This is a genomic window from Achromobacter xylosoxidans A8 (assembly GCF_000165835.1).
Classification (GTDB): domain Bacteria; phylum Pseudomonadota; class Gammaproteobacteria; order Burkholderiales; family Burkholderiaceae_B; genus Achromobacter; species Achromobacter xylosoxidans_B.
Map to the genome: position 1 here is coordinate 504,419 of NC_014640.1, position 113,316 is coordinate 617,734.

General features: G+C 67.0%; 101 protein-coding genes (2 of these 101 only partly in view). 44 read left to right on the plus strand and 57 right to left on the minus strand.

The features are described from left to right. Both AXYL_RS02390 and AXYL_RS02395 read left to right on the plus strand, forming a co-directional pair. A protein-coding gene (locus AXYL_RS02390; protein ID WP_041652134.1) for a trimeric intracellular cation channel family protein crosses the window boundary here: on the plus strand, positions 1-374 show its 3' portion. 265 nt of this gene lie to the left of the window's left edge; the window shows 374 of its 639 coding nt (coding positions 266-639); its start codon lies off the left edge, out of view; it ends in the stop codon at positions 372-374. Between the two features lie 111 nt (positions 375-485). Then, positions 486-1,187 (plus strand): GntR family transcriptional regulator, encoded by a 702-nt coding sequence (locus AXYL_RS02395; protein WP_013391236.1) that lies wholly within the window; start codon positions 486-488, stop codon positions 1,185-1,187. A 55-nt stretch (positions 1,188-1,242) separates the two neighbouring features. Here AXYL_RS02395 and AXYL_RS02400 read toward each other — a convergent pair whose 3' ends face one another. Genes AXYL_RS02400 through AXYL_RS02415 form a run of 4 tightly spaced genes read right to left on the minus strand, consistent with a single transcriptional unit; the run spans position 1,243 to position 4,203 of the window. After that, entirely contained in the window at positions 1,243-2,010 is a 768-nt protein-coding gene (locus tag AXYL_RS02400) for a LamB/YcsF family protein (protein ID WP_013391237.1), read from the minus strand. Between the two features lie 13 nt (positions 2,011-2,023). Beyond that, a complete protein-coding gene (locus tag AXYL_RS02405) occupies positions 2,024-3,019 on the minus strand; it encodes a biotin-dependent carboxyltransferase family protein (RefSeq protein WP_013391238.1) in 996 nt (331 codons plus the stop codon). Continuing rightward, entirely contained in the window at positions 3,016-3,747 is a 732-nt protein-coding gene (pxpB, locus tag AXYL_RS02410) for a 5-oxoprolinase subunit PxpB (protein ID WP_013391239.1), read from the minus strand. Before pxpB ends, AXYL_RS02405 begins: the two co-directional genes overlap by 4 nt. Before the next feature lie 24 nt (positions 3,748-3,771). Continuing rightward, positions 3,772-4,203: a VOC family protein gene (locus tag AXYL_RS02415; protein WP_013391240.1), complete on the minus strand. Its 432-nt coding sequence runs from the start codon at positions 4,201-4,203 to the stop codon at positions 3,772-3,774. Positions 4,204-4,353: 150 nt separating this feature from the next. Here AXYL_RS02415 and AXYL_RS02420 point away from each other — a divergent pair, with 150 nt between their 5' ends. Continuing rightward, positions 4,354-5,244 (plus strand): LysR family transcriptional regulator, encoded by an 891-nt coding sequence (locus AXYL_RS02420; protein WP_041654804.1) that lies wholly within the window; start codon positions 4,354-4,356, stop codon positions 5,242-5,244. Here the strand turns inward: AXYL_RS02420 and AXYL_RS02425 are convergent. The 10 genes from AXYL_RS02425 to phoB all read right to left on the minus strand — a co-directional run bounded on the left by AXYL_RS02425 (position 5,241) and on the right by phoB (position 16,847). Further along, on the minus strand, positions 5,241-6,386 hold the full coding sequence (locus tag AXYL_RS02425) for a PepSY-associated TM helix domain-containing protein (protein ID WP_013391242.1): 1,146 nt from the start codon (positions 6,384-6,386) through the stop codon (positions 5,241-5,243). The two genes, AXYL_RS02420 and AXYL_RS02425, sit on opposite strands and share 4 nt — an antisense overlap. After that, positions 6,386-8,836: a TonB-dependent receptor gene (locus tag AXYL_RS02430; RefSeq protein ID WP_013391243.1), complete on the minus strand. Its 2,451-nt coding sequence runs from the start codon at positions 8,834-8,836 to the stop codon at positions 6,386-6,388. Before AXYL_RS02430 ends, AXYL_RS02425 begins: the two co-directional genes overlap by 1 nt. A 191-nt stretch (positions 8,837-9,027) precedes the next feature. Next, a complete protein-coding gene (locus AXYL_RS02435; RefSeq protein ID WP_013391244.1) occupies positions 9,028-10,041 on the minus strand; it encodes a FecR domain-containing protein in 1,014 nt (337 codons plus the stop codon). Between the two features lie 2 nt (positions 10,042-10,043). Next, positions 10,044-10,589: a sigma-70 family RNA polymerase sigma factor gene (locus AXYL_RS02440; RefSeq protein WP_013391245.1), complete on the minus strand. Its 546-nt coding sequence runs from the start codon at positions 10,587-10,589 to the stop codon at positions 10,044-10,046. Positions 10,590-10,764: 175 nt separating this feature from the next. Beyond that, positions 10,765-11,964: a phosphoglycerate dehydrogenase gene (serA, locus tag AXYL_RS02445; RefSeq protein ID WP_013391246.1), complete on the minus strand. Its 1,200-nt coding sequence runs from the start codon at positions 11,962-11,964 to the stop codon at positions 10,765-10,767. Between the two features lie 170 nt (positions 11,965-12,134). Then, the gene (locus tag AXYL_RS02450; RefSeq protein WP_013391247.1) at positions 12,135-12,593 is read right to left on the minus strand and encodes a DUF411 domain-containing protein; all 459 of its coding nucleotides are present in this window, start codon (positions 12,591-12,593) and stop codon (positions 12,135-12,137) included. Between the two features lie 75 nt (positions 12,594-12,668). Beyond that, positions 12,669-14,069 carry a heavy metal sensor histidine kinase gene (locus AXYL_RS02455; protein WP_013391248.1) on the minus strand — a complete coding sequence of 467 codons (1,401 nt, stop codon included), beginning with the start codon at positions 14,067-14,069 and terminating at the stop codon, positions 12,669-12,671. Further along, positions 14,066-14,755 carry a heavy metal response regulator transcription factor gene (locus tag AXYL_RS02460; RefSeq protein ID WP_013391249.1) on the minus strand — a complete coding sequence of 230 codons (690 nt, stop codon included), beginning with the start codon at positions 14,753-14,755 and terminating at the stop codon, positions 14,066-14,068. Before AXYL_RS02460 ends, AXYL_RS02455 begins: the two co-directional genes overlap by 4 nt. Positions 14,756-14,828: 73 nt before the next feature. Beyond that, the gene (gene phoR / locus AXYL_RS02465) at positions 14,829-16,136 is read right to left on the minus strand and encodes a phosphate regulon sensor histidine kinase PhoR (protein ID WP_013391250.1); all 1,308 of its coding nucleotides are present in this window, start codon (positions 16,134-16,136) and stop codon (positions 14,829-14,831) included. 12 nt (positions 16,137-16,148) lie between these two features. Next, on the minus strand, positions 16,149-16,847 hold the full coding sequence (gene phoB / locus AXYL_RS02470; protein ID WP_006227196.1) for a phosphate regulon transcriptional regulator PhoB: 699 nt from the start codon (positions 16,845-16,847) through the stop codon (positions 16,149-16,151). A 161-nt stretch (positions 16,848-17,008) separates the two neighbouring features. Here phoB and ubiE point away from each other — a divergent pair, with 161 nt between their 5' ends. From ubiE to rfaE2, 6 genes are all read left to right on the plus strand, one after another. Then, positions 17,009-17,785 (plus strand): bifunctional demethylmenaquinone methyltransferase/2-methoxy-6-polyprenyl-1,4-benzoquinol methylase UbiE, encoded by a 777-nt coding sequence (ubiE, locus tag AXYL_RS02475; RefSeq protein WP_013391251.1) that lies wholly within the window; start codon positions 17,009-17,011, stop codon positions 17,783-17,785. A gap of 179 nt (positions 17,786-17,964) precedes the next feature. Beyond that, positions 17,965-18,969 (plus strand): Tim44 domain-containing protein, encoded by a 1,005-nt coding sequence (locus tag AXYL_RS02480; protein WP_013391252.1) that lies wholly within the window; start codon positions 17,965-17,967, stop codon positions 18,967-18,969. A gap of 185 nt (positions 18,970-19,154) precedes the next feature. Continuing rightward, positions 19,155-19,793, plus strand: coding sequence for an SCP2 domain-containing protein (locus tag AXYL_RS02485; RefSeq protein ID WP_013391253.1), 639 nt, complete (start codon positions 19,155-19,157; stop codon positions 19,791-19,793). A gap of 3 nt (positions 19,794-19,796) precedes the next feature. Next, on the plus strand, positions 19,797-21,350 hold the full coding sequence (ubiB, locus tag AXYL_RS02490; RefSeq protein ID WP_013391254.1) for a ubiquinone biosynthesis regulatory protein kinase UbiB: 1,554 nt from the start codon (positions 19,797-19,799) through the stop codon (positions 21,348-21,350). A 185-nt stretch (positions 21,351-21,535) separates the two neighbouring features. After that, positions 21,536-22,414 (plus strand): ferritin, encoded by an 879-nt coding sequence (locus AXYL_RS02495; protein WP_013391255.1) that lies wholly within the window; start codon positions 21,536-21,538, stop codon positions 22,412-22,414. Between the two features lie 22 nt (positions 22,415-22,436). Then, complete coding sequence (gene rfaE2 / locus AXYL_RS02500; RefSeq protein ID WP_013391256.1) at positions 22,437-22,925, plus strand: D-glycero-beta-D-manno-heptose 1-phosphate adenylyltransferase; 489 nt, start codon at positions 22,437-22,439, stop codon at positions 22,923-22,925. 21 nt (positions 22,926-22,946) lie between these two features. Here the strand turns inward: rfaE2 and AXYL_RS02505 are convergent, their stop codons facing one another. The 6 genes from AXYL_RS02505 to AXYL_RS02530 all read right to left on the minus strand — a co-directional run bounded on the left by AXYL_RS02505 (position 22,947) and on the right by AXYL_RS02530 (position 30,012). Continuing rightward, entirely contained in the window at positions 22,947-24,278 is a 1,332-nt protein-coding gene (locus tag AXYL_RS02505) for a TolC family outer membrane protein (RefSeq protein ID WP_013391257.1), read from the minus strand. A gap of 79 nt (positions 24,279-24,357) precedes the next feature. Next, positions 24,358-25,038: a protein-L-isoaspartate O-methyltransferase family protein gene (locus tag AXYL_RS02510; RefSeq protein WP_013391258.1), complete on the minus strand. Its 681-nt coding sequence runs from the start codon at positions 25,036-25,038 to the stop codon at positions 24,358-24,360. A 101-nt stretch (positions 25,039-25,139) separates the two neighbouring features. After that, positions 25,140-25,982 carry a bifunctional hydroxymethylpyrimidine kinase/phosphomethylpyrimidine kinase gene (gene thiD, locus AXYL_RS02515; protein ID WP_013391259.1) on the minus strand — a complete coding sequence of 281 codons (843 nt, stop codon included), beginning with the start codon at positions 25,980-25,982 and terminating at the stop codon, positions 25,140-25,142. Continuing rightward, entirely contained in the window at positions 25,979-26,782 is an 804-nt protein-coding gene (locus tag AXYL_RS02520; RefSeq protein WP_013391260.1) for a thiazole synthase, read from the minus strand. The genes thiD and AXYL_RS02520 overlap by 4 nt, the downstream gene beginning before the upstream one ends. A gap of 153 nt (positions 26,783-26,935) precedes the next feature. Next, entirely contained in the window at positions 26,936-27,913 is a 978-nt protein-coding gene (locus tag AXYL_RS02525; protein WP_013391261.1) for a cobalamin-binding protein, read from the minus strand. A gap of 53 nt (positions 27,914-27,966) precedes the next feature. After that, positions 27,967-30,012, minus strand: coding sequence for a TonB-dependent receptor (locus AXYL_RS02530; protein ID WP_013391262.1), 2,046 nt, complete (start codon positions 30,010-30,012; stop codon positions 27,967-27,969). A 441-nt stretch (positions 30,013-30,453) separates the two neighbouring features. Between AXYL_RS02530 and metH the strand changes: the two genes are divergently transcribed. Then, complete coding sequence (metH, locus tag AXYL_RS02535; protein ID WP_013391263.1) at positions 30,454-34,227, plus strand: methionine synthase; 3,774 nt, start codon at positions 30,454-30,456, stop codon at positions 34,225-34,227. An 87-nt stretch (positions 34,228-34,314) separates the two neighbouring features. Here the strand turns inward: metH and AXYL_RS02540 are convergent, their stop codons facing one another. From AXYL_RS02540 to AXYL_RS02550, 3 genes are read right to left on the minus strand one after another with little or no spacing between them, the layout of a single operon-like run. Next, on the minus strand, positions 34,315-35,091 hold the full coding sequence (locus AXYL_RS02540; RefSeq protein WP_013391264.1) for a citryl-CoA lyase: 777 nt from the start codon (positions 35,089-35,091) through the stop codon (positions 34,315-34,317). Beyond that, entirely contained in the window at positions 35,088-36,605 is a 1,518-nt protein-coding gene (locus AXYL_RS02545; protein WP_013391265.1) for a class I adenylate-forming enzyme family protein, read from the minus strand. Before AXYL_RS02545 ends, AXYL_RS02540 begins: the two co-directional genes overlap by 4 nt. A gap of 10 nt (positions 36,606-36,615) precedes the next feature. Then, positions 36,616-37,599 (minus strand): Bug family tripartite tricarboxylate transporter substrate binding protein, encoded by a 984-nt coding sequence (locus AXYL_RS02550; protein ID WP_013391266.1) that lies wholly within the window; start codon positions 37,597-37,599, stop codon positions 36,616-36,618. Between the two features lie 102 nt (positions 37,600-37,701). Here AXYL_RS02550 and AXYL_RS02555 point away from each other — a divergent pair, with 102 nt between their 5' ends. Then, entirely contained in the window at positions 37,702-38,499 is a 798-nt protein-coding gene (locus tag AXYL_RS02555) for an IclR family transcriptional regulator (protein WP_041652137.1), read from the plus strand. Here the strand turns inward: AXYL_RS02555 and AXYL_RS02560 are convergent. From AXYL_RS02560 to AXYL_RS02575, 4 genes are all read right to left on the minus strand, one after another. Continuing rightward, positions 38,496-39,041 (minus strand): DUF934 domain-containing protein, encoded by a 546-nt coding sequence (locus tag AXYL_RS02560; RefSeq protein WP_013391268.1) that lies wholly within the window; start codon positions 39,039-39,041, stop codon positions 38,496-38,498. The genes AXYL_RS02555 and AXYL_RS02560 overlap by 4 nt on opposite strands. After that, positions 39,034-40,776, minus strand: a complete 1,743-nt coding sequence (locus AXYL_RS02565) for a nitrite/sulfite reductase (protein ID WP_013391269.1) — start codon at positions 40,774-40,776, stop codon at positions 39,034-39,036. Before AXYL_RS02565 ends, AXYL_RS02560 begins: the two co-directional genes overlap by 8 nt. 237 nt (positions 40,777-41,013) lie before the next feature. Then, the gene (locus AXYL_RS02570; RefSeq protein ID WP_013391270.1) at positions 41,014-41,205 is read right to left on the minus strand and encodes a DUF2970 domain-containing protein; all 192 of its coding nucleotides are present in this window, start codon (positions 41,203-41,205) and stop codon (positions 41,014-41,016) included. Positions 41,206-41,281: 76 nt separating this feature from the next. Next, positions 41,282-42,217 carry a LysR family transcriptional regulator gene (locus AXYL_RS02575; protein ID WP_013391271.1) on the minus strand — a complete coding sequence of 312 codons (936 nt, stop codon included), beginning with the start codon at positions 42,215-42,217 and terminating at the stop codon, positions 41,282-41,284. 289 nt (positions 42,218-42,506) lie between these two features. On the opposite strand from AXYL_RS02575, the gene AXYL_RS02580 reads away from it, so the two are divergent. After that, positions 42,507-43,847 (plus strand): DUF3100 domain-containing protein, encoded by a 1,341-nt coding sequence (locus AXYL_RS02580; RefSeq protein ID WP_013391272.1) that lies wholly within the window; start codon positions 42,507-42,509, stop codon positions 43,845-43,847. A gap of 60 nt (positions 43,848-43,907) precedes the next feature. Here AXYL_RS02580 and AXYL_RS02585 read toward each other — a convergent pair whose 3' ends face one another. The 11 genes from AXYL_RS02585 to AXYL_RS02635 all read right to left on the minus strand — a co-directional run bounded on the left by AXYL_RS02585 (position 43,908) and on the right by AXYL_RS02635 (position 54,000). Continuing rightward, a complete protein-coding gene (locus AXYL_RS02585; protein ID WP_013391273.1) occupies positions 43,908-44,414 on the minus strand; it encodes a hypothetical protein in 507 nt (168 codons plus the stop codon). Positions 44,415-44,621: 207 nt separating this feature from the next. Then, entirely contained in the window at positions 44,622-45,221 is a 600-nt protein-coding gene (locus tag AXYL_RS02590; RefSeq protein ID WP_013391274.1) for a glutathione S-transferase, read from the minus strand. A 25-nt stretch (positions 45,222-45,246) separates the two neighbouring features. Continuing rightward, entirely contained in the window at positions 45,247-46,953 is a 1,707-nt protein-coding gene (locus AXYL_RS02595; RefSeq protein WP_013391275.1) for an FAD-binding protein, read from the minus strand. Positions 46,954-46,958: 5 nt separating this feature from the next. After that, the gene (locus tag AXYL_RS02600; protein WP_013391276.1) at positions 46,959-47,687 is read right to left on the minus strand and encodes an SDR family NAD(P)-dependent oxidoreductase; all 729 of its coding nucleotides are present in this window, start codon (positions 47,685-47,687) and stop codon (positions 46,959-46,961) included. A gap of 9 nt (positions 47,688-47,696) precedes the next feature. Continuing rightward, the gene (locus AXYL_RS02605) at positions 47,697-48,449 is read right to left on the minus strand and encodes an SDR family NAD(P)-dependent oxidoreductase (RefSeq protein WP_013391277.1); all 753 of its coding nucleotides are present in this window, start codon (positions 48,447-48,449) and stop codon (positions 47,697-47,699) included. A 19-nt stretch (positions 48,450-48,468) separates the two neighbouring features. Further along, positions 48,469-49,188 (minus strand): ABC transporter ATP-binding protein, encoded by a 720-nt coding sequence (locus tag AXYL_RS02610; protein WP_013391278.1) that lies wholly within the window; start codon positions 49,186-49,188, stop codon positions 48,469-48,471. After that, on the minus strand, positions 49,181-49,945 hold the full coding sequence (locus AXYL_RS02615) for an ABC transporter ATP-binding protein (protein WP_013391279.1): 765 nt from the start codon (positions 49,943-49,945) through the stop codon (positions 49,181-49,183). The genes AXYL_RS02610 and AXYL_RS02615 overlap by 8 nt, the downstream gene beginning before the upstream one ends. Further along, positions 49,942-50,940, minus strand: coding sequence for a branched-chain amino acid ABC transporter permease (locus AXYL_RS02620; protein WP_013391280.1), 999 nt, complete (start codon positions 50,938-50,940; stop codon positions 49,942-49,944). Before AXYL_RS02620 ends, AXYL_RS02615 begins: the two co-directional genes overlap by 4 nt. Beyond that, positions 50,937-51,839 carry a branched-chain amino acid ABC transporter permease gene (locus AXYL_RS02625; RefSeq protein WP_013391281.1) on the minus strand — a complete coding sequence of 301 codons (903 nt, stop codon included), beginning with the start codon at positions 51,837-51,839 and terminating at the stop codon, positions 50,937-50,939. The genes AXYL_RS02620 and AXYL_RS02625 overlap by 4 nt, the downstream gene beginning before the upstream one ends. A 68-nt stretch (positions 51,840-51,907) precedes the next feature. Then, positions 51,908-53,122: an ABC transporter substrate-binding protein gene (locus AXYL_RS02630; RefSeq protein WP_013391282.1), complete on the minus strand. Its 1,215-nt coding sequence runs from the start codon at positions 53,120-53,122 to the stop codon at positions 51,908-51,910. 83 nt (positions 53,123-53,205) lie between these two features. Then, positions 53,206-54,000 (minus strand): SDR family NAD(P)-dependent oxidoreductase, encoded by a 795-nt coding sequence (locus AXYL_RS02635; RefSeq protein WP_013391283.1) that lies wholly within the window; start codon positions 53,998-54,000, stop codon positions 53,206-53,208. Between the two features lie 205 nt (positions 54,001-54,205). Here AXYL_RS02635 and AXYL_RS02640 point away from each other — a divergent pair, with 205 nt between their 5' ends. Next, positions 54,206-54,883 (plus strand): GntR family transcriptional regulator, encoded by a 678-nt coding sequence (locus tag AXYL_RS02640; protein ID WP_013391284.1) that lies wholly within the window; start codon positions 54,206-54,208, stop codon positions 54,881-54,883. 51 nt (positions 54,884-54,934) lie between these two features. On the opposite strand, the gene AXYL_RS02645 is transcribed toward AXYL_RS02640, so the two are convergent. From AXYL_RS02645 to AXYL_RS02655, 3 genes are all read right to left on the minus strand, one after another. Beyond that, positions 54,935-55,687 (minus strand): SDR family NAD(P)-dependent oxidoreductase, encoded by a 753-nt coding sequence (locus tag AXYL_RS02645; RefSeq protein WP_013391285.1) that lies wholly within the window; start codon positions 55,685-55,687, stop codon positions 54,935-54,937. A gap of 214 nt (positions 55,688-55,901) precedes the next feature. Continuing rightward, a complete protein-coding gene (locus AXYL_RS02650; RefSeq protein WP_013391286.1) occupies positions 55,902-56,552 on the minus strand; it encodes a carbonic anhydrase in 651 nt (216 codons plus the stop codon). A gap of 220 nt (positions 56,553-56,772) precedes the next feature. Further along, positions 56,773-57,111, minus strand: a complete 339-nt coding sequence (locus AXYL_RS02655) for an FxLYD domain-containing protein (protein WP_013391287.1) — start codon at positions 57,109-57,111, stop codon at positions 56,773-56,775. A gap of 362 nt (positions 57,112-57,473) precedes the next feature. Between AXYL_RS02655 and AXYL_RS02660 the strand changes: the two genes are divergently transcribed. Then, entirely contained in the window at positions 57,474-57,809 is a 336-nt protein-coding gene (locus AXYL_RS02660; protein WP_013391288.1) for a PsiF family protein, read from the plus strand. 80 nt (positions 57,810-57,889) lie between these two features. Here the strand turns inward: AXYL_RS02660 and iaaH are convergent, their stop codons facing one another. Together iaaH and AXYL_RS02670 are read right to left on the minus strand one after the other, a co-directional pair. Then, positions 57,890-59,365: an indoleacetamide hydrolase gene (gene iaaH, locus AXYL_RS02665; protein WP_013391289.1), complete on the minus strand. Its 1,476-nt coding sequence runs from the start codon at positions 59,363-59,365 to the stop codon at positions 57,890-57,892. Between the two features lie 92 nt (positions 59,366-59,457). Then, positions 59,458-60,228, minus strand: coding sequence for a class I SAM-dependent methyltransferase (locus tag AXYL_RS02670; RefSeq protein ID WP_013391290.1), 771 nt, complete (start codon positions 60,226-60,228; stop codon positions 59,458-59,460). 116 nt (positions 60,229-60,344) lie between these two features. Between AXYL_RS02670 and AXYL_RS02675 the strand changes: the two genes are divergently transcribed. Further along, positions 60,345-61,163: a helix-turn-helix transcriptional regulator gene (locus AXYL_RS02675; RefSeq protein ID WP_013391291.1), complete on the plus strand. Its 819-nt coding sequence runs from the start codon at positions 60,345-60,347 to the stop codon at positions 61,161-61,163. Between the two features lie 32 nt (positions 61,164-61,195). On the opposite strand, the gene AXYL_RS02680 is transcribed toward AXYL_RS02675, so the two are convergent. Continuing rightward, positions 61,196-61,837: a GntR family transcriptional regulator gene (locus AXYL_RS02680; protein WP_237709975.1), complete on the minus strand. Its 642-nt coding sequence runs from the start codon at positions 61,835-61,837 to the stop codon at positions 61,196-61,198. 197 nt (positions 61,838-62,034) lie between these two features. Here AXYL_RS02680 and AXYL_RS02685 point away from each other — a divergent pair, with 197 nt between their 5' ends. Genes AXYL_RS02685 through AXYL_RS02695 form a run of 3 tightly spaced genes read left to right on the plus strand, consistent with a single transcriptional unit; the run spans position 62,035 to position 65,511 of the window. Further along, positions 62,035-63,762: an acetolactate synthase catalytic subunit gene (locus tag AXYL_RS02685; RefSeq protein ID WP_013391293.1), complete on the plus strand. Its 1,728-nt coding sequence runs from the start codon at positions 62,035-62,037 to the stop codon at positions 63,760-63,762. Beyond that, positions 63,759-64,514 (plus strand): 3-oxoacyl-ACP reductase, encoded by a 756-nt coding sequence (locus AXYL_RS02690; protein ID WP_013391294.1) that lies wholly within the window; start codon positions 63,759-63,761, stop codon positions 64,512-64,514. The genes AXYL_RS02685 and AXYL_RS02690 overlap by 4 nt, the downstream gene beginning before the upstream one ends. Before the next feature lie 37 nt (positions 64,515-64,551). Further along, complete coding sequence (locus AXYL_RS02695) at positions 64,552-65,511, plus strand: tripartite tricarboxylate transporter substrate binding protein (protein ID WP_013391295.1); 960 nt, start codon at positions 64,552-64,554, stop codon at positions 65,509-65,511. 20 nt (positions 65,512-65,531) lie between these two features. Here the strand turns inward: AXYL_RS02695 and mutY are convergent, their stop codons facing one another. Beyond that, positions 65,532-66,602 carry an A/G-specific adenine glycosylase gene (gene mutY / locus AXYL_RS02700; protein WP_013391296.1) on the minus strand — a complete coding sequence of 357 codons (1,071 nt, stop codon included), beginning with the start codon at positions 66,600-66,602 and terminating at the stop codon, positions 65,532-65,534. A 168-nt stretch (positions 66,603-66,770) separates the two neighbouring features. Here mutY and AXYL_RS02705 point away from each other — a divergent pair, with 168 nt between their 5' ends. After that, the gene (locus AXYL_RS02705; protein WP_013391297.1) at positions 66,771-70,382 is read left to right on the plus strand and encodes an indolepyruvate ferredoxin oxidoreductase family protein; all 3,612 of its coding nucleotides are present in this window, start codon (positions 66,771-66,773) and stop codon (positions 70,380-70,382) included. A 1,058-nt stretch (positions 70,383-71,440) separates the two neighbouring features. On the opposite strand, the gene glpK is transcribed toward AXYL_RS02705, so the two are convergent. Continuing rightward, positions 71,441-72,967 carry a glycerol kinase GlpK gene (glpK, locus tag AXYL_RS02710; protein WP_041652143.1) on the minus strand — a complete coding sequence of 509 codons (1,527 nt, stop codon included), beginning with the start codon at positions 72,965-72,967 and terminating at the stop codon, positions 71,441-71,443. Continuing rightward, entirely contained in the window at positions 72,954-74,408 is a 1,455-nt protein-coding gene (locus AXYL_RS02715; RefSeq protein ID WP_041652145.1) for a DHA2 family efflux MFS transporter permease subunit, read from the minus strand. Before AXYL_RS02715 ends, glpK begins: the two co-directional genes overlap by 14 nt. Positions 74,409-74,506: 98 nt before the next feature. On the opposite strand from AXYL_RS02715, the gene AXYL_RS02720 reads away from it, so the two are divergent. The 4 genes from AXYL_RS02720 to AXYL_RS35400 all read left to right on the plus strand — a co-directional run bounded on the left by AXYL_RS02720 (position 74,507) and on the right by AXYL_RS35400 (position 77,038). Further along, entirely contained in the window at positions 74,507-74,695 is a 189-nt protein-coding gene (locus AXYL_RS02720) for a DUF3460 family protein (RefSeq protein WP_013391300.1), read from the plus strand. A gap of 16 nt (positions 74,696-74,711) precedes the next feature. Then, positions 74,712-75,602, plus strand: coding sequence for a segregation and condensation protein A (locus AXYL_RS02725; protein ID WP_013391301.1), 891 nt, complete (start codon positions 74,712-74,714; stop codon positions 75,600-75,602). Between the two features lie 36 nt (positions 75,603-75,638). Next, on the plus strand, positions 75,639-76,493 hold the full coding sequence (gene panC / locus AXYL_RS02730; protein WP_013391302.1) for a pantoate--beta-alanine ligase: 855 nt from the start codon (positions 75,639-75,641) through the stop codon (positions 76,491-76,493). 116 nt (positions 76,494-76,609) lie between these two features. Continuing rightward, positions 76,610-77,038 (plus strand): response regulator transcription factor, encoded by a 429-nt coding sequence (locus AXYL_RS35400; protein WP_013391303.1) that lies wholly within the window; start codon positions 76,610-76,612, stop codon positions 77,036-77,038. 93 nt (positions 77,039-77,131) lie between these two features. Here AXYL_RS35400 and AXYL_RS02740 read toward each other — a convergent pair whose 3' ends face one another. Continuing rightward, on the minus strand, positions 77,132-77,911 hold the full coding sequence (locus tag AXYL_RS02740) for a copper resistance protein NlpE N-terminal domain-containing protein (protein WP_013391304.1): 780 nt from the start codon (positions 77,909-77,911) through the stop codon (positions 77,132-77,134). A gap of 203 nt (positions 77,912-78,114) precedes the next feature. On the opposite strand from AXYL_RS02740, the gene AXYL_RS02745 reads away from it, so the two are divergent. The 7 genes from AXYL_RS02745 (at position 78,115) to AXYL_RS02775 (ending at position 89,694) form a co-directional block, all read left to right on the plus strand. Continuing rightward, positions 78,115-78,963 carry a prepilin peptidase gene (locus AXYL_RS02745; protein ID WP_041652146.1) on the plus strand — a complete coding sequence of 283 codons (849 nt, stop codon included), beginning with the start codon at positions 78,115-78,117 and terminating at the stop codon, positions 78,961-78,963. Between the two features lie 31 nt (positions 78,964-78,994). After that, the gene (gene coaE / locus AXYL_RS02750; protein ID WP_013391306.1) at positions 78,995-79,624 is read left to right on the plus strand and encodes a dephospho-CoA kinase; all 630 of its coding nucleotides are present in this window, start codon (positions 78,995-78,997) and stop codon (positions 79,622-79,624) included. Positions 79,625-79,684: 60 nt separating this feature from the next. Beyond that, positions 79,685-80,437, plus strand: coding sequence for a cell division protein ZapD (gene zapD, locus AXYL_RS02755; protein WP_013391307.1), 753 nt, complete (start codon positions 79,685-79,687; stop codon positions 80,435-80,437). A 243-nt stretch (positions 80,438-80,680) separates the two neighbouring features. Then, entirely contained in the window at positions 80,681-81,952 is a 1,272-nt protein-coding gene (locus tag AXYL_RS02760) for an MdtA/MuxA family multidrug efflux RND transporter periplasmic adaptor subunit (RefSeq protein ID WP_013391308.1), read from the plus strand. Between the two features lie 13 nt (positions 81,953-81,965). Then, the gene (locus AXYL_RS02765) at positions 81,966-85,064 is read left to right on the plus strand and encodes an MdtB/MuxB family multidrug efflux RND transporter permease subunit (protein WP_013391309.1); all 3,099 of its coding nucleotides are present in this window, start codon (positions 81,966-81,968) and stop codon (positions 85,062-85,064) included. Continuing rightward, positions 85,061-88,174 carry a multidrug efflux RND transporter permease subunit gene (locus tag AXYL_RS02770; protein WP_013391310.1) on the plus strand — a complete coding sequence of 1,038 codons (3,114 nt, stop codon included), beginning with the start codon at positions 85,061-85,063 and terminating at the stop codon, positions 88,172-88,174. Before AXYL_RS02765 ends, AXYL_RS02770 begins: the two co-directional genes overlap by 4 nt. Further along, complete coding sequence (locus AXYL_RS02775) at positions 88,171-89,694, plus strand: efflux transporter outer membrane subunit (RefSeq protein WP_013391311.1); 1,524 nt, start codon at positions 88,171-88,173, stop codon at positions 89,692-89,694. Before AXYL_RS02770 ends, AXYL_RS02775 begins: the two co-directional genes overlap by 4 nt. Before the next feature lie 56 nt (positions 89,695-89,750). On the opposite strand, the gene AXYL_RS02780 is transcribed toward AXYL_RS02775, so the two are convergent. Further along, positions 89,751-90,020, minus strand: coding sequence for a hypothetical protein (locus AXYL_RS02780; protein WP_013391312.1), 270 nt, complete (start codon positions 90,018-90,020; stop codon positions 89,751-89,753). 10 nt (positions 90,021-90,030) lie between these two features. Continuing rightward, positions 90,031-90,804 (minus strand): SDR family oxidoreductase, encoded by a 774-nt coding sequence (locus AXYL_RS02785; protein ID WP_013391313.1) that lies wholly within the window; start codon positions 90,802-90,804, stop codon positions 90,031-90,033. A 147-nt stretch (positions 90,805-90,951) separates the two neighbouring features. Between AXYL_RS02785 and AXYL_RS02790 the strand changes: the two genes are divergently transcribed. Beyond that, a complete protein-coding gene (locus AXYL_RS02790; RefSeq protein ID WP_013391314.1) occupies positions 90,952-91,860 on the plus strand; it encodes a LysR family transcriptional regulator in 909 nt (302 codons plus the stop codon). An 82-nt stretch (positions 91,861-91,942) separates the two neighbouring features. Here the strand turns inward: AXYL_RS02790 and AXYL_RS02795 are convergent, their stop codons facing one another. Continuing rightward, positions 91,943-93,361 carry an amidase gene (locus AXYL_RS02795; RefSeq protein WP_013391315.1) on the minus strand — a complete coding sequence of 473 codons (1,419 nt, stop codon included), beginning with the start codon at positions 93,359-93,361 and terminating at the stop codon, positions 91,943-91,945. 64 nt (positions 93,362-93,425) lie between these two features. Continuing rightward, a complete protein-coding gene (locus tag AXYL_RS02800) occupies positions 93,426-94,658 on the minus strand; it encodes an amino acid ABC transporter substrate-binding protein (RefSeq protein WP_013391316.1) in 1,233 nt (410 codons plus the stop codon). A 161-nt stretch (positions 94,659-94,819) separates the two neighbouring features. On the opposite strand from AXYL_RS02800, the gene AXYL_RS02805 reads away from it, so the two are divergent. The 6 genes from AXYL_RS02805 to AXYL_RS02830 all read left to right on the plus strand — a co-directional run bounded on the left by AXYL_RS02805 (position 94,820) and on the right by AXYL_RS02830 (position 100,833). Beyond that, complete coding sequence (locus AXYL_RS02805; protein WP_049797747.1) at positions 94,820-95,704, plus strand: LysR family transcriptional regulator; 885 nt, start codon at positions 94,820-94,822, stop codon at positions 95,702-95,704. Positions 95,705-95,793: 89 nt separating this feature from the next. Next, positions 95,794-96,786, plus strand: a complete 993-nt coding sequence (locus tag AXYL_RS02810; protein WP_013391318.1) for a branched-chain amino acid ABC transporter permease — start codon at positions 95,794-95,796, stop codon at positions 96,784-96,786. A 9-nt stretch (positions 96,787-96,795) separates the two neighbouring features. Continuing rightward, the gene (locus tag AXYL_RS02815; protein WP_013391319.1) at positions 96,796-97,677 is read left to right on the plus strand and encodes a branched-chain amino acid ABC transporter permease; all 882 of its coding nucleotides are present in this window, start codon (positions 96,796-96,798) and stop codon (positions 97,675-97,677) included. A gap of 14 nt (positions 97,678-97,691) precedes the next feature. Beyond that, positions 97,692-98,399, plus strand: coding sequence for an ABC transporter ATP-binding protein (locus tag AXYL_RS02820; protein ID WP_013391320.1), 708 nt, complete (start codon positions 97,692-97,694; stop codon positions 98,397-98,399). Position 98,400: 1 nt separating this feature from the next. Further along, entirely contained in the window at positions 98,401-99,141 is a 741-nt protein-coding gene (locus tag AXYL_RS02825) for an ABC transporter ATP-binding protein (RefSeq protein ID WP_013391321.1), read from the plus strand. Positions 99,142-99,639: 498 nt separating this feature from the next. Continuing rightward, the gene (locus AXYL_RS02830; RefSeq protein WP_013391322.1) at positions 99,640-100,833 is read left to right on the plus strand and encodes a low temperature requirement protein A; all 1,194 of its coding nucleotides are present in this window, start codon (positions 99,640-99,642) and stop codon (positions 100,831-100,833) included. Between the two features lie 103 nt (positions 100,834-100,936). Here AXYL_RS02830 and AXYL_RS02835 read toward each other — a convergent pair whose 3' ends face one another. The 5 genes from AXYL_RS02835 to AXYL_RS02855 form a co-directional block, all read right to left on the minus strand. Continuing rightward, the gene (locus AXYL_RS02835) at positions 100,937-101,899 is read right to left on the minus strand and encodes a Nudix family hydrolase (protein ID WP_013391323.1); all 963 of its coding nucleotides are present in this window, start codon (positions 101,897-101,899) and stop codon (positions 100,937-100,939) included. Next, on the minus strand, positions 101,892-102,758 hold the full coding sequence (locus AXYL_RS02840; RefSeq protein WP_013391324.1) for an ATP-binding protein: 867 nt from the start codon (positions 102,756-102,758) through the stop codon (positions 101,892-101,894). Before AXYL_RS02840 ends, AXYL_RS02835 begins: the two co-directional genes overlap by 8 nt. Before the next feature lie 24 nt (positions 102,759-102,782). After that, positions 102,783-104,009, minus strand: coding sequence for a bifunctional glutamate N-acetyltransferase/amino-acid acetyltransferase ArgJ (gene argJ / locus AXYL_RS02845; RefSeq protein WP_013391325.1), 1,227 nt, complete (start codon positions 104,007-104,009; stop codon positions 102,783-102,785). A gap of 99 nt (positions 104,010-104,108) precedes the next feature. Further along, a complete protein-coding gene (locus tag AXYL_RS02850) occupies positions 104,109-105,131 on the minus strand; it encodes a hypothetical protein (RefSeq protein ID WP_013391326.1) in 1,023 nt (340 codons plus the stop codon). Between the two features lie 50 nt (positions 105,132-105,181). Next, positions 105,182-105,676 (minus strand): MarR family winged helix-turn-helix transcriptional regulator, encoded by a 495-nt coding sequence (locus tag AXYL_RS02855; protein ID WP_013391327.1) that lies wholly within the window; start codon positions 105,674-105,676, stop codon positions 105,182-105,184. Between the two features lie 359 nt (positions 105,677-106,035). Between AXYL_RS02855 and AXYL_RS02860 the strand changes: the two genes are divergently transcribed. The 7 genes from AXYL_RS02860 to siaB form a co-directional block, all read left to right on the plus strand. Further along, a complete protein-coding gene (locus tag AXYL_RS02860; protein ID WP_013391328.1) occupies positions 106,036-107,199 on the plus strand; it encodes an ABC transporter substrate-binding protein in 1,164 nt (387 codons plus the stop codon). A 206-nt stretch (positions 107,200-107,405) separates the two neighbouring features. Beyond that, on the plus strand, positions 107,406-108,326 hold the full coding sequence (locus AXYL_RS02865) for a branched-chain amino acid ABC transporter permease (protein ID WP_013391329.1): 921 nt from the start codon (positions 107,406-107,408) through the stop codon (positions 108,324-108,326). Between the two features lie 2 nt (positions 108,327-108,328). Continuing rightward, positions 108,329-109,294, plus strand: coding sequence for a branched-chain amino acid ABC transporter permease (locus tag AXYL_RS02870; protein WP_013391330.1), 966 nt, complete (start codon positions 108,329-108,331; stop codon positions 109,292-109,294). Further along, the gene (locus AXYL_RS02875; RefSeq protein WP_013391331.1) at positions 109,291-110,058 is read left to right on the plus strand and encodes an ABC transporter ATP-binding protein; all 768 of its coding nucleotides are present in this window, start codon (positions 109,291-109,293) and stop codon (positions 110,056-110,058) included. The genes AXYL_RS02870 and AXYL_RS02875 overlap by 4 nt, the downstream gene beginning before the upstream one ends. Next, positions 110,058-110,762 (plus strand): ABC transporter ATP-binding protein, encoded by a 705-nt coding sequence (locus AXYL_RS02880; RefSeq protein WP_013391332.1) that lies wholly within the window; start codon positions 110,058-110,060, stop codon positions 110,760-110,762. Before AXYL_RS02875 ends, AXYL_RS02880 begins: the two co-directional genes overlap by 1 nt. A 311-nt stretch (positions 110,763-111,073) precedes the next feature. Next, positions 111,074-113,062, plus strand: a complete 1,989-nt coding sequence (siaA, locus tag AXYL_RS02885) for a biofilm regulation protein phosphatase SiaA (protein WP_202798615.1) — start codon at positions 111,074-111,076, stop codon at positions 113,060-113,062. A gap of 23 nt (positions 113,063-113,085) precedes the next feature. Next, a protein-coding gene (gene siaB, locus AXYL_RS02890) for a biofilm regulation protein kinase SiaB (protein WP_013391334.1) crosses the window boundary here: on the plus strand, positions 113,086-113,316 show its 5' end (the start). Its footprint extends 309 nt past the window's final position; the window shows 231 of its 540 coding nt (coding positions 1-231); the start codon lies at positions 113,086-113,088; the stop codon falls past the right edge of the window.

Sequence of the window (113,316 nt, forward strand, 5' to 3'; positions counted from 1 at the left end):
TGCGGCGCCTGCGCAGCGTGTTCCTGCTGGCCGACGCGCTGGGCCTGGTGGCGTTCACGGTCATCGGCTGCCAGGTGGCGCAGGTGATGCAGCTGCCGGTCACCGTGGTGCTGATCAGCGGCATGATCACCGGCTGCGCCGGCGGGGTGCTGCGCGACGTGCTGTGCAACGAGGTGCCGCTGCTGTTCCGCAAGGAACTCTATGCCAGCGTGTCCTTCGTGACCGGCGGCCTGTACCTGGGTTCGCAGGCGCTGGGCCTGTCCGCCAATGCCGCGGTGCCGATTGCGCTGGCCGCGGGCTTGGCGGTGCGCCTGCTGGCCCTGCGCTTCAATTGGCAGATGCCGAAGTTCGTATATCGGGACGACTGGGACTGACAGCCGGGGCGGCATGGCGCTCTGCAACAATTTTCTTATTTATGTTTCAAGAAATTTCTAGTATCTTCACAATGTCTCATACCATGCATTGCGCAGTACAAGGGGAGCCGATTGGACATCAAAGCGCCCGCCACGATTCCGTATTTCCTGCAGGAACAGATTCGTGAATTGATCGTGGACGGCACCATCCGGCCCGGCCAGCCGCTGCGCGAACAGGAGCTGGAGCAGCGTTTCGGCACCAGCCGCAGCCCGATCCGCGAAGCGTTGCGCCTGCTGGAATTGAGCGGCCTGGTCACGCACATCCAGCGCAAGGGCTTCCGCGTCACTCTCTACACCGAAGCGCAGATCCGCCATCTGTACCTGTTACGTGCTGAGCTGGAAGCCTATTGCCTGCGCCAGGCGGCGGAGGTCGACGATCTGGCGCCGCTGCTGGCCGAGCAACGCGGTCATGACGCGGCCATCGCGGCGGCGCTGGCCGCGGGCGATGCGCAAGCGGCGATCGGGGCGGCGTGCGAGTTCTATCTGGCCGCGGCCCGCAGCACGGGCAATACCCCGCTGGCCAGCATGCTCAGCAAGCTTTACGAACAGATCGAGCCGCTGCGCTACCTGCTGGCCAGGCAAGCGATGCCGTTCAGCGGGATCCAGGTATGCACCCGCGGCGTGATCGAGGCGCTGGCCGTTCGCGATGTCGAGCGCGCGATCGACATGACGCGCAGCTATCTGGCGGATGTGCTGCCTGGCGTGCTGGAGGCTTATCGCCATGCCGCGCAGCAGGACGGGGAAGAGCCGGCGCCGCGCTACGGCCGCGCCTGAGCTGATCGCGCCTGAGCCGGCTGCGCCTATGCCGGCCACGCCTAGCCGGCCGCGCCTATGCCCTCGGGGGTGTGCGGACTTCGATGCCCGCCTGCTCCAGCGCCTTGCGGATGCCGTCGGCGAAGATCAGCGCGTTCGGCTGGTCGCCGTGGATGCAGAGCGTATCCGCCTGCACCGGCACGTCCTTGCCGTCGACCGAGCGCACCTTGCCTTCGCGCACCATGCGCACCACCTGCGCCACCGCCTGATCCAGGTCTTCGATCATCGCGCCCGCACGGCTGCGCGGCGTGAGCGAGCCGTCGTCCTGGTAGGAGCGGTCGGCAAAGACCTCATTGGCGGCGGCCAGGCCGATGGCGCGGGCCGCGTCGATCAGCTTGCTGCCCGCCAGCCCGTACAGGATCAGCGTGGCGTCCACGTCCTTGACGGCCTGGCAGATCGCGCGCGCCAGGCCTTCGTCCTTGGCGGCCATGTTGTAGAGGGCGCCGTGCGCCTTGACGTGGTGCAGGCGGGCGCCTTGCGAGGCGGCCACGCCGGCCAGCGCGCCGATCTGATAGACCACGATGTCGTAGGCTTCGTCGGGACTGATCTGGATGACACGGCGGCCGAATCCGGCCAGGTCCTGCAGGCTGGGATGGGCGCCCAGCGCCACGCCGCGCGCCAGCGCGGCGGCCACGGTCTTGCGCATGGTGGCCGGATCGCCGCCATGGAAGCCACAGGCGATGTTGGCGGAGCTGACGAACTGCAGCACCGCCGCGTCGTTGCCCATGGTCCAGGCGCCATAGCTTTCGCCCATGTCGCAGTTCATGTCGATGCGGGTGGTCATGGCAAATTCCTTTCTAGGCAAGGAGCGCGCGCAACGGCGTCAGCGCATCTTGCAATTGCGTGAAGGCGCGTTCGCGCTCGCCGTCCAGGCGCTGCGCTTCTTCCAGTTCGATCAGCTGGAAACGCAAGGTCTGGCCGGGCGCGCACTGCGCCAGGACCGGCAGGTCCACGGTGGCGATCTGCGCGATCTTGGGATAGCCGCCGGTGGTCTGGCGGTCGGCCATGAGGATGATGGCCTCGCCGCCCGAGGGCACCTGCACGGTGCCGAAGCAGGCCGCTTCCGACAGCATCTGGCGTGGCTGGCTCATGGACAGCGCCGGGCCCAGCAGGCGGTAGCCCATGCGGTCCGACTGCGGACTGATGCGGAATTCCGCGCCGCCGCCGAAGGCCTGGCGGGTGGCGCCGGAGAATTCCTCCCAGTGCATGCCCGGCAGGAAGCGGATGAACTCGCGGCGTTTGGCGCCCAGCGCCGCCGGCAGATACACGCGCTGGTTCCACAGCGCTTCCTGCAAGGCGTCCAGATCGCGGCTGGCGGCCAGCGGCGCATGCAGCGGCACCTGGTCGCCCTTGGCCAGCGCGCGCCCCTGGAAGCCGCCGAAGCCGCTGCGCAGGTAGGTGCTTTCACTGCCCATGACGCGCGGCAGCGCAAAGCCGCCGTGCAGCGCCAGATAGCCACGTACGCCCACGGCCGGCCTGGCGCCGAAGGCCAGCGTGTCGCCGGCCCGCGCCACCAGGGGGCGGTGGACCGGGATGTCCTGGCCGTTGAGCGTGGCGCCGAGGTCGGCGCCGGCCAGGGCGAAGCAGGCCGCCGCGTCAAAGCGCAGGGTCGGACCCGTCAGGGTCATTTCCAGCGTGGCGTGTTCGTCCTGGTTGCCGGCCAGGGCGTTGGCCAGGCGGTGCGCGCGCTCATCCATGGCGCCGGCAGCCGGGATGCCCTGGTGCTGGTAGCCCTCGCGGCCGCGGTCCTGGAAGCTGGACAGCATGCCGGGCTTGATCACGGTCAGGCTCATGGCCGGGCTCCCCGGATGCGGTCGAACTCCTCGGAGCTGATGGGCACGAAGCGGACCGAGTCGCCGGGTTGCAGCAAGGCGGCGGGTTCGCGGGCCGGGTCGAACATGGTGAGCGGGGTGGCGCCGATGATGTTCCAGCCGCCGGGAAGCCGGTTCGGGTAGATCACGGTCTGGCGGTTGGCGACCGCCACTGCGCCGGCAGGCACGGCGGTGCGCGGCGAGGCGCGGCGCGGGATATTCAGTTTTTCGTCGTGCACGCCCAGGTAGGCGTGGCCGGGCGCGAAGCCCAGCATGAAGACCATGCTGCGGGGCTGGCTGTGCAGCTGGATGACGCCTTCAGGGGTGAGGCCGGCGGCTTCGGCCACCTCGGCCAGGTCGGGGCCGTGTTCGCCGCCGTAGCAGACCGGGATGTCGATCTCGCGTCCGCCCAGGGTGTCCGCGGCGATGCCTGCGGACAGCAGTTGTCCGATGCGTTCGGCCAGTTGCGTGTACGTGGGGCCGCCGCTGGCGCCGGGACGGTAATGCACCGCCACCGCGACGAACGATGGCACCACGTCGGTCACGCCGGGAAGCCGCGCGTCGCGCAGCTTCCCGGCCGCGGCCAGACAGGTCCGGCCCACGGCCGCGTCGATCTGGTCGCCAAAGGAAATAATCAGGCAGCGGTCACCCTGAGGCAGGATGCGCCAGGAGGTTTCGGCCGGAGAAGGAGGTTCTGAAATTGCGTTCAACGACACGAAACCTGTAGAGACGGATTACTTGGCGAACAGGGAATCCATGTTCTTGAACGCCTTGAATTCCAGCGCGTTGCCCGACGGATCCAGGAAGAACATGGTGGCTTGTTCGCCCACTTCACCCTTGAAGCGGATGTAGGGCTCGATGACGAATTCGGTGCCGGCGTCGGTCAGCCGCTTTGCCATCGCTTCCCATTGTTCCATGGAAAGCACGGCGCCGAAATGGCGCACCGGCACATTGTGCGAATCCACGGCGCTGGTGGCCTTGTGGCCGCATTCGCTGGGCGCCAGGTGGGCGACGATCTGGTGGCCGTAGAAGTTGAAGTCGATCCATTCGGGCGAGCTGCGGCCCTCCGGACAGCCCAGCTTTTCGCCATAGAAGGCGCGGGCTTCGGCCAGGTCGCGGACCGGGAAGGCGAGGTGGAACGGTGGCAGGTTGGTTTGAGCGGTCATGGAAGGCTCCGGGTCGGGCAAAAGAAAATGATCAATCAGATTGCAGGCCATCGCAAGACTGCGCAGGCCTGGCATCAGCGCTTAGTTTAAGTATTGTTTTTTTGATTGAAAAACGATATTTTTCGTGTCTTAGCATCGAAATTATTGATCGTGATCAAAGAGTTCAAAACCTTTCTGGCTGTGGCGCGGGACGGCACTTTCACCGGTGCCGGCGCTCAATTGGGGCTGACCCAGTCGGCGGTCAGCGCCCAGATCAAGCGCCTGGAGGAATACCTGGGCGTGGCGCTGTTCGACCGCAGCGCCCGCGCGGCCGTGCTGAACCTCCATGGGCGCGAGATGCTGCCGCAGGCCGAGGAACTGGTGGCGATGGCCGAGCGCATGGCGGCCGCGGCCGGCGCAGGACATGTCAGCGGATCGCTGCGCATCGGCGCGATTGCCTCGGTGCAGCAGCATCTGTTGGCGCAGGCGCTGGGAGAGTTCCGGGCGGGCTATCCCGACGTGCGGGTGCGGATCGTGCCTGGCGTGTCGCTGTCGCTATTGGGGCAGGTGGACGCGGGCGAAGTGGATATGGCGCTGCTGATCCGGCCTCCGTTCGCCTTGCCACCAGAATTGGGCTGGCAGCCGCTGCTGCGCGAGGAAATGGTGCTGGCGATGCCGGAATCGATGGCGCGGGCTCCTTGGCGCGAGCTGCTGGCCACCCAGCCGTTCATCCGCTACGACCGGGCCTCGTTCGGCGGACGGGGGGTGGATCTGTTCCTGAAAAAGCAACGCATCACGGTGCACGAGGCGGTGGAACTCGACGAGATCGAGGCCATCGCCAACCTGGTGCGGCACGGCCTGGGGGTGGCGCTGCTGCCGCGCTTGTTGGGGCTGGATCTGGCGGGCTTGCGCCTGGTGTCCCTGGACGAGGCGGCCTTCCACCGCGAGATCGGCATCATCGGGCGGCTGCCGTTCGATGCCGCGAGCGTTAGGGGCAAGATGGCGGAATGCCTGGTCCGCGCGGCCTCGGCTGCCGATGGCGCGCATCGTCCGGCCCGCTAGTTTTTCTTACGCTTGCGCCATAGGTAGAGACCGCTGCCCAGGACCACGATCGTGATCAGGTCCAAGGCGGCCCAGATCAGCTTCAGCGGCAGGCCGGCGGTGTCGCCATAGTGCAGCGGCCGCGAGAATTGCAGTACGCGCAGGTACCAGGGCATCTCGAGCACCGCCGTCAATTGGCCCGTACGCGCGTCCACCAGGACACCGTCGAAGAGATGGGCGGCCAGCGGGGTTTCACCCTTGGCCCACAGCAGGTAGTGCTGCGGCAGGCCCAGGCCCGCGTCCGGGAAGCGCAGGGACTCCACCACGCGGCCGGGGACGGCAGCCCGCGCCGTAGCGTAGGCCTGTTGCGCCGAGGCCAATTGCGACGGGCCGGCGGGCGGATGGCCGTCGGTCGTCGCCACCGCGGCCTGGACGTCGTGGGACAGCCAGTAGCGGAAGAGCGGCACCGCCAGTTCGTGGATGGCGCCTGTGACGCCCATCATCAGCGCCCAGACCAGCGTGACGATTCCCAGGAGGTTGTGCAGGTCCAGCCACTTCAGGCGCTTGGCGCGCGTGGCGCGGACGGTGCCAAACGGGGTTTTCTTCATGTAGGGGTGATAGAGGACGGCGCCCGATATCACCGCCACCGAGAAGAGCAGGGCCATGAAGCCCAAAAACAGCTGGCCGGGCAGGAGCGCGTAGAGATCGATGTGCAAGCGCGTCATGATGGTCATGGCGCGCGTGCCCAGGCCTTCGTCGGCGCTGTCCACCGATTGCTGCAACAAGCCGCTGCGAGCGTCGTAGTGCAGCTGGATCGAGGATGTTCCGGACGGAGCCTGGTCGCCAGGGGCCAGCGCCAGGATGACGCGGGGCGAGCGGGCGGCCACTTCGACCTCGACGATGCGATGCGCCGGATGATGGTGGAGAGCCTGCGCGATCAGGCCGTCGAGGGCAGGCGCGGACGGGTCCGGCGCGACGCTGGGCCAGGGCGGCGGAGCGTCCAGCCATTCCACGATTTCGTCGTGGAAGATCAAGGGCAGGCCGGAGACGCAGACCACCAGCATGAAGAGGGTACAGACCAGGCTGGTCCATTTGTGGACCAGATACCAGGTCTTGCTGCGCACCGCCCGCGCGGGCGATGCGCTCCCTGCAAGCAGCCGCATCAGAACTCCGCGGTGACGGACAGCAGCAGCGTGCGTGGCGCGGCCACCGTCAGGCCTTCACGCGCGGCCGACAGCCAGTAGTGCTTGTTGAACACGTTCTCCACCGTCGCCCGCAAGGTGACCGGCGTGCGGTTGATATTCATCGCGTAACGCGCGCCCACGTCGAAGCGGGTCCAGGCGGGCAGCTGCTGTGTGTTCGCCGCATCGACATACTGGGTGCTGGTGCGCAGCACGCGCGCCATCAGGGTCAGGCCTTGCGCGAAAGGCGTATCCCATTCCGCCGAGGCGTTGAACTGCCAGCGCGGCACGGCAGGCGCGACGTTGCCGTCGTTGACGCCGCCTTCCGTCTTGGTCAGGACGCCAGCGGTGTAGGCCACGCCGCCCAAGAGCCGGACGTGGCGTGCCGGCTCGCCCTGGATCAGGAATTCCACGCCGCGATTGCGCTGCCTGCCGGATGCCTGGTAGCGCAAGGTAACCGGGTCCAGGTAAGCGCTGGGCTGCTCGATCTGGAACGCGCTCAAGGTGGTTGCGACGGTGCCGAAGTCGTACTTGGCGCCGACTTCATATTGCTTCGAGACGCCGGGCTTGAAGGTCTCGCCTGCGTTCACGGCCTCGGCCGGCGCGGTGCCGCCCTGGCTCAGACCCTCGATGTAGTTGCCGTACAGCGCCAGTTGCGTGGTCGGCCTCACCGTCAGCGCGAACGCCGGGGTGAGTGCGGATTTGCCGTAGTCCGATACGCGTTCGCCGGTCGCGGGGTTGTAGTTCACCGACTGCACGCGCTGCTGGCGCAGGCCGCCGGTCAGCTGCACCGCGCCGTCCATCGCCGAAAGCGTGTCGGCCAGCGCAACGCTGTACAACCGTGTTTCGCTGGTCTTGCCCAGATCGGTGGGCTTGGGGATGTTCGGTTTGGCCAGATCGGCCGGGTCGTACAGGTCGGAGAAAACCGTGGTGGTGGAACGCACGCGCGCCGACGAGTAATCGATGTCGAGGAAGCTGGCCGACAGCACCGGTTCGTGCTTGATCGGGCCGGTATTGAAGCGGCCGCGGATGCCGACCTCGCCGGTCTTGCTCAACAGCCTTTCGTTCAGGCGGGCGGGCACGGAGCCGATCATGCCCGCCGAGTCGAGCATCAGCCAGGTGGTCTGCAGACTTTCGAAGTCGTGCTTGCGCGCGCCCAAGGCGCCGTACACCGTCCAGTCGTCGGACAGGTCGTACTCGGCGCGCACGTCGCCGGTCCACTCTTTGGCTTTCCAGTAAGTCCAGTCGGGGAAGAAATTGCGCTTCGGGTCCGGTGCGTGGCCGATGTCCTCGCCCGAGGGTGGCGGGAACAGCAGGCCGCTACGCGCGTCGGTCACGCGGTTCTGGTAGTTGATGTCGCCTTCGATGCGGAAGCGGTTGCCGCGGTAGTCCAGGCCGAGGGAGATCGCGCCCATGTCCTCGCCGGCGCCGGAGATGTTCATGTCGCCGCCGCTGCGCAGCACATTCAGGCGTACGCCGGTGCGCTGGTCTTCGCCGAAACGGCGGGCGATATCCGCCTGCAGGCCGAACTGGCTGTTTTCGAGATAGGACAGCGTTACGCGGTTCAAGGGCTCGGCGTCGGCGCGCTTGGGCACCAGGTTGATCGAGCCGCCCACCGAGCCGTACGGCGCCATGCCGTTGAGCAGCGCGTTCGGACCGCGCAGCACCTCGACGCGCTCGATTCCTATCAGCGAGGTGGAGTTGCGGGGGGAAATGCCATAGAGGCCGTTGTAGGCGACGTCGTAGTTGAACAGCGTGAAGCCGCGGACATTGAATTCGTCCCGGCCCGCGCCGCGCGAGTAGGTATTGCGCACCGAGGGGTCGTTGAGCAGTACGTCACCGAGGTTCTGCGCTTGCTGGTCTTCGATCAGCTTGGACGTGTATGAGGTCACGCTGAAGGGCGTATCGAGAAAATCCCTGTCGCCGAGCAGGCCGATCTTGGCGCCGCGCGCGACCTCGCCGCCCGGGTAGGGCTCGTTATACGCCGCAGTGGCGGAACCGGTCACCAACACGGCGGGCAGGGTGGTTTCAGCGGATACGGGCGCGGGCCGCAGCGAGTAGCCGCCGTCGGCCTGGCGCACGGCTTCTAGGCCGGTGCCGTTGAGCAGCTGCCGGAACCCGCCATCGACCGTATGGGTGCCGCGTACCCCGGGACTGGTCTTGCCTGCCGTCATAGCTGCCGGCACGCTGAGAAGAATATTGGCCTGATCGGCATAGCGGCTCAATGCGCCCGCCAGAGGGCCGGCGGGGACGTCGTAGGCGCGGACCGAGGGGCTGGCGGCGGCGGGTCCGGCGGCTTGGGCATGGACCGTGCCGACGCCGGCGCCCGTCATCAGGATCGCGCCCAGCAAAGCCTTGCGCGCCACGGCGGCTGGGCGCGGCAATCGGGCAAGGGACGATACGGGGTAGGCAGGTGGCGGCAGGCGGCGCATGGAACGGCTTTCCTTGGAATGGAGTTGGGCAAGGAGAGGTCCACCGTTTACGGGCATGGGGCGTCGGCCGGCCGTCACGGACCGGTATTGCCGTAGGAATGCGGCAAAGGTCGGCGGAGTCCTCTTTCCCTGTTGATCGAACGAACAGGAGAAAAGCGAACCGCGCTGTGAAAATTTTTTCGGGGGTACGCTCACCGGGGGGCCAGCGTTACCCACCATGGCAGTGTGCGCTGGATGCGTATCGGCAGGTCACGGGCGAGCATGGCCAGCGTGCGATCCAAGTCATTGGCCGGGTAGCGGCCGACGACGCGCAGGCCGGCGATGCGGGGATCGACGCCGACATGCCCGAGGTGATAGCGGCCCAGTTCCGCGATGAGATCGGCGAGGGACAGGTTCTCCGCCAGGATCACGCCGCGCGACCAGGCTTCGCGCGCGGGATCGGCCGGGGCCGCCGCGGAGATATCGTCCCCGGTGTAGCGCCGTTGCTCCCCGGCCCGGACGAGCGCATTGCGGCCGGCAAGGTTCTGAATGCCCACCTGCCCGTCATAGACCGCCAACAGGACATCTTCGTCCGTCTGCCGCACCGTGAAACGGGTGCCCAAGGCCTGCGCGCGGCCATAGCGGGTATCGACGAAGAACGGCCGTCGCTGCGTGTCCTGGCCGGTTTCGACCAGGATTTCGCCATCGGCCAGCGTCAACAGACGGCGATCCTGGTTGAAATCGACATTGATGGCGCTGCGGGTATTGAGCCAGACGCGGGTATCGTCGGCCAGGACAATGTTGCGTTGTTCGCCGACGCCGGTGGCATAGTCGGAGCGCCAGGCGGTCACGATGGCGGGCAAAGGCGTGTGCCGCCAGGCGAGCCAACCCAGGATTCCCGCGCCGCCCAGCGCCAGGACGTGGCCGACGGCCCGGCGGCGCGACGATGGGCGGCGGGAGGCGACCTGTACTGCTTTCTCGGCGGCTTCGCGCTCACCGTCGTTGCGCAGCAGCGCAAAGCGCCGGCTGACCGCCATGACATGCGCCCAGGCGCGGTGGTGTTCCGGCCGAGCATCCAGCCAGCGCTGCCAGTCGACGTGCTGCCTGGAGCCGGCTTCGGCATCCTGCAAAACGGCATACCACTCGGCGGCCGCTTTCAGGCTTTCATAATCCGCTTGGACGGGAAGGGGGCCGTCTGCGAGGACCGGCCGGGGCGGCGCAGGCATGGTCAGGGCCTGCGGATACCGGAGGCAGCCAGCCCGGCGTCGATCAGCGCAAGATGCAGCATGGCCTGAGCCAGGTACTTCTGCACCATGCGCATGGACACGCCCATGTGGTCAGCGATCTCGCGGGTGGAAAGCCCATGTATCTGGGCCTGGATGAAGGCTGTGCGTACCTTTTCCGGCAGGCGTCCCAGCCATTCGCCGACTTCCATCAGGGTTTCGATGACCAGCGACTGGTGTTCCGGAGAGGGCGCATGGGCCATGGGTTGCGCGGCAAGGCTTTCCAGCCAGGCTTGCTCCACTTCCCGCCGTCGCCAGAGATCGGTGCACAAGCCTTGCGCCATGGCGCGCAGATAGGCGCGAGCGGCGCCCGCACTGGCAAATCCGTCGGGTGCCGGCCTGATGATCAGGCGCAGGAAGGCGTCGTGTGCCAGGTCGGCGGCGTCAGCGGCGTTGCCCAACTTGCGGCGCAGCCATCCCAGCAGCCAGCCGTGATGATCGCTGTATAGAGCGTGCAGGTCTTGATGCACGGGGAGATCGGCGGCGGACATCGGGCGGACCCAGGCGCGAAGGTGCGCCGTATTTAGCAGGATTGGGAATGGTTATCGTTTATAACTGAAGTCTGCCGCATTGCGCAATGCCGATACGCACGGGGATCTGGGTTGGTGTTGGGGCGCGGCAGCAAAAAGGGCCCGCTTGCGCGGGCCCCTTGTCATCTTGGCAACCTTACAGCCGGTCGCAGCGGACCGTGATCGGATGGTCGCGCAAGGTGGTCATGACGATGTCGTTGACTTCGCCTTCCACGTCGGTGATCACGTAGCCGATCTGGCCGCGGGTCTGCAGGGTCTGGCTGACGATGTTCAGGCCGTGCTGCGCCATCAGGTTGTCCAGCGTGCCGAGCGCGCCCGGGGCGTTGCGGTGCACGTGCAGGATGCGCGTGCCGCCGGCCGGCTCCAGATACGGCAGTTCGGGGAAGTTGACCGCGCCCTTGGTGGTGCCGGCCTGCAGGAAGCGCACCAGCTTCTCGGCCACTTCGCGGCCGATGTTCTCTTGCGATTCCTGTGTGCTGCCGCCGATGTGCGGGGTCAGGATCACGTTGGGCAGGCCGATCAGCGGACTGGCCAGCGGCTCGTCCGCGCCCTTGGGTTCGGTCGGGAACACGTCCAGCGCGGCGCCGGCCAGATGGCCGGACTTAAGCGCGGCGTGCAGCGCGTCGATATCCACCACCGTGCCGCGCGAGGCGTTGATCAGGATGGCGCCACGGCGCATGCGGCCGATGGTTTCCGCATTCATGATCTTTTCGGTGGTCTTGCCGCCCGGCACGTGCAGGGTCACCACGTCGGCCTGCTCCAGCAGATCGTTCAAGGTGGCGGCGGGCCGGGCATTGCCCAGCGGCAGCTTGGCTTCGACGTCGTGGTAGATGACGCGCATGCCCAGGCTTTCGGCCAGCGTGCTGATCTGCGAGCCGATGTTGCCGTAGCCCACGATGCCGAGCGTCTTGCCGCGGGTCTCGAAGGCCCCCGAAGCGCTCTTGTCCCAGTGGCCCTGGTGCACGCGGGCATTCTTTTCAGGAATGCGGCGCAGCAGCAGGATGGCTTCGCCCAGCACCAGTTCGGCAACCGAGCGGGTATTCGAGAACGGCGCGTTGAATACCGGAATGCCGCGCTGCATGGCCGCGTCCAGGTCGACCTGGTTGGTGCCGATGCAGAAGCAGCCCACGACGCGCAGGTCGAGGTTGCCGGAAAGCAGGGCGGCATCCAGGTGGGTGCGAGAACGGATCCCCGCCACCTGGGCGCCGCGCAGGGCGTCGCTCAGTTGCGACGCCGGCAAGGAGGCGGCGTGCGTGACGATGTCGGAGTAGCCGGCGGCTTCGAAGACGGCGCGGGCGCTCGGGTGGATGTTCTCGAACAGGACGATTTGTGCCATGACAGCCTGAGGGGTGGGTGAGGAATCCGTTTTATTGATTGTGGCCCATTTTTGCTGCAGTGCAAGGAGTAGCCATTGGGGCGGTGTGGATGAATTGTTTCAGGTGCGCAAACGACTCGGGCATCGCCCGAAAAGGAGCGATGCCCGAACAGGACGTCGAAAACTGCGCTTTAACGATAGGCCTGGAACACCTTGGCGCCGCCTTGCTTGTCGACCAGGACCACGTCGTGCGGCGTCTTGCGGCCGCCGTATTCGGGGCCGTCCATGCCGGGCGAGCCCAGCGGCATGCCGGGCGCGGCCAGGCCGGCAGCGTCGGGTTTTTCCAGCAGCAGGCGGCGCACGTCGCTGGCGGGCACGTGGCCTTCGATGGCGTAGCCTTCAACGGCCGCGGTGTGGCAGGAGCCGTAATTGGCCATGCCGGCGTTGCGGCGGATGGGGCCAGTGTCCTGGACGTCGTGGGTGGTGACGGCGAAGCCGCTGTCGCGCATGTGCTTGACCCAGTCTTCACAGCAGCCGCAGGTCGGGGTCTTCCAGACCTCTACCTTGACGGGCGTCTGGGCGGTGGCGAAAGCGGGGGCGCACAGGGCCGCGGCAAGGGCCAGGCGGCGCGTAAGACGGGAAAGATTCATGATGCTCCGTTGCGGGACGAGGTGAATTCAAGCGTACTGTAGAAGAACGGGAGTGACTCCATTCTGTCCTGCACATTACGTTTTTGTAATGTTGGCCGAGGACGCGTGGCCGTCCGGCGCGCGCAACGTGATGCCGACCACGGTGCCGTGCGCGCCCGAGGCCGCATCGACCTCGCCGCCGTGCATGCGCGCGATGGCGCGCACGATGGCCAGGCCCAGGCCGTGGCCTTCGCTGCGCGGTGTGCGCGCGTGGGTGGACCGGAAGAAGCGGTCGAAGATGCGGGGCAGGTCGGCGGACGGGATGGGCGCGCCGGGGTTGCGCACTTCCAGCCGGGCGCCTGCGGGCGAAGCCGAGCAGGCCAGCACGATCTCGCCGCCGCGAGGCGTGGCCTTGATGGCGTTGGAGATCAGGTTGGCCAACGCGCGCCGCACCAGGCCGGCGTTGGCGGCCACGGTGGCGTCGCCCACGCAGCGCAGGTGCACGCCGCTTTCTTCCAGCATGGCTTCGTAGTATTCGGCCACGCGCCGCGCTTCGGCGGCCAGCGATACCGGCGCCAGGTCCGCGGCCCGTTCGCCGCGGTCGGCGCGCGCCAGGAACAGCATGTCGTTGACCAGGGTCTTCAGGTCTTCCAGTTCTTCGAGGTTGGATTCCAGCGCATCGCGCAGTTCGGCCGCATCGCGCGGCGACGACAGCATGACCTGCGTGCCGTTGATCAGCGTGGCCAGCGGCGTGCGCAGCTCGTGCGCCACGTCGGCATTGAAGCCTTCCATCTGTTGATAGGCGGCCTGCAGGCGCTCCAGCGTGCGGTTGAAGGAGCGGACCAGATCATGCAGTTCGCGGTCGGTATCTTCCAGCGGCAGGCGCCGCGCCAGGTTGTCGGGCTGGATGCTGGCGGCCTGTTCGGACAGCCTGCGCGCCGGCGCCATGCTGCGGCGCACGGCCCAGGCCGCCAGCACCACCGTGGCGCCCACCCAAAGCGCGCAGATCAGCACCAGCGCGGTGCCGTAGGCATACAGGAACTGCGAGCTGGTGCGCGTGCTGACCGCCACGGTCAACTGCGCGCCGGGCAGGATGCGGTCGTTCATGGCCACCCGCAGGCCGCGCATGCGGCCGCCGTCGGCGGTTTGCAGCACGACCTGCCTGCCGTCGCTGGTCGCCAGCGTCTCGGGGGCGGGGCCGCCGTAAACGGAGCGGCCGTGCGCATCCACGATCCAGATGCCCAGCTGGCCTTGGCCCGTGCGCATCTCGTCGAAGGTGGCGGCCAGGTCGTTCAGGCCGCGGGCGTTGTTCTGCATGTCGATCAGGTGATCGATCAATTCCAGCTTGCCGCTGACCTCGGTGATTTCCTGGCGCTCCACTTCACGCTTGAGCGCCCAGAACAACGTGGCTCCCGCCAGGCTGGACACCAGCAGGGCGATGGCGCCCAGCAGCAGGGTCAGCCGCGCCTGCATCGAGCGCACGCGCAGCGGGTTCATGCGGGGCGGCCGTGGGCGGGGCGCGATTCCAGCACGTAGCCCATGCCGCGCACGGTGTGCAGCAACTTGGTGTCGTAGGGGTCGTCCAGCTTGCTGCGCAGCCGCCGCACCGCCACGTCGATGACGTTGGTGTCGCTGTCGAAGTTCATGTCCCAGACCTGCTCGGCCAGGGTGGTGCGCGACAGCACCTGGCCCTGGCGGCGTAGCAGCAAGGCCAGCAGATTGAATTCCTTGGCGGTCAGGTCCAGGCGACGGCCGCCGCGCTGGGCGCGGCGGCGGGCCAGGTCCAGTTCCAGGTCGGCCAGGCGCAGCAGGGTGGGCTCTTGCGAGCGTCCGCGGCGCAGCAGCGCCTGCACCCGCGCCAGCAGTTCCGAAAAGGCGAAGGGCTTGACCAGGTAGTCGTCGGCGCCGCCTTCCAGGCCGCGCACGCGGTCCTCGACCGCGTCGCGCGCGGTCAGCATCAGGATGGGGGTGTCTTTCTGTTCGCGCACCGCGGCCAGCACGCCGAAGCCGTCCACGCCCGGCAGCATCACGTCCAGCACGATCAGGTCGTAGACGCCTTCCAGCGCCAGGTGCAGGCCGTCCACGCCGTCGCGCGCCAGGTCCACGACATGGCTTTGCTCCGACAGCCCCTTCTTCAGGTAGTCGGCCAGTTTGGGTTCGTCTTCGATGACCAGGATGCGCATGGCCGGAAATTTACCATTCGCGCGGCACTTGGGCCTGTGCATGGCAAAGCTGCCTTGCACAGGCTCGGGTGGTTCAGGCCGGGCTGTCGATGGCGATCCGGTCGGGCGGAAAGCGCAGGGCGAACACGCTGCCCTTGCCGGGCTCGCTGGTGATCAGCAGTTCGGCGTCGTGGCGCATGGCGATGTGCTTGGTGATCGCCAAGCCCAGGCCGGTGCCGCCCACCGCGCGCGAGCGGCCGCGGTCGACGCGGTAGAAGCGTTCGGTCAGGCGGGGCAGGTGGCGCGCGGGGATGCCGATGCCGGTGTCCTGCACGCTGTAGCGCGCGCCGCCGTCTTCCTCGCGCTCCCAGCGCACGGTGATGGTGCCGCCGTCGGGCGTGTAGCGCACGGCGTTGGTCAGCAGATTCGACAACGCCGAGGTCAGCTCGGTTTCGGCGCCCAGCACGTCCAGGGATTCGTCGATGTGCCATTCCAGCACATGGCGGCCGCCCGAGAGCGCCTCGATCTGCTGGCGCGCCTTCTGCAGCAGCGCACCCATGTTGACGGCGCGCGGGTCGCTGCCTGGCGAGGACTCCAGCGTCGACAGGGTCAGCAGGTCTTCGACAATGGCCTGCATGCGCTGGGCCTGCTCGTGCATCATGTCGATGTATTGCTCGCGCTGTTCGGCGGGCAGGGCGTCGGCGGGCATGTCGCGCAGCGTTTCCAGAAAGCCCGCCAGCACCGTCAGCGGCGTGCGCAGTTCATGCGAGACGTTAGCCACGAAGTCGCGGCGGGTGGTCTCCAGGCGTTCGATCTGGGTCACGTCGCGCGTGATCAGCAGACGCTGATTGCTGGCGTAGGCGGTCAGCTGCATCATCATCAGCCGCTCCTGGCCCTGTTGGCCCAGGCGCACCAGGATGGGATCGGGCCAGGACGGGCGGTGCGCGTACTCCACGAATTCGGGCGCGCGCAGCAGGTTCAGCAGGTTGTGGCCGCGGTCGGCCGGCAGGCGCAGGCCCAGATGCTGGCGCGCCATGCGGTTGCACCAGTCGATCTGGAAATCCTCGTTCAGGGTCACCGCGCCGTCCGGCAGCGCTTGCGCGGCAGCCAGCATGCCCTGCATGGTGTTCTGGGTTTCGTTCAGTTCACGGGCGCGGGCGCGGGTGTAGCGGTACAGCGGGGCGAGGATGTCGTCCCAGGGACCGACCGACGCGGGCGGCGAGGTGTCCGGGTGGTTGGCCCAGTGGGACACCAGGTGCAGGCGCCAGCTGCGCCAGAGCAGCATGGCGGCCAGCGCGACGGAGAACAATATCCAGCCCGCCGGGTCTCCTATGAGCCATTGAGCCAATAATGCGGCGACCGCCCACAGGGCGACCAGGAAAAGAGTGCGCAGCCAGATCATCGTGCGGGAGTTTTACCGCGTCGGGAGCTGGGCCGTAAACCGGTAGCCGCTGCCGCGGACCGTTTCCACGTGCGCGTCGTGGCCGCTGGGTTCCAGCGCCTTGCGCAGGCGGCGGATGTGCACGTCGACCGTGCGCTCTTCCACGAAGACGTGGTCGCCCCAGACCTGGTCCAGCAGCTGCGAGCGCGAGAACACGCGTTCGGGGTGGGTCATGAAGAAATGCAGCAGGCGGAATTCGGTGGGGCCGATCTGCAGCGACTGGCTGTTGCCGGACAGGCGATGCGTCACCGGATCCAGCTTCAGGCCGCCCACGTCGATCACGTCGTCGGTCAGCTGGGGCGCGCGGCGGCGCAGCACCGCCTTGATGCGCGCCATCAGTTCCTTGGGCGAAAACGGCTTGGTGATGTAGTCGTCGGCGCCAGCTTCCAGGCCGTCGACCTTGTCCTGCTCGGAGCCCTTGGCGGTCAGCATGATGACCGGGACGGCGCGGGTGCGCTCGTCGTTGCGCAGCTTGCGCGCCATGGCCAGGCCGGAGGTGCCGGGCAGCATCCAATCCAGCAGGATCAGGTCGGGCAGCTCGGCGCGGATCAGGGTCTGGGCCTGGTCGGCGTCGAAGGCGCGCAGCACCTTGTGTCCGGCGAAGGACAGGTTGACGGCGATCAGTTCCTGGATGGCGGGTTCGTCTTCGACGACGAGGATGGTGCTGGACATGGCGGATTGGGCACACTTCTAAGCGCCGGCGCGGCGCGAACATTGCGATAGTATGGCCGCAATATTTCAGGTATGTGACCGCCGGGCGCCATAGTCCGCGTCCGCCGGCCTCCGCAGGGAGCCCGATAGGCTACCATTGAACGATATATCGGGAATTCACCATGCAAAACCCCTCCGAATCGCAACATTCCGCGGATTCCGCCTCGCAATCCACCCATTTCGGCTTCCAGACCGTGCCGGAAGGCGAAAAGGCCCGCAAAGTCGCCGAAGTGTTCCATTCGGTCGCGCAGCGCTACGACGTCATGAATGATTTCATGTCGGCCGGGCTGCACCGTGTCTGGAAAGCCTTCACCATCGGCCGCGCCGCCATCCGTCCGGGCATGAAAGTGCTGGACATCGCCGGCGGCACGGGCGATTTGGCCAAAGCCTTCGCCAAGCGCGCCGGCCCCACGGGCGAGGTCTGGCTCACCGACATCAACGACTCCATGCTGCGGGTGGGCCGCGACCGCCTGACGGACGCCGGTCTGCTGGTCCCCACCGCGGTGTGCGACGCCGAGCGCCTGCCGTTCCCCACGGGCCATTTCGACCGCGTCAGCGTGGCCTTCGGCCTGCGCAACATGACCCACAAGGACCGCGCCCTGGCCGAAATGACCCGGGTGCTGAAGCCGGGCGGCAAGCTGCTGGTGCTGGAATTCTCGCGCGTGGCCAAGCCTCTGGCGCCGGCTTACGACTGGTATTCCTTCAATGTGCTGCCCTGGCTGGGCAAGAAGGTCGCCAAGGACGAGGCCAGCTACCGCTACCTGGCGGAATCCATCCGCATGCACCCCGACCAGGAAACCCTGGCCGACATGCTGCGCACGGCCGGGCTGGACCGGGTGCAGTACTTCAACCTGACCGCCGGCATCGCCGCCCTGCACGAAGGCGTGAAACTGGGCTGATCCGCGCCGGCAATCTGGATATTTTCACCGTGCCTGCGGGAACTTGTGGGGCGGCGTCTTGTCCGTTATTCTTACGGTATTCAGATTAATGTAAGAAAAGTCGCGACTAAGGTCCCGCGGTCCGTGGGACTTCCTGCTGCTACGGGGCGGCAGGGGCGCGAGTACGAGGGAGCAAACCTATGTCCAAATTCTGTCTTTCGCGGTTTGTCGCCGCGGCGCTGATCGCCATCTCTGGCGCGGCACTGGTGACGGCGTCGTTTGACGCCGAAGCCCGCCGTGCCGGCGGCGGCAGCAGCGTCGGCCGCCAATCCTCCAACGTGACCCAGCAGCGCCAGGCGACCACGCCGCCGGCCGCCGCCAACAACACGGCTGGCGCCACCGCCGCCCCGGCAGCCGCCGGCGCGGCCACGGCCGGCGCCGCGGGCGCTGCCGCCAAGAGCGGCGCTTCGCGCTGGCTCGGCCCCATCGCCGGCATCGCCGCTGGCCTGGGTATCGCCGCCTTGCTGTCCAGCATGGGCCTGTCGGGCGCCTTCGCCGAATTCCTCGGCTCCGCGCTGCTGATCGCCGCCGTCGTGTTCGCCGTCATGTTCATCATCCGCCGCCTGCGCGGCGCCGGTCCGCGCACCGCCACGCAGGGCGCGTTCAACGGGTCCAACAACACCCCGGGCCAGCAACAGCAGCCGATGTGGCGCGAATCGCTGAAGCCGGCGGCTCCTGCCGCTGCGGCAGCGGTCGCCGCTCCGGTCGCCGCCGCTGCCCCGGCCGCGATGCCCAAGGCGGGCGACGACAACAACTGGTTCGTGCCGGGTGATTTCGACACGCCCAACTTCCTGAAGCAGGCCAAGGATCAGTTCGTGCGCATCCAGGCCGTGTGGGACAGCGGCAGCACCGATGGCCTGCGCGAGTTCCTGACCGACGACCTGATCACCGAGCTCAAGCCGCAGCTGGCCGAGCGCGGCGCGGCGCCCAACAAGACCGAAGTGGTCTTGCTGAACGCCGAAATGCTGGGCATCGAAACCGTTTCCGACGGCCACCTGGCCAGCGTGCGCTTCTCCGGCATGCTGCGCGAAGCCCCGGGCGCCGAGGCCTTCCGCTTCGAGGAAGTGTGGAATCTGTTCAAGCCTGCCAATGGCGGCTGGCTGCTGGCCGGCATCCAGCAGATCCCGGTGGATCTCGCCAGCTGAGCCTGGCCGGCCGGGTCCGAATCCCGCCTCCGTTGCGGATGCCGCAAGGCATCTGTTTGAACCGGCCCTTAAAGGGCCGGTTTTTCCATGTGCTTGCGCAAAACACCCATTCATCCAACCCGTTACACTCCCGATTTACCCATTAACTTCGGCAACCCCGGCAACCGGGGCCGTTGCAGACCGTCATGCTGCCTTTTCCGTTCCTGCCCACCCCCTCGCGACTGGCTGTAAGCGCGCTCAACGCCCTGTTGCGGCGCGAGGACTGGGCGCGCGAGCGCCTCGCCCGGCACGCCGGCAAGACCGTGCGTTTTGCGCTGGGCGGCTTCAGCCTGGGCCTGACCATAGACAGCGAAGGCCTGGCGGCCCAGGCCGATGCGGCCGTGGTGCCCGACGTGACCCTGACGGTCGCGCCTGAAAAGCTGCCGCTGCCGCGCCTGGGCGCGGACCGCGAGACGCCCGACTTCGCCGAGGCGACCCATATTTCGGGCGACGCGGCGCTGGCGCAAGTGGTGGCGGACCTGTCCAAGCAACTGCGCTGGGATCCGGAAGACGCGCTGGCCCGGGTGGTGGGCGACATTGCCGCGTTGCGCCTGGTGGGCGGCGCCCGCGCCGCGGCGGGCGGCGCGCGCACGGCCGGCCTGCGCCTGGCCGAGAACGTGTCGGAATACCTGTCCGAGGAAAGCGGCATGCTGGCAAGCCGCCCCGCGCTGGAGCAATGGCGCCTGGACCTGGCCGAACTGAATGCCCGCGCCGACGCGCTGGCCCGCTCGGCCGCCGCGCTGCAAACCCGTCTGGCATCCGCCAGCGCAAAGCGGGGCGTCTGATACATGTTTCCCCTGCTGCGCCTCTTCCGCATCATCCTGGTTTCGCTGCGCTACGGCCTGGACGAGTTGGTGCTCTCCAGCCTGAACCATCCGCTGGCCACCTGCCTCCTGCGCGTCATCCGCCTGGGCACGCGTCCGCGCAAGCCGCGGGGCTTGAGGCTGCGCCTGGCGCTGGAATCGCTGGGTCCGATCTTCGTCAAGTTCGGGCAGGTGCTGTCCACCCGCCGCGACCTGATCCCCGCCGACATCGCCGACGAACTGGCCTTGCTGCAGGACCGCGTGCCGCCGTTCCCCTCGGCCCAGGCCGCTGCCTGCATCGAAACGGCGCTGGGTGCGCCGCCCGAGAAGCTGTTCGCCCAGTTCGAAGTGGACCCGGTGGCCTCGGCCTCGATTGCCCAGGTGCACTTCGCCGTGCTGCACGACGGCCGCGAGGTCGCGGTCAAGGTGCTGCGTCCGGGCATGCTCAGCATCATCGAGAAAGACCTGTCGCTGCTGAAGGTGGTGGCGCGCATCATCGAGCGCCTGGGCGCCGACGGCCGCCGTCTGAAGCCGCGCGAAGTGGTGGCCGAGTTCGACAAGTACTTGCACGACGAGCTGGACCTGGTGCGCGAAGCCTCCAATTGCAGCCAGCTGCGCCGTAACTTCGGCCCCGAGTCCGGCCGCGGCGACATGCTGATCGTGCCTGAGGTGATCTGGGAATACACCGCATCCACCGTGTTCACCATGCAGCGCATGTACGGCATGCCGGTGGGCCAGGTGGAGCGCATGCGCCAGGCCGGCATCGACATCCCGACGCTGGCGCGCACCGGCGTGGAGATCTTCTTCACGCAGGTCTTCACCGACGGCTTTTTCCACGCCGACATGCACCCGGGCAACATCTACGTGTCGGATCGCCCGGATACGCTGGGCAGCTATATCGCCCTGGACTTCGGCATCGTCGGCTCGCTGTCCGAGTTCGACAAGAATTACCTGGCGCAGAACTTCCTGGCCTTCTTCCACCGCGACTATCGTCGCGTGGCGCAGTTGCACATCGAATCGGGCTGGGTGCCGCCCGATACGCGCGAAGAAGAGCTGGAGGGCGCGGTGCGCGCCGTCTGCGAACCTTACTTTGACCGGCCGTTGTCGGAGATCTCACTGGGGCAGGTGCTGCTGCGCTTGTTCCAGACCTCGCGCCGGTTCAATGTGGAGATCCAGCCGCAGCTGGTCCTGTTGCAGAAGACCTTGCTGAACGTCGAGGGATTGGGCCGCCAGCTCGATCCCAACCTGGATCTCTGGAAGACCGCCAAGCCCTATCTGGAACGCTGGATGCGTCAGCGTGTCGGATTCAAGGGGCTGCGGCAGAGCCTGGAAAAAGAAGCCGCGCAGTGGTCGCAAATGCTGCCCGCTTTGCCCAGGCTGGTCCATGACCACCTGAGCCGTCCGAATGTCTCGCCCGCCTTGCTGGCCGAGATGATCCAATTGCGGCGGGCGCAGGAACAGAACAACCGGCTGGTTGCAGCGCTGGTTGGGGTGGCGGCGGTCGCCATCGGGGTCGCGTTATGGGCCTTGACCCGATAGGCGGCGCGATGATCTAGACGGCATCTGTCATGTTTCATTCATGAAACGGTCATCATAGCTTCGCGGTATACGGCGAAAAATAGCGCTGCGGTGGATGAATGCAGCGCCCTCGCCGGCAAGGCGCGCGCCATTCATTAATTTCTATATCTATAGCCCCACTAGCGGGACGAATACAAGGGCAGACCATGCTTTATCCTGAACTCTTCAAGACCATGGAAGCTGTGCGCTGGAACATGGCGCATGACATACCCTGGGGTGATTTCGATCGCAGCAAGCTCTCGGACGAGCAAGCCCACACGATCAAGATGAATGCCATCACGGAATGGGCAGCCTTGCCGGCCACCGAAATGTTCCTGCGCGACAATCGTGGCGACAGCGATTTCTGCGCGTTCATGTCGGTGTGGTTCTTTGAAGAGCAGAAGCATTCGCTGGTGCTGATCGAATACCTGCGCCGCTTTTGCCCGGACCTGGTGCCCACCGAGGAAGAACTGCACAACGTGCGCTTCGAGTTCGATGCCGCGCCCGAACTTGAAACCCTGATGCTGCACTTTTGCGGCGAGGTCCGCCTGAACCACTGGTACCGCCGCGCCGCTGAATGGCACACGGAGCCGGTCATCAAGGCCATCTACAAGACAGTGGCCCAGGACGAGGCCCGCCACGCTGGCGCCTACCTGCAATACATGCGCCGCGCCCTGCACGACCGCGGCCAGGACACCAGCGAGCAGGCCCGCCTGGCGTTCTCCAAGATCGGTGTGCTGATGGCCTCGGCCGGCCGTACGCAGCAGGCCCTGCACCCGACCAACCTGCATGTGAACAAGGACCTGTTCCCCAACGACACGGTGCAGTCGCGCCTGCCGGAACCGGGTTGGCTGGAGCACTGGCTGGACACGCAGATCCGCTTTGACGGCGAGTGGGAGCAGAAGGTCGCCACGCGCATCCTGCACATCCTGTCCAAGCTGATGGACCGCAGCTTCGAAACGGTGAAGGACCTGAACCGCTACCGCAAGGAAATGACGGCCCTGATCGTGCCCAAGGAAAAGCAGATCATCCTGGGCGGCGCCTGAGGCGGGGCGATACAATCGCCGCATGCCTGCCGCCCGTTTCGAATCCAAGGTCCTGTCCCGCGACGAATGCGTCGCCGCCGTCGCCGCCGGCCGCTTGCCGCGGCCGCTGGTGTTCACCAACGGCGTCTTCGACATCCTGCACCGGGGCCACGCGACCTACCTCGACCAGGCCGCCCAGCTGGGCGCGACCCTGGTGGTGGCGGTCAACACCGACGAGTCGGTGCGCCGTCTGGGCAAGGGCGCCGAGCGCCCGCTGAACCGCATGGAAGACCGCGCCGCCTTGTTGGCCGCGCTGGGCTGCGTGACCGTGGTCACGTCTTTTCATGAAGACACGCCCGAGGCTCTGATCGGCCAGCTCAAGCCCGACCTGATCGTCAAGGGCGGCGACTACGACATGGAAAAGCTGCCCGAGACCGCCCTGGTCAAGTCCTGGGGCGGCCGCGCGGTGGCGATTCCGTTCGAGTTCGAGCGCTCGACCACGGCGCTCGTGAAGAAAATCCAGAGCCAGTAACCGCAGGCCCCCGCAGCGGGGTCAGCGCGGCTCGCGCAGCAAGCGGTTGATCGCTTCCAGGTCCGTTTCGGCCAGGATGCCGCTGGTGGCCTTCAGACGCAGGCTGGTGAGCACGGTGCTGTAGCGCGCCAGGGCCAGGTCGCGCTGGGTGGCGTAAAGCTGCTGCTGGGCGTTGAGCACGTCCAGGTTGATACGCACCCCGACCTCATAGCCGGTGCGATTGGCCTCGACCGCGGCGCGGCTGGATTTTTCGCCGGCCTCCAGGGCCTGGATCCGGGCCAGCCCGCTGGTCACGCCGGTGTAGTACTGGCGCGCGGACTGGACGGCCTGGCGGCGCGCCGCCTCGTAGTCGTGGCGAGCCTTTTGCTCCAGCTGGACCTTTTCGGTCACTTGCGACGAGACGCCGCCGCCGGAGTACAGCGGAATCGACAGCACCACTCCGATCGTGCTGTCTATCGGCTTGCCCGGCGCGGCATTGCGCATGACGGCGTCGCTGGCGCTGCCGCTGCTGGCGCGCAGGTTCAGGGTGGGGTAATGGCCGCTCTTGGCGATCTGGATCTCGCGGCCGGCGATGCGGGTCAAGAGTTGCGCGCGCAGCACGTCCAGGCTGGAAGCCTCGGCCTGGTTGCTCCAGTCGGCCACGCGGGCGGGCTGCGGCGCCGGCAGCTGCACGCCGTAGGGCAGTTCGGCCAGCGCGCCCGGCGCCGTGCCGATGATCTTGGCCAATTCGTCGCGGCGGACTTCCAGGTCGTTCTGCAGGCGCAGTTCCTGCGCCACCACCAGGTCGTAGCGCGACTGCGCCTCGTAGGTGTCGGTGATGGTGGCGTTGCCGAGTTCAAAGTTGCGCTTGGCGGACTCCAGCTGCCCGGCCACGGCGGCCTTTTCGGCTTCGGTGGCGGTCAGCGTGTCCTGGGCATAGAGCACATTGAAATAGGCGTCGGCCACGCGCAGCAGCAGGTCCTGGTAGGCCTGCTGCAGTTGCACTTCGACGTCGGCGACGATCAGCTTGGATTGTTCGAAGTTCTGCCAGCGGCCCCAGTCGAACAGCGGCTGGGTCAGGGACAGGTCCCAGACGCCGCGGCCGCCGCTGTAGGCCACGCCCAGGCCGCGGGTGCTGCGGGTTTCCTGGTAGGCGCCGCCGGCTTCGGCGGAGATCAGGGGCAGGAGCAGGGAACGGGCCTGGGGTTCTTTTTCCAGGCCGGCGCGGTAGTTGGCGCGCGCGGCGGCGTAGATCGGGTCATTGCCCAGCGCCGATTGCCAGATCTGGATCAGGTTCTGCGCGCGGACAAGCGATGGGCCGACGCTCGCGGCGCAGGTAAAAACCAGTAAAGCCGTTAGCAATCGGACACGCATGATGATCAACGATACGCCGGGTCGCCCGGGGCGCCGCTGCCCCGTCAGAGGGGCAGGCGCCCGGCTGCGGGGTTGGGGATCAGAACTTGAACTGCGAGACCGCGACGCCGCGCAGCGGCTTGATGACGGTTTCGAACAGGTTCACGGTTTCGAAGCTGGCCGCAGTGGTGCGGGTGATGCGACAGGCGGTCATGACGGGGGCCTGGCCCACGACCACGACCAGGCGGCCGCCCACGCGCAGCTGGTACTTCAGCGCGTCGGGGACGGTCGGCACGGAACCCGTGACGAGAATGGCGTCGTATTCGGTGGAGCCCCAGCCGTTGCGGGCATCGCCGGTTTCGACCTTGACGTTGGTGACGTTGCTCATCTGCAGGTTCTGCTGCGCGAACGTCACCAGGCGGCTGTCGATCTCGACCGAGGTGACCTGCTGCGCCAGGTAGCCCAGCAGCGCGGCCTGGTAGCCGGAGCCGGTGCCGATTTCCAGCACACAGTCGGACTTGGTCAGCAGCAGCTCTTGCGCCAGGCGGGCTTCCACCTTGGGCGCCAGCATGTTCTGGCGGGTGTTGACCGCGTTGATCTCAAGCGGCAGTTCCAGGTCGGAAAACGCCAGCGCGCGCAGGGCCGGCGGAACGAATTGTTCGCGGCGCACATCGAACAGCGCTTGCAGCACGTTGGCGTCCAGAACATCCCAGGGGCGGATCTGCTGTTCCACCATGTTGAAGCGGGCTTGTTCTACGTCGGGCAGGGTCGAAGCGTTCATGACGGTCAGAAAAAACAGAGGAATCAACAGACCATTGTACCGATTCGTAGCGTCCTGTGACGCCGCGCCCCGCCGACAGATGTTTCAGGCGCTGCCCGCGCCTACCACCAGGCGTGGAAGTGGTGCACCGGGCCGTGGCCGGAGCCCACCGACAGGCGCTCGGCGTGGCGGATGGCTTCCGTCAGGTAGGCCTTGGCGCGGCGCGCGGCCTCGGGCACGTCCCCGGTTTGCGGCAGCAGCGCGGCCAGCGCCGCCGACAAGGTGCAGCCGGTGCCGTGGGTGTTGACGGTTTCGATGCGGTGGCCGGGCAATTCGATCATGCGGTCGCCGTCGTGCAGCAGGTCGATGGTCTCGCTGCCGGGCAGGTGGCCGCCCTTGACCAGCACCCAGCGTTCGCCCGAGTGCGCCAGCTTGTTGCGCAGGCGCTCGGCCACGCGCCGCATTTCCTTGACCGTTTCCACCGGGCGCTCTTCCAGCAGCACGCCGGCCTCGGGCAGATTGGGCGTGAGCAGGGTGGCCTGGGGCAGCAAGGCCTCGCGCATGGCGCCCACGGCGTCGCGCTCCAGCAGCAGGTCGCCGCTCTTGGCCACCATGACCGGGTCCAGCACCACATGGGCCGGGGTCCATTTGGCGAGCTTCTCGGCCACCACCTGGATCACCGGCTGCTGGCCCAGCATGCCGATCTTGACCGCGTCGATGCGCACGTCCGCGAACAGCGTGTCGATCTGCTGGCCGACAAAGGCGGGCTGGACCGCCGAAATGCCGGTGACGCCCTGGGTGTTCTGCGCCGTCAGCGCCGCGATCACCGCGCAGCCGTAGGCGCCCAGCGCGCTCATGGCCTTGACGTCGGCCAGGATGCCGGCGCCGCCGGACGGGTCGACGCCGGCGATGGTCAGCGCGTTGGGGATGGGACGGCCGCTGGCGGCCTGCTGGCGGCTGCTCATTTGGGGGCGCCGGCGGTAATCAGCCCTTCGGTGGGCGAGCTGGGGGCGCCGCTGTACAGCTTCTTGGGCATGCGGCCGGCCAGGAAGGCCTCGCGGCCGGCTTCCACGCCCTTCTTCATGGCGCTGGCCATCAGGATGGGATCGCGCGCGCCGGCGATGGCGGTGTTCATCAGGACGGCGTCGCAGCCCAGTTCCATGGCGATGGCCGCGTCCGACGCGGTGCCCACGCCGGCGTCCACCACGATGGGCACGCGGGCCTGGTCGATGATGAGGCGCAGGTTCCAGGGGTTGAGGATGCCCATGCCCGAGCCGATCAGCGAGGCCAGCGGCATCACGGCCACCGCGCCCAGGTCTTCCAGCATGCGGCACTGGATGGGATCGTCGGTGCAATACACCATGACCTTGAAGCCGTCGTCCACCAGGGTCTTGGTGGCCTTGAGGGTTTCGGGCATGTTGGGGAACAGGGTCTGCGGGTCGCCCAGCACTTCCAGTTTCACCAGGTCGTGGCCGTCCAGCAGTTCGCGCGCCAGGCGCAGCGTGCGCACGGCGTCGTCGGCGCTATAGCAACCGGCGGTATTGGGCAGCAGCGTGAATTTCGACGGCGGGACGTAGTCCAGCAGGTTCGGTTCGCCGGGGTTCTGGCCGATATTGGTGCGGCGGATGGCGACCGTGACGATTTCGGTGCCGCTGGCATCCAGCGCCGCGCGGGTCTGTTCAAAGTCCTTGTACTTGCCGGTGCCGACGAGCAGGCGCGACGAGTAGGCGCGGCCGGCGATGGTGAGAGTGTCTTGAGTGGTCATGGCGGAGGTTCAAAGGGCGGGTGCGCACGATGCGAGGCCCGCGGGGACTGGCGATTCGTTGCTCGAATGATAAAGCACGACGCCGCACGGCAGAGGCGTCCGTTGAAATGCGGCGTTCCACTATTTGAAGATCGTGGCGTGCGCGGACCAAGATCAGCGCAACCGGTCCAGGTCGGCGCAGATCGTCTCGGCGGCGTCGATCAGGCGCGGACCCGGGCGGTACAGGGCGTCGGCGTCGACGCCGTACACATGGCCCAGTCGGGCCGCGGGCAGCCCCAGCGCCTGCCAGGCGGCCAGGTTGCGGGCGGCGTCCTGCGGGCGGGAGATGCCGGCCAGCACCGCCTCGGGCCGCGCCGCCAGCACGCTTTCCAGCGTGACCTGGGGCGCTACCACGGGCGCCTGGCCGAAGACGTTGACGCCGCCGCAGACGCGCAGGGCATCGCTGACGATGCTGCTGTTGTTCAAGGTGTAGATGGGATCCAGTCCCGCCTGCACGAACACGCGCACGGGGCGGCGGCCGGCATAGCGCGCGGCCAGGGCGTCCAGGCGCGCGCGCAGGGCCTGGGCCGCGGGCCGCGCCTGCGCCTCGGTGCCGAACAGCGTGCCCATGCGTTCGACCGCGTCGGGGATGGCGGCCAGGGTCTGTGGATCGCTGTAGAACACCGGCACGCCCAGCTTGTCCATCACGCGCGCCAGCGGCGCGGCGGCGGCGGGTTGCCAGGCGATCAGCAGGTCCGGGCGCACGGCCGCCACGCGTTCGGGATCGGGCTGGGTGCCGTCGCCGATCACGGGCAACTGGCGGGCGGCGGGCGGATAGTCGCTGCCGCGGATGGTGGCGGCGATGCGGTCGCCTGCGCCTGCCGCAAAAACGAGTTCGGTCGCGTGCGGCGCCAGGGTGACGGCGTGCCGGGCAGGAGCGGTCAGCGAGACCGCCCGGCCCTGGTCGTCGCGGACCTGGATGGCCGCGGCCGTGGCAGAGGCAGGCCCGGAAGCCGTCGCCGGACTTGCCGCGGAACCTGCAGCGGTCTGCGCCGCAGCTTGGCCGGCCGTGGCGCCGACCGCGCACAGCAGCGTACTCAGGGCCAGGAACAGCCCCGGAACGATGCGAGAGCGGGCGCTTGCGTGGGTCATGCAGGAAGCCGATATAGCCAGTGGGGAACGCCGACTATATCGGATGTCCGCGTTCAATAGCGCAGCGTGAGCGACGCGTAGAAGTTGCGGCCCGGCGCGGGGTACAGGCTGTAGTTGGCGACGGGGCCCAGCATCTCGAAGGACGCGTTGCCGCCGCGGATGCCGTAGGTGGCGTACTGGCGGTCGAAGATGTTGTTCACGCCGATGGCGCCTTCGATGTTGCGCGTGAACTTGTAGGCCACCTTGGTGTTGAACAGCACGTAGGCGTCCAGTTCCTTGGCGAACTGGTTGGCCTGGTCGTTGTCCATGCGCGACTTGCCCACGTATTGCGCCGTGACGTTCCACAGGAACGCATCGGTGGGGCGCCAGGTCACGCCGGCGTTCGCCAGCCACTTGGGCGCCAGCGGCACGGTCTTGCCCGCCAAGTCCACGCCGGCGTAGGTGCCGGAGCGGAACTGCGCTTCCATCCAGGTCAGGTTCGCGTCCAGCGAGACGCTGCTGGAAATCGCGGTGTGGCCTTCCAGTTCGATGCCTTGGCGGCGGGTCGGGTCCAGGTTGGTGTTGGCGCCGGTGCCCGGGCCCCAGATGCCATCGGCCAGCGGGTTGTACTGGATCTCGTTGGTCAGGTCGTAGCGGAAGTACGACAGGCGGGCGCTGCTGCTGGCCGACTGCCAGGTCACGCCGATTTCCTTGTCGGTCGACGTCTGCGGCGCCAGCGGGTTCTGCACCGACAGCAGTTCGTCTGCATTGGGCAGGCGGAAGCTGCGGCCGACCTTGCCGTACACGCCGAAGCCGGCGGGCAGGTCCTGGCGCACGCCCAACTGCCAGGCGGTCAGGTGGTTGCTGCGATCCGACGCCGTGCCCGAGCCGGAGATCACGTCCAGGTCGTCGGATGCGTACTGGCGGCGCACGCCGGCCGTCACGTAGGTGCTGTCGGTAGCGCGCACCTGGCCCTCGGCGAACAGGCCGTACTGGTGCTGGCGCGACTGCCACTTCGACGGCTGGAAGTCGTAATAGGCGTTCTGGTTGGCGGTGGTCTTGGCCTCTTGCCCGTCGGCGCCGAAGACGATGCTGTGGCCGCCGTTGATCGGCAGGCGGTAGCGCACGCTGGCGATGTTCTCTTCCAGCTTCTGATCGCGCTGGATGTCGCCGAAGCCGTCGTACGTCAGGCCGTCCAGCTTCTTCTCGCGGGTCGACAGGTCGGCGTACAGGGTGCCGGCGCCTATCGCCTGCTCAAGCTGCAGGCCGAAGGTGGTGGTGGTGGTCTTGACGAAGTCGATGTCGTTCTTCGAGCCGCGCGGGTCGTCCTGGTATTCGTTCAGGCCGGTGGTCGGATTGATCGTGCGCGGGCCGGGCAGTTCCAGCTTCTGCGTGGTGGTGCGGCCATACAGGCGGATCGAGCCGTCGTCATGGCGGAAGGTGATGCCGCCGCCGCCGCCTTCGCGGCGCTCGCCGCTGTGGTCGCGGTAGCCGTCGCTGTGCAGCGACTGCATATAGGCGTCGACGCCGACCTTCTCATTGTTCAGCGCCACGGCGGCGTCGTACTGGCGCAGGCCGTAGCTGCCGAAGGTGGCGGTGGCGCGGGCGGTGACCGGCTCCTTGGCGAAATCCGAACGCGTGATGATGTTGATCACACCGCCGGTGGTGCCGCCGCCGTATTGCACCGAGCCGCTGCCGCGCACGATTTCAATGCGTTCGACCTGGTCCAGCGGCACCACGCCCAGGCTGGGCGCCGACAGGTCGTTGGTGTTTTGCTTGACGCCGTCGATCAGGATCAGCGTGTTGCTGGCGCCGGTGATGCCGAAGCCGCGCAGGTCGACGATGGAGTTGTCGCTGGAGCTGCTGGTGTTGATCAGGTGGATGCCGGCCTGGGTCGACAGCACGTCCTGCATGGTGCGGGCGCTCGCTGCGGCGATGTCTTCGGCGGTGATGACCGAGATCGACACCGGCAGCGTACGGCCGTCGGTCGGCACGCGCTGGGCAGTGACGGTGACGGCGTCGAGCTGGGGAGTGGTGGAGGCGGTTTGCTGGGCGGCGGCGACGGCCGGGGCGGAGCAGAGCAGGGCGCCGGCATAGCGCCGGATGGAGCGGATTTTCATCTACGTAACCTCGATGCGACCCGCGACCCCGCAGGCCATACACGATGGGGAGGACGCCCACGCCGCAGCGGGCCGGTGAGGGCCTGGCGGTATTGCATGGACTTCCTTGCGATCGAACTGGCCGGTATCGGGCTGCCATGGGCGCGTCGCGCGCATGGGGACCGTTGCGGGGGCAGCACAGGCTGGAGCCAGGGTTGCCGGCGCCTTGTGGGGCCGCAGTCCTGGGAGGTTCTTCCTGTTTCCCGTTTACCTTTCGCGCGCGGCCGGCAAGTGTTGCGTTCTTGCCTGGCCCGTACGCCGAAAGCACCGGTTCGGGGCCGAAACTGTATCACCCGGAGGCGCGAACAGGCCCATTTTGTTACGATCAGGGCTTGTTTTTGCGGCGTTTTTCGCTTTTTCGCCACATAGCGTCGCTGTCGCCAACTCCATCCGGACCTGCCCGTGTCGTATCCCCGCCTGCCTTACCCGCCCGAAGCCTATACCCACGGCGGCGAATTCGCCCGCCTGCTGGGCAAGCGCATCCTGATCCTGGATGGGGCCATGGGCACCATGATCCAGCGCTACAAGCTGGGCGAGGCGGACTTCCGCGGCGAGCGCTTTGCCGCCCACGGCAAGGACGTCAAGGGCAACAACGAACTGCTGTCGCTGGTGCGGCCGGACGTGATCTCCGAGATCCACCGCCAGTACCTGGAAGCCGGCGCCGACGTCATCGAGACCAACACCTTTGGCGCCACCACCATCGCACAGGGCGATTACGAGCTGCCGGCACTGGCCTACGAACTGAACCTGGTGTCCGCCCGCCTGGCGCGCGAGGCCTGTGATGCCTACAGCACGCCCGACCGCCCGCGTTTCGTGGCCGGCGCGCTGGGTCCGCAGCCCAAGACAGCGTCCATCTCGCCGGATGTGAACGATCCGGGCGCCCGCAACGTCACCTTCGAGGAACTGCGCGTCGCCTATGTCGAGCAGCTCAATGGCCTGCTGGACGGCGGCATCGACATCGTCCTGATCGAAACCATCTTCGATACCCTCAACGCCAAGGCGGCGATCTTCGCCACCGAGGAAGTGTTCGAGGCGCGCGGCGTGCGCCTGCCGGTCATGATCTCGGGCACGGTGACCGACGCGTCGGGCCGCATCCTGTCCGGCCAGACCGTGGAAGCCTTCTGGAACTCGGTACGCCACGCGCGCCCCATCACCATCGGCCTGAACTGCGCCTTGGGCGCGGCGCTGATGCGGCCCTACGTGGCCGAGCTGGCCCGCATCTGCGATACCTACGTCTGCGTCTATCCCAACGCCGGCCTGCCCAACCCCATGGCCGAGACCGGCTTTGACGAAACGCCGGCCGATACCTCCGCGCTGCTGGAAGAATTCGCCCGCGCCGGGCTGGTGAACATGTCGGGCGGCTGTTGCGGCACTACGCCGGACCACATCCGCGAGATCGCGGCCAAGGTCATGTCGTTGACCCCGCGCGCCGTGCCGGACATTCCGGTCAAGACTCGCCTGTCGGGCCTGGAGCCGCTGAACATCGACGAAGACACGCTGTACGTCAACGTCGGCGAACGCACCAACGTGACGGGCAGCAAGATGTTCGCCCGCCTGATCCGCGAAGAAAAATACGACGAGGCGCTGGCGGTGGCCCGCCAGCAGGTCGAGAACGGCGCGCAGATCATCGACATCAACATGGACGAGGCCATGCTGGATTCGGTGGCCTGCATGCGCCGCTTCCTCAACTTGATCGCCTCCGAGCCCGACATCGCGCGCGTGCCGATCATGATCGACAGCTCCAAGTGGGAAGTCATCGAAGAAGGCCTGAAGTGCGTGCAGGGCAAGCCCGTGGTGAACTCGATCTCCATGAAGGAAGGGCTGGAGCCCTTCCGCCACCATGCGCGCCTGTGCCGCCGCTATGGCGCGGCCGTGGTGGTGATGGCCTTCGACGAGCTGGGCCAGGCCGACACGCTGGAGCGCCGCAAGGAAATCTGCGGCCGCGCCTACAAGATCCTGGTCGAGGAAGAAGGCTTCCCGCCCGAGGACATCATCTTCGATCCGAACGTCTTCGCGGTCGCCACCGGCATCGACGAGCACAACCACTACGCCGTGGACTTCATCGAAGGCACGCGCTGGATCCGCGAGAACCTGCCCCACGCCCGCATCTCGGGCGGCGTGTCCAACGTCAGCTTCTCGTTCCGCGGCAATGAGCCCATGCGCGAGGCCATCCACACGGTGTTCCTCTATTACGCCGTCAAGGAAGGCATGACGATGGGCATCGTCAACGCCGGCCAGCTGGGCGTGTACGCCGACCTGGACCCCAAGCTGCGCGACCTGGTCGAGGACGTGGTGCTGGACCGCGCCGAGCCCGTCGGCAAGACCGAAGCCGACGACGAGCGCACGCCGACCGAACGCCTGGTGCAGTTCGCCGACAGCGTGAAGGGTTCGGGCGCCAAGAAGGAAGAAGACCTGGCCTGGCGCGACGCTGAAGTGGAAAAGCGCCTGTCGCACGCGCTGGTGCACGGTATCACCACCTTCATCGTGGAAGACACGGAAGAAGTGCGCCAGAAGATCTTCGACCGCGGCGGCCGCCCCATCGAAGTGATCGAAGGCCCGCTGATGGACGGCATGAACGTGGTCGGCGACCTGTTCGGCGAGGGCAAGATGTTCCTGCCGCAGGTGGTGAAATCCGCCCGCGTCATGAAGCAGGCCGTGGCCCACCTGATTCCCTTCATCGAGGAAGAAAAGCGCCAGATCGCGGCCGCCGGCGGCGACGTGCGCGCCAAGGGCAAGATCGTCATCGCCACCGTCAAGGGCGACGTGCACGACATCGGCAAGAACATCGTGTCGGTGGTCCTGCAGTGCAATAACTTCGAAGTCGTGAACATGGGCGTGATGGTGCCCTGCGCCCAGATCCTGGAAAAGGCCAAGGAAGAGAACGCCGACATCGTCGGCCTGTCCGGCCTGATCACGCCCAGCCTGGAAGAAATGGCCTATGTGGCCAGCGAAATGCAGCGCGACGAGTACTTCCGCAGCCGCAAGCTGCCGCTGATGATAGGCGGCGCCACCACCAGCCGCGTGCACACCGCCGTGAAGATCGCGCCCAACTACGAAGGCCCGGTCATCTACGTGCCGGACGCCAGCCGTTCGGTGGGCGTGGCGACCAACCTGATGTCCGACCAGTCTGAAACGTACCTGGCCGAGCTGGCCGAGGAATACGAAGAGGTGCGCCGCCGCCACGCCAACCGCAAGGCCACGCCCATCCTGCCGCTGGCCGAAGCGCGCGCCTCGCGCCCCGCGATCGACTGGGACAACTACACGCCGCCGCGTCCCAAGTTCATCGGCCGCCGCACCTTCAAGAGCTACGACCTGGCCGAGATCGCCAAATACGTGGACTGGGGCCCGTTCTTCCAGACCTGGAGCCTGTTCGGCCCGTTCCCGGCCATCCTGGACGACAAGGTCGTGGGCGAGCAGGCGCGCAAGGTCTACGCCGACGGCCTGGCCATGATGAAGCGCATCATCGAAGGCCGCTGGCTCACCGCCAACGGCGTGGTGGGCTTCTATCCGGCCAACAGCATCAACGACGAAGACATCGAGGTCTACAAGGACGAGACCCGCAGCGAGGTGCTGTTCACCTACCGCAACCTGCGCCAGCAGGGCGCAAAGCGCGAGGGCGTCAGCAACAAGTCCCTGTCCGACTTCATCGCGCCCAAGTCCAGCGGCAAGCTGGACTACATCGGCATGTTCGCGGTCACGGCGGGCCTGGGCATCGAGAAGAAGGAAGCGGAATTCGAAAAGGCGCTGGACGATTACTCCAGCATCATGTTGAAGTCCCTGGCCGACCGCCTGGCCGAAGGCTTCGCGGAATGCCTGCATGCCCGCGTGCGCCAGGACCTGTGGGGCTATGCGCCCGACGAGGCCCTGTCCAACGAGGACATGATCGCCGAGAAATACGTGGGCATCCGCCCTGCGCCAGGCTACCCGGCCTGCCCGGAACACGTCATCAAGACCGACATGTTCCGCGTGCTGGACGGCGCCGACATCGGCATGATGCTGACCGACAGCTACGCCATGTACCCGGCTTCCAGCGTGTCCGGCTTCTACTTCAGCCACCCGCAGTCGCAGTATTTCAACGTGGGCGTGATCGGCGAAGACCAGCTGCAGGACTACGCCGCCCGCAGCGGCCGCAGCATCGAAGACCTGAAGCGCACCTTGGCGCCGAACCTGGGCTGACGGTTTGGGGGCGTCAGGCCTACATGCCTGTCAGCCCCCTGTCCTCCACGCGATTCTGCCCGCCAGGCGACCGCGCCGTCACGGCGGCTATTCGCCGTGGTGGGTCTTGCCCTTGCCCACGTAGGGAATGGCGTGATCGATGGTTTCCCAGATATAGCGCCCGGACGGGCTTTGCTGTTCCTCGGCCACGTGCGACACCAGGCCGGCCGCGCGCGAGATGACGGCGAAGCCGCGCATCAGTTCGGTCGGCACGCCGATCTCGCTGAGCAGCGCCGCCACCGCGCCGGTGGCGTTGATGGTGATGTGCTTGCCGTAGGTCTCGTCGATCGCGGCCGACAGCAGGCGCAGCGCCTTGAGCGAGTCGCCCTTGAGGTCCGGTTCGGCCCGGGCCAGCGCCAGCAGCTTGATCGAGCGCGGATCGTCGGGCTTGTGCAGATGGTGGCCGAAGCCGGGCAGGGCGCTGCGCGATGCGCGGAATTCGCGGGCGATCGTCAGCGCCTCCGCGTGGCCGTCATCGGCCTGGCGGATGCGGTCGAGCAGGCGCGAACAATTTTCCATGGTGCCGACGAACTGGCTGCCCACCGCCATCAGGCCGGACGCCACCGCGCCCTGCAGGTTCTCCGGCGCGCTCATGTAGATCAGCCGCGTGGCGATGGCGCTGGGCGTCAGGCCATGCTCCATCAAGGTGACCAGCACGGCGTCGACGATGCGCAGGTCCACCGGGCGCGCCTCGCGGCCCAGGATCTGCATGATCATGACTTCGGTGAACGTCTTCTTGCCGATCAGGTCCTCGACCAGATCCACGTCGCGGTAGGACATGCCGGTGAGGTGATGTGCGCAGAGGCGGGTTTCGGGCGTTTTCATGGGGTCTCCTTCTGGGCCGCGTCGCGCACGGCATTTTTCAGCACCTTGCCCACGCTGGAGCGCGGCAAGCTGTCATGGATGTGGAACTGCTTGGGCGTGGCCACGGGGCCGAGCAGGGCGCGCACGTGCGCCTTCAACTCGTCCGCGCTGGCCTGTGCGCCGGGATGGAACTGCACGGCGGCGTGGACCGCTTCGCCCCACTTGTCGTCGGGCAGTCCGAACACCGAGCACTCGTAGACGGCGGGATGCGCGGACAGCGCGTTCTCCACGTCCACTGGGTAGATGTTGAAGCCGCCTGTGATGATCACGTCGCGCAGCCGGTCCTTCAGGAACAGATAGCCGCGCGCATCGATCAGGCCGGTGTCGCCGGTATGCAACCAGCCGTCCAGCACCGTTTCGGCGGTCTTTTCGGGCAGGCGCCAGTAGCCCGACATGACCAGGTCGCCTTGCACCACGACCTCGCCGATCTCGCCGCGCGGCAGCAGCGCGCCGTCGGGCGCCATGATGGCCATGTCGGTGAGCCAGGTGACGCGCCCGACCGAGGCGCGGTTCTCCGGCGCTTCGAGGTCGGCGGGGCGCAGCGCAGTCACGATCTGCGGCGCCTCGGTCTGGCCGTAGGTGGTGCCCAGCACCGGGCCGAAGAATTCGCGCGCCCGGTCGATCTTTTCCACGGGCATGGGGGCGCCGCCGTAGATCAGGTTGCGCAGCCGCGGGAAGTCGGCGCGCGAGACGCCGGGCTGCGCCATGATCATGTAGATCAGCGTGGGCGGCATGAAGCTCAGCGTGCCGCCCCGTTCGCGGAAGGCGGCGGTGATGCTGGCCGGCGTCACGCCGTCCAGCAGCAGATGGGCGCCGCCGCGCGCCAGCACCGGCAACAGATAGGTGCCGGTGCCGTGCGTGATGGGGGCGGCCACCACATAGCGGTCTTCCTGCGTGAGGCCCCAACTGGCGATCTGGTTGATGATGCCCGCGTTCCACGCGTGGTACGGCTGCATCACGCCCTTGGGCAAGCCGGTGGTGCCGCCGGTGAACTTGATGGCCTGGGTGGCGTCGCGCGGCAGCGCGTGGCGTTGCGGATCGCGTCCGGCGCAGCGGGCCAGCAGTGCGTCCAGCGGCAGCGGCGCCGACGCATCGTCCAGATGGATGTGGCGGCGGTCTTGCGGCGCCTGGGCCGCGGGCGCCAGCGGCGCGCCTACGCTGTCCACGATCACGATGGACGGTTCGGTGGCGTCCAGGATGCGTCCGATCTCGCGTTCCGTGCTGCGGTAGTTGAGCGGTACCCACACCTTGCCGCTGGCCAGCACGGCCAGCAGCGCCAGGATGTGCCGCGCGGAGTTGCCGGCGCAGATCGCCACCCGCGTCTGCGGCGCGGGATCCAGTTCTTGCAAGGCCGCGGCCAGCGCCCGCGTATCGGCGGCCAATTGCGAGTAAGTGACCTGGCCTTCGGGGCCGTCCAGCGCGATGCGGTCCGGATACTGCTCGGCGGCGCGGAAGAAGAAATCTATCGGGTACATCCTGGTGTTCCTAGTTGGCTTTGAGGTTGGCGCTCTTGACGACCTTGCCCCATTTGTCGATCTCGCTGGCGATCTTCTGGGCGTAGGTCTCGGGGGTGTTGGGCTGCTGTGGCGCGTAGAAGCCGGACTGCTGGTAGGACGCCTGCAGCGCCGGGCTGGCCAGCGCCTTGTTGATGGCCTGGTTCAAGCGCTCGACGACGGGTTTGGGGGTGCCGGCCGGCGCCATCACGCCGAACCAGGATTCCACCTCGAAGCCGGGCAGGCCGGATTCGGCCAGCGTGGGCGTGTCGGGCGCGGAGGGCAGGCGCTGCGGCGAGGTCACGCCGATGGCGCGCAGCTTGCCGGCCTGCACGTGCGGCAGCGACGAGGGCAGGTTGTCGAACATGGAATCCACCTGGCCGCCCAGCAGGTCGGCCACGGCCGGGCCGCTGCCGCGGTATGGCACGTGCAGGATGTCGGTGCCGGTCTGCATCTTGAACAGCTCGCACGACAGGTGGATGGACGAGCCGCTGCCGGACGAGGCGCAGGTCAGCTTGCCGGGGTTCTTCTTGGCGTAGGCCACGTATTCCTGCACCGTCTTGACCGGCAGCTTGGGATTGACCACCAGAATGTTCGGAATGGTCGCCAGCAGGCCCACGGGCTCGAAGCCCTTCACGAAGTCATAGTTGAGCTGGCTGTACAGCGTGCGGTTGATGGTGTTGGCGATGGAACCCACATACAGCGTGTAGCCGTCTGGCGCGGCGCGCGCGACGATTTCCGCGCCTATGTTGCTGTTGGCGCCGGTCTTGTTCTCGACCACGATGGTCTGGCCCAGCTCTTCCGACAGGGACTTCGCCATCAGGCGCGCCACGATGTCGGTGGCGCCGCCCGCCGCGTAGCCGACCACCAGCGTCACGGGACGCTCGGGATAGGGCTTGGCCGCCAGGGCCGGGGCTGCGAGCAGCGCGCCCAGGGCGGCCGCCGCGGCGGCCCACCGCTTGCTTTGCATCTTCATTGTTGTCTCCGTCCTGTTTGTCTAATATTTGGACAACTCTGCGTCTGTCCAACTTCATATTGGGCTTTGATAGAGGCCTCATCAACGCAATCTGTCCAAAAATTGAACAAGCCAGAATCCGAAGGCTCGGGACCGCGCGTGTTGCGCCGCGGCTTGCGCGTGCTGGGCGTGCTGCGGCAGGCGGGCGCGGCGGGCATGCACGTGGTCGACATCGCGCGCGCGGCAGGCATGCAGCGGACCACGGCCTATCGCTATCTCGATGTGCTGGTGCAGGAGGGCTACGCCTTGCGCGAGTCCGAGGCGCCGCGCTGGCGCGTGGCCGAGCTGGGCGTGATGATGGCGGGCGATCCGCATGCGCAGGCGGTGCGCGGCCTGCGGCCGGTGCTGCGGCAGATCAGCGATGTCAGCGGCGATTCCGCTTTCCTCATCTGCCGCGCCGGCAACGATTCGCTCTGCCTGCACCGCGAGGTGGGCAACTATCCCGTGCAGGTGCTGGCGGTCACGGTGGGGCACCGGCAGCCGCTGGGCGTGGGGGCGGCCGGGCTGGCGCTATTGGCGGCATTGCCGCCGGACGAGTCGGAAGAGGTGATTGCGCAGAACGAGCAGGCGCTGCGCGCCTATGGCGGCATGACGGTGGCGCAGATGCGGCGCCTGGTGGAGAACACGCGGGGCCGCGGCTGGTCGGTGGTGGGCAATGCCGCGGTGCCCGGCGTGTTGGGGGTGGGCGTGGCCCTGTGCGACGCGGGCGGATATCCGCGCCTGGCCGTCAGCGTGTCCAGCCTGATCAGCCGCATGCAGGCGGCACGCCAGCGCAGTATTGCCGACCTGATCCGCGCCCAGTTGGCGCAAGATGAGGTCAGGGCGCAGCGCTGGGCGCTGCCGGGGTTTCCGGGCGGCTAGGCGGCCGCTGGCGCCGGCACCCGATAGGTTTTTTGATAGTGGACCGTGAAGGTCTTGAACGCGTCCAGCGCCTTGTGGGGATCATGGCCCGGCTTGACCAGGAAGCTGTCGAAGCCGACGCGCGCCTGGTAGTGGATGGTGTCGATCATCACGTCGCCTACCGCGCGCAATTCGCCCTGCCACTGGTAGCGCGTGCGCAGCAGCTGCGCCAGCGAATAGCCGCGGCCGTCGGTGTAGACCGGAAAGTCCACGGCGATGAAGGCGATGCCGGCGGGATCCAGCGTGCCGTCGGCTTCGGCCAGGTCGCGCAGGTCGGCGTCCGGGTCGAGCTGGACCGCGACCGGATGCTGGTGGCGGCGCAGCGTGGCGCGCGAGGTCTTCCAGACCGAAAGCGGCACGATCCAGCCCGGCGCGTCGCCAGGCACCTGGCCCTCGGCCGGGACTTCGGGCTCAGGCGTGAAGACGCGCCAGGCGTCGGCTTCCAGCCGGCCGTTGCGGATCAGGTGGGGGCCGGGGGCGTCGTGCGGATAGATTTCAGACATGGGCGGCCTCGGCGTGCTGCGCGGGTTTGGCGAAGGCGGGATCGGAGTACACGTCCTGCTTGAAGGGATCGATGCCGACGCGGTCCACCACGTCGATGAAGCGTTCCTCTTCGCTGTCGCGCAGGCCCAGATAGGTGCGGACCAGGCGGTCCACCACGCCCGCGACCTGGTCGCGTGCGAACGATGGACCGATGATGCGGCCGATCGCGGCGCCGCCGCCGCGCGTGGATTCGATGTCGGGCAGCGGCTTGGCGGCGCCGTTCTGGCGCCCGCCGATGGTGACCTGATACCACTCCTCGCCGGCCTTATCGACCCCGAGGATGCCGATGTGGCCCACGTGATGGTGGCCGCAGGAGTTGATGCAGCCCGAGATGTTCAGGTCCAGCTCGCCGATCTCGAACAGGTAGTCGAGGTTGTCGAACTGGCGCTGGATGGCTTCGGCCACGGGGATGGAGACGGCATTGGCCAGCGCGCAGAAATCCCCGCCCGGACAGGCGATGATGTTGGTCAGCAGCCCGATGTTGGGCGTGGCCAGGTTCAGCGTCTGCAGCGTGGTCCAGAGTTCATGCAGGCGCGCGCGGCGTACGTCGGCCAGGATCAGGTTCTGCTCGTGAGAGACGCGCAGCTCGCCGAAGCCGTAGTCGTCGGCCAGGTTGGCCACCGCGTCCATCTGGTCGGCGGTGATGTCGCCCGGCGGCACGCCGGTGGGCTTGAGCGATACGGTGACGGCGGCGTAGCCGGCCGCCTTGTGCGGATGCACGTTGGTGCGCAGCCAGCGCGCGAAGCGCGGATCGGCGGCGGCCAGCGCCGCGGTGTTGTCGACGTCCTGCGCGGCGGCGGCGTCATATTTCGGCCAGACGAAGCGGGTCCTGATGGTGTCGACGAATTCCTGAGTGATGGTGTCGGGGCCGCCCTTGATGAGCTGCCATTGTTCGTCCACCTGCTGCGCGTAGACTTCCGGCGTCAGGTCCTTCACCAGGATCTTGATGCGCGCCTTGTACTTGTTGTCGCGGCGGCCGTGCAGGTTGTAGACCCGCAGCGCGGCCTGCAGATAGGTCAGCAGGTCTTGCCATTCGACGAAGGGGTTGATCAGCTTGCCGACGATGGGCGTGCGGCCGAGGCCGCCGCCGATCCAGACGCGAAAGCCCAGCTTGCCGTCGCGTTCGACGGCTTGCAGCCCAATGTCGTGCACGCCCACGGCCGCGCGGTCCTGCACCGCGCCGCTGACCGCGATCTTGAACTTGCGCGGCAGGAAGGCGAATTCGGGGTGCAGCGTGGACCACTGGCGGATGATCTCGCACCACACCAGCGGATCCACCAGCTCGTCCGGCGCGACGCCGGCGAAATGGTCGGTGGTGGTGTTGCGGATGCAGTTGCCGCTGGTCTGGATGGCGTGCATCTGCACGGTGGCGAGCTCGGCCAGGATGGCTGGCACGTCTTCGAGCTTGGGCCAGTTGAACTGGATGTTCTGGCGGGTGCTGAAATGGCCGTAGCCGCGGTCCCACTTGCGCGCGATGTGCGCCAGCGTGCGCAATTGGCGCGACGCCAGGATGCCGTAGGGAATGGCGACGCGCAGCATGGGCGCGTGGCGCTGGATGTACAGGCCGTTCTGCAGACGCAAAACACGGAATTCATCTTCCGTTAGTTGGCCATCGAGGAAGCGGCGCGTCTGGTCGGAGAACTGCGCCACACGCTGCTCAACGAGTTGCTGGTCGACGGGGTCATACACGTACATGTCTACTGCCCTTGAAGTCTTCTCGGTCTGAATCCCTGCGCTCGCCTGGCGCAATGCGGCAGGGGAAAGGGGTTCATAACCGTAACAGGCAGCTGCGGCGACCGTCTAAGTCATTCTGGTAATAAGGTAATGGGGCCCCCACGCTGCGCGCGCTGGCACGCGCTTGCTGCCCCCGAGGGGGCTGTCCCGCCTTGGGCGGCCCGGCGGCGGGACGGCCCTTCTTGCGGGACGGCCGATTTACAACGCGGCGTTTACAGCCCAACGCGCTACCAGCACCAGGATGACTACCAGACAGGCCGCCATCAGCAGCCCGGTCAGAATCAGCGGGGCCGGCTTGTTGTTGGCGATGTCGGCATCGTAGCCCCGTCCGCGGCGCACGCCGAAGAATCCCCACAGCACGGATTTGACCGTGCGCAAGAAACTGAGCATGTTGTCTCTCCTGGCGTAGTGGCGGATGCCACCAATGTAGGCCGCCGCGCGCTGGGGAAACAGATGCAGATCTGGCTTACTCGACCGTATCAGGCATGGAACCGGCCGGCGCGCCGATGCCGCGCACGATATGCTCCAGCAGTTCGCGCGCGGCGGGCGAGACGTGGCGGCCGGCGCGGCTCAGCACGTGCAGGCTGCCCTGGTTGAGGATGGGGTTGGCCAGCGGCAGGCTGGCCAGGCGCTGAGCGCGCATGTCGGCCGTGACCGCGATGGGCGGCGTCAGCGCGTAGCCGATGCCGGCGGCGGCGAACTGCCACAGCGCCTTGAAGGACGAAGTGGTGAGCACATTGCGCAGCCGGACCTGTTCGCTGATTTCGGCGGCCTGGATATGCTGGCGCACGCCGAACCCTTCCTGCATGGATGCGCCGGGATAGTCGGCCAGGTCGGTCAAGAGCAGCGGGCGGCGCAGCCGGGTCAGCGGATGGTCGTCGCGGACGATGGCGCGGATCGGCTCGGGCCGCGAGTAATGGGTGCGCAGGCGAGCGTCGTTGGGCGGCTGGAACACCAGCCCTATGTAGGCGCGGTCGTCGACGATGCGCTGCACGATCTCGGAGGTGCGCGCCACGTCGATGTCCAGCGTGACTTCGGGGTGGCTGCGCCAGTAGCCGGGCAGCACGCGTTCGAACATCAGTTCCACGAAGCCTTCGCCCAGCACCAGGTCGATGTGTCCCCGCTCGGCCTTGCGCAGACTGTCGATCTCGGAGAAGAAGCTTTCCTGGATGTCCTGCTGGCGCTTGATGTAGCGCGCCAGGATATGTCCGGCATCCGTGGGCACCACGCCGCGTCCGCGGCGTTCGAACAGGGCGATGCCGCAATCGCGTTCCAGCGCGGCGATGGCGCGGCTGACGGCGGACGGGTCCATGTCCAGCACTTCGGCCGCGCCGCGCACCGAGCCGCGGCTCATGACCTGCATGAAGTAGTGGGTGCGGCGGGCGTCGAGTTTTTCGTCCATGGCGGGGCTCCGAGGGGGAGTGCGGCGGCAGATCCACAGATACAATCTAGGGTTTACCCTTGCATGACCCAAGATCATGCAAAATTTTCCCTGGAAAAGCCTTTCCGTTGCATTTTACGCAACGTTTATGCGCCAGCCCTGTCATGGTTGCATGCTGGGCCCCCGGCGAAAATCGGCCCTGCTGCGAGCGCCTCGCCGCCGCCGCGCCGCGATGCTCCTCTGGGGCGCCGGTCGGACGGGGTTGCGGCGGGCAGCCACGACGATTATTCACGTTCATCAGGGGAATCCGATGTCACACGCCAGCGCCAGCCTGGCCGCGCCCTCCATGCCGCTATCCGGGCGCATCCGCATGCTCGCCGCCATCTTGCTGGTGGTCGTCATTTCAGAAGCGATCGGCAGCGCCACCTTCAACGTCGGCCCGGGCAAGATCGTTCTGCAGCCGATGCTGTGGGCCATCTTCATCGGCGCCATCGTCGCCGCCTGTGGCCAGCGCCTGCCTGCCGGCCTGAACATCGACACCGCCATGCAGACCCGTATTAGCGGTTACCTGCAATACGCGCTGCTGCCCTTCCTGGCCAAGCTGGGCCTGATGGTGGGCGGCGCCTTGCCGCAGGTGCGCGAAGCCGGCTGGGCTCTGGTGTTCCAGGAGTTCGGCCACTTCTTTGGCACCATGGCCATCGGCCTGCCGCTGGCCCTGCTGCTGGGCATCAAGCGCGAAGCCATCGGCGCAACCTTCTCGGTGGGCCGCGAGCCCAGCCTGGCCATCATCGGCGAGCGCTACGGCATGAACTCGCCCGAAGGCCGCGGCGTGATGGCCGAGTACATCACCGGCACCGTGATCGGCGCGTTGTTCGTGGCGCTGATGGCCGGCTTCATCACCAGCTTGAACATCTTCGATCCGCGTTCGCTCGCCATGGGCGCCGGCGTGGGCTCGGGCAGCATGATGGCTGCCGGCGTGGGCGCGATCGCCTCCCAGCAGACTCCCGAAGTCGCGCACCAGGTGGCCGCGCTGGCCGCCGCCGCCAACCTGCTGACCACGGTGGTGGGCGTGTACTTCACGCTGTTCATCTCGCTGCCGACCACCATCTTCCTGTACGACAAGCTGGAGCCCGTACTGGGCCGCTTCTCGCGCGGCAAGGCCGAGACCGCTGCTGCCGCCGACGACGGCGCCGCGCAGGAAACGCCGGCGCATGGCGCCAAGATGGGCTTCGGCGACCGCTTGACCGCTTACGTCATCTGCGGACTGTTCGCGCTGGTGGGCAACCGCCTGGGCTACAACGTGCCGTTCGCCGACGCCTTGCCGGGCATGGGCATCATCATCCTGCTGGTCGTGATCGCCGACCTGGTGCTGCGCGTGGTGCCCAAGCTGCCGGCCGTGTTCGTGCTGTCGCTGATCGCCATGACCGCGGGCTGCCCGGGCGTGCTGCCGTACTCGGACCAGATCATCGCGATGGTCGGCAAGGTCAATTTCCTGCCGTTCACGACCGTGATCCTGGCCATGGCCGGCCTGTCCATCCTCAAGGACCTGCCTGCCTTCCGCAAGCTGGGCTGGAAGATCGTGGTGGTGTCCCTGGCCGCCAACGCGGGTACCTTCCTGGGTGCGACGATGATTGCGGAATTCTTCCACTGATCTCCGTCCGGTCCTGCATGAAAAACCGCCTGATGAAAGCGTCAGGCGGTTTTTTTTTGGTCAGGGTGTGTGGCCCGGCCGGTAGCGCGCCTGGTCCGTGACGTTCTCGGTCGCGCCGATATTGGCGACCTTGGGGATGCCCAGGCCTGCCGCCTTCATCGCCACTGTGGTCTGCAGTTCCTGGACCTGCGGGTTGCCCATGGCGACACGGTAGGCTTGCAGCGGCATCAGGCCTTCGATGGTGCCCAGGTCGTTGGCGGAACCGGCGTGCTGGGCAGTCGGGTCGGGTTGCGTGGTGAACGCCTCGAGCGCGCGGCGCATGCGCGATTCCGCGTGCAGGTCGCGCAGCGCGTCCGCATTGGAGGCGCCGATGACGGTCAGCGCGGGCGGCTGGTGGTCGCGTTCGCGGATGGTTGGCGCGGCGTGGCCCGCAGCCGCGGCCTTGGCGGCCCGGACATGGGCAATGCCTTGCGTTTCAAGGAATGGGCGCGTGGCGTCCAGCGCGGCGGAGCGCGCGGGGTAGGGCGCGTCAGCCCGGTGGATGGCGGAGATCGCAGCGACGTTCATGCTGGGCCCCTTTTTCTGATGACAGGCCGGCGGATCGGCCCGTCTGGCAATTTCACTGTAACAGCTGAGGGCGGTCGTGGCGAAAAAAAGGCCCCTGACGAGGTCAGGGGCCCTAGCGACGCGGCCCGCGGGCCGCGCCGTACTCAGGGCAGGTGATGGCCAGGGAGCCCGGCGGGTTCTCCCGGCCCTGCGCCTGCCCAAACCGGATCAGGGCTTGGTGGCCTGCATGGATGGCCGTTGGCTGAAGGTCTCGTACCAGGCGGCGGTGGCCGGGTGGCCGGCGCGCCAATCCAGGTCGGGGAAGCGGAAATCCAGATAGCCCAGCGCGCAGCCGATGGTGATGGTGCCGATGTCGAGGCGGCCGTTCAGCGAGGCGGCACTCTTCTCCACCAGCGCGAGGCCGTCGCGGACCTTGCCCAACTGGCCTTCGACCCAGCCGTCCCAGCGCAGCGCTTCGGGGCGCAGCACGGTTTCATAGCGGGCCAGCAGCGCCGCACCCAGCATGCCGTCGGCCATCGATTGCTCTGTCAGTACCTGCCAGCGGTCCTTGCCGGCCGGGAACAGCGCGCCGCCGCCCAGGTCGTTGAGGTATTCGCAGACCACGCGGCTGTCGTACAGCGCCTGGCCGTCGTCGGTGATGAAGGTAGGCACCTGGCCCAGCGGATTGCTGGGGATGATGCTCTGGTCGCGCGCGACGGGGCCGGCCGCGCTGGGCAGCCTTTCGATGCGGTCGGCCAGGCCTAGCTCATGGGCGATGACCATGCACTTGCGCACGAAGGGCGAGGCGGGCGAGTAAAAGATTTTCATGGGTATCCTTGTCGGTGGAGAGGCGTCAGTGTTGTGCATGCGCCAGATGTTGTCCAGCGATCCAGCCGAAGGTCAAGGCGGGACCGAGCGTGATGCCGGGGCCGGGATAGGCGCCGCCCATCACGGATTGCATGTCGTTGCCGGCGACGTAGAGGCCGGGGATCGGCGCGCCTGCGGCGTCCAGGGCCTGGGCGTCCCGGTTGGCGGCGATGCCGCAGGCCGTGCCGATGTCGCCGGGATAGACCTTGACCGCGTAATAGGGGCCGGGGCCCAGCGGCGCGAGGCAGGGATTGGGTTCGTGTTCCGGATCGCCCAGGTAGCGGTTGTAGGCGGTCGATCCCTTGCCGAAATCCGGGTCGCGGCCCTGCGCCGCGTGAGTGTTGTAGCGGTCCACGGTAGCTTGCAGCGCATCGCATGGCACGCCCAGCCGGGCCGCCAGCGCCGCCAGGGTGGCGCCTTGCAGCAGATAGCCCGCATCGATCAGATGCTGGCGCGGTCTCCCGCCAGGCAGCGCCAGACCCAGGCCCCAGGTGTCGATGAAGCGCTGGTCGCAGAGCAAGAAGGCGGGAACGCTGGGCGCCGCGCCGTTGTTGCGGTACATGGCCTGCACGAACTCATGGTACGAAGCCGATTCGTTGACGAAGCGCTGGCCGGCGCTGTTGAGCGCGATGAGGCCGGGCTTGGCCCGGTCCCACACCAGGTGCGGATAATGCAGGCGCTGGCCGTCCGCGGATTCCAGGACGGATACCGGCGCCCAGAATGCGGGGCTGGCGTGGCCCGTGCCGAGCGCGGCGCCGGCGGTTTCCGACAGGCGGATGCCGTCGCCCGTATTGTCCCGCGGCGACATGGACCAGAGGCCGGTGGGCTGAGGATAGGACTGCGCGCGGCGCTCCGGATCCCAGGGAAAGCCGCCCGTGGCCATCACCACGCCGCGCCGCGCACGGATGTTCAGCGTCTTGCCGCCGCGCGCGACGGCGGCGCCCAGCACACGGCCGCTGGCATCGCGGTGCAGCGCCAGCGCCGGCGTGTCGAGCCAGTATTCGATCCTGCGGGCCAGCAGGCCGTGGAACAGCTGCGCGGCCAGCGCATTGCCCAGCAACAGGCGGGTGCCGCGGTGATAACCGCGTGCGCGGTCGGCGGCATAGCGCAGCACCAGCTTCATGCTATGGCGCCAGGCCGTGAATGAGCGCGTGGCGCGCAGCAGATGGCGCACGTCGGTGATGTTGACCATCATGCCGCCCAGCACCGTGAATTCCTTCAGTGGATCGCGCAGCGTACGGAAGTCCTGGCCCAGCTTGCGGCCGTCGAACTCCAGCGGATCCAGCGAGCGGCCGCCCATCGCGGCGCCGGGCAGATCGGGGTAGTAATCGGGCGAGGCGGTGCGTGCGGCCACGTCCAGGATGCCGCGCGAGGCCAGGTAGTCCATCATGCGCGGGCCGGCCTCCAGGTAGGCGCGCTTCATGTCGTCCGGGGCCGCTGCGCCCACGGTCTGTTCCAGATAGGTCCACACCTTGTCGAAGCTGTCCGGATGGCCGGCGGCTTCCGTCTGCGCGTTCAGCGGTATCCACAGCGCGCCGCCGGAGATGGCGGTGGAGCCGCCAACGCGGCCGGTCTTCTCCACCAGCAGCACGTCCAGCCCTTCCTCGCGCGCCGTCAGCGCCGCGGCCATGCCGCCCGCGCCCGAGCCGACGACCAGCGCGTCGACTTCCTTGTTCCAAGTGATGCCTTCCATGCTGCCTATGCTCCCGAGCCGCCCAGCGATTTACCGCCGTCCACGAAGATGACCTGGCCTGTGATGAAGTCCATGTGCGGCGCGGCCAGGAAGGACACGGCATTGGCGATATCTTGCGGCTGGCCCGCGCGGCCGGTGGGCTGCAGGGCCAGTTGGGCCGCGAGGCGTTCGGGCGTGAGATTGCGCAAGAGCGGCGTGTCGATGAGGCCGGGGGCGATGGCGTTGACCAGGATGCCGCGCGCGGCGAGCTCCATGGCCGAGGCGCGCGTGTAGCCCACCAGGGCCGCTTTCGAGGCCACGTAGTGCGGGTGGTTCTTCGCGCCAAGGTAGGCGCGCGACGCGATATTGACGATCTTGGCGCCGGGCGCCATGTCGCGCGCCGCTTCCTGCGTCAGGGTCGCCGCCGCCAGCAGGTTGACGTCGAAGGCGCGGCGGTAGTCGGCGCTGTCGACCTCGAAGAACTTGCGCTCGTCGAACAGCCCCGCGTTGTTGACCAGCGCCGCCAGCGGCGCGAGCGAGCGGGCCAGCGCACGGGTGGCGGCCTCATCCGTCAGGTCCACCACGCGGTGTTCCACGTCCAGCCCTTGCGTCTGCAACGCCTGCGCCTCTTTTGCGGCCAGCTCCGCGTTGCGGTCGGCCAGCACGACGCGAAAACCGTCGTGCGCCAGCCGCTCCACGATCGCCAGGCCCATGCCGCTTGCCCCACCCGTGACCAATGCCGTGCCCAGATTCATGATGTTTCCCTATACGGCCAGGTAGCCGCCGTCCACGGGCAGCACCACGCCGTTCACGTAGCTGGCCATGTCCGAGGCCAGGAATAGAACCGGGCCCACGATCTCGTCGGCCCGTCCCGCGCGCGCCATGGGCGCGCGCTGCATGTACCAGTCCGTGCCCTGCGCTTGCGCGCGCTGGCCCACCGTCATCTCGGTTTCCATCAGACCGGGGGCCACGGCGTTCACGCGCACGCCGTGCGGTGCCAGGTCGCGCGCCAACACCTCGGTGAAGGAGCGCACGCCGCCCTTGGACACCACGTAGCCCGCAGTCGAAATGCTGCAGCCGTAGGCCACGATGGAACACAGGTTGACGATGGCGCCGCGCGTGGCCTTCAGCTGCTCGACGAAGGCGTGCGTGACGTTGAAGGTGCCCTGCAGGTTCACGCTCATCAGGCGCTCCCAGATCTCGGGCGTCTTGGGATCGTCGAACGGGGCTCGGGCGGAAATCCCGGCGTTGTTGATCAGGATGTCCAGATGGCCGTGTTCGGTGGCGGACCGCTCGGCAAAGGCGCGGACCGCGGCGGCGTCGGTCACGTCCAGCACTGCGTCCGCGGCCTTGCCGCCCGCTACGCGGATGGCCTGCGCCGTGGCGGCGGCCAGCGCCGCGTCCACGTCGGCGACGATCACGGCCGCGCCTTGGCGCGCAAAGCCCTGCGCGATGGCCGCGCCCAGGCCGCGGCCCGCGCCCGTGACGAGCACCCGCTTGTCTTGCATCGATATCATGGTCGGTCCTTTCGGCGCGCTAGGCGCCCAGATAGGCGCGCTGCACGCCTTCGTCGCTGGCGAGCGCGGCGGATTCGCCTTCCAGCGCGATTTCGCCGTTTTCCAAGATGTACGCGTAACTGGACACCGACAGCGCCAGCTTCACGTTCTGCTCCACCAGCAGGATGGTGATGCCTTGTTCGCGATTCAGCCGCAGCACGATGTCGAAGATCTGTTCGACCACCAGCGGCGACAGTCCCATCGACGGTTCATCCAGCAGGATCATGCGCGGCCGCGCCATCATGGCGCGGCCCGTGGCCAGCATTTGCTGTTCGCCGCCGGACAAGGTCGCGGCCTTTTGCTCGTAGCGTTCGCGCAGGCGCGGAAAGGTGTCGCAGACCATGTCCAGATCCTGCTTGACCGCCGGGCGGTCGGTGCGCAGGTAGGCGCCCATTTCCAGGTTCTCGCGCACGCTCATGTCGCGGAAGATCTCGCGGCCCTCCGGCACCTGCACGATGCCGCGTCCCACAATGGCGTCCGCCGCCAGGCGGTGTATGGGTTCGCCGGCGAAGCGCACGCTGCCCGCGGTGGGAGCCACCAGGCGCGAGATCACATTGAGCGTGGTGGACTTGCCCGCGCCGTTGGCGCCCAGCAGCGCCACGATGGCGCCCTGCGGCACTTTCAGCGATACGTCCTGCAACGCGCGGATATTGCCGTAGGCGGCCGATACCGCCTCGACTTCAAGCAGATATTCAGCCACCAGCGGCTCCCTTGCCCAGATAGGCTTCGATGACCCGGGGGTTGCTGCGCACTTCCGCGGGCGTGCCTTCGGCGATCTTCTCGCCGAAGGACATGACGGTGATGCGATCCGAGATCGACATCACCAGCTGCATGACGTGCTCCACCAGCAGCACCGTGATGCCGTCGCGTTCGCACAGCTCGGTCAGCAGGCGGTCCAGCGTTTCGATCTCGCGGTTGCGCAGGCCGGCCGCCGGTTCGTCCAGCAACAGCAGCTTGGGCGATATGGCCAGGGCGCGTGCCAGCTCCAGCATCTTCTGGCGGCCGAAGTCCAGGCTGCACGCCGGCGTGTCGAGGAAGTCGGCCAGCCCCACGCGTTCCAGCAGGTGCTCGACCCGCTCGCGCGTCTGCGCGGCGGCCGGACGCAGCAGCTTGCCGGCGCTGTCGGCGCCGTGCGCGTAGGTGCCGAGCAGTGCGTTTTCGCGCACGCTGAGCGCGCCGAACAGCTCCAGGTTCTGGAAGGTGCGGGCCACGCCCAGCGCCGCCATTTCGTGCGGCTTCTTGCGGGTGATGTCGACGCCGTCGAACTGGATGCTGCCGCTGCTGGGGCGGTAGTAGCGCGAGATGCAATTGAAGGTGGTGGACTTGCCCGCGCCGTTGGGGCCGATCAGCGCGTGGATGCGGCCGCGCTCGACCTGCATGGACAGGCCGTTGATGGCGGTGAGGCCGCCGAACTTCACGGTCAGACCCTGCACGTCCAGATAGGGATGGCTGCTCATGCCGCGCTCCTTTGGGTCGGTTTGGCCGCGGCCTTGTTGGGCGTGGAGGGGAGCGGCGTGGCGGGCGCCGGCGCGCGTCCGCGCGCGCCGCGGCCGGCGAACAGGCCCTTGGGCGCGAACATCATGAAGCCCATCAATATGACGCCGTAGATGATTTCCTGGAACGACAGCGCCTGGCGCAGCAACTCGGAAATGAGGCCGAAGGCCAGGGCGCCGGCAATGGCGCCGCGCACCGAGCCGATGCCGCCGACCACCACCATGGTCAGGATCAGGATGGTGGTCTGGAAGCCCAGGCTTTCCGGGTGGATGAAGGAAGCGAAGGTCGTGTACATGCCGCCCGCGATGCCGGCATAGGCGGCGGAAAGCGTGAAGGCGGTGCGCTTGATGGCGTTGACATTCACGCCCATGGCCTGCGCCGCCACATCGCTTTCGCGTACCGCGCGGAAGGCCGAACCGAGCTGCGAGCGGGACAGGGCTACCGTGGCCCAAAGCAGCAGCGCGGCGATCAGCACCACGAAGGGGTACGCCTTGGCGTCCGACACCAGTTCATAGCCGAACAGCGTGGCCGGCGAGATCCGGAAACCGTTCGAGCCATTGGTGACCGATTGCCAGTTCAGGAACACCCACTGCATCGCTTCGCCGAAGGCGAAGGTGGACAGCGCCAGGTAGATGTCGCGCATGCGCAGCGCCAGCGCGCCGATCACATAGCCCAGCGCGGCGGCCAGCAGCCCGCCCGCGACGATGGAAATGAAGAAGGGCGGATGCCATAGATTGTTGATGAGGCCGGCGGTATAGATGCCCACGCCGTAGAAAGCGGCATGGGACAGCGCAAACTGCCCGGTCTCGCCAATGACCAGGTGCAGGCCCAGCGCGAGCACTACGAACACCATCAGCAGGTTCACCACGTAGATGACATAGCCGCTGGCCGCGAAGGGCAGGATCGCCAGCACCACGGCCATCAGCGCCAGCAGCGCATGGTCGATTTTCTTGCTCATACTTTCTTCACCTGCAGTTTGCCGCCCAAGAGCCCTTGCGGACGCAGCAGCAGCACCACCATGATGGCCACGAAGGGCGCGACCACGATGGCATTGGTCGAAATGAACAGCCCCACCAGGTTCTCCGCCACGCCGATCACGAAGCCGCCGACCACCGCGCCGGGCAGGCTGGTGATGCCGCCGACGATGGCCGCGGCGTAGGCCAGGATGGCGATATGGCCGATGTCGGGCGTGATCAGGATCTTGGGCGTGATGAGCAGCGCCGCGACCGCCGATATCAGTCCGGCCAGCGCCCACACCAGCATGCGAATGCGGGTCAGGTTCACGCCCACCAGCCTCGCGGCCTTGGGGTTCATGCCCACGGCGCGCATCGCGCGGCCAACCCGGGTGTAGGTGAACATGCCGAAAAGCAGCAGCATCACCGCCACCGCGACGGCGAATATCACCAGGTCCAACTGGGTCAGCACCGCGTCGCCGATGATGATGGCGTCGGTCGAGGCCAGCGGCGGCAGCGAGCGCGGCGTGTCGCCCAGGCCGGTCTGGCGCACCAGGCCTTTCAGCGCATAGGCCAGGCCCAGGGTGGCGATCACCATCTGCACGCCCACGCCCTTGGAGGCGATGACGCGTTCCATGACGACGCGCTGGAACAGGCCCGACAGGACGGCCACGGCGAGGAGCGTGATGGGAATGACGACGAGATAGGGCCAGCCCATCACCAGGGTGAGGAACAAGGCGATGTAGCCGCCGACCATGAAGATCTCGCCCTGGGCGAAATTCGGCACGTCGGTGGTCTTGAAAATGATCACAACGGCGACCGCCAGCAGCGCGTACACGCTGCCCGTCACCAGTCCCGACAGCACCCCCTGCTGCAGGAACAGCCAGATATCGGCAAAGCTCATGATGTTTCTCCGGCAGCCCGCGCGCTGCTGCGCCAGCGCGCGGGCCCGGCCCGTGGCGGGCCGCTGGTTTACTTCTGGTACTGCCAGACGCTCTTGAAGGCGCCAGGCACGAGCGACATGTTGGTGCCGTCGAACTTGATGTAGATGGCGGATTCCTGGGCGGCGCGGTCGTTCGGGCCGAACTCGATCGGACCGGCCATGACGCCCGAATCGAACTTCATGGTTTCCAGCGCTTGCAGCACTTTCTCGCGGGTGGGCTGGGGGCCAGCGGCCTTCAGCGCGTTGACCACCGCCATCGCGGGCGGCAGACCGTAGGGCATGTAGGTCTGCGGATGGCCCGGCTTGGCGGCCAGGTCGGGGTAGGCCTGCTTGTACATGTCGTACACCCAGGTCAGCTTGGAGCCGCCCGGCACGTCGGACAGCACTTCCTGGATGTAGACGTTCTTGAAGGCGTCCTTGTTGCCCACGTTCTCGACCAGCTGCTTCAGGTCGGCGGTGCCGTTCACCGCCAGCACGATGGGCTTGTTCCAGCCCAGTTCCTGCGCCTTCTTGATGATGAGCGCGGCGGGGCGGGCATACGTGGTCAGCAGCAGCACGTCGGCGTTGGCGGCGCGGATCTTCAGCATGGGCGCGGTCACGTCGGTGATGTTCGGGTTCACCGACTGGACTTGCAGCGACGCGTCGCCCAGCTGTTTGACCTGGGCCTGCGCGGCCTCCAGGTTCCAGCCGCCGTAGGCGTCGTCATGGTTGATGTAGCCGATCTTCTTGGCCTTCAGGTGCTCGGCGGCGAACTGCACCATCGAGCCGCCCACGGCGTGCTGGGAGATGGAGAAGGCGCCGTAGATGTACTTGGATGGCGGATACAGCGCGCCGTCGCCCGAGGCGTTGAGCATCACGAGCGGGACCTTCTCGCGTTCGACATATTCGCGCGAGGCCACCACCGCGGCCGAGCAGGAGCCGCCGTTCAGCAGGAATACCTTGTCCTGCTCGTTCAGCTTCTTCACCGCGGCGACCAGGTCGTTGGCGTTGCAGCGGTCGTCCTCGATCACCAGCTCGATCTGGCGGCCATGCACCCCGCCTTCCTTGTTGACCTTGGCGTACCACATCTTGGCCGCGTTCAGCACGTCAAAGCCGTAGGCCATGCCGCTGCCGGACAAGGGCGCGAACAGGCCGATCTTGATGGTCTTGTCGGTGATGCCCGGCTCCTGTTGCGCCAGCGCGCCCGTGCTCAAGGCCCACGCGCATAGTGCAGCGGCGGCTGCGTAGCGACTGCTTTTCTTCATCTTTGTCTCCCGTTCTTTTTTGATGCGCGCCTTTGTTGGTGGATGGCGCTTTGCTGCGTTGCCGGCCTGGCCGCCGGATTGCCTTACTGCATGCGGTAGCCGCCGTTGACGTCGATGACGCTGCCGGTGATGTAGCCGGCTTCCTCCGACGCCAGGAAGCGCACGGCGGCGGCCACGTCGTCCACGGTGCCGATGCGGCCCAGCGGAATGGCTTGCGCCGCGGCGGCCAGCGCGCCGCTGCTGGTGACGGTGCTGCGCAGCATGTCGGTGTCGATGAGGCCCGGCGCGATGCCGTTGACCGTGACGCCCAGGTGTGCGGATTCGCGCGCCATGGCCTTGGTCAGGCCCAGCACCGCGGACTTGGCCGCGATGTACGAGGCGCTGGAGCGGTAGCCGCCCAACTGCGCCGCGACAGAGGTGAACGTGACGATGCGGCCGTGCGCCAGCGGCGCGGCCTCGCGCCGGCGCAGGTAGGCGCGGCCGCACAGGAACACGCCGCGGGCATTGACCGCGAAGCTGCGTTCCCAGATGTCCAGCGTGGTGTCCTTGATGAGCGGGCGTTCGCCGTTCTCCTGGAATAGCAGCAGTCCGGCGGCGCTGACGAGCACGGCGATGGGACCGTGCTGCGCTTCGATCTGCTCGAAGGCGTTGTCGACCGAGTGTTCGTCGCTGACGTCGAAGGCATGGGAGGCGTGCGGCGCGCCCAGTTCGTCGGCCACGCGGCGGGCGCGTGCGGCGTCCACGTCCGAGACGATGACGCGCAAGCCGGCGCTGGCCAGTTCCTGGCAGATGCGGGCGCCTATGCCGCCGCCGCCGCCCGTGACGAGCGCAAGGCGCGGGGCCGGACCCATGCCGGCCGGCGTGGATACATTGGACATGCTGTCTCCTGGTAGCGTGCTGTCCGCCTCGGGTGGGGACGTGGCCGCTGGTTTGAATTTTTTGCGATTATGTATACATGGCGTAGAGGCAGGTATAGGGGCTTACCCTAAATCATGTTTGATTTACATCGTGTTTTACAGAGATGTTCCGAAATTCGGAAGCGTGTCTGGCATCCTATGTATTCTTCATGTATACAATGCGGCTATGGACACGCTATCTCAACACGTTACCGACACGCTGCGGGACTGGGTGCTGCACGGCAAGTTCAGCCCGGGCGCCCGCCTGGAAGAAATCCCGCTGGCGGAAAAACTTGGGGTGTCGCGCACGCCGGTGCGCGCGGCGCTGGCGACGCTGGGCAATGAAGGCTTGCTGGAACATCTGCCCAAGCGCGGCTACACCGTGCGCGCCTATGACATCGGTGAAATCGTGGCGGCCTATGAGGTGCGCGCGGCGCTGGAAGGGCTGGCCTGTCGCCAGGCGGCCCTGCGCGGGCTATCCAACGATGCCGTGGCGGTGCTGAAGAATTGCCTGGACGAAGGGGACCGGATCCTGGGCAAGGGCGTCTTGCTGGCCGAGGACCATCTGCCGTACCAGCAGGTGAACATCACTCTGCACAATGGCATCCTGGAAGCGGCGGGCAACCCCTGGGTGCGGCGCTTCGCGACGCAGGCGCAGGCCATTCCCTACGCCTCGGACCGGATCATCCTGTGGGAAGACCACGGGATCATCCTGCGATCGCATGACGACCATCACCGCATCGTCAATGCGATCATCGCCCGCGACGGCGCGCGGGCCGAGGACCTGATGCGCGAGCACGTGTACTACGCGGGCATCATCCTGAAGAACAACTACGAAAGGCTGGCGCAGGCGTACCGGGTCTGAGGCACGCTTGCGAGTTGTGCGGGCTGGCGGGCTCCGTTTCCTGATGTTCCCTCAGACGGCCAGGTAGCCGCCGTCCACGGGCAGCACCACGCCGTTCACATAGCTGGCCATGTCGGAGGCCAGGAAAAGAACCGGGCCGACGATTTCCTCGGCCCGTCCGGCGCGCGCCATCGGGGTGCGCTGCGTGTACCAGTCCGTGCCCTGCGGGCGCCCACGCACGCCTGCGGTCATGTCGGTCTCCATCAGGCCCGGCGCGATGGCGTTCACGCGCACGCCATGCGGAGCCAGATCGCGCGCCAGGACTTCGGTGAACGAGCGCACGCCGCCCTTCGAGACGGTGTAGCTTGCAGGCGAGGTGCTGCAGCCATAGGCCACGACGGAGCACAGATTGATGATGACGCCGCGCGCGGCCTTCAACTGCTCGACGAAGGCATGCGTGACATTGAAAGTGCCCTGCAGGTTCACGCTCATCACGCGGTCCCAGGTTTCGGGAGTTTTCGGATCCTCGAAGCGCTCGAGGGCGCCGATGCCGGCGTTGTTGACCAGGATGTTCAGGTTGCCGTGGTCGGTGGCGAACCGCTGCGCAAATGCGCGGACCGCGGCGGCATCGGTCACGTCCAGCACCGCTTCTGCGGCCTTGTCGCCTGCGTCGCGGATAGCCTGCGCGGTGGCGGCGGCCGCATCCGCGTCCACGTCGGCCACGATCACGGTCGCGCCTTGCTGCGCGAAACCCCGCGCGATGGCCGCGCCCAAGCCGCGGCCGGCGCCGGTAACGAGGACCCACTTGTCTTGCATCGATATCATGGTCAGCCCCTTTGGCGGCTCAGGTTCTCAAATTATGGACGAAAGTCGTCCATAATTATGCACGAAGGGGTTTTTCTGGTCGAGGGAAGGGGTGGGAAATTTATGGCCTGGCGGTTTTGCGAGGGCGAGCGGGTCAAGCGGCCGCGGCGCGCAGGAACAACCAGGAAAGGCCGGCGCAGGCGTGCCGGGGCTACCGCACGCCTGCTACCGCGCCTTACGCCGCCGCGGGCGATTCCAGGCAGGGCTTGAATTCACCGGTCGCGGGATCGCGCAGGTACAGCAGGCCGGTGGCCACGCCGAAGTAGGTGCCGTGCAGTTCAAGGTCGCCCTTTTCCACGCGGCGGCGGATGGACGGGAAGGTCATCAGGTTGTTCAGGCTGTGTTCGACCGTGGCCAGTTCCAGGCGTTTCAGGTTGGCCTGGCGGTCGCCGGTGCCGGGGCCCAGGCGTTGGGCCACGGGTTCGATCTGCGACATCCACTTGCCGATGAAATCGCCCTTGGTCAGGGGCTTGGCGTCGTCGAAGAAGGAGCGGATGCCGCCGCAGGAGGCGTGGCCCAGCACCACGATGTGCTTGACGTTCAGGCCGTTGACCGCGAATTCGATCGCGGCGCTGGTGCCGTGGTACGAGGATTCCGAGTCAGGGTCACAGGGCGGGACCAGGTTCGCGACGTTGCGCACGACGAACATCTCGCCGGGGCCGGCGTCGAAGATGACTTCGGGCGACACGCGCGAGTCGCAGCACCCGATGATCAGGATTTCCGGGTTTTGTCCCGATTCGGCCAGCTTTTGATATCGGCTGCTTTCCGAAGGGAAACGGCCCCCCAGGAAAGATTGGTAGCCTTCGGTGAGTCTTTTTGGAAACATGATCTTTTCTTCCTCGTAGCTGGAGCCAGGCGTGCTGGCGCGTCGGCGCACGCAACAAGGGGCTTCGTGTGGAAGCCCCTTTTATTGAGTCGACAAACGCAATTTTCCCATATTTGACCTTGCGCCACGCTGTCTAAACCCCGTGCGAATCAGGGTTTTTTGCCGCCGGGCAACCGGGCTCGCGGCATGGGCGCCGTTCTGGTGCAGGCCGTAGGGGGGCCTAGCGGGCGTCGACGCCCAGCGCCGTGACGCGGGTGAACTGCAGCGGCGTGACGGCCCGGATCTGCTTGATCTGGCCGGGCGCCAGCGGGCCGACGACGTCGTCGCGCACTCGGCCGATCTCGCGGCCCTGCGCGTCGAACAGCACGAAGGTCAGCATGGCGCTGTTGACGTGCCGCGCGGACTGGTTGGAAAGCAGGCCGGTGATGGCCGACACGTTCTGGTTGACGTCGCGCACCGCCTGGACATTGCCCAGCGTGACGCCGTAGACCAGGCCCTGCGCGCCGGCGGCGCCAGACAGGCCGGCCAGCAGCGCGAACGAAGCAAGGGCAAGTTTCATTGTGGTCTCCTGAGCAGCCACGTGGCGGGCGCCATTTTCACCCGCAGGGCGGTCGTCGCCGCCTCTGGACTGGGGGCATGCTTATCTCACACCTTTCCCGTCTTGTACACAACGGGGCAAAGGGATGAATGGGTAACAGGGTGCTTGGATTGGTCGCAAATTCGCCTGCGTGGATGGCGTGTCCACGGGGAGGCCGCTGGCGGTTTCAGGGGCATGTCAGGCCTTGGCGATTCTTGACTTTCCGCACCCTTGCGCAGGGTTCGGGTTTGTTCGATCATGACCGGGCCGGCGATTGGGCCGGCGGACCGTGCGGCCCGCCTTTGCGACTGAATCCAGGCGCGCGGGCGCCAAGGGAGGAACCCATGCTTTCCCGTACCAGCCAATTGGCCTCGGCCTTTCTGTTGACCGCTTGTTTCGCCGGCGCGGCGTTTGCCCAGACCCCTGCGGCCCCCGCTCCCGCCAAGACGCCCACGCCGCAGCAGCAGCGCATGGCCGACTGCAACAAGTCGGCGGAAGGCAAGAAGGGCGACGAGCGCAAAACCTACATGAGCAGCTGCCTGAAGGGCGAAGCCGCCGCGCCCGCCAAGGAGCTCACGCCGCAGCAGCAGAAGATGAAGGACTGCAACGCCAAGGCTACCTCGCAGCAGCTGACAGGCGACAAGCGCAAGACGTTCATGAGCACCTGCCTGAAAGGCTAATGCCAACATAGCCCATCGCCTTGCCAAAAAAAACGCCAGCCCATGAAACAGGCTGGCGTTTTCTTTGCATGAAGCGCTTGTCAGCCGCCGGAGCGTCCCGGCCCTTGCAACCGCCCCAGCACGTTCTCCAGCATCAGTCCGACCGCCAGCACCTTGCGGTCCTCGCCCGGCAGTCCATCAACCTCCAATCCCACCGGTAGCCCGTCCGCCGACAAGCCCGCGGGCACGCTCAGCCCGGGCAGGCCGGCGTTGCTGCCCGGATCGACGTTGCGCGCCAGACGGCCGAAGCTTTCGAAGCTGCTGGCGTCCGGCGTGGCGGCCATCGGCTGGATCGGCACGGTGGGAAACAGCAGGCCGTCCAGCGCATGGTCCTGGAACGCGCGGCGATACACGTTGATGAGCTCGTCGCGATGCGTCGCCATGGCGCGTTCATAGAGAGGTTGCAGCGGCAGCACTTCGCCCGAGGGCAGGGGCAGCACGCCTGGCACGATCAGGCCGTCGAAGATCCCTTTCACGTCCGGGCTGGATATCTGCGCCACTACCTGCTCGAAGGTGACGCCGGTTTCGTAGCGTTCGAGATAGTCCGTCAGGTCTCCCTTCTGTTCATGCAGGCAGACGGGCATGCCGACCGCAGCGTTGCTGGCCTCCAGGCCGGGCATGTCCAGTTCCACCAACTGCACGCCGGCCGCGCGCAGCTTGGTCAGCGCGGCGTCCATCACGGCCTGCACCTGCGGATCCAGGCCTTGCCAGAAGTAGCCGCACAGGCCCAGGCGCATGCCAGCCGGGGGCAGTGCGGACAGCGGCTGCGGATCTCCGGCAAGCACCGCATCCAGCAGCACGATGTCGTCCATGCTGTTGGCTATCGGTCCCGGCGTGTCGCGGGTATGCGAGATGGGCGTGATGCCGGCGCCGTCGTAGCGCCCCACCGAAGGGCGGAAGCCGACCGCGCCGTTCACCGCCGCCGGCAGGCGCACCGACGCGCCCGTGTCCGTGCCCAGCGCGGCCGGCGTCAGGCGCGCGCCCACCGCTGCGCCACTGCCCGAGGAGGAGCCGCCCGCGATCAGGCTGGCGTCGTAGGCGTTGCGCGTGCCTTCGCCATGCGTGCCGGGAAAGGCGGTGTTGTAGCCCGACACGCCGAACGCCAGTTCGTGCATATTGGTCTTGCCGACGATGACGGCGCCGGCTTCGCGCAGCCGGCGCACCACCGGTGCGTCCTCGGCCGGACGGAAATGCTTCAAGGCGGGCGTGCCCGCCGTGTTGGGCAGACCGGCGACGTGGATGTTGTCCTTGATGGCGATAGGCACGCCAGCCAGCGGCAGCGCGGTCCCATCAGCCTGGCCGCCGGCGGCGTCACGGGCGCGGGCCTGGGCCAGCGCACCTGCGCGGTCCACGGTGATGAAGGCGTTGAGGTCCGCGCGGGCGTCGATGCGGTCCAGGCAGGCCTGGGTCAGCGCAACGCTGGTGAGCCTGCCTTGCCGGATCAGGGCCGCGGCCTCGGTGACGGTCAGGTCCACCGGGGACGCGGCGGGCAATGGCTGGTTGGACGTATCGGACATGGCGCTTCCTTACCTGTACGGGATTCTGTCGAACCCATACCTATACAGGTCGGAGCGGGCGCTGTCGAGCGGGTCCCGCCGCAGCGGAGGAATCAGCCCGGCTTTCTCACCACGATGGTGGCCGTGTCGCTGGTGAAGGACGCGTCGTCCTGCACCTCGAAGTGCGTGCGCACCACGTCAGGCGCGATGCCGAACATATGGCGCAATGCCGCCACCAGCGTGTCCGGCGTGCGCATGCGCACGACCCAGGACTGGAACTCCAGCGGCAGGCGGCGTGGCGCCAGGCCCTGCAGGGTGAAGCCGGCTTCGGTCAGCATGCGGGTCCACTCGGCAACCGAGTAGTCGCGCACGTGCGAAGTGTCGCGCAATACCTCGATGGTCTGCAGCCAGGTATCCAGCAACGGCTCGCCCGGCGACACCACGTCGGCGAACACGGCGATGCCGCCGGGTTTCAGAACGCGGAAGGCTTCGCGCAGGCCGCGTCCAGCATCCTGCCAGTGGTGGGTGGAATAGCGCGACATCACCAGGTCGAATTCGCCGTCGTCGAACGGCAGGTACTCCGCCTTGCCCTGACAGGTGGCCAGGTTGGCCAGCCCGCGCTTGGCGGCCTCGCCCGCGACCACGTCCAGCATCTGCTGCGACAGGTCATAGGCGGTGACGTGCTTGACGTGCGGCGCGACGTGAAAGCTGACGTGGCCGCCGCCACAGCCCAGGTCCAGCAGCCGGGCTTCGGGATGCTGCGCGGCGATGCCTGCCATTTGCAGCAGGTCTTCGCCCTGGGCGTGTACGGCGCTGGTCAGGTAGGCGGTCGCGCGCGGGCTGAATTGGCGGTCGACGGCGGCGTCATGGGTGCTGGCGGTCATGAGGAATCCTTGGGTGGCTGGGGCTGCCGCGGGGGCGGAAAGCGTTGGGAAGCGGTGGCCCAGGCGCTAAGATAGGCGGCTGCCCATACACGTACAAGTCCATTGCTCATCCTGGTATGACTACTTCCCCCCAAACCGGCGCCGCCGGCCATGAAGGCTCTCCCTTGCGCCGCCAGGCGCTGGGTGAATTCGTGCGCAGCGCCCGTTCCCGCATCACGCCCCAGATGGCCGGCTTGCCGGAAGGCATGCGCCGCCGCACGCCCGGGCTGCGGCGCGAGGAGGTCGCCCAACTGTGCGGCATCAGCGTCACCTGGTACACGTGGATCGAGCAGGGACGGGAGGTGTCGGTGTCGCCTTCGGTCTGGTCGCGCATCGCGGGCGTGCTGCAACTGGCCCGCGCCGAACGCGCCTATCTGTTCGACCTGGCCGACTGTGCCGACCCTCAGCACGGCCGCGACGATGCGGGCGCGCCTGGCCCCTTGCAGGAATGCGTGAACGCGATCAATGCGCCGGCCTACGTGCTGGACCGCGCCTGGAACGTGCTGGCGTACAACGAGCCGTTGCGCGAGCTGTTCGACAACTGGCCGGCGCGCGACGCCGAACCTAATCTGCTGCGCTACATCTTCCTGGACCCCGCCGCGCGCGAACTGGTGGTGGACTGGGACCAGCGCGCCCGCCGCGTGGTGGCGGAATTCCGCGCCGACGCCGGCGCGCATCTGGATGAGCCGGGCGTGCTGGCGCTGCTGGACAGCCTGAACCGCCAGAGTCCGGTGTTCGCCCACTGGTGGACGCGCCACGCGGTGGTGGAGCGCGAAGGCGGTTTGCGTGAATTCCAGCATCCGGGGCGCGGCAAGCTGGCCTACCAGCAGATCACATTCCGGTTGGCGACGCATCCGGATCTGAAGCTGGTGATGTTGCTGGGCGGGGGCGAGTAGCGGGGAAGCCTTGCTGCCGGACGCGGTCGGGTCTACTTCACCAGGCCGTGTTCCGTCAGATAGCGGATCAGGAATTCGCCATGGCCTTCGATATCGCGGCGGATCTCGCGCACTACCGCTTCCGTATCGGCGGCTTCCAGGCCCGCAATAATGCCCTCATGGGGATGCCCGTCGGGCAAGACCGGGAAAGGTGGCGTGTACAGGTAAGACAGATAGGATGCCGTCTGTACCCATAGGTTCTCGATGATGAACAGCAGGTGTGGCATCTGCGCAGCGGAATACAGCGCGAAGTGGAAATCGAAGTTGCGCGCCAGCACGGGAGCCATGAGCTGCTGATCGCGGCTGGCCATCAGGTTGGCGTGTATGCCGCGCAATTCGGCAATCAATGCCGGCGTGGCGTGCGGCACGGCGCGGCGCGCGGCGAAGCATTCGAGTTCCAGGCGGATGCTGCGCAGTTCCTGCAGTTGCGCCACGGTAAGTTCCGGCACCTTGACTGATTTGCCCGGGCTGAGCGTCAGTGCCCGTTCGGACACGAGTTGCAGCAGCGCCTCCCGCACGGGAGTCTGGCTCACACCCAAGGTGTCGGTGATCGAACGCAGGGTGATGGTGTCGCCGGGACGCAGCTCGCCCATCATGATCTTTTGCTTGATTTCCCGATAAATGCGAGCGGTCATGTTTTCCCGCTGCATCGGCGCCAAATTGATCGTCATCCTGTATTCCTGGTCGGCCGGGCCGCGAAGTTCAGCGCGAGGTTTCCTGCGCAGCCCGATTTTACCGTCCTCACATGGACCTTTTACATTTTATAAAAAATAAACTTATTGACCGTGAGATTGGCGCGGCCTATATTTTATAAAATATAAAAGGAGATGAAATGTCTGCGCTGCACCCCCTGGCTGCACCCGGCCTCACCCATCAAGGGACCGTGGCCCACCTGATCGCAAGGGCCCTGATCAGGCACGGCGTGACGCATGTGTTCGGGCAGAGCCTGCCCAGCATGCTGCATCTGGCTTGCGAGGAACTGGGGCTGACCCAGGTCGCGTATCGCAGCGAGAATGCGGGCGGCTACATGGCCGATGGCTATGCCCGAGTCACCGGCAAGCCCGCCATCGTGACCGCCCAAAACGGCCCGGCAGCCACCTTGCTGGTGCCGCCGCTGGCCGAAGCGCTGAAAGTGTCCATACCGGTGATCGCGCTGGTGCAGGACGTCAACCGCGATCAGACGGATAAGAACGCCTTCCAGGAGTTTGACCATATTGGCCTGTTTTCTTCCTGCACCAAGTGGGTACGCCGGGTGACCGAGGCATCCCGGGTCGAGGACTACGTGGACCAAGCTTTCGCCATGGCCTGCTCGGGCAGGCCGGGGCCGGTGGCGCTGATGTTGCCGGCCGATCTGCTCAACGAAGCCGCGGCCGCCACGCAGCGCCAGGCGAACCTGGGCTACTTTCCGCTCGACCGCAATGTGGCGGCGGATGAGGCGGTCCAGACCGCCGCCGACCTGCTGGCCGCGGCGCAGCGGCCAGTGGTAATCGCCGGCGGCGGCGTACATGTTTCCGGCGCTTGCCACGCCCTGGCTGCTCTGCAGGAATCGGCGCACCTGCCGGTAGGCACCACCGTAATGGGCAAAGGCAGCGTGGATGAGCGGCATCCGCTCTCCCTGGGAGTGGTCGGCTATTTCATGGGTCCGAACAGCGCCAGCCGCGATCTGCGCCCCTTGGTTGCCGATGCCGACGTGGTGCTGCTGGTCGGTTCGCGGACCAACCAGAACGCCACCGATTCCTGGAAGCTCTATCCGAAGAGTGCCCGCTACATCCATATCGATGTCGACGGCGGCGAGATCGGCCGCAATTACGAAGCCCTGCGCCTGGCGGGCGACGCGAGGGAAACGCTGCTGGCTTTGCAGCGCGCGCTTGCGAACCGCGACCTGTCGGCCGCGCAATCGCGCCGCGCCGGACTCGAGGCCGCCATCCAGGCCGGCCGCGCATCTTCGTGGGAAGCCTCGCGCGCGGTACGCCTGTCGGACCAGCAGCCGATCCGTCCTGAACGCCTGCTGGAGGAAATCCGGCAGGACGTGGACCAGGACACGATCGTGGTCGCGGATGCCAGCTATTCGTCGATCTGGATCGCTAACTATCTGACGTCCCTGGCGCCGGGCATGCGCTTCCTGACGCCGCGGGGTCTGGCCGGGTTGGGCTGGGGCTTCCCGATGGCCATGGGAGCCAAGGTGGCGCGGCCGCGCGCGCATGTGGTCTGCGTCGTGGGAGACGGCGGCTTCGGCCACGTCTGGTCGGAACTGGAAACCGCAAGGCGCATGGGCATCAAGGTGACGCTGGTGGTGATCAACAACGGCATCCTGGGCTTTCAGAAGCATGCCGAGAACGTGAAGTTCGGCGCCCATACTTCCGCCGTGCATTTCCACCCGGTGGATCATGCCGCGGTAGCGCGGGCAGCCGGCTGCCTGGGCGTGCGCATCGAATCGCCGTCCGATCTGGCGGGCGCGTTGCGAGAGGCCCGCCGCGCTGAACAGACCACCCTGGTCGAGGTTATGTGCGACGAAAACGCCTTTCCTCCCATCACCTTCTTCACAGCGGGGCAGGCATGAAAAAGGATCCGAGCAGAGTCGCGCTGGTGACCGGCGCCGGACGCGGGATAGGGCTGGAAGTCGTTCGCCAATTGCTGGCCAAGCATTACCGCGTCGTGGCGGTTAGCCGCGAGGGCGTTGATGCCGAAAAACTGGGCGGCTCTTGCGCGCAGCTGCGCACCGAGCGCGCCGATGTCACCGACTACGCATCGATGCAGGCGCTGGTTGAAAACGTGCGCGCGAAGTGGGGGCCGGTGTCGGTGCTGATGAATAACGCAGGCATTTCGCCCAAGCAGGCAAACGGCAATTCCTCGGGCATCTTGGACATCAATCCGCAGGAATGGGAGTCCGTGCTGCAGGTCAATCTCACCTCCATATTGCGGCTGTGTCAGATGGTGCTGCCCGCCATGCGAGACCAGGGTTGGGGGCGCATCGTCAATGTGTCCTCGCTGGCTGGCCGGGCCAAATCCCTGGTGGCGGGCGGCAGCTATATGGCGTCCAAGGCGGGCGTGCTGGGCTTGACCCGCGCGATCGCCGCGGAGATGGGGCCGCACGGCATCACGGCCAACGCAATCACGCCGGGCCGCATTCTGACCGAGATGGCGCAGCAGGCCGCGCCTTCGGTAAACGAGAACTATGCGGCACAGATTCCGGTGCGGCGCCTGGGTACGCCGGAGGAGGTGGCTGCCGCCATGGTGTTCCTGGCCGCGGAAGAGGCTGGTTTCATCAACGGTGCAATCCTCGATATCAACGGCGGCTTCTACATGCCTTGACCGGGCAGCCCGACATAAAAAACCTCAGGAGACAAGCATGAAAGGAGCATCAAAGCTGGCGGCGCTTGCCGCTGCGACTGCGCTGTGCGCCGCAGCGGCGCCGGCCTGGGCATGGCCCGACAAGGAGGTCACGCTGACCGTCAACTACGGCGCGGGGGGCAACACCGACGTCGCCAGTCGCGAGTTGGCGCGCGCGATGGAGGTGGACCTGGGACGCTCGGTAGTGGTATTCAATCGGCCGGGCGCATTGGGCACCATAGGCCCGGCCTATGTGGCCAAGCAGCCGGCCGACGGCTATAACGTGGGCGTCGTGACGCTGTCGTCCATCGCCATCATGCCCCACCTGATGACGATACCGTACGCTGCCCGTGACTTCGACTTCGTCGCGGCTTATGGCCGCTACCGCTATGGCGTGGTGGTGCGGGCGGATTCTCCTTACCAGACTGTCGCCGATCTGGTCGCGGCCGCCAAGCAAGGCCCGGGCATATTCTTTGGCGCGCCTTCCGCGCCCAACAATCTGGCCATGTTCGACCTGGGCCGCGTCACGGGCGCCAAGTTCGAGCAAGTGTCGTACAAATCGGGCAGCGAGACGGTCTCGGCCCTGCTGGGAAAACAGGTCGACGCCATCGTCCAGAACCCCTCGGACGTGACTAGTTACATCCAGTCCGGCCGTTTGCGCCTGCTGGCATCCGCGAGTCCGATCCGCTGGCCCGAATTCCCGGACGTGCCCACGCTGAAAGAGGCTGGCTACGACGTCGAGATCGATTCCTGGCTGGGCTTGGCGGTACCCAAGGGCACGCCCGAGTCGGTCCGAACCCGGCTGGAGCAGTCCACGAAAACGGCGGTGGCCTCGGATCGCCTGCGGCAAACCTATAAGCAACTGGGCGTGGATCCGGTGTGGTTGTCCGGGCAGGACTACGCCAATATGATCGGTACCACATACGAGCAGATGGGCCGGGCCATCAAGGCGGCCAACTTGCCGCGCATGACCAACTGAATCCGTTGCGTTGCCGCCGCTCAACCCTTGAAGAGGCTGTCCTGCATGCCCGCTTCGACCAGCCCCTGCAGCAGCTTCTTCACCGGCGCGGGCAGCGCCACCGACGCCAGTTCCTCCGCCTGCACCCAGCGTTCTGGCCTTGCCGATTCGCGCAGGCCGGCTGCGCGCACCGGCACCAGCCAGGGCCGGATGTGCAGGCGGTAGTGTGTGAAGGTGTGGGCAAAGGCGGCCAATTCGAAGCGCTGTTCCGGTTCCAGGCCCAGTGCGCGCGAGGCGCTGTCCGGGTCTTGCGATACGTCGAACTCGGGCAGGCTCCACAGCCCGCCCCAGATACCGGGCTCGGGCCGCTGTTGCAGCAGGAAGGCGCCTTCGTGCCGCAGGACCAGCATACAGGTCTCGCGTTCGGGGATCGCCTTGCGCGCCTTGGGCGTGGGCAGTTCGGCCTGGCGGCCTTCGCGCTTGGCCACGCAACTGTCCGCCGCCGGGCACGCATCGCAGGCGGGCTTGCCGCGCGTGCATAGCGTGGCGCCCAGATCCATCAGGCCTTGCGTGTAGGCGGCCATGTCCAGGCCGGGCGCGGCTTCGACCTGCGCATCCGCCAAGGCCCACAGTTTCTGTTCGACTTCCCGTTTGGTCGGGTCGCCGGCGATGCCGAAGTGCCGCGTGAACACCCGCTTGACGTTGCCGTCCAGGATGGGCGCGCGCTCGCCGTAGGCGAACGCGGCGATGGCCGCCGCGGTGGAGCGGCCGATGCCGGGCAGCGTGGCGATGGCTTCGGCCGTGGGCGGGAAGCGGCCGCTCCAATCTCGCGCGATCTCTTGCGCGCAGCGGTGCAGGTTGCGGGCGCGAGCGTAGTAGCCCAGTCCGGCCCAATAAGGCATTACGTCTTCCTGTGCGGCCGCGCCCAGCGCGGCCACGTCCGGGAAGCGCTGCAGGAAGCGTTCGTAATAGGGAATGACCGTCGCCACCTGCGTCTGCTGCAGCATGATCTCGGAGAGCCAGATGCGATAAGGATCCCGGGTGTTTTGCCAGGGGAGATCGTGGCGGCCGTGACGGCGCTGCCAGTCGACGATACGAGGGGCGAAGTCCATGGCGGCAATTATCGCATCGCCCTATTGCCGGGGGTGGGGCGAGCGGTTACAACCAATGGAAACAGAAGCGCGCCAGCGCCCGCAATTCACGTCCCTTGCTCGCCCGCGTGCGCTTCAAGAGGGTGTCGCGCGTTGCCGGCAGGGGTTCCTGGATCCCTTGGAGTCGACATGAACGCTCCTGCTTCGCCTGCCTTGCGTGCCGCGCTCGAATCCGTCCAGCTGGACGACAAGTACACCCTGGAATCCGGGCGCGCCTGGATGAGCGGCATCCACGCCCTGGTCCGCCTGCCCATGATGCAGCGGGTGCGCGATGCGCGCGCCGGCCTGAACACGGCGGGCTTCGTGTCCGGCTATCGCGGCTCTCCATTGGGCGGCGTCGACCAGAACATGTGGAAGGCGGCCAAATACCTGAAGGCCCACCACGTCGAGTTCCAGCCCGGCATCAACGAAGACCTGGCCGCTACCGCGGTGTGGGGCTCGCAGCAGGTCAATCTGTTTCCGGGCGCCAAGTACGACGGCGTCTTCGGCATGTGGTACGGCAAGGGGCCGGGCGTGGACCGCTGCGGCGACGTCTTCAAGCACGCCAACGCGGCCGGCACCTCGCGCCACGGCGGTGTGCTGGTGGTGGCGGGGGACGACCACCCGGCCAAGTCCTCGACCTTGCCGCACCAGAGCGACCACATCCTCAAGGCCTGCATGATTCCGGCGCTGTTTCCTTCCAGCGTGCAGGAGGTGCTGGACTACGGGCTGCATGGTTGGGCGATGAGCCGCTACGCGGGCGTCTGGGTGGGCATGAAGTGCATCACCGATATCGTCGAAGTCTCCGCCTCCGTCGACGTGGATCCGTGTCGCGTGGAGATCCTGCTGCCGCAGGACTTCCAGCTGCCGGCCGACGGCCTGAACATCCGGCTGCCCGACACGCCCTTGCAGCAGGAGGCCCGCCTGCTGGACTACAAGCTTTATGCCGCGTTGGCCTATGCCCGCGCCAACAAGCTCAACCGCGAACTCTGGCATGTGCCGCAACGCGACGCGCGCTTCGGCATCATGACGTCCGGCAAGGCCTATCTGGACACGCGCCAGGCGCTGTCCGACCTGGGCTTGTCCGAGGCCGTGTGCCAGCGCATCGGCCTGCGCCTGTTCAAGGTGGGCATGGTCTGGCCGCTGGAATCCACCGGCATGCAGCGCTTCGCCGAAGGCCTGGACGAGATCCTGGTCGTGGAGGAGAAGCGCCAGGTGCTGGAGTACCAGTTGAAGGAAGAGCTGTTCAGCTGGATCGGCAGCGGCAAGAAGATTCCGCGCGTGGTCGGCAAGTTCGACGACAAGGACGGCGGCGAATGGTCGGTGCCGCAAGGCAATTGGCTGCTGCCGGCGCACTACGAATTCTCGCCCGCCATGGTGGCGCGCGCCATCGCCGCGCGCCTGCTGCGTTTCGAGTTGCCTGCGGACGTGCGCGCCGGCATCGAGGCGCGCCTGGCCTTCATCAGCGGCCGCGAACAGGAGCTGGCGCGCCCGCGCGTGGTCGAAGAGCGCAAGCCCTGGTTCTGTTCGGGCTGTCCGCACAACACCTCGACCCGCCTGCCGGAAGGCTCGCGCGGGATGGCCGGCATCGGCTGCCACTACATGGTCAGGTGGATGGACCGCAGCACCGATGTGTTCACGCAAATGGGCGGCGAGGGCGTGCCCTGGGTGGGACAGGCGCCATTCACCGAGGAAAAGCATGTGTTCGCCAACCTGGGCGACGGCACCTACTTCCATTCGGGACTTTTGGCGATACGCGCGGCGGTGGCGGCCAAGGTGCCGATCACCTACAAGATCCTGTTCAACGATGCCGTGGCGATGACGGGCGGGCAGCCGGTGGATGGCCCCTTGAGCGTGCCGATGATCAGCCGCCAGATGGCCGCCGAGGGCATCGAGAAGATCGTGGTGGTCACCGACGAGCCTGGCAAGTACAAGCAGATCGAAGGCCTGGCGCCGGGCGTGCCGGTGCGGCACCGCGATGAGCTCGACGCGGTCATGCGCGAACTGCGCGAGCATCCCGCGGTATCGGTGCTGATCTATGACCAGACCTGCGCCACCGAGAAGCGGCGCCGGCGTAAGCGCAACGCCTATCCGGACCCGGCGCGCCGCGTGCTCATCAACGAGCGCGTGTGCGAGGGCTGCGGCGACTGTTCGCAGAAATCGCATTGCCTGTCGGTGGAACCCCTGGACACCGAGTTCGGCCGCAAGCGCACGATCAACCAGTCCAGCTGCAACAAGGATTTCTCCTGTCTGAAGGGCTTTTGCCCCAGCTTCGTAACTGTGGAGGGCGGCAAGCTCAAGAAGCCGGGGGCGTTGGAGCAGGACGGCGCCATCGACGAGGACGTGCCGCATCCGGCCGCGCGCGAATTACACCAGCCCTACGGTGTCTTCATCGCCGGCGTGGGCGGCACCGGCGTGGTCACCATAGGCCAGTTGCTGGGCATGGCCGCACACTTGGAGGGCAAGGGCTGTTCGGTGCTGGACATGGCGGGCCTGGCGCAGAAGGGCGGCGCCGTGTATTCGCACGTGGTGCTGGCGCAGACGCCGGACCACCTGCTCAACACGCGGGTCGCCATGGGCGAAGCCGACCTGCTGCTGGCCGGCGACTTGGTCGTGGCCACCAGCGCGGAATCGATGGCGCGGGTAAATCCGGACCGGACGCGCATCCTGTTCAACAGCGACACCGCGCCGACCGCCGCCTTCGTCAGCAATCCGGATTGGACGCTGCCGGGCGCCAATCTGATCGCCGACCTGGCGGCCGCCTGCGGCAAAGAGCACCTGGCCACCGTCGACGCCGCCGCGCTGGCAGTGGGCCTGCTGGGCGACGCGATCTATTCCAACCCGCTGATGATGGGCTACGCCTACCAGAAGGGCTGGATCCCGCTGTCGCAGGAGGCGCTCTTGCGCGCCATCGAACTGAACGGCCAGCAGGTACCGAACAACCTCTCCGCCTTCGCCTGGGGGCGCCGCGCGGCGCACGATCTGGCGGCCGTTAAACGCCTGATCGCCAACGGTGGCGCACCATCCCGGCCGGAAGGCATCATCGAACTCAAGCGCCCGCGCGCCGCCAGTCCGGTGCTGGAACTGAAGAAGCCCACAGGCGAGCTTGAGCAGTTGGTGGCGGTGCGCAAAGCCTTCCTGACCGATTACCAGAACGCGGCCTATGCCCGGCAATACACCGAATTGGTGGACAAGGTCGTGCGGGCCGAGCGCGAGGCCACGGGCACCAACCGGCTGGCGCTGGCGGTGGCGCGCTACTACTTCAAGCTGATGGCCTACAAGGACGAGTACGAAGTCGCGCGACTGTACTCAGACGGCGAGTTCGTCAAGCGCGTACGGGCGCAGTTCGAAGGCGACTGGAAGCTGCGCTTCCACCTGGCGCCGCCGCTGTTCGCGCGGCGCGACAAGAATGGCCACCTGATCAAGCGCAGTTACGGTCCGGGGATGTTGCGGGTTTTCCGTGTGCTGGCGAAGATGCGCGGCTTGCGCGGCACGAAGCTGGACCCGTTCGGCTACACGGCCGAGCGCCGCGCCGAACGCGAGCTGATCCGCGAATACGGGGAGACGATGACGGCGATCCTGTCGAAATTGAACCGCGGGAACCTGGAGCGCGCCGTGGCCTTGGCCAGTTTGCCCGAGGAGATCCGGGGATACGGGCATGTGAAGGACGCGGCGATGGAGCGGGTGGCTTTGCGGAGGGGGGAGTTGTTGAAGGGATTTAGTGCGAGTGTGGTTTCTATTGGTGGGGTTCGGGTGGCTTGATCTTGGCTTTATTGTGGCGGGGCTGGTTCTTGATGCGGGCGGGGCTGGGTTCTTGATGCAGACGGGGCTGGGTTCTTAAGGCGCCCGTCGCGTCGGCGGCCTGCGGGGCGCGGGGCAACGATTGCGGTCCGGAGCGTTCGCTCCGGACTTCCCCATCCTCATCCTCGTCACCGCCTGCGGCGGTTCCTTCGGATTCCGTCGGGCTTATCGACGCCCCGCGCCCCGTAGGCCGCCGACGCGACAGGCTCTGCTGGTTGAATCTTCACGGGCGCTGGGGCGGGTGGTGTGCTTGGCGTTCTGGCCACGGATAGTGGGTGGTGGCGTGTCTTGCGGGGCCCGCCCCAGGCCGGCCGCGCGGGCGGCCTTTTGGGGCTTACGCGGTGTCTTGCGTCGCGCGATGGGCGCTGCGCGCTGGTGGTGGGGTGTTCTCGTGGTGACGCCTATGCAAGTGAAAACCGGGTCCGGGTTTGGTGGGGCGCTGCGTTGGGGCGATGGTTAAGCGCGCGGGTCTGCCAGTAATCGTCACTCAACGCGGGCGCCGGATGGGTGGCGCGCGTCCAGGTCTGCAGGCGCAAGCGGTTGCCCGTCGCGCGCCACCCATCACCGCCCATCCCCCAATAGCTGGGGACCAATAGCAAACCATTCGTCGCATTCGCGCAAGCGAACACAATCGAAATTCAAGAAATCACGTATGTCATTATCGGCCGCCCGCGCGGCCGATAATGACGGGCAGTCCAAGACTCGTCCCTGACCACGGCTCTAGCGGCGCATCAGGCCAAGATGCACGTAGCCCATCGGCGCGGGCGCCTGAGGGGTGGGCAACCTCGATGCGCCCGAGGGAATCTGAAGGGAAGGCCGAAGGCCTGGACGAAGATGACGAAGGGGTAGTCCGGAGCGAACGCTCCGGACCGCAATCGTGGGCGCCCACCCCTCAGGCGCCCGCGCCGAGGGGCGGCCTACGAAAGCACTGGGACCATCGAAGTCCGAAGCCTCACCAACGAATCCCCACGGAAATCAACACCAGGCAGCCACATAGCCAGGAAGCTAAAAAATCCCGCCTACTTCCCAGCACTATCCGACCAGCCCTTGGACAACTCCACAGCCTGCCTCCACCGCTTCATCCGCGCAGCCCGCACAGACTCCGGCCAAGTCGGCTCGAACGTCCGTTCCGCCTGCCACTTCGAGGCAAACTCATCCAGTCCAGACCAGAAACCCACCGCCAGCCCCGCCAACCCCGCGGCCCCCAGCGCCGTCGATTCCGACACGCGTGGACGCACCACCGGGACGCCCAGCAGGTCCGCCTGCATCTGCATTAGCAAGTCGTTGCGCGCCGCGCCGCCGTCCACGCGCAGCTCGGTCAGCGCGATGCCGCTGTCGCCGTTCATGCAGGTCAGCAGTTCCGCGCTTTGCAGCGCGATGGATTCCAGCGTGGCGCGGGCGATGTGGGCGCGGGTGGTGCCGCGGGTCAGGCCCACCAGCGTGCCGCGCGCATAAGGGTCCCAGTGCGGCGCGCCCAGGCCGGCGAAGGCCGGGACCATGAAGACGTCGTCGGTGTCGGCCACGCTGGCGGCCAGGGATTCGATTTCTTCAGAGCGCTGGATGATGCCCAGCCCGTCGCGCAGCCATTGCACCGCGGCGCCGGCCACGAACACGCCGCCTTCCAGCATGTAGGTCGGGCGCCAGCCGCCATTGCCGGCCTGCGGCAGGCCCCAGCCTACCGTGGACAGCAGGTGGTTGCGGGATTGCACCGGCTTGTCGCCCACGTTCATCAGCATGAAGCAGCCGGTGCCGTAGGTGTTCTTGGCCATGCCCGGCGTGAAGCAGGCCTGGCCGAAGGTGGCGGCCTGCTGGTCGCCAGCCACGCCGGCGATGGGGATGGAGCCGCCCAGCCATTCGGGCAGAGCTTCGCCCACCACCGCGCTGCTGGGCGCGATTGCCGGCAGCACGCTGCGCGGAATCTTGAGCAGCGCCAGGATCTCGTCGTTCCAGTCCTGCGTGTGCAGGTCGAACAGCATGGTGCGCGACGCATTGCTGGGGTCGGTGCTGTGCACCGCGCCGCCGGTCAGTTGCCAGATCAGCCAGGTGTCCACGGTGCCGAAGGCCAGCTCGCCGCGTTCGGCCATCTGGCGCGCCCCGGGTACGTGGTCCAGCAGCCAGGCAAGCTTGGTGCCGGAGAAATAGGCGTCCAGCACCAGGCCGGTGCGCGATTGCAGGAAATCGGCGTGGCCGTCCTGGCGCAGCTGGTCGCACATCGGCGCTGTTCGGCGGTCCTGCCAGACGATGGCGCGGGCCAGAGGGCGGCCCGTGGCGCGTTCCCAGATCACGGTGGTTTCGCGCTGGTTGGTGATGCCGATGGCGGCAATGTCGGCGGCGGTCGCGCCGGCGTTGCGCAGAGCCTCGCGCGCCACGTCCAGCTGGCTGTGCCAGATCTCGCTGGCGTCGTGTTCGACCCAGCCCGGCCGCGGATAGTGCTGGCGGAATTCGCGCTGGCCTACGCCGCGCACCACGCCTTCGCGGTCGAACACGATTGCGCGGGAGCTGGTCGTGCCCTGGTCCAGGGCTAGGACAAATTCATTCGTCGTCACTTTGTTTGGCGCCGTTCAGGTGTGCCCCGGCCAGAGGTTCGAGGCGTCTAAAGGAGAAGGTCGAGGCCATGCACAGCACGCCGACGACGATGAAGCCCGCGACGACGTCGCGGATCGCCAGCGTTTCCGCGCCGCGCAAGGACATGCTGATGTTCAGCGTCACCGCGGCCACGCCCACGCCCAGGCTGATGCCGAGCTGTTGCGCCATGGCGGCGAAACTGCTGGCGCGGCTCATCTTGGACGGGGGGATGTCGGCATAGGTTAGCGTATTTACCCCGGTGAATTGCAGCGAACGGAAAAAGCCGCCGACCAGCAGGATGGCGATCATCAGCCACACCGGCGTGGTGGGCGTGAAGGCGCCGCAGATCACGATGAACGCGCCCGCCAGTACGGCGTTCACGGTCAACACCCGGCGAAAGCCGAAGTGCTTCACGATGGGGGTGGCCACGAACTTCATCAGCAGCGCGCCCGCCGCGCTGGCGAAGGTGATCAGGCCGGCCGCGAACGGCGTGAGGCCGAAGCCTACCTGCAGCAGCATGGCCAGCAGGAAGGGCGTTGCGCCCACAGCGAAGCGGCACAGGTTGCCGCCCAGCGTGGAAATGGCGAAGGTGGGGATCCGCATCAAGGACAGGTCGATGATGGGATGCTCCGTACGCTTGGCATGCCAGCCGTAGAGCAGGCCGCAGACGGTGCCCACGGCGATCAGCCCCAGCAGCATGGACAGCGGCATGACGTCGCGGCCGATGGCCTCGAAGCCGCTGACCAGGGTGGCCAGGCAGATCGCGCTGAGCAGGAAGCCCGGCCAATCCAGGCGCGGAGCGGATTCCTCGCGGATCTCCGCGACGTAGCGCAGCACCAGGAAAATGCCCAGGATCCCGATGGGGATATTGATCAGGAAGATCCAGTGCCAGGACATATAGGTGACCATGAAGCCGCCCAGCGGCGGTCCGATCACCGGGCCCAGCAGGGCCGGAATGGAAAGAAAGGACATGGCCTTCAGCAAGTCCTGCTTGGGCACGGTGCGCAGCAGGATGATCCGTCCCACCGGCACCATCATCGCGCCCGCCATCCCCTGGACGATGCGGGCCAGGACCAGCTGCGGCAGATCCTGGGACAGCGCACAGGCCACGGAGCTGAGCGTGAACAGGCCGATCGCCGCCACGAACACCCGCCGTGCCCCGTAGCGGTCGGCCGCCCAGCCGCTGACGGGCACGAAAACCGCCACCGAAAGCAGATAGGACGTAATGGCCACGTTCAGCCGCACGGGGGTGGATCCCAGGGCGCGGGCCATGGCCGGCAGGGCGGTGGCCACCACGGTGGCGTCCAGCATCTGCATGAACAGCGCACAGCCCACGATGAAGGGAATCATGCGCGCCGCGCGCGCTGCTTGCTCACTGGAAAGAGGAGCGGGACGGGCTGCTGCTGCGGATTCTGCGGACATGGCGGGAGGGGGCGATGGGTGCCGCGAGATTGTAACGCCGGGGGGGTGACCGCCGTGAAGTAAACTCCCTACATCCGAAACCCATTGAAATTGGTGCCATGGCGACCAACTACGAATCCGAGATCACCCTTTTCCTGAAAGACTTCAAGCAATCGCACCCTGGCACCGAAGAGCGCCAGCGCGAGGGCCGCGCCCGTCTTTGGGACAAACCGCAGGATTCGGAACTGCTGGAAGGCTTCCGCGCGGCCCGCGTGCCGCAAAGGCCGTACGTCTACCAGGCCGACTGAGCCCATTGCGGCAATCATGGCCCAACACGCTTCCGTCCCGGGCGACGCCCTGGCCGCGCTAGTGGAACCGCCCGTCGACAGCACCCCTGACACCATCGACAGCGTCGCGTTCGCGCGCCTGTATGGCGAGCCGCTGTTCCAGATGCCCACGGACCTGTACATCCCGCCGGATGCGCTGGAAGTGTTCCTGGAAGCGTTTGAAGGGCCGCTGGACCTGCTGCTCTACCTGATCCGCAAGCAGAACTTCAATGTGCTGGACATCCCCATGGCGGATGTCACGCGGCAGTACCTGTCGTATGTGGACCAGATCCGCATCCACAACCTGGAGCTGGCCGCCGAGTACCTGCTGATGGCGGCGATGCTCATCGAGATCAAGTCGCGCATGCTGCTGCCGGTCAAGAAGAGCGACACCGGCGAAGAGGCGGAAGATCCGCGCGCCGAACTGGTGCGCCGCCTGCTCGAATACGAGCAGATGAAGCTGGCGGCCAAGAAGCTGGACGCGATGCCGCAGCTGGGCCGCGACTTCGTCAGCAGCCAGGCGGTGGCCGACCTGAGCGTGGAACGCATGTTGCCCGAGGTCAGCGTGGACGATCTGCGCGCGGCCTGGGCCGACATCATGAAGCGGGCCAAGCTGAACCAGCATCACCACATCACGCGCGAACAGCTGTCCGTGCGCGATCACATGACGCACATCCTGCGGCGCCTGAACGACGTGCGCTTCATGGAATTCGGCGATCTGTTCATGGAGCGCGTGCGCGAAGGCGCGCCGGCGGCGGTGGTGGTCGTGCATTTCATCGCCATGCTGGAACTGGCCCGCGAATCCCTGCTGGAAATTACGCAGGCCGAGCCCTATGCTCCCATCTACGTGCGCCTGGCCTACACCAGCGTGGCGGCGGTCGCGGCCTGATCCTGACCGGGCTGCCCCCAACCCCGGAGAGACCCCTTGAAAGTCGTACATACCATCCAGGAACTGCGTGATCACCTGCGCGGCCAGAACCGCGTGTCGTTCGTGCCCACCATGGGCAACCTGCATGAAGGCCACCTGTCCCTGATGAAGCTGGCGCGCCAGCATGGCGACCCGGTGGTGGCCAGCATCTTCGTGAACCGCCTGCAATTCGGCCCCAACGAGGATTTCGACCAATATCCCCGCACGCTCGCCGCCGACATCGAGAAGCTCGAGCGCGAGCGCGACGTCTATGTGCTGTTCGCGCCGAACGAGCGCGAGATGTATCCCGAGCCGCAGAGCTTCCGCGTGCAGCCGCCCGACGACCTGGGCGACATCCTGGAAGGGGAGTTCCGCCCCGGCTTCTTCGAAGGCGTCAGCACCGTGGTGCTGAAGCTGTTTTCCTGCGTGCAGCCACGCGTGGCCGTGTTCGGCAAGAAGGACTATCAGCAGCTGATGGTGGTGCGCAACATGTGCCGCCAGTTCCAGCTGCCGGTGGATGTGCTGGCGCACGAGACCGTGCGTGCCGAGGACGGCCTGGCGCTGTCCTCGCGCAACCGCTATCTGAGCGAAGCCGACCGCGCCGAAGCGCCCGCGCTGTACGCCGCGTTGCAGCGCGCCGGCCAGCGCCTGGCCCAGGGCGAACGCGATGCCGCCGCCCTGGAGCGCGAAGCCACCGAGACCCTGACGCGGCGCGGCTGGCAGGTGGACTACGTGGCCTTGCGCCGCCAGCGCGACCTCAAGCGCCCCGAAGCCGCCGACCTGCAGGCCGGCGAACCGCTGGTGGCCCTGGCGGCCGCCAAGCTGGGCGCGACCCGCCTGATCGACAATCTGGAACTGGCCTATACGGCCTGAGACGGCAAGGTTTTGGGGGTGGCGTTCGTGTCCACCCCTGAAAGAACTGCCAGCTTACGTCGTGGCGGGCGGCGGATCAGACTCGACGCAATCCTACATTGCAAGCGAGCCGCCCCATGCAAGCTCCCCGTCCCGACCTGGAAGCCGTCCTTTCCTCGCTCACGCCCCGTGAACGGCAGATCGTCACCTACGTGGCCGCCGGCCGTCCCAACAAGGTCATCGCCATAGACCTGGGCATTTCGCTGCGTACGGTGGAAGCCCACCGCTCCCGCATTTTCACCAAGCTGCAAGTCCGCAACGCCATGCAATTGGCCTGCCGGCTGTGCGAGCACGGACGCTCCGGCGCGTCGCCCGTGCCGGGCGCGGCGGACACGGACCGCGAACATGCGCTGATTCCCATGCCTTTGGCGGGCAGCGCCAGTCCAAGCTATGTGCTGCATGAGGCGCCGGGGCCGGAATACGGCCGATGTCTGGCAAGCTCCGCGTCATCCTCATCCTCATCCTTTAGCTATCCCGGCGCGGATCCGGGGCGCGATACGGACTAGCCCAAAAGCACCGGGCCCGACGAACGCAATATTCGTCGGGCCCGGGGTTTGGGATGCTTGCACGGCGGCGCGTTCAATGGCCGCCGGCGGGTTTCAAGGGCACTTGGGCGCTGCGGCCTTGGCCAATTCGTCGATCGGATCCAGATCCGGCTGACGAGTCAGGTTGTAGTTCAGGTTGGGCGTCTGGCCATCGATGGAACGCACGCGCAGCACGTTGTTGGCTGCAACCACGAATTCCGCGCGGCCGTTGCCCTTGCCGTCCATCAGGATGACGCGCGGCGGGCGCTCTTCGGTGGCGTCCCAGCAGCCTTGCTCGGTGACTGGCGGGCCTTTCTTGGGGTCATTTTCCAGATAGGCCACGCGACCGCGCCAGCGGCCGTTAGGCGCCAGCGTCAGCGTCACGCGTTGCGCCGTGCACTGCATGGCGGGCGAGAAGCACGGCAAGGTGCCCATATAGGTTTGCGGTTGCGGCACCAGGCTTTGCACGGCCGCGTTGGGCGCGGCGGGGCTGGCTGCGACGGGCGCGCTCGCGGCTGATGCCGTGGTGGTGTGCTCGGTGTCGGCCGGAACAGCCTGGCCGTCTTCGGTGGTCTGGCCGCCGGCGGCAGCCTGGGCGGCCTGATTCTGGTTCTTGCGGGGGGCGTCCGGCTTGAGCGCGATCTGCACTTGCGACGGCGCGCGGATGATGCTGCGGTAACCCGCGCCCGATCCCTGGTACTGCGCGTCGGTCACGGTGCTTTCAGCCGGGGGGTCGTAATAGCCTTCGGTCTTCTGTTGGGCGCAGCCGGCCGCGCCCAATGCGGTGCCTGCGAGCAGCAGCCCCATGACGCTGAGTTTGCGGGAGCGGGTACCGATTTCTACGCGCGCGGTCATGGCAGCTTATCCGTATGTTGAGTCTGTCTCCGATTTTACGCACTTATGCGAAGATTCGATACGTTCCCCTTAGCCGCTCTTGGGCATCGTCAACACTTTATGCACTATTTACGACACGGCCGCTGCCGGCCTGCCACGCGCACTGACGCCCGCTTCTGGTGCGGCGCCGCTGCGGGTGTGCGTCGCGCGGGCGGATGACGGCGATGCGGCATGTCTTCGATCTGCCTCTGGGCGTCTTCATCGGCCTGGCGGCATTGGCCGGCCTGTTCGTCGGCAACTGGCTGACGGTGCTGACGCACCGGCTGCCGCGCATGATGGAACAGGAATGGCAGGCGCACTGTCAGGAGGCTGCGGGCAAGCCGCCTGCCGCGAGCCGTTATGGCCTGTGGTCGCCGGCCTCGCACTGCCGCGCTTGCGATACCCCGGTGGCTGGTTGGCGGCGGCTGCCGCTGCTGGGCTGGCTGCTGCTGCGGGGCCGCTGCGGCGCCTGCGGCGCGGCCATAGGCTGGCGCTACCCGGCCATCGAATTGCTGACCTGTGCGCTGTTCGCCGCTTGCGCCTGGCGTTTCGGCGCCACGCCGCTCGCCCTGTCCGCGATGGGCTTGTCGGCCGCGCTGGTGGCGCTGGCCTGGATCGATTTTGAATCGACGCTGCTGCCCGACGCGCTGACCCAACCGTTGCTCTGGGCCGGGTTGCTGGTCAATCTGTTCGACGCCTTTGCGAGCCTGCAGATGGCGGTAGTCGGGGCGGTGGCGGGCTACGTCTTTCTGTGGGTTATCTTTCATGTATTCCGCCTGCTGACGGGGCGCGAGGGCATGGGCTACGGCGACTTCAAGCTGCTTGCGGCCCTGGGCGCATGGTTCGGCGTGGAAGCCTTGCCGACGCTGCTGCTGAGCGCGTCGCTGCTGGGCGTGCTGATCGGCGGCGCGTTGACCTTGAGCGGCCGCGCTGGCCGCGGACAGCCCCTGCCGTTCGGCCCCTATCTTGCGCTGGCGGGCGTGGTGACGCTGCTGGTGGGCGGCGAACTTGGGTTGGGGCAGTTTTTGCAATAGGGCGGTTTGTGCCCTGCATGGGATGGGCGGTATGTTGAAAATAGGTCTGACGGGCGGCATCGGGTCGGGCAAGTCCCGGGTCGCGGACATGCTCGCGGAATGGGGCGCCACGCTGGTCGATACCGACGAGATCGCGCGTACGCTTACCGCCGCGGGCGGCGCAGCCATGCCCGCGATCGAACGCGAGTTCGGCCCGCGCGCGCTGACGCCGGACGGCGCGCTGGACCGCGCCTGGATGCGCGACCAGGCGTTCTCGGATCCGCAGGTGCGCTTGCGGCTGGAGGCCGTGCTGCATCCCGTCATCGGCCACGAGACCGAGCGCCAGGCCGATGCCGCGCGCGGCGTCTATCTGGTCTTCGTGGTGCCGCTGCTGGTGGAGTCGCTGCCGCGCTGGCGCTCGCGCCTGGACCGCATCTGCGTGGTGGACTGCGACCCCGACACGCAGGTGGCGCGGGTACGGCAGCGCAGCGGGCTGACGGAGCCAGCCATCCGGCGTATCATGGCGGCACAGGCTGCGCGGGCAAGCCGTCTGGAAGTCGCCGATGACGTCATCGTCAATGACGGCGGCACGACGCCGGATCAATTGCGCGCGCAGGCGAAGACCCTGCATGACCGCTGGCTTGCGCTGGCGAGCACGACGGGCCGGCAAGCCCCAGGCTAGGCTGGCACCCCTGAATAACATTGGCCAGCCGGCCAGACACAGATGGGCCTGTAAAGAAGCGTGATTGTTTACGAATACCCCTTCAATGAGCGCATCCGCGCTTATCTGCGGCTGGAATACCTGTTCGACAGGTTGTTCTTCTTTGCCCGCGAGGGGGACTCGCGCCTGCATCAGGTTGCCGTCACCTCCCTGTTCGACCTGCTCGACGCCTGCGAACGCACCGACGTGAAGGGCGCGGTCCTGCAAGACCTGGAGCGCCAGCGCATGGCGCTGGTCGGGCTGCGCGATCACCCCGGCGTGGCGCAGGACGCGCTCGAAGCCATGCTGCGCGAAATGGAAAAGGTGACCACGGCGCTGGCCGCGCCCGGCAAGACCGGCCAGTCCCTGCGCGAAAACGAATGGCTGACCAGCCTGCGCGGACGCTTGTCCGTGCCGGGTAGCGCCACGCAGGTCGACATGCCGTCGTACTTCGCCTGGCAGAACAAATCCGAGGCCGCCCGCTGCGCCGACCTGCAGGCCTGGGTCGCGCCCTTCATCCCTTTGTATGACGGCCTGACCCTGGCCCTGCGCCTGCTGCGCGAATCCGGCCGCAAGTCCGACGTCGTGGGCGAGCAGGGCGCTTACCAGCAGATGCTGGGCGGCAAGCAGTTCCAGCTGCTGCGGGTCTGGTTGGACCCGTCCCAGGGCGTATTCCCCGAGATCAGTGCCAATAAGTACATGATCTGGATACGTTTTTCGACCCAGGACGGGGAATTCAAGCCGCAGCAGGTCGCCCGCGACGTGCCCTTCCAGATGACCCTTTGCAGTTCGTAGGAAGGGTGTAGCGCGAGCGTCCCCGCGTAAGCACATCGTCGCTCAACGCGCGCAACCCTGCCCCTAACCCGTCAGGCAGCGCCAGCGCGGAACTGGGTCCGCCAAGCGCCAGGGGTAAGGCGGCTCCGCCTCCGTTCCGCCCAGATTCCTGTTGCTCCCAGTTTCAACTAAGGATCGCGGCGCTGGAAACCGGGACGGTCTGGTACACAATACGGCTTTCTCCGCCCGTGCCGGAACTGTTCCATGCCTGATAGCCGTCCCGTATCTCCGCCCACCCGTTGGACCCGCCGCCGCCTGCTTGGGCTGGCGTTGGTATTGCTAGTTGCGGCGGGCGTCGCCTGGCTGGTGTTGCGGCCCGCGGCCAAGCCGGGCGGGGCAGGCGGACCGGGAGCGCGCGGCGGCAGGCCGCCGGCGGGCGCCATGATGACGCCGGCGGTGCCGGTGCGCATTGCCACGGCCACCAAGCAGGACATCGACATCTACCTGAAGTCGCTGGGGACGGTCACCGCCTACAACACCGTTACCGTGCGCAGCCGCGTCAGCGGCGAACTGGTGGAAGTGGCGTTCCAGGAAGGTCAGCGCGTGAAGGCCGGCGACCTGCTGGCGCAGGTGGACCCGCGGGCGTTCCAGGTGGCGCTGGACCAGGCGCGCGGCACGCAGATGCAGAATCTGGCGCAGCTGGAGAACGCGCGGCGCGACCTGCAGCGCTATCAGGCCCTGTACAAGCAGGACTCGATCGCCAAGCAGCAAGTCGATACGCAGGCCGCACTGGTGCGCCAGTACGAAGGCACGGTCAAGAGCGACCAGGCCAATGTGGACAACGCCCGCCTGCAACTGGACTACGCGCGGATCACGGCGCCGATCAGCGGCCGCCTGGGCCTGCGCCAGGTGGACCGCGGCAATCTGGTGTCCAGCTCTGACACCAATGGCCTGGTGGTGATCACCCAGACCCAGCCGATTTCCGTGGTCTTCACGCTGCCCGAGACCCAACTGCCCGAGGTGCGCGCCGAGATCGCGGCCGGCAAGACGCTGGCCGTGGACGCCTACGACCGCGCCGACACCCGGCGCATCGCCACCGGCCAGCTGGAAACCATGGACAACCAGATCGACGTGACCACCGGTACCTTGAAGCTGAAGGCGCGCTTCGAAAACGCCGACGACGCGCTTTTCCCCAACCAGTTCGTTAACGTGCGCCTGCACGTGCTCACGCGCAAGGACGTGACCGCGATCCCCACCGCCGCCATCCAGCAAGGTTCGGCTGGCGCCTTCGTGTTCCTGGTGCAGCCGGATAACACCGTGCAGGTACGCCAGCTGAAGCTGGGCGCGGTCAACAATGGCATGGTGGCCGTCAACGAAGGCCTGCAGCCCGGCGACCGGGTGGTGGTCGAAGGCACCGACCGCCTGCGCGCGGGCGCCAAGGTGGAAGTGGCTGGCGGCTCGGACGTGATCCCCGCCGCCCGCGACAAGAACCTGGGCGCGGGCGCCCCGGCCGGCACCACGCCGCCGTCGAAATAAGCCGGGAAACATCGTGAGCCCGTCGCGCCTGTTCATCCTGCGTCCGGTGGCCACCACGCTGTCGATGGTGGCCATTCTGATCGCCGGCTTCATCGCCTACCGGCTGCTGCCCGTTTCGGCGCTGCCGGAAGTGGACTATCCGACGATCCAGGTGGTGACGCTGTATCCCGGCGCCAGCCCCGACGTGATGACCTCGCTGGTCACCTCGCCCTTGGAGCGGCAGTTCGGGCAGATGCCGGGCCTGAACCAGATGTCGTCCACCAGTTCGGGCGGCGCCTCGGTCATCACGTTGCAGTTCAACCTGACCCTGCCGCTGGACGTGGCCGAGCAGCAGGTGCAGGCAGCAATCAACGCGGCCTCCAACCTGCTGCCCAGCGACCTGCCGGTGCCGCCGACCTACAACAAGGTGAACCCGGCGGACGCGGCGGTGCTGACGTTGGCGATTACCTCGCCCACCATGCCCTTGCCGCAGGTGCGCGATCTGGTCGATACGCGGGTGGCGCAGAAGCTGTCGCAGATTCCCGGCGTGGGCCTGGTCAGCGTGGCGGGCGGGCAGCGCCCGGCGGTGCGGGTGCAGGTCAATCCGCAGGCGCTGGCGGCCAACGGCTTGTCGATGTCGGACCTGCGCACGGCCATCGTCGGCGCCAACGTCAACCAGCCCAAGGGCAACCTGGACGGGCCGCAGCGCTCCACCACCATCAATGCCAACGATCAGCTCAAGACGCCCACCGATTACAACGACCTGATCATCGCCTACAAGAACAACGCCCCGCTGCGCCTGTCCGACGTGGCGCGCGCGGTCGAAGGCGCCGAGGACACGCGCCAGGCGGCCTGGGCCGGCGACAAGCCCGCCATCCTGCTCAACATCCAGCGCCAGCCGGGCGCCAACGTGATCGACGTGGTCAACCGGATCCAGGCGCTGCTGCCGCAGTTGCGCGCCGCCTTGCCCGCGACCCTGGACGTGAGCGTGGTGTCCGACCGCACCCAGACCATCCGCGATTCGGTGGCCGACGTGCAGTTCGAGATGATGCTGGCCGTGGCCCTGGTGGTCATGGTGACCTTCGTGTTCCTGCGCAGCCTGACGGCCACGCTGATTCCCAGCGTGGTGGTGCCGCTGTCGCTGGTGGGCACCTTCGGCATCATGTATCTGGCCGGCTTCTCCATCAACAACCTGACCCTGATGGCGCTGACCATCGCCACCGGTTTCGTGGTGGACGACGCCATCGTCATGATCGAGAACATCGCCCGCCACATCGAGGAAGGCGAAACGCCGCTGCAGGCCGCGCTCAAGGGCGCTTCGCAGATCGGCTTCACGCTGATTTCGCTGACCTTTTCGCTGATCGCGGTGCTGATCCCGCTGCTCTTCATGACCGAAGTGGTGGGGCGGCTGTTCCGCGAGTTCGCCATCACGCTGGCAGTGTCCATCCTGATATCGCTGGTGGTGTCGCTGACCCTGACGCCCATGATGTGCGCGCGCCTCCTGCGCGCCGAGTCCGAGCAGAAGCATGGCCGCTTCCATCAGGCCACGGGCGCCTTCATCGACCGCGTCATCGCCGGCTACGACCGCTGGCTGCAGGTGGTGCTGCGCCACCAGCCGCTGACGCTGATCGTGGCGTTGGCGACTTTCGCGCTGACCGTGCTGCTTTACCTGGTGATTCCCAAGGGTTTCTTCCCGCAGCAGGACACCGGTCTGATCCAGGCCATCACCCAGGCGCCGCAATCGATCTCCTTCCCGGCCATGTCCGATCGCCAGCGCACGGCCGCGCGCCTGGTGCTGGAGGATCCCGACGTGCAGGCGGTGTCGTCCTTCATCGGGGTGGACGGCAGCAACGCCACCTTGAGCGCCGGCCGCATGCAGATCGCGCTCAAGCCGCAATCCGAGCGCAACGGCGACCTGCGCACGGTGATGGCGCGGCTGGAGCAGGCCCTGGCCAAGCAGGACGGCCTGACGGTCTACATGCAGCCGGTGCAGGACCTGACCATCGAAGACCGCGTGAGCCGCACGCAGTACCAGATGACCTTGTCCAATCCCGACCTGAAAGTCCTGAGCGAATGGACGCCCAAGCTGGTGAACCGTTTGCGGCAGGTGCCCGGCCTGAAGGACGTGACCGACGACCTGCAGGACGACGGCCTGCAAACCTGGGTCGAGATCGACCGCGACGCCGCGTCGCGGCTGGGCATCACGGCGGCGGTGATCGACGAGGCTTTGTATAACGCCTTCGGCCAGCGGCTGATTTCCACCATCTTCACCCAATCCAACCAGTACCGCGTGGTGCTGGAGGTCGAGCCGCAGTTCCAGGTGACGCCAGCCTCGCTGGGGCAGATCCATGTACCCACTTCGACCGGCGCGCAGGTGCCGCTGTCGTCGGTGGCGCATATCAGCGAGGGCAAGACCGTGCTGGCCGTGAACCGGCTGGACCAGTTCCCCATGGTGACGGTGTCCTTCAACCTGGCGCCGGGCGCCTCGCTGTCCGGCGCGGTGGAGGACATCATCGCGGCCGAGGCCGAGATCGGCCTGCCCACCGGCGTCGAGACGCGCTTCCAGGGCGCGGCGCTGGCGTTCCAGAATTCGCTGTCCAGCACCCTGTGGCTGATCCTGGCCGCGGTGGTGACGATGTACATCGTCTTGGGGGTGCTGTACGAGAGCTATATCCATCCCATCACCATCCTGTCGACCTTACCCTCGGCCGGTGTGGGGGCGCTGCTGGCCTTGCTGATCAGCGGCACTGAACTGGACATGATAGGCATCATCGGCATCATCCTGCTGATCGGCATCGTCAAGAAGAACGCCATCATGATGATCGACTTCGCGCTGGACGCGGAGCGCAAGCGCGGCCTGAGCCCGCGCGCGGCCATCCATGAGGCGGCGCTGCTGCGCTTCCGGCCCATCTTGATGACCACGCTGGCCGCGCTGTTCGGCGCGCTGCCGCTGATGCTGTCGACCGGCACGGGCGCGGAACTGCGTCAGCCGCTGGGCCTGGTGATGGTGGGCGGGCTGCTGCTGTCGCAGGTGCTGACGCTGTTCACCACGCCCGTCATCTACCTGATGTTCGACCGCATGTCGCGTCGCTGGCGCGGCGTGGAGCAGGCCCCGGCGGGGGATGCGTCATGATCCTGTCGGCACCTTTCATCGTCCGGCCGGTAGCGACCACGCTGCTGAGCCTGGCGGTTGTGCTGGCAGGCATGCTGTCGTTCTTCCTCTTGCCCGTGGCGCCGCTGCCGCAGGTGGACATCCCCACCATCTCGGTATCGGCGAGCCTGCCGGGCGCCAGTCCCGAAACCATGGCGTCCAGCGTGGCCACGCCGCTGGAACGTTCGCTGGGCAGCATCGCCGGCGTCACCGAGATGACTTCCAGCAGCTCGCAGGGTTCCACCCGCATCACGCTGCAATTCGATCTTTCGCGCGACATCAATGGCGCGGCGCGTGACGTGCAGGCCGCCATCAACGCGGCGCGCTCGCTGTTGCCGACCAGCCTGCGCAGCAATCCCACGTACCACAAGTCCAATCCTTCCGACGCGCCCATCATGACGCTGGCGCTGACGTCCGACACGCTCAGCCAGGGCCAGCTCTACGACATCGCCTCGACCATCGTGGCGCAGAAACTGTCGCAGGTGGACGGCGTGGGCGAGGTGACGGTGGGCGGCAGTTCGCTGCCGGCGGTGCGCGTCACCGTGCTGCCGGGCGCGCTGGCCAACCGCGGCGTGTCGCTGGACCAGCTGCGCGCCACGCTGGCCAATGCCAACGCCAACCGTCCCAAGGGCGTGCTGGAGAATGACCGCTACCACTGGCAGATCATGGCCAGCGACCAGCTCAGCCGCGCCGAGCAATACCGGCCGCTGATCGTCGCCTGGAAGGATGGCGCGCCGGTGCGCGTGTCCGACGTGGCCCGGGTCGAGGATTCGGTCGAGGACCTGTACCAGACCGGCTTCTACAACGACCGCAAGGCCATCCTGATGATCGTGCGGCGCCAGGCCGACGCCAACATCATCGAAGCGGTGGACGCGGTGCGCGCGCAGCTGCCCATCCTGCAGGCCCTGATGCCGGCGGACGCCCACATGACGGTGGCGCAGGACCGCACGCCCAGCATCCGCGCGTCGCTGCACGAAGCCGAGCTGACGCTGATCATCGCCGTGGGCCTAGTGGTGCTGGTGGTGCTGCTGTTCCTGCGGCGCTGGCGCGCGGCCATCATTCCCAGCGTGGCGGTGCCGGTATCGCTGATCGGCACCTTCTGCATCATGTACCTTAGCGGCTTCACGCTGAACACCATTTCGCTGATGGCGCTGATCGTGGCCACCGGTTTCGTGGTGGACGACGCCATCGTGGTGCTCGAAAACATCATGCGCCACGTGGAGCGGGGCATGTCGCCGATGCGCGCGGCGCTGCGCGGTTCGCGCGAAGTGGGCTTCACGGTGCTGTCGATGAGCCTGTCGCTGGTGGCGGTGTTCATCCCCATCCTGCTGATGGGCGGCGTGGTCGGGCGGCTGTTCCGCGAGTTCGCGGTGACGCTGTCGGCCGCCATCATAGTGTCGCTGGTGGTGTCGCTGACCTTGACGCCGATGATGTGCGCGCGCCTGTTGCGCCAGGAAGCGCCGGAAGAGAAGCCGCCCGGACGGCTGGCGCGCTGGTCCGAGCGTGGCTTTGAATCCATGCTGGACGGCTACCGCCGCAGCCTGCGCTGGGCGCTGACGCACAGCCGCCTGATGATGCTGATCCTGGCGGTCGCGGTGGGCCTGAACGTTTACCTGTACACCGTGGTGCCCAAGGGCTTCTTCCCGCAGCAGGACACGGGCCAGCTGCTGGGATTTTTCCGGGTGGACCAGGGCACCTCGTTCCAGGCCACGCTGCCCAAGCTGGAAGCGCTGCGCAAGGTGGTGTTGGCGGATCCGGCGGTGCAGAGCATGACGGGCTATGCCGGCGGACGGGGCGGCAGCAACAGCAGCTTCATGCAGATCCAGTTGAAGCCCCTGGAAGAGCGCCAGGTCTCGGCGGACGTGGTCATCAACCGGCTGCGCGGCAAGCTGCAGAACATGCCGGGCGCGCGCATGTTCCTGGTGTCGCAGCAGGACATCCGCATCGGCGGCCGCCAGAGTCAGGGCTCCTACGACTACACGCTGATGGCGGGCGACCTGCAATTGCTGCGTACCTGGATGCCCAAGGTGCAGCAGGCCATGGCGCAGATTCCCGAGATCACCGATGTGGATACCGATGTCGAGGACAAGGGCCGCCAGATCAACCTGGTGATCGATCGCGAGGCCGCGACCCGCCTGGGCGTGAGCATGTCCACGATCTCCACGGTGCTGAACAACTCCTTTAGCCAGCGCCAGGTGTCGGTGATGTACGGGCCGCTGAACCAGTACCACGTGGTGCTGGGCGTGGACCCGAAGTTCGCACAGGACATAGAATCGCTGCGGCAGGTCGAGGTCATCACCGCGGCCGGCGCGCGCGTGCCGCTGTCGGCTTTCACCCGCCTGGAAAATGCCAACGCGCCCCTCAGCGTGCAGCACCAGGGGCTGTTCGTGGCCGATACCATCTCGTTCAGCCTGGCGCCGGGCGTGTCGCTGGGCCAGGCCACCAGCGCCATCGATGCGGCAGTGGCGCGCATCGGCCTGCCATCGGACCAGATCCAGGCCGGCTTCCAGGGCACGGCTGCGGCCCTGCAGCAGACGCTGGCGCAGCAACCCTGGTTGATCCTGGCCGCGCTGGTCACCATGTACATCGTGCTGGGCATCCTGTACGAAAGCTTCGTACATCCGCTGACCATTCTGTCGACTCTGCCGTCGGCCGGACTGGGCGCGCTGCTGGCGCTGCTGCTGGTGCGCTACGACTTCACGCTGATCGCGCTGATCGGGGTGTTCCTGCTGATCGGCATCGTCAAGAAGAACGCCATCATGATGGTGGACTTTGCGCTGGACGCCGAACGCACCCAGGGCATGAGTCCGCGCGACGCCATCTTCCAGGCTTGCCTGACGCGTTTTCGCCCCATCATGATGACGACCATGGCCGCCATCTTCGGTGCGCTGCCGCTGGTGCTGGCCACCGGCGCCGGGGTCGAGATGCGCCAGCCGCTGGGCATTACCATAGTCGGCGGCCTGGTCCTGAGCCAGATCCTCACGCTGTACACCACGCCCGTGGTCTATCTTTACCTGGACCGCTTCCGCCTCTGGGCCGCGCGCAGGCGCGGGCCCAAGGGCGGGTCCTCCGCTTCCATAGAACCTACATGATGCGCATCGCCAAGCCTGTCCCGCCCCTGTTTCTTCCCCGCAGCATCGCCACGGCCGCGCTGTGCGCACTGCTGGGCGCTTGCGCGGTCGGCCCCGATTACCAGCGTCCGGCGCTGGACGTGGGCACGGCCTACAAGGAAGGCCAGGGCGAAGTCGAAGGCTGGAAGCCGGCCCGGCCGCTGGACCAGGCCGAGCGCGGCGCATGGTGGCAGGTCTATGACGACGCGACCCTGAACGGCCTGGTCGAACGCCTGAATGCCTCGAACCAGACCGTGGCCCAGGCCGAGGCCAACTACCGGCAGGCGCTGGGCCTGGTGCGTGGCGCGCGCGCCGGCTTCTTCCCGACAGTGGGCGCGGGCGCGGGCATGACGCGCTCGGGCAGCGGCGGCGGGCAGAACGGCTCCACGTCCTCGTCCGGCAGCAATGTCTCGAACCAGTATTCGCTGACCGGCAGCGTCAGCTGGGAAGTGGACCTGTGGGGCCGCGTGCGGCGTAGCGTGGAATCCTCGGAAGCCAGCGCCGCGGCCAGCCTGGCCGACCTGGGCGCCACGCGCCTGAGCGCGCAGGCCGCGCTGGTGCAGGCCTACCTGCAATTGCGCGTGTTGGACGAGCAGAAGCGCCTGCTGGACGCCACCGTGGCGGCCTACGAAAAATCCTTGCAGCTGACGCAGAACCGCTACGCCGTGGGCGTGGCCGGGCAGGCCGACGTGGCCGTGGCGCGCACGCAGGTGGAAAGCACGCGCGCCCAGTCCATCGACCTGGATTGGCAGCGCGGCCAGCTCGAACACGCCATTGCGGTGCTGATGGGCCAGGCGCCGTCGCAGTTCAGCTTGCCGCCCACGGTGTTCGCGCTGCAACTGCCGCAGATCCCGGTGGGCCTGCCCTCCGAACTGCTGGAGCGCCGACCCGATGTCGCGGCCGCCGAACGCCGCGCCGCCGCCGCCAATGCGCAGATCGGGGTGGCGCAGGCCGCGTGGTTCCCCAGCCTGACGCTGTCGGCCGACGGCGGTTTCCGCAACGGCCAGTTCGCGGAACTGCTGACGGCGCCGGCGCGCTTCTGGTCGCTGGGACCGGCGCTGGCGCTGACCATATTCGACGGCGGCGCGCGCGAAGCGCAAGTGGAACAGGCCCGCGCGTCCTACGACGCGCAGGCGGCCGCTTACCGTCAGGCGGCCTTGACCGGACTGCGCGAGGTCGAGGATTACCTGATCCAGCTGCGCGTCATGGAAAACGAACAGGTAGTGCAACGCCGCGCGCTGGAATCGGCGCGCGAATCGCTGCGCCTGACCCAGAATCAGTACAAGGCGGGGCTGGTCGACTACCTGAGCGTGGCGGTGGTGGACGCCACCGCGCTCAACAGCGAACGCAATGCGCTGAGCTTGCTGGGCAACCGCTTTGCGGCCAGCGTCAATCTGATCGTGGCGCTGGGCGGCGGCTGGGAGGGCTTGCCTCCCGCTGGGGCGCAGGCGCGCGCGGACAATCAGGCCGCGCCTGCGGCAGCAACGCCCGCGCAGCCCTGATGTCCCGCCGCGCGGATGCGTGAGGGCACACTGGCGTGGTCAACGCCAGCGGCGTCTCAGCCGCGCGGCATGAAGGCGACGACCAGCCAGGCCGCCGCCGCCGGCACCGCGAACACCAGCAGCAGGATGGGCAGCTCCTCGCGCACCGTGTAGCCGGCGCGCGTGACGCCGACCCACATGTTGACGACCGACATCAGCAGCCACGCGGGCAGGAACCATTTGGCGGCGGCAATCGAGCCGGCCGCGTCGCCGCCCCATTGCTTGCCGAACAGCGCAAACACGGCCAGCAGCAGCAGGCCTCCGACGATGGTCAACAGTACGTGCATGGCGCCGCTCCTATTTGGTGGTGTAGCCGCCGTTGATCAGGACCGTCTGTCCGGTGATCCACCAGCCGTCCGACACCAGGAAGCGGATGAAGGGCACCACGTCCTCGATATCGGTCAGCCCGGTTTTCGAGAACGGCGACAAGGCGGCCGCGGTCTTATGGTACGCCACGGCGTCGGCGCCCTCGGCCGGATAGAAGAACGGCGTGTCCATCGGGCCGGGGCCTACCGCCGTCACCGAAATGCCGCGCGCGCCGAATTCCTTGGAGGCGGCGCGGGTGTAGTGCTCCACCGGCGCCTTGGTGCCGGCATAGGCCGCGTAGAAGGGCGTGTAGGCGCCCAGCAGCGAGGTCACCAGCGTGCAGATCTTGCCGTTGTCGTTGACGTGGCGGCCGGCTTCCTTCAGGAAGAAGAAGGCGGACTTCGAGTTCACCGCGGTCATCTCGTCGTATTCCGCCTCCGTGATTTCGGTGAAGGGCTTCTTGAGCACCTTGCCGACGGTATTGATCGCAATGTCCGGCCGGCCTACCGCAGCCACTGCGTCGGCGAACAGCTTTTCCATTGCGCCGGCCGAACTCAGGTCGGCCTGCAAGGCGACGGCCTGCGCGCCGGCGGCCTGGACGGCGGCGACCGTCGCGTCCGCGTCGGCCTTGGTGCCCGCGCTGTTGTAGTGCACCGCCACCGCCCGCGCGCCTTGTTGCGCCAGGTCCCGCGCGATCAAGCCGCCCAGGTTTTTCGCGCCGCCCGCGATGATGACGGTTTTGCCTTTGATTCCGTGGTCTGCCATGGTCCTCTCCGCTCTCGGGCTGCCGGATGCGAGCCCTTGTGCAGACGATGATATATTCCAAGAAATCCGCACAAAACTGATATTTCTGGTATCTCTATCCAGAAATTACGAACAGTGAGGCCAGGCCTCGCAGGAGCCATCCACCCCATGGACCGCATAGACCTGTTCCGGGTTTACGCCCGCGTCGTCGAGTGCGCGAACTTCTCGCGCGCGGCGGATACGCTGGGCCTGCCGCGTTCCACCGTGTCCGCCGCCGTGCAGGAACTGGAGGGACGGCTGGGCGCGCGGCTGTTGAACCGCACCACGCGGCAAGTGGCGCCCACGCAGGAGGGCGCGGCCTTTTATGAACGCTGCCTGCGCCTGGTGGCCGACATGGAAGAGGCCGAGAACCTCTTCCGTCACGCGTCGGTGGGTCCCGGCGGCATGCTGCGCGTCGATGTGCCCGGACGCGTGGGCCGCCTGATCGTGGCGCCGGCGCTGCCGGCTTTCCTGGAAGCCTATCCGCAGATCGACGTCACGCTGGGCGTGACCGATCGCGCAGTCAATCTGATCGAAGAAGGGGTGGATTGCGTATTGCGGGTCGGCGTGCTGCCGGACTCTGGCCTGGTGGCGCGGCCGATAGGCATGCTGGGCCTGATCAATGTCGCCAGCCCGGCCTACCTGGCGCGCCATGGCGTGCCGTCGACGCCGGACGACCTGGCGGCGGGGCATTCCTGCGTGAACTACGCTTCGCCGTCCACTGGCCGGCTGGCACCATGGGAATGGCTGGACGGCGGCGTGTCCCGGACCGTGCCGCTACGCGGCCGGGTCACGGTCAACAGCGCCGAAGCGTACATTGCCAGCTGCGTCGCGGGTCTGGGCCTGATCCAGATTCCGGCCTATGACGTGCAGCCGCAGATCGCTGCGGGCGAGTTGGTCGAAGTCATGCCGGACCACCGCCCCGCGCCCATGCCGATGACGCTGCTCTATCCGCAGCGGCGGTCTCCATCGCGGCGGGTGCAGGTGTTCGCGGACTGGCTGGAGGCGCTGCTGCGGCCGGCTTGCGGCCTGGGTTGAACGAAAAAAAAGCCGGCCGTCGCGCTGACGGGCCGGCCTTGCTGGCGCCAGCACTGCGGGCGCGGGGTTTACAGCCGTCGGTTTACAACTGGATCGCAGACAGGTCCGGACGCCTCAGGTGCCAGTCCGTCGCCGCCTGGAATGCCATGCCGATACGGCCCAGCGCGTCTTCGCCGTTGGGCTTGCCCAGCAGTTGCACGCCGATGGGCATGCCGTCCGCCGAGAATCCGGCGGGCAGGGCCAGGCCCGAGGCGTTGACGTAATTGCCGGGGCGGGTGAATGCCGCCAGCGGCGTGGCGGCCTCGTCCACGTCTTCCAGCGGGCAGGCGGCAAACGGCAGGCAGGGCGCCAGGACCGCGTCATAGTCGCGCATCCAGTCCTGCCAGGCCTCGCAGGCGCGGGCATGGGCTTGCAGCGCCAACACGTAGTCGGCGGCGCTTGTCTGCTTGCCGCCCAGGATGCGGGCGCGCACGTAGCGGCCCAGAGGCAGGCTGTCGTCCTCGATGTAGTCGCGATGCTGGGCGTAGGCTTCGGCCGCGATGATGAGGCCGTTGCGCAGCATCATGTCGTGGAAATCGAAGGGGAAGGGCGCTTCCACGCATTCCGCGCCCAGGTCCGCCAACGCGCGCCGCGTATCGTCCAGCGCGTTCTGTACCGCCGCATCGATGGCGATGGGGTACTGTGCCTGCGGCATGAGAGCGATGCGCGTGCCGGCTAGCGGCTTTGCGCCCGCGCGCGGATCACGGTAGCGGTAAGCGGGCACGCCTCGCGTCACCGGATCGCGCGGATCAGGGCCGGACATGGCCGCGGTCAGCAGCAGCGAATCGCGTGTGTCGCGGGTCAGCGGGCCGATCGAATCCAGGGTGTGGGACAGGGCCACCGAGCCGTACAGGCTGATGAGTCCGCGCGTTGTTTTCAGTCCGGTGATGCCGTTGAGCGCGGCGGGAATCCGCACCGAGCCGCCGGTGTCCGAGCCTAGCGCGGCGGGCGCGAGGCCCGCGGCCACCGCCACGCCCGAGCCGCTGGAGGAGCCGCCGGGAATGCGGGCGCGCACCAGGTCCCAGGGATTGCGCGGGGTGCCCATGACGGGGTTGGTGCCCCAGCCGCCGAAGGCGAATTCCACCATATGCGTCTTGCCCAGCACCACCATGCCGGCGTCGACCAGGCGGGTCACGGGTGTGGCGGTGACTGTGCTGCGGCGCTCGCGCCAGGCTTGCGAACCGGCCGTGGTGACCTGGCCCTGGATGTCGCACAGGTCCTTGACGGCCACGGGCAGGCCGTCCAGCGGACCGAGCAGGCCATAGCCGGCGCGGCGGCGCGCGTCGGCGGCTTCGGCCAGGCGCAGCGCGCCCTCGCGGTCGACGCTGACGTAGGCGCCCAGCGCCGGATTGGCGCGGTCGATGCGGTCCAGGTAGTGCCGCGCCAGCTCCACCGAGCTGTAGCGGCCTTCGGCCAGGCCCTGCGCAAGTTCGCTGAGCGTGGCAAATGCAATGTCAGACATGTTTTCCTCGGGTGATGTCAGACCGGCGCGCGGCAGCCGCGCGCCGGTCTTCCTGCTTGCGCGCTCAGCGCTTGTTCCAGTCGGGGGCGGGGTAAACCGGCTTCTGCGTGGCGACGTCGGCAGGCCACACAGGCACCATGCCCTTGCCCGGCAGCAACTGCACTACGGGGAAGGGCATCAAGAGCTGCTTGCCCGTTTCGTCGATGGCGTAGGGGCCGGCCATGACGGTGAGCTTGCCCGACAGGTCCAGCGAGGCCTTCTTCAGCGCGGCCGCATCGGTGTTGCCGGCCTGCTTGACGATTTCCTCGGTCAGCGCGCCCGCGCCATAGGCCAGCGCGGTCTGGAAATCGGGCGGGAACTCGGCCTTGGGGAAGCGCTGGTCATAGGCGGCGGCGAACTGCTCGCGCGTCATGCCGGCGTTGACCTTCCAGTTGATCGCGGGGTGGTAGTTGGTGTGGCTGTAGATGTAGTTGGAATCCGCGCCGATGGCCTGGAATTGCGGGGTCGACGCATACACCATGAAGACATACGGGAAGTTGATGTCCAGCTGCTTCATCTGGCGCGTCATGCTGATCAGGTCGCCCTCGTACGAGGTCGGCACCAGCGCCTCGGCGCCGGCCGCGCGGGCCTTCTGCAGGATGGTGCTGAAGTCCTTCTGGCCCTTGGGGTACTTCTCGAACAGCACGACCTGCATGCCGTTCTTGGCGGCCTGTTCCTTGCCGCCTTCGGCCAGGCCGGCCGGGAACGGCTCGTCCGAATACAGGATGGCGACCTTCTTCACGCCCTGGTTGGCGGCCAGCTCCATGTTGGCGCGCAGCATGGCCGACACCGGCATTTGCGTGCCCGACACCATGTTCTTGAAACCCTGCTTGTACAGATCGTCGCTGGCGGCGGACCAGACCATCATGTACTTGCCCAGGCGCTCGGTGACGGTGGCGGCCGCGGCGGTCAGCGTGGAGCCGAAGGGCGCGAACACCAGATCCACTTTTTCATCGACAATCAGGCGTTCGTAAACGCGCGTCACCATCTGCTTGTCGCTGCGGTCGTCCAGCTTGACCAGTTCGACCGGGTACTTCTTGCCTTTGACTTCGATGCCGCCGCGGCGGTTGACGTCGTCGACCCACAGTTCGACGCCGCGCACGCCCGACTGCGAGGCCAGCGCGAAACTGCCGGTGGACGATACCGTCATGCCGACGCGGATCTTGTCCGAAGTCTGGGCGGCGCCCAGGGCAGGGGTCAGGGCGGCGACGGCGAGAGCCAGCGCCGGTAAGCGGGACAGCCAGGGTTTAGCGTGCATGGGAGGTCTCCTATCGTTTTTGGTATACGGCCCCGCATTCCGTGGCGGACCATCGGACAGAGGCCTGGTGCTGGGCAATGTTTGCTCAACACGCAAGATAGCGTATAACAAATAGGCATGGAGCGCACGCCTTGAATAAATTGAATTACCGACAGACCGAAATGTTGTGGGCCATCGTCATGGCCGGATCCATCAGCGGCGCCGCCCGGCTGCTGAATATTTCGCAGCCGGCGGTCAGCCGGATGCTGGCGCATACCGAGAAGGCCATGGGGGTGACGCTCTTCGAGCGGGTCCGCGGCAAGCTCCGGCCGACCTCGCAAGTGCAGAGCCTGTTTGAGGAAATCGAGAAAACGCAGCGTATGATGCAGCGCGTCAACGACTTGGCCGATGCGCTGGCGGAGCATGGCACGGGGGTGCTCCGGCTGGCGTCCATCCCCAGCCTGGCCCAGTTCCTGGTGCCGCGCGCCGTGGCGCGCTTCCAGCAGCGCCATCCCGAATTGCTGTTGCGGTTGAATACGACGGCGCTGCCCACTCTGATCACCGATGTGCTGCAGGGCGAGGCCGAGCTGGGGCTGGTGGTGATGCAAGCCGATCATCCCTTCCTCACGTCCCAGCCTCTGCATGTGGGACGCATGGTGGCCGCCATCCCCAAGGCGCATCCGCTGGCGGGCCGCGCCGAGGTAAGCCTGGCCGACCTGTCGCCCCATCCGCACATCGTGGTGGGCACCCGCATGCCCTTTGGCATGCTGGTGCTGGGCGCCTTCGAGCAGGCGGGCCTGCCGTGCCGCATGTGCGCCGACGTGCCCTGGAGTCAACTGGCCTGTGCCTTGGTGAATGCCGGGGTCGGCATTGCCATCGTCGACGAATTCACGGTCATGCAGAACACCATGCCGGACGTGGTCATCGTGCCGCTGGCCGAGCGCATTCCGCTGAATATCTCGGCTGTCTATGCCAGCAACCGCGAGCCCTCGGCCATAGCGCTGGAGTTCATCAAAGAGCTGCGCGGCGTGCTTGCCGAGGCCTTTCCAGCCGAAAATAAGGGTTAGTCCTTAACTTGCAGTTATGGTTTGAACTGGTCATAATCGCCTCCAAATAAAGCGGCCGTCCAACCCGGAAACGGCCCGGAGGAAGACATATGAGCAGCAGTCCCGTCCTGGCGGCGGGCGCCGCCTCGCATCGCGCGCAGGATCAGCGCGCAGTGCGGTTGCGCACCCGCATCGCCATCATCGTCTTTGCCGGCCTGGCCGCGGGCCTGGCCCTGATCCCGATGGCGACGTCGAACATCTCGTTCGCGTTCTATCTGATGCTGTGGATCACCATGGCCAGCGCCATGAACATCTGCGTCGGCTTCACTGGCTACCTGCCGTTCGGCTACGTGGTGTTCTACGGCGTGGGCTCCTACGCCACCGGCATCTGCTACAAGATCCTGGGCTGGCCCATCCTGCCGTCGCTGCTGGCGGCGGGCGGCGTGGGCGTGGCGATCGCGCTGCTGCTGGCGCCCACGCTGCGCCTGCGCGGGGTGTACTTCGGCATTGTGAGCCTGGCGCTGGCCACCATCGTCAAGCTCATCATCTCCAATCTGCCGCAGTCCTTCACCGGCGGCAGCATGGGCATCATCCTGTCCAATGCCAATAACCCGACGCACAGCTACTACGCCATGCTGGCGGTGATGGGCGCCACCCTGGCCACCGTCACCTGGCTGTCGGTGTCCAGCCTGGGCCGCGCGCTCAAGGCCATCCGCGACGACGACGGCGCCGCCGCCTGCGTCGGCATCCACGTGCCCAATACCCGGCTCAAGGCCTGGCTGCTGGCCGCGCTGTTCCCGGCGCTGGCTGGCGGCATCGAGGCCTGGTACACCAACGTGGTGGATCCGGAGTACGCCTTCCATGTGCTGATCACCGCCAAGAGCATCATCTACGCCATGGCGGGCGGCTTCGGCACCATCCTCGGGCCGGTCGTAGGCACGCTGGCGCTCTTGGGCATCGACCACGTGATCTGGCAGAAATTCCCGGTGGTGAACCTGCTGCTGCTGGGCCTGATCATCGTGCTGCTGATGCTGTTCCTGCCGCGCGGCATCGTCGGCAGCCTGATCAAACGCAAGCCGCAACTGCGCCGCTACATCGCCTGAGGAACCGCCATGACCGGACTGATTATCCAAGGGCTGATCAACGGCCTGATCCTGGGCGCCATCTACGGCCTGATCGGCGTGGGGCTGAACGTGATCTTCGGCGTGCTGCGCGTGGTCAACTTCGCGCACGGCGAATTCCTGGTGCTGGGCGCCTACTTCGCCTTCTATCTGATGGAGTACGCCGGCATCAACCCGCTGGTGGCGCTGCCGCTGGCCTTCGCCGCGTTCTTCCTGGCGGGCTACCTGCTTTACTTCGTGCTGATTCCGCGCCTGTCCAAGGCGGACGATCCCGAGATCAGTTCTCTGCTGCTGATGTTCGGCGTGTCCATCATGCTGGGCGCCATCATGCTGCTGGTGTTCGACGCGGACGCGCGCTCGCTGCCCTATGAGATCGAGCCCGTGTTCCTGAAATTCGGGCCGGTGCTGATCCCCACCGTGCGCCTCTTGGCGCTGGTCATCGCCCTGGCCATCATCGGCGCGCTGACGGTGTTCCTGTACCGCAGCCAGCTGGGCAAGGCGCTGCGCGCCATCATCATGAACCGCGACGCGGTGCGCATCGTGGGCATCAACGCCGAACGCCTGTCGGCCGTGGCCTTCGGGCTGGGCATAGGCCTGGCCGCCACCAGCGGCGTGCTGGTGGCGATGGTGTTCCCCGCGTTCTCGCCGTTCATGGGCAACGATTACACCTTGATCGGCTTCATCGTCATCGTGCTGGGCGGCCTGGGCCATCCGGTGGGGGCGCTGGTCGGGGCGCTGCTGTTCGGCGTCACGGAACAGGTGTCGGTGGTGTTCTTCAATCCTTCCATTGCCACCATCTGCGGCTTCGCACTCATGGTCGCCACCATCTTCATCCGGCCCAGCGGGCTCTTTGGCCGCCAGGCGTTGCGCTAACAGGAGCCGGAAATATGTTGAAAGTCAGCAATCTCAAGAAGCGCTTCGGCGGGCTGGTGGCCTTGCAGGGCGTGGACGTGGACGTGCCGCGGGGTTCCATCCTGGGCATCATCGGCATGAACGGGTCGGGCAAGACCACCATGCTCAATTGCATCAACGGCATCTACACCCCGGACGAAGGTCGTATCGAGCTCGACGGCCAGAACATCGCCGGCAAGCAGATCCACGAGGTCGCCCGCCTGGGTGTGGGACGTACTTTCCAGGTGCCGCGCATCTTCCGCCAACTGACCCTGCTGGACAACCTGGAAGTGGCGCAGCAGCAGACCGGCCGCAGCGCCGACGAGCGCTACGCGCAATCCGAGTACTGGCTGCACAAGGTGGAACTGCACCGGCTGCGCCACAACTACGCGGAAGAGCTGTCCGGCGGGCAGCAGAAGCTGGTGGAATTGGCGCGCATCATGGTGGCGCGGCCCAAGGTGGTGCTGCTGGACGAGCCCTTCGCCGGCGTCAATCCGGCACTGGCGCAACTGCTGATCTCGGTCATCCGCGAACTGCCGGGCGAGCACGATTGCTCGGTGGTGCTGGTGTCGCACGACCTGACCTCGATCTACCAGCTGTCCCACCACATCATCGTCATGAACGAAGGCGCCATCCTGAGCCAGGGCAACGCCGAGCAAGTGCGCGCCGACCCCCGCGTGGTCGAAGCCTATCTGGGAGCCTGACATGAGCACGTCGATACTCGCGCTGGAAGACGTGACCGTGGCCTACCACGGCGACATCACCATCCTCAACCACGTCAACATCCAGGCGCGCGCGGGCAAGGTGACCGGCGTCATCGGTCCCAACGGCGCCGGCAAGTCCACGGTGCTGAAGACCATGTTCGGCTTCCTGCCGCCGCGCACCGGCCGCATCACCTTGCGCGGCGCGGACATCAGCGCGCAGCCCTCGCACGAACGCGCCAGCCATGGCGTGGCTTTCGTGCCGCAGCACCGCAGCCTGTTCGGCGAACTGTCGGTGCACGACAATCTGCTGCTGGGCTGCTGGCCGTTCCGCAAGGACAAGGCGCGCGTGCGCCAGCGCATCGACTCGGTCTATGACCGCTTCCCGATCCTGGCGCAGAAGCGCGACGATCCTGTCTCCAGTATGAGCGGCGGACAGCAGCGCTTCGTGGAGTTCGGACGAGCCTTGCTGATCGAGCCCTCCGTCATCCTGCTGGACGAGCCCACCGCCATGCTGGCGCCCAAGATCTCCAAGGAGATCTACACGCTGATCCGCGGCTTCGCTGACGAGGGCATGACGGTGGTGCTGGTGGACCAGAACGTGCGCCGCTGCGCGGAGGTGTCGGACTACATGTACATCCTGGAGTTGGGCCGCAACAAGGCCGAGGGCGGACGCGAAGCCTTCGATGACGGCGGGGGCCTGCGGGAGATGGTTGCGTCGTGGATGGATTACAAGATTGACTGACGGCGAGGTTCGGTGCGGTATCGGACCGATTCCACGGGCTGTCCGCGGTCGTTGAGAAAGTCGGCCGTAGCTGGCTCGGCGGCGAACCAGGCGTCCCACGATTTGTCGGCTGGCGTCGGGACTTGTCGTTCGTCGATGGTGAGGCCATACCCCGGAGCCCGGCTGGCTGGCCGGGCAGTGCTGCTTCCTAGGCTGGCGGCGCGGCTATGGCGTGTTGTGTAGGCAAATGCTGGTTTCATGGAACGCTCCTTGGTACTTGCGTGGCGGATCTTTTATAGCGCGCCATGTGAAGTCTGCCTATGACGGCTTACCGCAGGGCGCAACCCGCCGTGCGCGGCATGCGCTTGGCTCACTGCCCGTGAGGTCGGTCTCCAGGCCCGGCAGAACCAGGCGCGTGGCGTCGCCGCCACGCCCGCTCGGCTTTGCATTATTTGACGGTTCGGCACGGCCTGCCTTGCGCTAATCTGGCTGCGCCACCATCACCAGCCACCCTATGCCATGACCTTCTTCGCAAGCGCCAACCTGCTGCGTCGCCGCGACGGGCACGAAGCTCGCGTCACCTACGTCGAGCTGTTCTTCGACCTGGTGTACGTTTTCGCGGTCACCCAAATATCCCACAGCCTGCTGCACGATCTGACCTTGATGGGCGCGCTCCATGCGCTGGTGCTGTGGTTCGCCGTCTGGCTGGGCTGGCAGTACACCTGCTGGGTCACCAACTGGTTCGACCCCGACGCGGTGCCGATGCGCGTCATGCTGTTCGCCGTGATGCTGGCCGGGCTGGTCTCTGGCGCGGCCTTGCCGGGCGCTTTCGGGGCCACCGGACTGGTGTTCGCGGTCAGCTACGTGCTGATCCAGGTGGGCCGCACGCTGTTCATCGTGCTGCACCTGGGACCCGCGCATCCACTGGCGCCCAACTTCCGCCGCATGCTGGCCTGGCTGTGCGTATCGGCGGTCTTGTGGGTCGCTGGCGGCCTGTCTCAGGACGGCACGCGGCTGGCGCTGTGGGCGCTGGCGGTGGCCTGCGAATACTTGTCGCCCATGATCGGCTTCCGCTTTCCCGGCCTGGGCCGTTCCAGCACGCGCGAATGGACGATCGAGGGTGGACACCTGGCCGAACGCTGCCAACTGTTCGTCATCGTCGCGCTGGGCGAAACCCTGCTCATCAGCGGCGCCACGCTGGCCGACCTGGAGCGCTGGAACGCGCCCGCGCTGATCGCGCTGCTGGCGGCCTTCCTGGGTACGGCCGCCATGTGGTGGGTGTATTTCGACACCAGCAGCCGCGACGGCAGCGAGGCCATCGTGCATTCCGATGATCCAGGCCGCATCGGCGCCTGGTTCCACTATGTGCACGTCATCCTGATCGCCGGCGTGATCGTGTCCGCTGTGGCCAACGAGTTGGTCATATTGCATCCGGACGGACGCATTGCCATGCCGGCGGCTGCCGCGCTGATCGGCGGCCCGGCGCTATACCTGGCGGGCAACGGTATCTACAAGACGGTGGTCTACGGCCGTTTCCCGCTGTCGCATGTAGTGGGGTTGGTGTTGCTGGCTGTGCTGGCGCCCGTGGCCTTTGTGACCGATAACCTCATGGTGGGCGGTTTGACCACCTTGATCATGATTCTGGTGGCGGCCTGGGAAAGCGTGTCGCGGCGCAGGGCGCATGCCAGCGCACCGCAAGGAATCGTGGAGTAGCGTCAATCGGTGAGGGCGGGGCTGGAGGCAGCCCCAGCCATGAGCCGTTGGATGCGCCCGTCGAGCAGGCAGGCGGCGGCTTTCGGCAAAGCCGCCGCGCGGCTCAGATCAGTCCGCGTATCCCGGCAATGCCGTGCGCGCCATGGCGCAGCGCCTGCGACACGGTCTGGGTGGACTGGCCGCCCAGCGCGAACACGGGAATGCCGGCATCGCGATTGCCTTCGACGAAGCCTTCCCAACCGAGCGTCGCCGCGCCGGGGTGGCTGGGTGTATCCAGCACGGGACCCAGCACCGCGAAGTCGGCGCCCAGTTCGCGCGCGTGGACGACCTGGGCGTTGTCGTGTGCGGATGCGCCGACCAGCGCGCCTGCGGGGAGTTCAGGGCGCGCCGTGAGCTTGGCGGCATCGGCCGCGCGCAGATGCACGCCGTCGGCTTCGCGCCACCAAGCCGCGGGATGGACGCTGTTGACCAGCACCCGGGCGCCCGCGGCGCGGCAGCGCTTCTGCACCTGCTGCAGCACTTCATGCAGCGAAGGGGAGGCCACGCCGTCCGGCCATTGCGGTTCGCGCAACTGCACCAGCTTCACGCCGCGCGCCAGCGCTGCTTCCAGCCGGCCCAGGAAAGCGGCCACGCCGGCCCGCGAACCCACGGAACTGATGCCGTAGGACGTGGGCAGCTGCAACCAACGCAGCGGGGGCAGGGTGGCAGGCAACAGATCGCCCACCGATGCTGCTTGCGCAGGGGCGACCCATTCCAGGCGCTGATTCTCCAGGCTGCGCGGTTCGCCTTCCCAGCCGGTGACATGGCAGAACGCCAGGCGTACCGTGGTGTGGGGATAGGCGTGCACATAGGTGACCCAGGGGCGCGACTGCGTGACGCGGATGCCGATTTCTTCCTGCAGTTCGCGCGCCAGCGCTTGCAGCACGGTTTCGCCCGGTTCGAGCTTGCCGCCGGGCAGCTCCCACCAGCCGGCCCAGGGCTTGCCTTCGGGGCGTTGCCCCAGCAGCAGCATGCCGTCCGGACGCAGGATCAGGCCGGCGGCGACGTCGACGATCTTTTCAGACATGGCGGGCCGCCCAGTCGCGCGCGAACTGGTACGCCACGCGGCCCGAACGCGAGCCGCGCTCGATGGTCCATTGCAGCGCCTCGGTGCGCGAGGGTTCGATCTGCGCTTCCGGGCAGCCCAGCTCGCGCAGCCAGTGGTAGACGATGTCCAGGTAGTCGTCCTGCTTGAAGGGGTAGAACGACAGCCACAGGCCGAAGCGCTCGGACAGCGAGATCTTTTCCTCGACCGTTTCGCCGGGGTGGATCTCGCCGTCGAGCTGGTGCTTGGCAGCCAGGTTCTCGCTCATGTATTCCGGCATCAGGTGGCGCCGGTTGGAGGTGGCGTAGATCAGCACGTTGTCGCCCGAGGCCGACACCGAACCGTCCAGCACCGACTTCAGCGCCTTGTAGCCGGCTTCGCCTTCCTCGAACGACAGGTCGTCGCAGAACACGATGAAGCGTTCGGGGCGGGCGGCGACCAGTTCGACGATATCGGCCAGATCGCCCAGATCCGACTTGTCCACTTCGATCAGGCGCAGCCCGCGATCGCCGTAGGCGGCCAGCATGGCCTTGACCAGCGAGCTCTTGCCGGTGCCGCGGGCGCCGGTCATGAGCACGTTGTTGGCGGGCTTCTTCTCGAGGAACTGCAGCGTGTTGCGGTCGATGATGCCCTTCTGGCGCTCGATATGCTGCAGGTCCGCCATGTCGATGCGCGCTACGTGGCGCACGGCGTCCAGCCAGCCGCGGGCGCCGCGCTTGCGCCAGCGGTAGGCGTGGGCGGTCCAGTCGATTTCGGGCGTTGCGGGCGGAAGCCAGGCTTCCAGCTGCGCCAGCACGCGCTCGGCGCGCTGGATAAGGGTGGAGAACTCGGTTGCGGTCACGTCTGCAGTCCAGGAAGTTGCGGATCAGGAGCGGTAGTCGGCGTTGATGGACACGTACTCGTGCGAGAAGTCGCAGGTGTAGACCGTGTCGCTGACCTGGCCGCGGCCCAGTGCGATGCGCACCTGGATCTCGGCCTGCTTCATCACGCGCTGGCCATCGGCTTCCTGGTAGGCGGGGTTGCGGCCGCCGTCCTTGGCCACCAGCACCTCGTCCAGCCACAGGCGGATATTGGAGACGTCCAGGTCGTCGATGCCGGCGTAGCCCACCGCGGCCAGGATGCGGCCCAGGTTGGGGTCCGAAGCGAAGAAGGCGGTCTTGACCAGCGGCGAGTGGGCCACGGCGTACGCCACCTTCAGCGCTTCCTCGGTATTGCCGGCTTCTTCCACGCGGATGGTCATGAACTTGGTCGCGCCTTCGGCGTCGCGCACGATCTTGGTGGCCAGTTCCAGCGCCGCGGCCGTCAGGGCTTCGCGCACGGCGGCGTAGGCCGGATCGGATTCGGCATTCACTTCGACGCCCGACTTGCCGGTGGCGGCGATGATGAATGAGTCGTTGGTGGAGGTGTCGCCGTCGACCGTGATGCGGTTGAACGAGGCGTCGGCGATTTCGCCGGCCAGCTTGGCCAGCAGCGGCTGGGCGATGCCGGCGTCGGTCGCCAGGAAGCTCAGCATGGTGGCCATGTTGGGCCGGATCATGCCGGCGCCCTTGCTGATGCCGGTGAAGGTGACGGTCTTGCCGCCGATCTGCACCTTGGCCGAAGCGATCTTCGGCAGGGTGTCGGTCGTCATGATGCCGTGGGCGGCGCTGAACCAGTGGTCGGCGCCCAGGTCGGCGATGGCGGCGGGCAGGCCTGCCACCAGGCGGTCCAGCGGCAGCGGTTCGAGGATGACGCCGGTGGAGAAGGGCAGGATTTCGGCGGCGGGCACGCCCAGCAGCTTGCCCAGCGCGGCGCAGGTGTCCTTGGCCTTCTGCAGGCCTTCCTCGCCGGTGCCGGCGTTGGCGTTGCCGGTGTTGATGACCAGGGCGCTGATCGGGCCGCCGGCGGCCAGATGCGTCTGGCAGACTTGCACGGGCGCGGCGCAGAAACGGTTGCGCGTGAACACGCCGGCCACGCTGGTGCCCGGCGCGAAGCGGAATACGGTCAGGTCGCGTCGGTTGGCTTTGCGGATGCCGGCCTCGGTAACGCCGATTTCAACGCCGGCAACAGGAAAAATTTCGGACTCGGAGGGGATCTGCAGATTAACGGCCATGACTTCGTCTCATGTATGAGCAGGACGGAATCGCCGCCAGGCGAGGCGGCGCGCGGGGGAAAGCTTCGTATTATCCCACCGGAATGGGACAGCGTCCGGTCAGGGGCCGATCCGCATGGCGGCTACGTCCAGCACGCCGGCCTCGCGGTTGCTCAGCACGCTGCGCACGGCGCCGTCCGGGGCCTGCAGCACCGACTTGCCCGCCGGCACGTCCTCGCCGCCGGCGCGGCGCGCCGAACGCCCGCGCGACGGCGAAAACAGCAGATCGCCCGGCTGGGCGCCCGGCAGGCGGAGGTTGGCGGCGAGCACTCGGGTGCCGGGCTGGTAGGTCATGTCGCCCAGCACGGTTTCGCGGGCCAGCAGGCCTTCGAAATCCAGCATGCGGCGCTGGCTGTCCAGCTGCATGTCCACCTTCAGCAAGGGCATGCGGGCCACCTCCAGCGCGTCGCTGCCTTCGGTGCGCAGCAGCCAGCGGGGTGCGTCGGCGGCGGGGGCGCCGTTGACGACCTTTAGCCAGGCGCCGGGCGGCACGGGCTGCTGGTTCAGGGTGTTGCCGATGGCCAGATGGCAGCTGGCGAAGCTCGGGCGGCCTTCGCGCAGCACGAATTCGAGGCGGTGTCCGTGCGCGCACAGCCACCCGTCCTGCGCCTGGTCGCGCGCGATCTCCACCGACAGGGTCTCGGCCTGCTTGCTGCTGGCTGGATAGCGGAACAGGCGCGTAGCCGCGACGCCCTGGATGGAGGCTGGGTGGGCTTCGGGAAAGACGGCGAGGTCGAACGAAGTCAGATCGCCCGGCTTGGCCAGGCTGAGCACGGTGCCGGCCGGCATCTCCAGTCCAGCCAACTGGGTCGGCTGGGCCAGCACGGTCTTGCGTTCTGCGTCGGACTGGGCGCTTTGCCGGGCCGAGAACCACAGGCTGAACTGCTGATAGGGAAAAATGGCGCCGATGATGGCGAGTAAGGCCATCACGATGGCGCCGCCGCGCCGGTGGCCACCCAGCCATGCCCGGGCACTGGAAGTGGTGGCCAGCACGGCCAGCCAGGTCAGCAGCGTGGCGAGGCAGGCCAGCGACGCTGCCATCAGCACGTAGAAATTACCGCCAGGAAGAGAAACCGGAATCATGGCGGCAATTATGCGCCAATCCGCAAGCGGACATCGGCGCGCACGGGCCTTCAGTTCTTGGCCGATTCCGAGCGGGTCGCCACCACTTGCAGCTTGAGTTCGCCCAAGGCCTGGAACAGCGCGTTGCGCGTGCCTTCGGGCAGGTCGCCGAACATGGACTTGACCCAGGATTCGTGGGCGCGGGCCATGCGGGCGAAGCTTTTCTTGCCCAGCGGCGTGAGCTTGATGAGCGAACTGCGGCGGTCGGACTCGACCTTGGTGCGCACCACCAGGCCTTCCTTTTCGAGCTGGTCGGTGATGCCGGTGATATTGCCGTTGGTGACCATCATGTGACGCGACAGTTCGCCCATCTTCATGCCCTTGGGCGCGCGCTGCAATTGCGCCATCAGATCGAAGCGCGGCAGCGTGGTGTCGAATTCGGTGCGCAGGCGGCTGCGGATCTCGCTTTCGACGAGATTGGCGCAGGTCAGCATGCGCAGCCACAGGCGCAACGCATGGTGGTCGTCGGGCGCGGCGCGCGATTCCAGGTCGGGGGTATCGGTCATGGCTATGGAAATTACCGGGAATGAGGGGCGGGCGCCAGATGCTGTTGAACGAGAATCGTCGGGCACGCCACGGCGTTGCCGGCGGCGCGCTTCTTGAGTATCGGCGGGATGTCGGGTACTGTCGCGCGAACGTCGTGCCGGGTAGCTGGCGCCGCGCTTTGATAGTTTTGGTGGAGGGTAGCCATGGCGGTAGCTTATTAGTAAAAACCCTTTGGTAAAAACCCTAGACTTGTTTTGCCGAATACTTTAAACCTAAACTATGAAGCACGCCAGCCTTGGCTGTGCAGCAAGAAGTCTTTCGAATCGCGATTCCAAAAAAGAACACCCTCTGCGCGGGCTCGCGCACGGAGCACACCACCATGCGTTTGATCACTTCCCTTCTGGCCGCCGCCGCCCTGGTGCCGGCACTGGCCAGCGCCGACACCATCAAAGTCGGCATCGCCAACGACATCTCCGGCCCGTTCTCGGCGCTGGGCGCCGAAGCCCGCGACGGCTTCAACCTGGCCATCAAGCAACTGGGCAGCAAGCTGGGCGGACAGCCCGCCGAATTCGTGCAGACCGACATGGGCGGCAACCCCGACCAGGCCCGCCAACTGGTGACGCGCTACATCCAGCGCGACAAGGTCGATTTCTTCACCGGCCCCATCGGCTCGAACGTGGCGCTGGCCGTCGGCCCCGCCCTGTTCGCGGCCAAGGTGCCGTACCTGTCGAACAACCCCGGCCCCAGCCAGTTCGCCGGCGCGCAGTGCAATGCGTACTGGTTCGGCACGTCCTACCAGAACGACGCCTTCCACGAAGCGGCCGGCAAGGTCGCGGCGGATCGCGGCTTCAAGAAGATGTTCATCATGGCCCCGGACTATCCGGCCGGCAAGGACGCCTTGAACGGCTTCAAGCGCGGCTACAAGACCGCCCCGGGCGACGAGGTCTACACCAAGCTCGGCCAGATCGACTACGCCGCCGAGCTGGCGCAGATCCGCGCCGCCAAGCCGGACGCGGTCTATATCTTCCTGCCGGGCGGCATGGGCATCAACTTCGTCAAGCAGTTCGTCTCGACCGGCCTGGCGCAGAGCGTCAAGCTGATCGGCCCGGGCTTCTCGGCCGACGAGGACGTGATCCAGGCCGTGGGCGAACCCATGCTGGGCATGTACAACACGGCGCAGTGGGCGCATGACCTGGACGTGCCGCAGAACAAGACCTTCGTCGAAGCCTTCCGCAAGGAATACAACGGCCGCTATCCCTCGGTGTACGCCGCCCAGGCTTATGACGTGATCATGGCCATGGACGCCGCCGTCAAGCAGGCCGGCGGCAAGGTCTCCGACCGCGAAGCCATCGTGCGCGCACTGGAAAAGGCCGACTACCCCTCGGTGCGCGGCAGCTTCACCTACGGCAAGAACCACTATCCCATCCAGTCCTACTACCTGCGCGTCGTCGACAAGGACGGCAGCGGCCGCATCACCAACAAGCTGGTGGGCAAGGTGTTCGACAAGTACCAGGACGTCTACGTCGGCGAGTGCAAGCTGTAGAGGGAAAGCCCACCCCCGAAGCGCTGCGCGCTTCCCCCTCAAGGGGGCATGCCTGCGGACCGGCGGAGCCGGATCCGCGGCATCTGGATCGGGTGGCACCGCAGCATGCGTCGTGCCTGGTGCGCGGACGCGATGCGCAATCAGATGGCTCTATTGATTAGGCCGCGAACCAGGCCATCGGCAATTCGCGGCAGGGGGAAGTTTTCATGACGTTTACGCTGATCGTCGAGCAATTGCTGAACGGTCTGCAGTTTGGGTTGATGTTGTTTTTGATCGCGGCCGGGCTGACCCTGGTGTTCGGCATCATGGACATCATGAATCTGGCTCACGGCTCGCTCTACATGGCCGGCGCCTATGTCGCCGCCGAGACCATGCAGCGCACAGGTTCATTCACCGCCGCCGTCCTGGTGGCGGCCGTCGCCACCGGCATCGTCGGCGTGGTGCTGGAACTCACGCTGATCCGCCGCCTTGCGCTGCGGGACCACCTGGCCCAGGTGCTGGGCACCTACGCCGTCATTCTCATCGCCAACGATCTGGTCAAGATGATCTGGGGGCCGGCGCCCGTCATGCTGAACATGCCGGCCGCGCTGTCCGGCCCGGTCCGGCTGCTGCCGGATCTGCTGTATCCCGCCTATCGCCTCATGATCATCGTGTTCGGCGTGGCCGCCGCCGCGGGCCTGTATTGGTTCGTGACGCGCACCCGCGCCGGCGTGCTGGTGCGGGCGGGCGCGTCCAACCGCCAGATGGCGACCCTGATGGGCGTGCGCGTGCCGCTGCTGTTCCTGGGCGTGTTCGTGCTGGGCGCCATGCTGGCCGCCGTGGCCGGCGCCCTGCTCGGTCCGATCACCTCGGTGCAGGTGGGCATGGGCGAGGAAATCCTGATCCTGGTGCTGGTGTGCATCGTCATCGGCGGCATCGGCTCGATCCGCGGCGCCTTTGTCGGCGCGCTGCTGGTGGGCATGGTGGACACGGCGGGGCGGGCCTTCCTGCCCATGTTGCTGCGCCAGGTCTTTTCCCCGGCCGTGGCTTCCAGTGTCGGACCGACGCTGGCCGCCATCGCCATTTACGTATTGATGGCGGCAGTGCTGGTGTTCCGGCCCTCCGGCTTGTTTCCGGCGCGGGGTTGAGCATGAAATCCATCATCTGGACCGTGGTCCTGCTGGCCGCGCTGGCCGTCTTCCCCCTGGTGGCGCCGGCGCTGGGCCTGGACTTCTATATTTCCTTCGTGCGGCGCGTGCTGATCTACGCGCTGGCTGCAACCAGCTTGAATCTGATCCTGGGTTATGGCGGCATGGTGGCGCTGGGGCATGCGGCTTTCTTCGGCGCGGGCGCCTACGCGGTCGGCATCCTGGCCATGTCGGGCGTCACTTCCGCGTTGATCGTCTGGCCGGCGGCCATGCTGCTGGCGGCGGTGCTGGCCTGCATCACCGGGGCGATTTCGCTGCGCACCCGCGGCGTGTACTTCATCATGATCACGCTGGCCTTCGCGCAGATGCTGTTCTATATCTTTATCTCGCTACGCCAGTATGGCGGCGAGGACGGGCTGAATCTGCCGGGCTATTCCACCCTGCCTGGCATCGACCTGGCGCATGACGTCAGCTTCTACTACCTGGTACTGGCGCTGTTCGCGCTGATCATGTGGGTATTCAGCCGTGTGGTGGCCTCGCGCTTTGGCACCGCCCTGCAAGGCATACGCGAAAACGAATCGCGCATGGAATCCATGGGGTATCCGGTCTATCGCATCAAGCTGATGGCCTTCACGCTGAGCGGCGCGGTGGCCGGCCTGGCCGGCGCGCTGCTGGCCAACCACAACCTCTTCATCTCGCCCAGCCTGATGCACTGGACCCAGTCGGCCAACCTGCTGATCATGGTGCTGGTGGGCGGCATCGGCTTGCGCTATGGCGGGGTGGCCGGCGCCGTGGTCATGTTGACCCTGGAAGAAGTGCTGCGCCTGTGGACCGAATACTGGCACCTGCCCCTGGGGGTGCTGCTGCTGTGCGTGGTGTTCGGCGCGCCGCGGGGCCTGGTCGGGCTGTTCGGCCCGCTGTTCAGCGGCCGCGCCGCTGCTCCCCAATCCGGCAAGGTGGGATCATGAACGCTGCCGTAACGCCGGCCTTGCAGGCTACGGGATTGGTGCGCCGCTTTGGCGCGCTGGTCGCCACCGACAATGTGTCGCTGTCCCTGAACCCGGGCGAAATCCACGCCCTGATCGGCCCCAACGGCGCGGGCAAGTCCACGCTGATCCACCTGCTGTCCGGCACCTTGACGGCGGATTCGGGCACGCTGAAAGTGGGCGGCCGCGACGTTACTGGCATGAACGCCCATCAGCGCGTGTCCGCCGGGCTGTCGCGGTCCTACCAAATCACCAATATCTTCAAGCAGTCCTCCGTGCTGGACAACCTGGTGCTGGCGGTGCAGGCGCACGCGGGCAGCAGCTTCCGCTTCTGGAAGCCGCGCGCCGCCGAATCGGCCCTGTACGAACAGGCGCGCGAATTGGCGCGGGAATGCGCCATCGACGCCAGCCTGCTGGAGCGCCCGGCCGGCACCTTGCCGCACGGCGAACAGCGCAAGGTCGAATTTGCGCTGGCCCTGGCCGCGCGGCCCGACGTGCTGCTGCTGGACGAGCCCATGGCGGGCATGGGGCCCGACGAAACCGTGCGCCTGACCGAATTGATCGAATCCATGCGCGGCCGCGCCGCCATGCTGCTGGTCGAACACGATATGCAGGCGGTGTTCCGCCTGGCCGACCGCCTGTCGGTGCTGGTGTACGGCCGCGTGATCGCGACCGGCACCCCTGATGAAATCCGCGCCAACCCGGAAGTGCGGCAAGCCTACCTGGGCGACGAGGAGACCGCGTGATGCTGACCATCGAATCCGCCAAGAGCGGCTACGGCGCCAGCCAGGTGCTGTTCGGCGTGGACCTGCAGATCGGCGCGGGCCAGGTCGTGACCCTGCTGGGCCGCAACGGCATGGGCAAGACCACGCTGCTGCGCACCCTGTTCGGCCAGTTGCCCCTGCGCGGCGGCAAGATCCAGTTCGCCGGCCAGGACATCAGCGGCTGGAGCCCGGACCGCATCGCGCGGGTCGGCGTGGCCATCGTGCCGGAAGGGCGGCAGTGCTTCCCCAACCTGACGGTGCGCGAGCACCTGACGGCCTTCGTCGCCGGCCGCAATCCGGACATCGGCGAACCCTGGACGCCGGAACGGGTCTTCGAACTCTTTCCGCGCCTGCACGAGCGTGCCCGCAACATGGGCAACCAGCTCTCGGGCGGCGAACAGCAGATGCTGGCCATCGGCCGGGCGCTGGTCACCAATCCCCGGCTGCTGATCCTGGACGAGGCCACCGAAGGCCTGGCGCCCAAGATCCGCGAGGAAATCTGGAATTGCCTGGCCCGCCTGCGCCAGGCCGGCCAGACCATCCTGGTCATCGACAAATATGTCGAACGGCTGCTGAGCCTGGCCGACCGCCACGTGATCCTGGAACGTGGCAAAGTGGTGTGGACCGGCGACTCCCAGGCCCTGGACGCCGACCGCGGCCTGTGGGAACGCTACCTGGGCGTGTAGCAAGAAAGCTGCAATGTAAACAGGCAAATGCCGTCAGTAGTGACATAAAAAGCAATAAATCGACATTTATATTGCAGTAATGCAACTTAGGGCGCGGGAACGTCTTACAAGCGTTTGCTCCTGTTTCAATTGGATCCACTGTTCTCTAAACTTGTCGCGCTGGACGTGCCGCGTGGGTACGCCCGCATCGGGCTCACGGCTGAACAGGCGGGGCAATCGCGCGGCAAGGGGCGGCTTACACGGCCAACGCCCATGTACGCGTCCCCTTTTCACGCACGTTACGTCTTATCTAGTTGTCAGGAAGACTTTGCATGGCGAAATGGGGTTTGCGCAGAAAATCGTTGATGGCGCTGTTGCTGGCGTGCGTGGTGGCGCTGGCGCCGGCCGCCTTGATCGGCTGGCAGGTGCTGGACGGCGTCCGGGAGCACTTCGGGCGCGCTTTCTCCGACAACTTCACGCAATTGAACCGCCAGCGCATCCTGGCGCCAGTGTCCCGCGAACTGGCCCTGTCGCTGCGGCTGGCGGATAGCGAGGTCACGCGCCGCTGGCTGCGCCACGAAGGCGATCCGGCCGCGCGCGAGCTGTTCTTCCGCGAAGCCGACGGCTACCGCCGCGATCTGCTGGGCCGCGCCTACTTCATCGCCAGCGCCGCCTCGGGCAACTATTACTTCAACGATGACCAGCCGCTGTCCGAGACGCCGCGCTACACCTTGAGCAAGAGCGCCGCCGATGACGCCTGGTTCTACCTGACGCTGGCGTCCGCGGCCAAGTACAACATCAACGTCAATCCGGACCTGAAGCTGCAGACCACCAAGGTCTGGATCAACGTCCAGGTGCGCGACGGCGACCGGGTCATCGGCCTGACCGGCTCCGGCCTGGACGTGGGCGGGTTCCTGCGCGAATTCGTCAATAGCGGGCAGCCGGGAGTCACGCCCATCATCGTCGACGAGGAAGGCGCGATCCAGGCGCACATGGACGCCTCGCTCATCGCCTACAACTCGGGCGCCGGCGGCGCGGGCGCCGGCCGCGGCACGGTGTTCAACCTGCTGGACGGCGGCGAGGGCCGCGCCGAGCTGGCCGCTGCCATGAAGGCGGCGCGGACCGACCCGCAGTCGGTGCAATCCGCCTGGATCAAGATGGATGGCATCCGGCAGCTGGTTTCGGTGGCCTACATGCCGGAACTGCACTGGCACGTGCTGACCGTGGTGGACCTGGGCGCGGCCCGGGTGCTGGACACGGATTGGCTCTGGCCCGCCGCCATCGGCCTGGTGGTGCTGTTCGCGGCCATGCTGCTGTGTTTCGGATACGCCATCGAACGCCTGATGCTGCGACCCTTGCGCCGCCTGCAGCAGTCGGCCCGGGCCATTGCCGACGGCAGCTACGACGTGCGCCTGCCGCCGGGCGGCCAGGACGAGATCGGCGACCTCAGCCGCGCCTTCGGCGTGATGGCGGACAAGGTGCGCCAGCACACGGCCGAACTCGAAACCAAGGTGCGCGAGCGCACCTCCGAGCTCGAGGACGCCAACCGCGCCATGGCCGCCGCGCACAAGAAGATCGACGACTCCATCGACTACGCCAGCCTGATCCAGCGCGCCATCCTCCCGGACCGCCAGTTGACCCAATCCCTGGGCGCGCACCATTTCGTGCTGTGGAAGCCGCGCGACGTGGTGGGCGGCGACTTTTACGTGTTCCGCTCCGACGGCGCCAACTGCCTGCTGGGCATCATGGATTGCGCCGGCCACGGCGTGCCCGGCGCGCTGATGACCATGCTGGCCCGCGCGGCCATAGACCTGGCGATCACCGAGGCGGGGCCGGCCGATCCGGCCGCCATCCTGACCCGCACCGACAACGCCATCCGCGCCATGCTTGCGGACGCGCAATTGCCCCGCGCGCTGGCCACCAACACGGATGCGGCCCTGGTATATATTGACCGCCAAGCCGGCACGCTGCGCTATGCCGGCGCCAAGATCAGCCTGTACGCAAGCAACGGCGAAGAGCTGCGCGAGGTGCCCGGCGGCAAGCGGGCGCTGGGGGACAAGCGTACCGAGATCTACGAAAACATCGAACTGCAGATGGAGCCCGGCTGGACCTTCTATCTGGTCACGGACGGGTTCCTGGACCAGGCGGGAGGCGAGCACGGTTTTGGCTTTGGCAATACCCGGTTCGCGGAAATGCTCAAGACACACGCGCGCCGGCCGTTAACCGAACAGGCGACCGCCTTCACCCAGGCGCTGGCCGAGTACCAAGGCGGCCAGCCGCAGCGTGATGACATCACCTTGCTGTCGTTCCGTTTCGAATAAACGTTATCAGGGCGGTTACCCCCATGAATGCCTCCGATCTTTACGCATTGGGCGAACGGTTCAACCAGAATCGCACCCTGTTGTGCTTCAACGGACCGATTTCCCGTAGCCTGATCGAGGAAATCGGCAACGCGCTCAAGAACTACCTGAATGCGGAGCACGCGCGTCCGGCCGAGGCCATGGACGTCTTCTCGGTCTACATCGAGATGATCCAGAACATCCGCCAGTACGCGGCGCAGCATGGCGACGTGGAC

Bases quoted from the DNA above. Each gene is read 5' to 3' on its own strand.
- AXYL_RS02400 (WP_013391237.1), bottom strand. From the start codon at position 2,010: ATGACCACCCGCATCGACATGAACTGCGACATGGGCGAAAGCTATGGC.
- AXYL_RS02405 (WP_013391238.1), bottom strand. From the start codon at position 3,019: ATGAGCCTGACCGTGATCAAGCCCGGCATGCTGTCCAGCTTCCAGGAC.
- AXYL_RS02415 (WP_013391240.1), bottom strand. From the start codon at position 4,203: ATGACCGCTCAAACCAACCTGCCACCGTTCCACCTCGCCTTCCCGGTC.
- AXYL_RS02425 (WP_013391242.1), bottom strand. From the start codon at position 6,386: ATGCGGCTGCTTGCAGGGAGCGCATCGCCCGCGCGGGCGGTGCGCAGC.
- AXYL_RS02430 (WP_013391243.1), bottom strand. From the start codon at position 8,836: ATGCGCCGCCTGCCGCCACCTGCCTACCCCGTATCGTCCCTTGCCCGA.
- AXYL_RS02435 (WP_013391244.1), bottom strand. From the start codon at position 10,041: ATGCCTGCGCCGCCCCGGCCGGTCCTCGCAGACGGCCCCCTTCCCGTC.
- AXYL_RS02440 (WP_013391245.1), bottom strand. From the start codon at position 10,589: ATGTCCGCCGCCGATCTCCCCGTGCATCAAGACCTGCACGCTCTATAC.
- serA (WP_013391246.1), bottom strand. From the start codon at position 11,964: ATGGCACAAATCGTCCTGTTCGAGAACATCCACCCGAGCGCCCGCGCC.
- AXYL_RS02450 (WP_013391247.1), bottom strand. From the start codon at position 12,593: ATGAATCTTTCCCGTCTTACGCGCCGCCTGGCCCTTGCCGCGGCCCTG.
- AXYL_RS02455 (WP_013391248.1), bottom strand. From the start codon at position 14,069: ATGAACCCGCTGCGCGTGCGCTCGATGCAGGCGCGGCTGACCCTGCTG.
- AXYL_RS02460 (WP_013391249.1), bottom strand. From the start codon at position 14,755: ATGCGCATCCTGGTCATCGAAGACGAACCCAAACTGGCCGACTACCTG.
- phoR (WP_013391250.1), bottom strand. From the start codon at position 16,136: ATGATCTGGCTGCGCACTCTTTTCCTGGTCGCCCTGTGGGCGGTCGCC.
- phoB (WP_006227196.1), bottom strand. From the start codon at position 16,847: ATGTCCAGCACCATCCTCGTCGTCGAAGACGAACCCGCCATCCAGGAA.
- ubiE (WP_013391251.1), top strand. From the start codon at position 17,009: ATGCAAAACCCCTCCGAATCGCAACATTCCGCGGATTCCGCCTCGCAA.
- AXYL_RS02480 (WP_013391252.1), top strand. From the start codon at position 17,965: ATGTCCAAATTCTGTCTTTCGCGGTTTGTCGCCGCGGCGCTGATCGCC.
- AXYL_RS02485 (WP_013391253.1), top strand. From the start codon at position 19,155: ATGCTGCCTTTTCCGTTCCTGCCCACCCCCTCGCGACTGGCTGTAAGC.
- ubiB (WP_013391254.1), top strand. From the start codon at position 19,797: ATGTTTCCCCTGCTGCGCCTCTTCCGCATCATCCTGGTTTCGCTGCGC.
- AXYL_RS02495 (WP_013391255.1), top strand. From the start codon at position 21,536: ATGCTTTATCCTGAACTCTTCAAGACCATGGAAGCTGTGCGCTGGAAC.
- rfaE2 (WP_013391256.1), top strand. From the start codon at position 22,437: ATGCCTGCCGCCCGTTTCGAATCCAAGGTCCTGTCCCGCGACGAATGC.
- AXYL_RS02505 (WP_013391257.1), bottom strand. From the start codon at position 24,278: ATGCGTGTCCGATTGCTAACGGCTTTACTGGTTTTTACCTGCGCCGCG.
- AXYL_RS02510 (WP_013391258.1), bottom strand. From the start codon at position 25,038: ATGAACGCTTCGACCCTGCCCGACGTAGAACAAGCCCGCTTCAACATG.
- thiD (WP_013391259.1), bottom strand. From the start codon at position 25,982: ATGAGCAGCCGCCAGCAGGCCGCCAGCGGCCGTCCCATCCCCAACGCG.
- AXYL_RS02520 (WP_013391260.1), bottom strand. From the start codon at position 26,782: ATGACCACTCAAGACACTCTCACCATCGCCGGCCGCGCCTACTCGTCG.
- AXYL_RS02525 (WP_013391261.1), bottom strand. From the start codon at position 27,913: ATGACCCACGCAAGCGCCCGCTCTCGCATCGTTCCGGGGCTGTTCCTG.
- AXYL_RS02530 (WP_013391262.1), bottom strand. From the start codon at position 30,012: ATGAAAATCCGCTCCATCCGGCGCTATGCCGGCGCCCTGCTCTGCTCC.
- AXYL_RS02540 (WP_013391264.1), bottom strand. From the start codon at position 35,091: ATGAAAACGCCCGAAACCCGCCTCTGCGCACATCACCTCACCGGCATG.
- AXYL_RS02545 (WP_013391265.1), bottom strand. From the start codon at position 36,605: ATGTACCCGATAGATTTCTTCTTCCGCGCCGCCGAGCAGTATCCGGAC.
- AXYL_RS02550 (WP_013391266.1), bottom strand. From the start codon at position 37,599: ATGAAGATGCAAAGCAAGCGGTGGGCCGCCGCGGCGGCCGCCCTGGGC.
- AXYL_RS02560 (WP_013391268.1), bottom strand. From the start codon at position 39,041: ATGTCTGAAATCTATCCGCACGACGCCCCCGGCCCCCACCTGATCCGC.
- AXYL_RS02565 (WP_013391269.1), bottom strand. From the start codon at position 40,776: ATGTACGTGTATGACCCCGTCGACCAGCAACTCGTTGAGCAGCGTGTG.
- AXYL_RS02570 (WP_013391270.1), bottom strand. From the start codon at position 41,205: ATGCTCAGTTTCTTGCGCACGGTCAAATCCGTGCTGTGGGGATTCTTC.
- AXYL_RS02575 (WP_013391271.1), bottom strand. From the start codon at position 42,217: ATGGACGAAAAACTCGACGCCCGCCGCACCCACTACTTCATGCAGGTC.
- AXYL_RS02580 (WP_013391272.1), top strand. From the start codon at position 42,507: ATGTCACACGCCAGCGCCAGCCTGGCCGCGCCCTCCATGCCGCTATCC.
- AXYL_RS02585 (WP_013391273.1), bottom strand. From the start codon at position 44,414: ATGAACGTCGCTGCGATCTCCGCCATCCACCGGGCTGACGCGCCCTAC.
- AXYL_RS02590 (WP_013391274.1), bottom strand. From the start codon at position 45,221: ATGAAAATCTTTTACTCGCCCGCCTCGCCCTTCGTGCGCAAGTGCATG.
- AXYL_RS02595 (WP_013391275.1), bottom strand. From the start codon at position 46,953: ATGGAAGGCATCACTTGGAACAAGGAAGTCGACGCGCTGGTCGTCGGC.
- AXYL_RS02600 (WP_013391276.1), bottom strand. From the start codon at position 47,687: ATGAATCTGGGCACGGCATTGGTCACGGGTGGGGCAAGCGGCATGGGC.
- AXYL_RS02605 (WP_013391277.1), bottom strand. From the start codon at position 48,449: ATGATATCGATGCAAGACAAGCGGGTGCTCGTCACGGGCGCGGGCCGC.
- AXYL_RS02615 (WP_013391279.1), bottom strand. From the start codon at position 49,945: ATGAGCAGCCATCCCTATCTGGACGTGCAGGGTCTGACCGTGAAGTTC.
- AXYL_RS02620 (WP_013391280.1), bottom strand. From the start codon at position 50,940: ATGAGCAAGAAAATCGACCATGCGCTGCTGGCGCTGATGGCCGTGGTG.
- AXYL_RS02625 (WP_013391281.1), bottom strand. From the start codon at position 51,839: ATGAGCTTTGCCGATATCTGGCTGTTCCTGCAGCAGGGGGTGCTGTCG.
- AXYL_RS02630 (WP_013391282.1), bottom strand. From the start codon at position 53,122: ATGAAGAAAAGCAGTCGCTACGCAGCCGCCGCTGCACTATGCGCGTGG.
- AXYL_RS02635 (WP_013391283.1), bottom strand. From the start codon at position 54,000: ATGTCCAATGTATCCACGCCGGCCGGCATGGGTCCGGCCCCGCGCCTT.
- AXYL_RS02640 (WP_013391284.1), top strand. From the start codon at position 54,206: ATGGACACGCTATCTCAACACGTTACCGACACGCTGCGGGACTGGGTG.
- AXYL_RS02645 (WP_013391285.1), bottom strand. From the start codon at position 55,687: ATGATATCGATGCAAGACAAGTGGGTCCTCGTTACCGGCGCCGGCCGC.
- AXYL_RS02650 (WP_013391286.1), bottom strand. From the start codon at position 56,552: ATGTTTCCAAAAAGACTCACCGAAGGCTACCAATCTTTCCTGGGGGGC.
- AXYL_RS02655 (WP_013391287.1), bottom strand. From the start codon at position 57,111: ATGAAACTTGCCCTTGCTTCGTTCGCGCTGCTGGCCGGCCTGTCTGGC.
- AXYL_RS02660 (WP_013391288.1), top strand. From the start codon at position 57,474: ATGCTTTCCCGTACCAGCCAATTGGCCTCGGCCTTTCTGTTGACCGCT.
- iaaH (WP_013391289.1), bottom strand. From the start codon at position 59,365: ATGTCCGATACGTCCAACCAGCCATTGCCCGCCGCGTCCCCGGTGGAC.
- AXYL_RS02670 (WP_013391290.1), bottom strand. From the start codon at position 60,228: ATGACCGCCAGCACCCATGACGCCGCCGTCGACCGCCAATTCAGCCCG.
- AXYL_RS02675 (WP_013391291.1), top strand. From the start codon at position 60,345: ATGACTACTTCCCCCCAAACCGGCGCCGCCGGCCATGAAGGCTCTCCC.
- AXYL_RS02680 (WP_237709975.1), bottom strand. From the start codon at position 61,837: ATGACCGCTCGCATTTATCGGGAAATCAAGCAAAAGATCATGATGGGC.
- AXYL_RS02685 (WP_013391293.1), top strand. From the start codon at position 62,035: ATGTCTGCGCTGCACCCCCTGGCTGCACCCGGCCTCACCCATCAAGGG.
- AXYL_RS02690 (WP_013391294.1), top strand. From the start codon at position 63,759: ATGAAAAAGGATCCGAGCAGAGTCGCGCTGGTGACCGGCGCCGGACGC.
- AXYL_RS02695 (WP_013391295.1), top strand. From the start codon at position 64,552: ATGAAAGGAGCATCAAAGCTGGCGGCGCTTGCCGCTGCGACTGCGCTG.
- mutY (WP_013391296.1), bottom strand. From the start codon at position 66,602: ATGGACTTCGCCCCTCGTATCGTCGACTGGCAGCGCCGTCACGGCCGC.
- AXYL_RS02705 (WP_013391297.1), top strand. From the start codon at position 66,771: ATGAACGCTCCTGCTTCGCCTGCCTTGCGTGCCGCGCTCGAATCCGTC.
- AXYL_RS02715 (WP_041652145.1), bottom strand. From the start codon at position 74,408: ATGTCCGCAGAATCCGCAGCAGCAGCCCGTCCCGCTCCTCTTTCCAGT.
- AXYL_RS02720 (WP_013391300.1), top strand. From the start codon at position 74,507: ATGGCGACCAACTACGAATCCGAGATCACCCTTTTCCTGAAAGACTTC.
- AXYL_RS02725 (WP_013391301.1), top strand. From the start codon at position 74,712: ATGGCCCAACACGCTTCCGTCCCGGGCGACGCCCTGGCCGCGCTAGTG.
- AXYL_RS35400 (WP_013391303.1), top strand. From the start codon at position 76,610: ATGCAAGCTCCCCGTCCCGACCTGGAAGCCGTCCTTTCCTCGCTCACG.
- AXYL_RS02740 (WP_013391304.1), bottom strand. From the start codon at position 77,911: ATGACCGCGCGCGTAGAAATCGGTACCCGCTCCCGCAAACTCAGCGTC.
- AXYL_RS02745 (WP_041652146.1), top strand. From the start codon at position 78,115: ATGCGGCATGTCTTCGATCTGCCTCTGGGCGTCTTCATCGGCCTGGCG.
- coaE (WP_013391306.1), top strand. From the start codon at position 78,995: ATGTTGAAAATAGGTCTGACGGGCGGCATCGGGTCGGGCAAGTCCCGG.
- AXYL_RS02760 (WP_013391308.1), top strand. From the start codon at position 80,681: ATGCCTGATAGCCGTCCCGTATCTCCGCCCACCCGTTGGACCCGCCGC.
- AXYL_RS02770 (WP_013391310.1), top strand. From the start codon at position 85,061: ATGATCCTGTCGGCACCTTTCATCGTCCGGCCGGTAGCGACCACGCTG.
- AXYL_RS02775 (WP_013391311.1), top strand. From the start codon at position 88,171: ATGATGCGCATCGCCAAGCCTGTCCCGCCCCTGTTTCTTCCCCGCAGC.
- AXYL_RS02780 (WP_013391312.1), bottom strand. From the start codon at position 90,020: ATGCACGTACTGTTGACCATCGTCGGAGGCCTGCTGCTGCTGGCCGTG.
- AXYL_RS02785 (WP_013391313.1), bottom strand. From the start codon at position 90,804: ATGGCAGACCACGGAATCAAAGGCAAAACCGTCATCATCGCGGGCGGC.
- AXYL_RS02790 (WP_013391314.1), top strand. From the start codon at position 90,952: ATGGACCGCATAGACCTGTTCCGGGTTTACGCCCGCGTCGTCGAGTGC.
- AXYL_RS02795 (WP_013391315.1), bottom strand. From the start codon at position 93,361: ATGTCTGACATTGCATTTGCCACGCTCAGCGAACTTGCGCAGGGCCTG.
- AXYL_RS02800 (WP_013391316.1), bottom strand. From the start codon at position 94,658: ATGCACGCTAAACCCTGGCTGTCCCGCTTACCGGCGCTGGCTCTCGCC.
- AXYL_RS02805 (WP_049797747.1), top strand. From the start codon at position 94,820: ATGTTGTGGGCCATCGTCATGGCCGGATCCATCAGCGGCGCCGCCCGG.
- AXYL_RS02810 (WP_013391318.1), top strand. From the start codon at position 95,794: ATGAGCAGCAGTCCCGTCCTGGCGGCGGGCGCCGCCTCGCATCGCGCG.
- AXYL_RS02815 (WP_013391319.1), top strand. From the start codon at position 96,796: ATGACCGGACTGATTATCCAAGGGCTGATCAACGGCCTGATCCTGGGC.
- AXYL_RS02820 (WP_013391320.1), top strand. From the start codon at position 97,692: ATGTTGAAAGTCAGCAATCTCAAGAAGCGCTTCGGCGGGCTGGTGGCC.
- AXYL_RS02825 (WP_013391321.1), top strand. From the start codon at position 98,401: ATGAGCACGTCGATACTCGCGCTGGAAGACGTGACCGTGGCCTACCAC.
- AXYL_RS02830 (WP_013391322.1), top strand. From the start codon at position 99,640: ATGACCTTCTTCGCAAGCGCCAACCTGCTGCGTCGCCGCGACGGGCAC.
- AXYL_RS02835 (WP_013391323.1), bottom strand. From the start codon at position 101,899: ATGTCTGAAAAGATCGTCGACGTCGCCGCCGGCCTGATCCTGCGTCCG.
- argJ (WP_013391325.1), bottom strand. From the start codon at position 104,009: ATGGCCGTTAATCTGCAGATCCCCTCCGAGTCCGAAATTTTTCCTGTT.
- AXYL_RS02850 (WP_013391326.1), bottom strand. From the start codon at position 105,131: ATGATTCCGGTTTCTCTTCCTGGCGGTAATTTCTACGTGCTGATGGCA.
- AXYL_RS02855 (WP_013391327.1), bottom strand. From the start codon at position 105,676: ATGACCGATACCCCCGACCTGGAATCGCGCGCCGCGCCCGACGACCAC.
- AXYL_RS02860 (WP_013391328.1), top strand. From the start codon at position 106,036: ATGCGTTTGATCACTTCCCTTCTGGCCGCCGCCGCCCTGGTGCCGGCA.
- AXYL_RS02865 (WP_013391329.1), top strand. From the start codon at position 107,406: ATGACGTTTACGCTGATCGTCGAGCAATTGCTGAACGGTCTGCAGTTT.
- AXYL_RS02870 (WP_013391330.1), top strand. From the start codon at position 108,329: ATGAAATCCATCATCTGGACCGTGGTCCTGCTGGCCGCGCTGGCCGTC.
- AXYL_RS02875 (WP_013391331.1), top strand. From the start codon at position 109,291: ATGAACGCTGCCGTAACGCCGGCCTTGCAGGCTACGGGATTGGTGCGC.
- AXYL_RS02880 (WP_013391332.1), top strand. From the start codon at position 110,058: ATGCTGACCATCGAATCCGCCAAGAGCGGCTACGGCGCCAGCCAGGTG.
- siaA (WP_202798615.1), top strand. From the start codon at position 111,074: ATGGCGAAATGGGGTTTGCGCAGAAAATCGTTGATGGCGCTGTTGCTG.